Genomic DNA, 114,355 nt, shown 5'->3' on the forward strand with positions numbered 1-114,355 from the left:
GTCGTCGAGGTCGAACTCGTCGTCCTCGTCGTCGATCGGCGCCAGGCGTGCGGTCGCCGCGTTCGCGGCCACGCTCGAACCCGCGCGCGGAGTGTCCATCGCGGCCACCGCACCGCCCATCAGGCCGCCCATCGCGCCCGCGCCGAGACCGGTGACAGCCGCGTCACCGCTGTCGTCGTTCTTGCGCCGCTCGTCCCGCTTGCGCTGCTCCTCGGGCGGAACCTGGGGTCCCGCGCCCGGCACGGCAGGCGCCGTCATCGGCTCGCTCGTCGCCGCGGGTGCGGTCGTCGGCCCCGGCGCGCCCGGGGTGGACGCGGTACGGAGGACGGACGCGGCCGCCGTCGCCGGAAGCGCCGCCGCGGCGGCGGGCGCGACACGAGACGCGGTCGGCGCTGGTGCCTCGCCCGCGGTCACGGCACTGGTCGGTGCGGCAGCGGCCGCGGCGGATGTGGACGGAGCCTCCACGGTGGGTTCCGGATCGGCCTGCGGAACAGCGCCCCGCTGCTGCACCGGGTGGCTCGGCTCCGGCGAGGTTGTCCCGAACGATATGGGCTGCGCGGCAGGCGAGGGCTGGGCACCTCCGATGATCTTGCTCGACGGTGCGGCGCCGGGCGCCGCGGCGGTCGGCTGATCCGTCTCGTCGGGGAACGCGGGCACGTCGGTCCCGGTCTGCACGAACACACCGGCGTAGATGTCGTTCATCGCGCGCACGACGTCCTGGCGTGCGTGCTCACTCGCCTTCTGCCCCTCGACATTGCTGGTCGCCTGGGCCGGATCCAGCAGTGCTCCCGCCAGATCCGGTGCCTCGGCGGAAGGCTCGGTCACCGCGGCCCGCAACGCTTCCGCCGCGTCGCTCGCCCGCCCGAGGCGCTGCGAGACCACCGCGAACACGTCGGCCAGGTCCTGGCCGCCCTGTTCGAACACGCGCACCACCGCGTCCGCGCTCTTGGCCGCGGAGCCGCGCCAGCCGTCGGCGATGGCCGCGCGAATCTCGGTGTGCGCCTGGAAGACCGCGTCGGCGAGGTGCGCCGCAGCGGCGCTCCACGCCTGCTGGCCGCCCGCGAGCACGGCCGGATCCAGCAGCTGCACCTTGGCGTGGATCTCACTGTGGGTGAGGTTGTCGAACACTTCGACGTTCGGCGCGTAAGCGGGATCGGTGCGCCGGTGGGTGGCCCGCTCGCCGGCGCGCGGCATCTCACGCATGCGCGGCTCCCGTCACGTCGATCCGCTCCACTGCCAGCGCGAGGGCCTGGTCGGCCTGCTGGTAGGTGGCGGCCGCGGCGCGGAAGGTCTGGGCGAGTTCCCGTGCGGCGGCGGAATAGTCGCGCAATCGCGTGATCGCGCCGTCGGCCTTGCGCTCGAAACCGGCGCGCAGCGCGTCGCCGGAGGCGAATCCGCCGAAGCCGGGCAGGGCGGTGGCGGCGCTCAGTACGCGGATCTGCTCGTCGACCCGATCGGCGAGCAATTCGTACTGGCGCGCGCAGCGTTCGTGCGCGCCGTCGGCGACCAGCAGGCTGTCGATCCACAGCGAGCCGTCGTCGACCGCCCGGTTCAGCGCGGCGATATCGATACCGGGTGCGGTGACTTCCGCGCGTGGCTCTCCGCCGAACTCGTTCTCCTGCGATGGCATCTGCGCCGTCCCCCTTCCTCGTCCGAAGAGCGGTTCACGGATGTCGTGCCAACCCCACGACGACACCCTGCGTCCAATCCGCGATGTCGGCAGTGACCCGCGCGTGCACCGGCTCGTGCAACAGGTCGTGCCCTGCGTCGATGTACTCCCGTAAATCTACCGATTCGTGGCGGCTAGTCCAGACCCTGACGGCATCGATCGGCGCTCGCCGATCGTCCACGCCGTGCACCGCGAGGATCGGAAGTTCGCGTGGCAGTGGCGTTCCCGGCGCGCCGGGCGCGCCGCCGCCGAGCGCGCGTTTCGGGACGCCCGACAGCACCAGGCCCGCGAGCGCGTGGTCGGGCAGGGCCGGTCGCAGCGGGATGTCTCGTTCCGCGGTCGCCGGATGCGGTGTCCGGCCGGTCGTTTCCGGCACCGCCGCGCCGAGCATGCCCAGCGCGGTCACCGCGCCCAGCGAGTGACCGAGCAGGATCAGCGGCCGGTCGCCGTGCGCCAGTTCGACGAGCCGCACGGCGTCTGCCACCAGCTCGGCCAGCGTGCCGGGCCGTTCCGGATCGCCCTCGCTCAAGCCGTGCCCGAAGGTGTCCAACGCCCACACCTGCGCCCCGGCGGGTCCCAAGGCGCGCGCGAATCGGTGGTAGTGCCCGCTGTGCTGCCCGATTCCGGGCAGCAGAACGAGGGTGTAGCGCGGATTCTCGATCGGCCACCGCCGATAATGCATCCGGCCGCGCGCGCCGTCGAAAAAAGGCATTCACCGATAGTGCCAAAGATCCCGTCATGGATGGGACCGCACGATTGCGCGCCGAAAACGGCTAAGATCCGCGGCGACTCACCCCTACCCGAGCCCGAGGTGCCCGCGTTGAGAATCCTCCGCCGTCCAGGCGCCTTCCTGGTGTCCGCAGCGGCGCTCACCTGCACCGCAGTACTCGCGCCGGTCGCCAAGGCCGCGCCGCCGGTCGCCGCCTGTGACCCCGCGGCGGCGGTCACGGCCGTCGCGGCGCCGGTACCGGTGCTCGACTGGGCGGAGAATCTGGGCTACGACGCTCAGGGCAATCTGTGGGTCTCGCGGCTCTACCGCAACGAGGTCCAGCGCTACGACGCCGCGGGCACGCTGACCGCGACTGTCCCGGTGGAGTTCCCTGGCGCGGTCCGGCTCGGTCCCGACGGGTTGCTGTACGTCGTCTACGGCGACGCGCCGGTCAGCGTCGTCCGGCCCGGTGGCGTGATCCGGTTCGATCCGGCGGCGGCCGTGCCGACACCGGAGGTCTACGTCTCCGGGTTCACGATGCCCAACGGCGCGGCGTTCGACCGGGACGGAAACCTGTACGTCGCGACCTTGTCCGGCGTGGTCAAGGTCCGCCCCGACGCCTCCGTCGACGCCGCCTGGGGCGCACCGCTGGCCGGACTGGCCGCCAACGGCGCGGTCGTGCACGACGGCGCGCTGTACATCACCGCTAACGGAGGCCCGCTCGGCCGGATCGTCCGTATCCCACTCGACGACCCCGCGGCCCGCGCCACCGTCGCTGATGTGGCCGGGCGACTGCCCGGCCTGCCGGATTTCGCCGACGATCTGCTCGTCGACCCGAGCGGCATCCTGTACGTCACCACCCTCACCGGCCAGCTGGTCCGGGTCGATCCCACCACCGGCGCAGGCTGCGCCGTTCTCGCGGGCCAGCCGCTCACCGCGGTGGCCGCCGCACCCGGCCGCCCGGACGAATTGATCGCGAGCACGGAGTCCGGCGCTCTCCTCCGGATCCGCCTGGCCCGCTGAGTCGGAGGGACGGGTGCGCACGTGCGGCCCGGCGCCGACTCGAAGTCGGGGATCGCGTGGCGTCGGCTACGACTTCGCACTAAGCATCACCGTCGCCGACCGGGCCGACGGCTCCGTCGCTCGCACCGCTGTGCCGATGAGCGGTGGCGGCCGCGCGCACACCCTCGCCTTCGCTGCGGCAGAAGGCCGGGTCCGCGGCGGCAGTTCGTCTGGCGGTGTGTGCGGATGCCAGGACTCCCCGGTCGGCTCCGGCCTCGCACAGCTGTAGCTCTCCCCGCGGGCGACAGTGACGACTCGGATCGCTCGAGTCATGTGCGCTGCGGGACGATCGCGCGCTCGGCGCGGTCGGCGATGGCGCGCAGGTGCACGATGAGTTCCGGTGGCTCATGAACCTCGAAGTCGGCTCCCAGCCCGAGCAGCCGGTGGGCCAGCCACTCCGGTGCGTCGTCGCGAACGGTATCGATCCGGCAGGTGTGCGCGTCGATCGGGACGATCTCGCCCGGGCCGTCACCCAGCCGTCCCGCGACTCGGTCGGCAGAAGCGTGGATGGTCAGGCGGAGCCGGAACGCCGGTGTCCCCCAGTCGGTGCGGCGGCCCGTGACATACGCGGCGGGATCGGCGGCGGGTAGCGGGCGCGGTGTGAAGCGAGCGGCGGTGGGCTGCGGACGGTCGATCCGGTCGACGCGGTAGACCCGCCAGCCTGCCCGGTCGAGGTCGTAGCCGACCAGGTACCAGCGCCGCCGGGCGGGCACGAGTCCCACCGGCTCGGCATTGCGCCTCGTCTCGGCGCCTGCCCCGTCGCGGTAGGCGAATCGCACCCGTTCCCGGTTGGCCACGGTGGCCGCGAGCGTGGCGAGCACCTCGGGGTCGGCAGCGGGCCCGGCGCCGGTGGGCGGAGTCAGCGCGGCGGCGAAGACCCGAACTCTGCGCCGCAATTTCGCGGGCAGCACCTGCTCCACTTTGGCCAGCGCCCGGACCGACGCCTCCTCGATCCCGGCCACCGCGGACCCGGCGGCGGCGCGCAACCCGACCGCGATGGCGACGGCCTCGTCGTCCTCCACCAGCAACGGCGGCATCGCCGCGCCCGCCGCCAGTCGGTAACCGCCCGCCGCGCCGAGCGTCGCGGCCACCGGATAGCCGAGCTCGCGCAGCCGATCGATATCGCGGCGCACCGTGCGGTCGGTGACGCCGAGGCGTTCGGCCAATTCGCTGCCCGGCCATTCGCGCGGCGTCTGCAGCAGCGACAGCAGACGAAGGAGCCGGGCGGGAGTGTCGTTCATGTCTCGAGGATGCCGGAAATCTAGGACCTGTTCGGTCCTAGATGCCGCTTAGCGTCGTCGGCGTACCGCAGGACCGACCGGCGAGGAGCCGACCACATGACCGACATCCGACCCTTCCGCATCGAGATTCCGCAAACCGAGGTGACCGACCTGCGCGACCGGCTCGCCCGCACCCGCTGGGCCGCCCAGCTGCCCGGTGTGGGCTGGGATCGGGGCGTGCCGGTCGACTACCTGCGCGAGCTGGCCGAGTACTGGCGCACCGGGTTCGACTGGCGCGCACAGGAAGCGGCGCTGAACGAGTTCCCGCAGTTCAAGACGCGCGTCGACGGGCTCGATGTGCATTTTGTGCACGTGCGCTCGCCGGAGCCGGACGCGACGCCGCTGATCCTCACCCACGGCTGGCCGAACTCGTTCGCCGAGTTCGCCCAGACCATCGGATTGCTGGCCGATCCGCGTGCGCACGGTCTCGACCCGGCGCAAGCCTTCCACGTCGTGGTCCCCTCGGTCCCGGGTTTCGCCTTCTCCGAGGGACCGCGCGAGCCCGGCATGACACCAGCGAAAGTGGCCCGGATGTGGCTGAGCCTGATGGATCGCCTCGGCTACCGGCGTTTCGGGGCGCAGGGCGGCGATCTCGGCGCGTATGTCGCGCCCGAACTGGCCATCGCTGCGCCGGACCGAGTGATCGGCGTGCACCTCGACGGCGGGATCGGCATGCCGACCGAGGCGGACGTGCCCACCATGACACCCGAGGAACGCGCCGAGTGGGACGGCATGCAGCAATGGATGACCGGAGGTGTGAACCACCACGTCCTGCTGCACGCCGCACCGCAGACCTTCGCCCATGCCTGGACCGATTCACCGGTGGGCCTGCTCGCCTGGCTGATGCAGAAGTTCACCGAATTCGCCCCGCTCGCCGACCGCGTCGAAGATGTGATCAGCCGCGATCAACTGCTGACCAACGTCAGCCTGTACTGGTTCACCGGCACCTCGGCCTCCTCGTCCTGGCCGATGTACAACGGCCTCGGCGATAACGGATTCGCCTGGCCGAAAGGACAGAAACTGGTGCCGACCGGCACCTACGGCGGCGGATCCGCGTTGATGCGCAAGCTCGCCGAACGCGACAACACCATCGTGCACTGGCCGGAGGGCAACACCGGCAACCACTTCATCGCGATGGAACGCCCGCAGGCGCATGTCGCCGACATCCGCGCCTTCTTCGCCGCCCTGCGGTAGGAGGCGCCGAGGAGGATGCGCCGTCGAACGGGGAGATGTCGCCAGGTGGCTGCGCGGCCGTGCGGGTCGATCAGTGCGGCCCGATGCGACCGCATCCAGGTGGCAGGGCGGGTGCGCCGCTTCCGCGCAGGGCCGGGGAAAACGCCGGTCCAGCGGTGAACCGGCTCCCTACGGGATGGATTCGCCGCCGGAGCCGCTCGGCGCGGGCTGCGCCGGAGACGCTGGGGCAGGCGCGGGCGCCGGGGGCGGAGCCGGGGCATCGGGGACGGTGAACAACCCGACTGTGGGTGTCATCACACAGTGGGCGAAGGGGTAGTCGATGATGCCCCACATCGAGGCGAGCACCGTGCCCGGTCCGCTCCTGACCGTCTTCGACAGCGTCGGGAGGCGGTACTCGGTCACGTCGTCGAGGGGATCGATGCCGCTGGCGCCGGTGTTCACGTTCACCCAGGCGACGACGAGCCCGGATGCCAGGGGAGCGCCGGAGTGCGACGGGGTCGCGCTGAACCGCAGCTCGCCGGGGCCGACGTTCAGATCCCGGCCTGCGCCCGTCCCGTCGGTCGTGGCGGCCGCGATGATCGTGGTGATCGGCCCATTGCTGCCGCAGCCGAACGTGGGCGCGGCATAGGAGAACGGGGTGAACACGCTGGACACCTCGCGCAGGCGGGCGGCGCCGATCAAGTCGGCGTAGCGCCTGAGCGCGCCGACGCCCTCCTGTGCGGACGGATCGGATCCGGCGATGTCGGAGAGATGGTCCAGGCCGGAGTCCACCGGCGCCTGGGGCCCGGCGGTGGCGGGCGCGGAGAAGGTGAGAACCGCGCCGATGGCGAGAGATGCCGCGGCCGCCGCGGCGCGTGCGATGGTCCTGCCGTTCACTCGTTCTCCTCGATGCCGAACCCTGTGGGCCCCCGACCCACCTGCAGCAACGTACCAGCTCCCGGCCGCTGCCGTCCCGGGGAGCGGCGCCTGGGGCGGGGTCGTGACCGGCGTGGGTGTCCCTCCGTTGTGATCCAGTCGACAATGGGGGATTACCGGGAGGTAGGTTTGACTCGGACGTACGAGACACGCAGGGAGATGCGTATGAAACTATCCTTGTCACCCGACGACGTCGCCTTCCGCGACGAGCTGCGCAAGTTCTATCGGACCGAGATCCCGGCCGATATACGCGAGCGCGTACGGGACGGCCGTGAGCTGTCACGCGACGACATCGTCACCACGCACAAAATCCTCAACGACCACGGCCTCGCGGTGCCCAACTGGCCCGTGGAGTGGGGCGGCAAGGATTGGACGCCGATGCAGCGCCACCTCTGGCAGGACGAGATGCAGCTGGCCTCGGTGCCCGAGCCGCTGACGTTCAACGCCCAGATGGTCGGCCCGGTGATCGCCCACTTCGGCTCGCAGGAGCTGAAGGAGCGGTTCCTGCCGCCCACCGCGGCGCTGGACATCTGGTGGTGCCAGGGCTTCTCCGAGCCGGACGCCGGCTCCGACCTGGCCTCGCTGCGCACCACCGCGGTCCGCGACGGCGATTCCTACATTGTCAACGGCCAGAAGATCTGGACCACGCTGGCCCAGTACGCGGACTGGATCTTCTGCCTGGTGCGCACCGACCCCAGCGCGCCGAAGAAGCAGGCGGGCATCTCCTTCCTGCTGTTCGACGTGAAATCGCCTGGTGTCACCATTCGCCCGATCAAGCTGATCGACGGCGGGCACGAGGTGAACGAGGTCTTCTTCGAAAATGTCCGGGTGCCCGCCGACCAGCTGGTCGGCGAGGAGAACATGGGCTGGACCTACGCGAAGTTCCTGCTCGGCAACGAGCGCACCGGCATCACCGGCGTCGGTCGCACCAAGGTCAAGATCGGCGTGGCCAAGCAGTACGCGGCGAAGACCAAGTCGGGCAACGGCACGCTGCTGGAGGACCCGGTGTTCGCGGCGCGGGTCGCCGAACTGGAGAACGAGCTGCTCGCGCTGGAACTCACCCAGCTGCGGGTGGTGTCCAACTCCTCGGACGGCAAGCCGAATCCGGCGTCGTCGGTGCTGAAGCTGCGCGGTTCGGAACTCCAGCAGGCGGCCACCGAGCTGCTGCTGGACATCGCGGGACCGGACGCCATCCCGGTGGGTGCGGACGACATCGCCTCGCCCGGCTGGGCGCAGCGCAGCGGCCCTTCCTACCTGAACTACCGCAAGACAACCATCTACGGAGGCTCCAGCGAGGTGCAGCGCACCATCATCGCCTCCACGATCCTCGGATTGTGAGGCGACATTATGGATTTCGATCTCACCGATGAACAGGTCATGCTCCGCGACACGGTCCGTGACCTGCTCGCCCGCACCTACGACGCGGAATCGCGGCTCAAGGTCATCGACTCCGAACTCGGCTGGAGCCGCGACGTGTGGCGCCAGCTCGCCGAATTGGGCGTGCTGGGCCTGAGTTTCACCGAGGAGGACGGTGGCGTCGGCGCCGGTCCCGTGGAGACGATGGTCGTGCTCGAGGAGGTGGGCCGCAGGCTCGCTCCGGAACCGATCCTGGACGCGGTGCTGGTGCCCGGCGGGCTGATCGCCGCGGCGGGCAGTGCCGAACAGCGGCAGCGGATCCTGCCCGAGGTCGCCTCGGGCGCCAAGCTGCTCGCGTTCGCCCATGCCGAGCCTGGGGTGCGCTGGCCGTCGAACGACCTGGCGACCACCGCCGCGGCCCAGGGTGATTCGTACACGCTCACCGGCGTGAAGAACCCCGTTCCGCACGGGGACAGCGCCGACGAGCTCGTGGTGAGCGCCACGCTGCCGGATGGCGGTGTGGGGCTGTTCCTGGTCGCGTCCGACGCGACTGGCGTGGTTCGCAAGTCCTACCGCACGGTGGACGGTCAGCGCGGCGCGCAGCTGGAACTGACCGACGCGCCCGCCGAGCGGCTCGGCGCGGCGGACGCGGCCGAGGCGATCGCGTCCGTGCTCACGCACGCGCAGGCGAGCCTGTGCGCGGAGTCGGTCGGCGCGATGGAAGAGGCGTTGCGGCTGACCGCCGATTACCTCAAGCAGCGCAAGCAGTTCGGCGTCACGCTGTCGAAGTTCCAGACGCTCACGCAGCGGGCGGCCGAGATGTACGTCTCGCTGGAGCTGGCGCGCAGCATGAGCCTGTACGCCACGGCGTCGCTGGCGGACGGGGCCGACGATCCGGTGATCGCCTCGCGCGCCCGGTTGCAGGTCGGTCGCGCGGCCCGGCACATCGGGCAGGAGGCGATCCAGATGCACGGCGGCATCGGCGTCACCGCGGAGTACCCGGTGAGCCACTACGTGGCCAGGCTGACCGCGATCGAGCACACCCTCGGCAGCGGACTCGAGCATCTGCGGGTGCTCAGCGACCGGGTCGGCGACTACGAGCTGCCCGAGCTGTAAGGAGTGCCGCGGTGGTGCGCGCTTGCGCACCACCGCGTCTCACTCGTCCGCGCCCTCCGGGGAGGTCCGCAGTTGCGTGGGCGCCTCGTCCGCCGATTCGCCGGTGGGCGTCCGCGCGGTGGGCGGCCTGGGGTCCTCGGGTGGCGCGGCCTGCGAGGTGTTCTCGTGCGGGTTGCCCGGGGACGGCTCGGCGGTGGTGCTGCTCATGAAGCCCGCGAACGGGGTCGGGTGCCGCTGGTCGGCCGGTGCGATCCGCCAGCTGGGGGACGGTGGAATGGCGACCCTGGGGGCGGACGATCCGGTAGTGCTTTCGTGGACCACGGGTTCGGCGTACTCGCCTGCCTTCAGCGGCGGCGGCGGCACGTAGGTGTCCTGCTTGCCGACGCCGCAGGCGCCGATCAGGACGAGTCCGATGGAAACCGCTCCCGCGGCGATCGCCGGACCGGCGATCTTGGCCCTGCTGCTTTCCAACGGTGACGCTCCTCGTGTGTATCGAGTGGACTCACCTTACTCGAGGCCGGTCGGTCCGGCGAGGCGAGTGGTCGCTGGGGATACGCCGGGCGGCGCATATAAAACAGTTCTGATTCAGATATCGAATTGGTCTCTTCGGCGTGTCGTGGGCACGTGTCGCTATCTTCCGGCGTCCCGGGGTCGTAGCGTGTGTGAGCAAAGTTACGCGTGAGACGCCGGTTCAAGGATGAGAGACACGTTGTGTGAGAACGTGATAGTGGTTCTCTGACCGGCGTCATCGAGGAGTAGATGATGGGAGCTTACTCGACAGCGTCGCGGCGTGGTTCATCCCGCGCCGCGGAAGATGCGGTGTCGGCAACGGCACAGCATCCCGCGTCGAACCAGCAGGGCGTGTTCACGATCGTGTCGCGGACGTTCGCCTGGCTGTTCTTCATCGGCGGACTCGTCGGGGCGGTGCTCGGCATCGCCGGCCTGCACGTCGAGATCACGGTCGCCGGACTCATTCTCGCCTGCACCGCGGGGCTGGTCCTGCTCAAACTCCGCGCGGGTGGCGGCGAACCCGACTGATCCGAAACCGGCCGGTCGCCCGGTGACCGGACCGGCATCGGCCGCGAGAAACGAAGGCGCGCAATACTTCAGGCGCCTACCGTGATTTCCATGAGGATCGAGATCACCACCGACGCCGCCGAGTTCCGCTCGGTCGCGGGGTCGTTCCTGCTCCGCGATCCGCTGCGGCACACCGTGCTCACCACGAGCGTCGCCAACCACCTCACGGGCATGGATGCCCCGGCCGAGGCCTCGCGATTCCTGTCGGTCCACGGCGAGGACGCCGCGGTGGTCGGCGCCGCCATGCGGGTGGCCGGTCGCGACGTGTATCTCGGCGCGCTACCGCCCGACGACATCCCCGCGGTGGCTCGCGCGCTGGCCGACGTCGTCCCCGCCAGCGCGGGCGTCGAGGGCGTCGTCGAGGACGCGACCGCTTTCGCCCGGCACTGGTGCGCACTGCTGGGGAAGAGTTTTCACCAGTCGTACATCACCAGGTTGCACCGGCTGGGCGCGCTGCGGATCCCAGAGGTGGCCGGAGCGCCGCGCCCGGCCCGGGACTCCGACGTCGCGCTGTGCCTGGACTGGCTGGCGGCCATGCGGGAAGAGTCCGGCATGGTGTCCGGACTGGACGAAGCCGCGATCCGCCGCCGGGTGCAGGCGGGCCGCTGGTGGCTGTGGGAACGCGACGGGGAACCGGTCAGCCTTGCCGCGCATCAGATCCCGATCCAGGGCTGGTCCCGGATCGGACCGGTCTACACCCCGCCGGAGGCGCGCGGGCACGGTTACGCCTCCGCGGTGACCGCGCACGTCGCGAAGCTGCTGCGCGACCAGAGCCTCGAGGTCTGCCTGTTCGCCGACACCGCCAACACCACGGCCAACCGGATCTATCGGACGATCGGCTTCCACCCGACGCACGAGTTCGCGCACTACGTCTTCGAATAACCGGCCAGGAGTGCGCGAGGCGGCGGTGAACCCGGCGAACACCGGCGCCGGACTCGGCGGCGCGGGCCACCGTTGATGATCGCGAGCAACTGCCGGTACCGCTCCACGCGTGGGTCGTCGGCCACCGTCGGTCGTGACGGCATCCACTCGCGCGGCGCGCGATCGTCGGGCCGCCGAACGTGGCCGCGTAACGCGCGACGGCTGGGCTTCCCCTCGCGTCCCCCCGAAACTCAATTCAGCGGCGCGGATTTCCACCAAGCCATGAATTCGGCGTCGGTGGCGATGAATCCGGCGCTGTACATCAACATGGTCGCGCGGCCCGGATCCGAGGAGAAGGCGGTGACCATGCGCGGGCGCAGGTTGCGACTGTCGTGCAGTGTGTAGTTGGTGTAACTGCGCCCGCTGTCGTTGGTGGCGGTGGCGCGGTCGTTGGCCGGTAGCGCGGCGAGCGCCGCCTGCGCGTCGGCGGGCGAATCGTAGAGGTAGAAGTCGAAAGACGCCTTGTTCGGGCCGCCGAAGCAGCTCCACATCACCAGCCAGGGGCCGAAATCCGGATCGTCGTGGTCGCGCGTCGTCGCGGAGTCCGGTGCGTGCGCGAAACAGCCCGCCTTGTTGTACCCGGTTCCGGAGTGCACCAAGCGCTGCGCCGAGGTCTCCGGCAGCATGTCCGGGAACGCGGCGCTCAGTGCCGCCGCGCGGGCGCCGATCGTGGCACGGTCCGTGGTGGCGGAGGCGGTCGTGGTGGGCCGCCCGGTGACCGAGGGCCCGGCGGAGGTGGCGTTCTGCGGGCGTGCGGACGTCGTCGGGGCGGCGGAACCGGGAGAACCGTTGTCGCTGAGGGCCACCGCGACGACGAGACCGAGCAGGGCGACGACCAACAGCAAGCCGATCCAGCCGCCCACCGAGGCATGCCATCGGGAACGTCGTCTCGGGCCGAGGTAGGCGCGCGCCGGACGCTGGGGGATCGCCGCGTCGGTTGGGGGCGGCGTATTCGGCGCGGGCGGTGGCGACCACGCCGCGGGGACGGTGAGCGCCTGCCATGCGGCGGCGGCGAACTCACCGCACGAGTCGAAACGATCGGCCGCGTGCTTGGCCATCGCCTTGGCCAGGACGCCGTCCAACGCCACCGGTAGCCCGGGCCGCAGCCTGCTGACCGGGGGCGGTGGAGCGCTGAGATGGCCCTGGATCACCGCGACCGGATTGGTGGCGTCGAACGGCACCGTGCCGGTCAGCAAGCGGAACAGCGTGCAGGCGAGCGCGTACTGGTCGGCGCGGTGATCCAGCGGCGCACCGGACAGCTGCTCCGGCGCGGCGTAGGCCAGGGTGGCGGTGAAGGTCCCGGTCTGGGTGAGACCGCCGGTGTCGTCCCGGAATCGGGCGATGCCGAAGTCGGAGAGGTAGACGCGCTCCTGCTCGCCGTCGACGCGCTCCAGCAGGATGTTCGCCGGTTTCACGTCACGGTGCAGCACGCCGCGGCTGTGCGCGAAGTCCAGCGCCTTGGCCGTCTCGGCGACGATCTGCACCGCCCGCTGCGGCGGCAACGTCCACGCGTCCAGCGCGGCGGCGTCGGTGCCGTCGATGTAGCGCATGCAGATCCACAGCCGGTCGCCCTCGACGCCCCGGTCGAACACCGTGACGATGTTCGGGTGGTCCAGCCGCGCGACGAGGTCCGCCTCCCGCTCGAAGCGGGCACGGATCTCCTTGTCGTCGAACAGCTCCGGGTTCAACAGCTTCATCGCCGTCAACCGGGGCAGCCGTGGATGCCTGGCCAGGTACACCGATCCCATCCCGCCGCGACCGAGCAGGCGTTCGATGGTGTATCCCGCGAAGACCTCGCCGGTGTGCAGCATCGGTCAGTTCAGCGGTGCCGAGCGCCACCAGCGCAGCGCCTCGTCGATGGTGGTGTGGGCGAAGCCGTCGGTGTACATCAGGTACTGGGTCCGATCCGGGTCGCCGGTGAACGCGGTCACCATCTTGGCGCCCTCGTCGACGTACTTGTAGTTGGTGTAGGTCTTCCCGCCGTTGGTGTCGGTGGACTTGGTGGCCGACGAGGGCAGGGTCTTCAGCACCGCCTGGACGTCGGCCGGGGTCTTGTAGACGTAGATGCGGTAGTACGGGTCCTCGTTGTTGCCGCCCTTGAAGCAGCGCCACTGCGCTGCCCAGTCGCCGAAGTCCGGGTCGCCCTTGGACGGCGAGGGGGGCGAGCTGGGCGAGGCCAGCCAGCACTCGGCGCCGTTGTAGCCGATCTCCTCGGTCTGGGAGGCGGGCACCATCCGCGGGAACTCCGCGCTGATCGACTCCGGCGTCGCGTCGACGAGGTTCGGCTTCACCGCCGACGTGGTCGTGGTGCCTGCGTTGTTCGAGCCCGAATCGGAGACCGCGCCGATGATGCCGAGCACCACCAGGATCAGCACGACCACGCCGACCGCCAGGCCGACGATCAGCCCGGTGTTCTTCTTGGGCGGCGGCGCGGCCGAAGGATGGGCGTGCGCGCCGTGCGGCGGCGCGGGCGGGGCAGCGAAGCCGGAGAACTGCTGGTGGGGGTAAGAATTGGCGACCGTCGGCTGCGGCGCGGGGCCGGTCTGCGGCCGTGCGTTCGCCACCGGAGCGGGCGGCGGAGTCGCGGGCGACGCCGAGGCGGCGAGCGGGTTCGGGCCGCTGGTCTGCGGCGTGTGCGCCTGGTGGCCGGGTCCGCTGACATAGTGACCCTGCGCCACCGGATACGGAGAGCCGGTGGCCGGGACCTGCGGCCCGGTCGTCGGGCGTGGCCCGGCGGTCGCGTGCGGTGGACCGGTGACCGGGCGGGGGCCGCCCACCACCGGCATCGACGGCACGCTCGAACCGGTCAGCGCCTGCTTGGCGGCCGCGGCGAATTCCGCGCAGCTGCCGTATCGGTCGTCGGGGCGCTTGGCCATCGCCTTGGCCAGAACGCCGTCCAGCGCGAAGGGCAGCCCCGGCCGGACACTGCTCAGCGCGGGCGGCGCGCCCTGCAGATGCCCCTGGATGACCGCGGCGGGATTGGTCGCCGAGAACGGTCCGGTGCCGGTGAACAACCAGAACAGCGAACAGGCCAGCGAGTACTGGTCGGAACGGTGGTCGAGCGAGGCGCCGGTGAGCTGTTCGGGCGAGGCGTAGGCGAGCGTCGCCGTGAACGTGCCGGTCTGGGTGAGATGACCGGTGTCGTCGCGCAGCCGCGCGATGCCGAAGTCCGTGAGGTACACCCGCTCGCCGCGACCGGCGGTGGAGCGGGCCAGCAGGATGTTGGCGGGTTTCACGTCCCGGTGCAGCACCCCGTTGCCGTGCGCGTAGTCCAGCGCGTCGGCGGTCTCCTTGATGATCTGCACCGCGCGTTCGGGCGGCAGCGACTTCGGTTCCACCGACGCGGCGTCGATGCCGTCGACGTACTGCATCGAGATCCACAGCTGCTCGTCCTCGAGCCCGCGGTCGTAGACCGTGACGATGTTCGGGTGATCGAGCTGGGCGACCAGATCCGCCTCCCGTTCGAACCGCGCCCGCACCTCCTTGTCGAAGAACATCTCCCGATTCAGCAGCTTCAGCGCGGTCATCCGCGGCAGCCGCGGATGTTTCGCCAGATAGACCGAGCCCATGCCACCGCGGCCGAGTTGCCGCTCGATGACATAGCCGGCGAAAACGTCACCGCTGGCCAGCATGACTGCTCCACTTCCCGCCGCTCGCCGGGACCCTCCGGCGAACAGGCGTACAGCAAAAGAATGCGTGGCCGGAGCAGGGTCCGACCACGGAAAACATCGAAACCATAGCAGTAGTCGCGCCTCGCCTTATCGCTCGTCGAGCGCGGTGGCGCGCGGGCGATCGACGGGACCAGGACCGCCCGGCGGTGGCCGGGGGTCCGGAGGTTGCCGGTGCGGCCGCACCCCTGATCCCGGACGCCTGGGCAAGTTCGGCAACTCGATCAGGCCGGGGTGCACGGGGCGGCGCGTGGCCAGGTACACGGTGTCCATCCCGCCTCGGCCGAGGACGCGTTCGATGAGGTGGCCCGCGAACACATCGCCGGTCTGCAACACCGTTTACACCCCCTTGTCGAGTCGAGCGCGCGGACACTATCCATGTATCTCGGCGAACCATCGAGATGCAACAGTCGCGGCGCGACCTCGATTGTCGTCGGTAGCTGCCAGTACTGTGGCCCGCATGCGCATTGGAGCACACGTCCGGCTCGACAGCGACCCGATCGGCTTCGGGGAGAAACTCGGCGCCGACGTCATCCAGATGTTCGTGGTCGATCCGCAGAGCTGGGACAAACCCACCCCGCACCCGCGGACCGAGGAGATCCTCGCCAGCCCGATCGATGTCGTGGTGCACTCCTCTTATCAGATCAACGTCGCGAGCCTGAACAACCGGCTGCGCATGCCCTCGCGCAACGCGGTGGCCCAGCAAGCGCGGGCGGCCGCCGACCTCGGTGCGTTCGGCCTGGTGGTGCACGGTGGGCACGTGCGATCCGACGCCGAGCTGGAGACCGGAATCGACAACTGGCGCAAATTGTTCGAGCGGCAGCAGGACAAGGGCGGATTCGCGGTGCCGATTCTGATCGAGAACACCGCGGGCGGCAATCACGCCATGGCCAGGCACTTCGACGCCATCGCCCGGCTGTGGGACGCGGTCGGCGACTACGGCGCTGGTTTCTGCCTGGACACCTGCCACGCCTGGGCGGGCGGTGAAGAACTCGTCGGCGTCGTGGACCGGATCAAGGCGATCACCGGGCGCATCGACCTGGTGCACCTGAACTCCTCCCGCGACGAGTTCAACTCCGGCGCCGACCGTCACGCCAACTTCGCCGACGGCACCATCGACCCGCAACTGCTCGCCGAAGTGTGCCGGACGGCGGGCGCGCCGGTGGTCCTGGAAACCCCGGGAGACGGCCTCGCGGAGGATCTTGCGTACTTGCGCGAGCACTGTGCTTGATATACGGCGCTGGGTTCGATCCCCGCGCCTGGTCGTGACCCCGGGGAGTCTCGTGACGGTCCGCGAACGGCGCTCGTAGGACTCGCGCCAGAGGAGTCTCGGGCAGTCTCGGTCGTCGGGTGATTGCGGCATGCCGGGAACCACTGCCATCTGGTCGAGACGGCGTCCGAGGGACTGGTTCTGATCGAAACGGGCGGTTTCGGAGATCGGACCAGCGCGTCGGAAGCCGGCCGGTGACCACGGGTGCTTCCCGGCGTCGCGCGCCGCTTCGGGCGCGCGACGGGCCGATTCGGCTCGTCGGTTCCGTCGCGACAGCGGAGCTGACCCTCATCTCCGACTGAAGACACCGCATGGCCCCTCAACAGCCGGGAGACCGGCAACCATGCGGGGTCCTCGGCTCAGGATGCGAGCAGCTGAGTGTCCTCGATGATCGAGTAATGCTCGGCATTGCCCGCGATGGTCGTGCTCGTCGCGCCGTCGACACCGACCGGGACGTCGCCGGCCAGCGTGATGCGGGTCAGCTTGCGGGGCTGGTCGTCGTAGTCGTCGATGGCGTAGTGCTGGGTGGCGCGGTTGTCCCAGATGGCGACATCTCCGGGCGTCCAATTCCAGCGGGTGGTGTTCTCCAGACGGGTCACCCGGTCCTGGAACAGCCGGAACAGCGCGTGGGACTCGGCGCTGGACAGCCCGACGAAGTGCTTGACGAAGTGGCCGAGCAGCAACGCCCGCTCGCCCGTCTCCGGGTGCACGCGCACCACCGGGTGCTCGGTCTCGTAGTAGGTGGACTCGAATTCGGCGCGGTAAGCGGCCGTATTGGGGCGCGGCGTCTCCTCGACGCGGGCGTAGTCGTAGACGTTGGTGTGCACGGCCCGCAGGGATTCGGCCAGCCGCTTGAGCGGCTCCGGCAGCGACTCGTAGGCCGCGACGGTGGAAGCCCAGGTCGTGGCGCCGCCGTAGGACGGCAGGTGTACCGCTCGCAGGATGGACGCCTTCGGGATGCGGTCGACGAAGGTGACGTCGGTGTGCCAGCTGTTGGCGCGGCCGTGCTCGGAATCGATCGCCAGGCTCTTCACGCCGTGCGAGGTGACCGTCGGGTGCGGGGTGGTCGGCGCGCCGAGCAGCTGGGCGAATTCGTATTGCCCGTCCTCGGTGAGGTGATCCTGCCCACGGAAGAAGACGACCTTGTGCTCGAGCAGCGCGCGATGGATCACCTCGACGGTCGCCGGATCCAGATCGCCGCCGAGCCGGACGTTGTCGATTCGCGCGCCGATACGGGCGCCGAGCTTGGTCACCGAGGCGGTGGTCGGTGTTGCGGGTGCGACCGTCATGGGATCACCTTTGCTGTCGAGATCGGTTGGTGCTTGCTCGAGCACATCACCGAAAGCACGCCGCTGACCAGGGTTTTCGTCGGGCTGATCGCAAACAGGGCGGAAAGCTGACACCCTCCGGCGCACCGCGAACCAGCTCGCCCCGCCCTGATCCACACGCGGCGACCGAAAGCGTTCCCGCCCTCGGCGGCTGCACCGTGAACCGGCTCCCACGGCCCTGGACCCGCGCGGCGACCGAAGCGGACCGGCCGCAAACGGGTGCGCGTCGCACCGAACTCTCCGAGGCCGTGAACACGCGCCGCCGGACGCGCTGCGGAAACCGGCACGGCATGGTCCAGACTGGTTGCCATGAGTATTCGGCCGCTGGACGGGGTGCGCGTCCTGGAACTCGGCAATTACATCGCCGCGCCGACCGCCGGGCGCATCCTCGGGGATTTCGGCGCCGAGGTGATCAAAGTGGAACGCCCGAAGGCAGGCGACGAACTGCGCAACTGGCGGCTCTACGGCGGCGACACCTCGATGCTCTACCGGACGATCAACCGCAACAAGAAGTCGATCACCTTGGACCTGCGCACCGAGGCGGGGCGCGGGATAGTGCTCGATCTGGTGCGACGCTGTGACGTCCTATTGGAGAATTTCCGCCCCGGCATGCTGGAGAAGTGGGGCCTGGGCCCGGAGGCGCTGAACGAGGCTAATCCGGATCTGGTGATCACCAGGATCTCCGCCTACGGGCAGACGGGGCCGATGTCGGAGCGTCCCGGGTTCGCGGCGGTAGCCGAGGCGGTGGGTGGCCTTCGCGAACTGGTGGGCGATCCGGACCGTCCCCCCGTACGCACGGGCGTCTCGATCGGCGACTCCATCGCGGGCATCTACGCCGCGTTCGGCACCGTCATGGCGCTGTTCCAGCGCGAGCGCCGCACCGAGCGGGACGCGCCCGTCCCGCTGCGGGAGAGGGTGATCGACGTGGCGCTCAACGAGGCCATCCTCTCGGTGATGGAGTCGCTGGTGCCGGACTATCTCGCCTACGGCATCCAGCGCGAACGCGTCGGCGGCCGGATGGAGGGCATCGCGCCGAGCAACGCCTACCCGTGCGCGGACGGGACCAGCATCATCATCGGCGGCAACGGTGACGCCATCTTCCAGCGCTACATGGCGGTCATCGAGCGGCCGGACCTGGCCGCGGACCCGGAACTCCAGGACAACGCGGGCCGCTGGCGCCACCGGGAGCGGCTGGACGCGGCGATCGGCGAGTGGACGGTCCGGCACACCCGCGCCGAGGCGTTGAAGCTGCTGGATGCCGCCGCGATTCCGTGCGGCCCGATCTACACCGCGGCCGACATCGTGGCCGACGAGCAGTACCGGGCACGCAACATGATCCAGCCGTTCGCCGTCGACGTCGGCGCGCCGGAGCCGAAGGTGGTCGGTTTTCCCGGCATCGTCCCGGTGATCGGCGAACAGTCCCTTCCCATCCGCACGGTCGGCCCGGACCTGGGGGAGCACACCAGGGAAGTGCTGTCGGATCTGCTCGGCATGAGCGAGGCCGAGATCGATGCGTTGGAGGCGCGATGAGCACGCGACCGCACGACCGCAGGCGTCCGAAGGGACGCGGGAGCCGAGAACTGCGTTCGCCGGGCACCAGCAGGCCCGCCGTCCAGCCGAATCCGACCGGAGCGGGCGAGAAGCCCTGGGGCGGCGTGATGTGCGGGCACCATCGGGCGCGGGAGCAGCGATGACCGCGCCGGTCCTGCGCGATGTCACCTTGCGCGACGGACTGCAGCTGACCGGCAAGCTGCTGCCAGTGCAGCGCAAGGTGGACATCGTGCGCCGCCTGCTCGCGCTCGGGGTGCCCGCGCTGGAGATCGGCTCGATGGCGCGCCCGGACCTGGTCGCGCCGATGGCGAACACCATGGAACTGGTCGCCGCGTTGACGCCGGAGGAACTGAGCCGCTGCTGGGTCTGGGTGGCGACGCCGCGCCATGTGGAGAAGGCGGCCGCGGCGGGAGTGCGCAATTTCCAGTACTGCTTCTCGGTCTCCGACGCGCACAATCGGGCGAATATCGGACGTGACACCGAGGCCAGCGTCGCCGCCATGCCGGATGCGGTGCGCCTGGCCCGCGAGGTGGACGGGTCCATCCAGCTCTGCTTGGCGACGGCATTCACCTGCCCATTCGACGGCCCGGTCGACCCGGACCGGGTCCTGGCCATCGCCCGGGACCCGCGCACCGAGGGCGCGGACGACATAGTCCTGGCCGACACTCTCGGCCAAGCCCATCCCGGCGAGGTCGCCGCGCTGGTCGCCGCGGTGCGCGACCGGACGCCCGCCCGGCGCGTGGTCTTCCACGGTCACGACACCTGGGGCATGGGCGTGGCCAACACCCTCGCCGCCGTCGCGGCGGGCGCGGACATGGTCGACGGCGCACTCGGCGGCCTCGGCGGCTGCCCCTTCGCGCCGGGTGCCAGCGGAAACACCGCTTCCGAGGACATCCTCTTCGCCACGAGGCCGGCCTGGTTCACCCCCGCCACCCTGGCCGCGCTGGTCGACCTGTCCGAGGAACTACTGGCCGAACTCGGCGAACCCAACCGCTCCCGCACCCTCGAAGGAGCCAGATCCAAGGCATCGGCTTTCGCGTGGGTGGTAAGTCAGCCGCAGGCATAGTCGCTCCCGAACCGGTCGGGTACCGGACTTGTGCCCGAACGGCGCGCACTGCCGTCTGCCCGGCTCACATCGGAGTGGCGCTGGTGCGTCCGAACTGCGAGCCAGTTCCGGAAGGCTCCAACCCGACGCGCCCAGCTCACCTCGACCGCTGGGTTCGAGCGAAGCGAGACCGAGCATGCAAATTCAACACAGGGTGTTCCCTGATGGCGTGCGGGGGCGATGCCGGTAAGACTGGACGGCATGACTTCGCAAGCCTTGGGCGCCGACACCGCCGACCTGGCGGCATCGACCGATGTCGCGGCCCACGCTATCGAACTGACCAAGGTCTACGGATCCGGTGACACCCAGGTCAGGGCATTGGACGGGGTGTCGGCCGAGTTCGCGAAGGGCGAGTTCACCGCGATCATGGGCCCGTCCGGCTCGGGCAAATCGACCCTCATGCACTGCCTGGCCGGACTGGACAGCGCCAGCTCGGGCACCGTACGCATCGGCGACACCGACCTCACCACGCTGTCCGACAAACAGATGACGCGCCTGCGCCGGGACCGGATCGGCTTCGTCTTCCAGGCGTTCAACCTGGTGCCGACGCTCACGGCGCTGGAGAACATCACGTTGCCGCTGGACATCGCGGGACGCAAGCCCGACCAGGAGTGGCTGGACACGGTGCTGAAGCGGCTCGGGCTGACCGATCGGCTCACCCACCGTCCCAGCGAGCTGTCCGGCGGTCAGCAGCAGCGGGTGGCCTGCGCCCGGGCGCTGGCGGGCAAGCCGGAGATCATCTTCGGCGACGAGCCGACCGGCAACCTGGACTCCCGCGCCTCGGAGGAGGTGCTCTCGATCCTGCGCGCCGCGGTGGACGAATTCGGGCAGACGGTCGTCATCGTGACCCACGAACCGCACGCGGCCGGGTTCGCCGACCGGGTGGTGTTCCTCGCCGACGGACGCATCGTCGACGAGATGCGCGATCCGACCGCCGACACGGTGCTCGACCGGATGAAAGCGTTGGAGCAGGCGTGACCGGGCGCTCGCGGAAGAATCGGGGGCGGGCGTGATGGCCGCAAGTCCGATGCGCAAAGTCGCGCTGCGCAATCTCGCCGCCCACAAGGTGCGGCTCGCGTTGACCCTCTTGTCGGTGGTGCTCGGCACCGCGTTCATCGCGGGTTCGTTCGTCTTCACCGACACGCTGCAGAGCACGTTCGACGGGATCTTCGCCAATGAGGCGAAGGGCGTCGACGTCCGGGTGAGCCCGAAGGAGCGCCAGGCGCAGGGCGTTCCGAACAATGTGGTGGACGAGCTGGTGAAGTATCCGGGCGTCCGCACGGTCGCGCCGAGCGTGAACGGACCGGTGGTCCTGCTCGATCCGGCGGGGAAGAAGGCCGTCCAGACCGGCGGGGCGCCGACGTTCGGCAAGTCCTACCTGCCGCCGGAGAAGGCCGTCGCGGAGCCGGAGAAGTTCCTGCAGGGCGTTCCGCCTGCCCGGCCGGGTGAGATCGCGCTCAACACGGGCGGGGCCGAGCGCGCCGGACTGAAGGTCGGGGACCGGACGAAGATCCTCATCCCGTCGCAGCCCGATCCCATCGATGTGACCCTCACGGGCATCTACGAAATACCCTCCGACACGGGCGGTTTGATCGGGGTGCTGTTCGACGACACGCAGGCGCGCAAGCTGTTCACCGACGGCCTGCACGTCGCGTATGTGGACCTGGCGGCCGACGGCATCCCCGGCGACGAACTGCGCGACAACCTGGCCCGGGAACTGCCGGGCTACAAGGTGCAGAACGGCGATCAGGTGCGCGCGGACCTGAAGAAGGAAGTCTCCGACGCGCTGAACTTCATCAACTATTTCCTGCTCGCCTTCGGCGCGATCGCGCTGATCGTCGGCACATTCATCATCTACAACACCTTCTCGATGATCGTCGCGCAACGCCTGCGGGAGTTGGCGCTGCTGCGCGCGGTCGGCGCGAGCAGGCGGCAGGTCGGCACGTCGGTGGTGGCGGAGGCGTTCGTCATCGGGTTGATCGGCAGCGCGATCGGTCTCGCGGGCGGCGTCGGTCTGGCGTTCGGATTGTCGGCGGTGCTCAACGCGTTCGACCTCGGGTTGCCGACCGGAACGATGGCGGTGCGCCCGCGGACGATCGTGGTCGGGCTGCTCGTCGGTCTCGCGGTGACGATGGTCAGCGCCTACGCGCCCGCGCGCCGCGCCTCGCGCATTCCGCCCGTGCAGGCCATGCGCGAGGAGTTCGCGTCCATCGGGGAATCGCTGCGGCTGCGTACGGTCTTCGGCGTGGTGCTCGCGCTGCTCGGTACGGGGGTCGTCGTGCTGGGTGCGCAGCGCACCGGCGGCACGGCGGCCGCCACGGTCGGCGTCGGCGCCCTCGGGTTGATCTTCGCGGTGCTGCTCGCCGCGCCCGCGCTGTCGCGGCCGCTGGTCGGCGGTCTCGGAGTGCTGGTGCGCCCGTTCGGGCCGATCGGCCGCATGGCGCGCAACAACGCGGCGCGCAATCCGCGCCGCACCGCCGCGACGGCCTTCGCCCTCACCCTCGGACTGATGCTCGTCTCGGCCATCGGCATGCTGGGCGCTTCGGCGAAGGAGAGCGTCGGTGTGCTGGTCGACAAGGGCGTGCGCGCCGACTACGTGCTGGCCGGCCCGCAGTTGCTCGGGGTGCCGTTCGGCGCTGCCGACGCCGCGCGCACCGAGGTTGCGGGTGTGTCGCAAGTGGTGGGGATGCGAGGCGCCCCGTTCAAGCTCGGCGACGAGCAGGTGTTCGCCACGTCGCCGGACGGTCCGCTGGCGGGTGTGCTGAACTACGAGATCGTTCGCGGCAGCGACACTCTCGGTGCCAGGGACGTGCTCGTCTCGGAGGACGAAGCGAACGACCGTGGCTGGAAGGTCGGTGACCTGGTGACCCCGGCCGGTGTCGACGGCAAGAAGGTCCCGCTCACCGTCACCGGTGTGTACAAGAAGAATCCGCTGCTCGGCCCGATGGTGGTGTCGCAGACGGTCTACGACGAGGTGGTCCCGCTCAACTTCCGGACCAACTTCCTGGTGCTGATCAAAGCGCAACCGGACGCGAACGTCAGCGCGATGCGTGCCGACCTGGAGAAGGCCACCGAGCAATTCGTCGTGGTCCAGGTGCAGGACCGCGAGGAGTTCAAAGGCGCACAGGGCAAACAGATCAACACCCTGCTGGCCATCCTGTACGGCCTGCTCGCCTTGGCGGTGGTGATCGCGATCCTCGGCATCGTCAACACCCTCGCGCTGTCGGTGGTGGAGCGCAGGCGGGAGATCGGCATGTTGCGCGCGGTCGGCATGCAGCGCCCTCAGGTGCGCCGGACCATCTATCTGGAGTCGATGTTGATCGCGGTGTTCGGCGCGGTCGTCGGCATGGCGCTCGGGCTGGGGCTCGGCGTCGGCTTCCTGCGGACGCTGCGCGATTTCGGGCTCGACCAGATCGCCATCCCGTGGAGCCAGCTGGTCCTGGTCCTGGTCAGCTCGGCGGTCGTCGGGGTGCTCGCCGCGCTCTGGCCCGCCGTGCGGGCGGCACGCACGCCACCGCTGGCGGCCATCGCGGATCTCTGAGCGCCCGTGCGGCGCACCTGCACGGTGCGCCGCACCGGTGGCGGGTCAGTGCGGTCGGCCCCCTCGGTTCCGGCGCGTGGAACAGCACGTCGGCTTCGAAGCCTCGCCGGTCGGCTCCGCATCGCTGCCGGTGCCTGCCGCCTCGCGTGGCGCGGACCGCATTCATCGCGAATTCGCCTACGGCACAAGCGAATTCAATCTTCGTCGGGCGGTGTCTATCCCGTCACATCCTGCTGAAGTTGTCCCGTTCGTAGTGTTGACTCAAACGGAGGCTACCACTCCACTTAATTTCCGGTAAACGGCCTGATTCGACGGGGAAGGAGGCCGCGCGATGGTCGCTGTGGACTTCGGCGAACTGGAGTTCGCGCCGGGCGGAGTCGTCGAACGAGTGCGGGCGGCGGTGCGCGGTCGCGGCGGCGAAGCGGTGACCCAGCTTCTGCTCATCACGGTGCTCTACCTCGGCTATCGCGCCGGGCGGCTGATCACCGCCGACGACACCGGGCGAGCCATGGGCAACGCGCACGGCCTGCTCGGCTTCGAGGAACGACTCGGCCTGCCGGACGAGCGGACGGTCCAGGCGTTGTTCCTGCACCGCGAATTTCTCGCCGTCCCGGCCAACTTCTATTACGCCAGTGCGCATTTCACCGTGGCCGTGGGCGTGCTGCTGTGGCTGTGGATGTTCCGGCCGCAGCACTATCGCTGGACCAGAAATCTCATGGTGGCTTTGACCGCAGCCGCCCTCGCGGTGCACATCCTCCTCCCGCTGGCGCCTCCGCGCATGCTGACCGATCGCGGCTTCGTCGACCTGGCCGCGCGATACGGTCAATCCGTCTACGGCGCGGCCGATTCCGGCGGGCTGTCCAATCAGCTCGCGGCCATGCCGTCGCTGCACGTCGGCTGGGCGCTGCTACTGGGTGTGGCGGTGGTCGCCGCGACCGGCACGCCGTGGCGCTGGCTCGCTCTGGCCCATCCGGCGCTGACCACGCTCGTGGTGGTGGGCACCGCCAACCACTACTGGCTGGACGTCATCGTCGCGGTCGTATTGCTGGCGGTGTCCGCGGCTTTGCATCCGTTCGTGGTACCCGCGGCGGCCACCGCCTGGGGCGTGATGGGTCCCGTTCCGGCCCCGGCTTCCGCACCGCTCTTGATGGCGGCGAGGGTCTCCCGCATGAGCGCGGGCATGGTCCGGCCGACGAATGCCGATACCAGGGGCCGCAACGGGGCCGCGGCGGGCCGGAACGAGTAAGTCCAGATCACCACGGTCCGGCCGTCCCGCTCCCGGAACGCGAAAGCCGCGATACGGCGGTCGTCGTGATTCCTGGAACCGAGCGCCCCGTCGACTGCCCGGAAAGGCGCAGCATTTCGTACGCCGACCGGCAGGGCGGTGCTGGATCTAGTGGCGGGCGGCGTTCGCGTGCGCCCAGGACTGCACATCACCTCGATCGAGGGCGATGGCCAGCAGTTCCGGGAACTTGTCCGGTGTGCAGGCGAAAGCCGGGATGCCCAATGCGGCAAGGGCAGCCGCGTTGTCGTGATCGAAGGCGGGCGCGCCGTCGTCGGAAAGGGCGAGCAGTACGACGACCTGCACGCCGGACTCCTGCATCGAGCGGACGCGGCGCAGCATCTCGTCGCGGATGCCGCCCTCGTACAGGTCGGAGATCAGGACGAACAGTGTGTCGGCCGGGCGGGTGACCAACGACTGGCAGTAGGCGAGGGCCCGGTTGATGTCGGTGCCGCCGCCGAGTTGCGTGCCGAACAGCACCTCCACCGGGTCGTCGAGTTTGTCGGTGAGGTCGACGATCTCGGTGTCGAAGACCACCAACGAGGTACGCAGCGACCGCATCGAGGCGAGCACCGCGCCGAAAACCGACGCGTACACGACGCTGGCGGCCATCGAACCGGACTGGTCGATGGCCAGCACCACGTCTCGCCGCACCGCCTGCGCCTTGCGACCGTAGCCGACCAGGCGTTCGGGGACCACGGTGCGATGCTCGGGCAGGTAGGTGGCGAGGTTCTTGCGAATGGTGCGGTCCCAGTCGATATCCCGCAATTTCGGCCGGGTGACGCGGGCAGCGCGGTTCAGCGCGCCGGAGACGGCGGCGACGGTTTGTGCCGCGATGCGCTGCTCGATCTCTCGCACCACCTTCTCCACCACCATGCGCGCGGTGGCCTTGGTGGTCTCGGGCATCACCCGGTTCAGGCTCAGCAGGGTGCCGACCAGGTGCACGTCCGGCTCCACCGCCTCGAGCAGTTCCGGCTCCAGCAGCAGTTGGGTGAGATCGAGTCGCTCCACGGCGTCACGCTGCATGACCTCGACGACGGAGGCGGGGAAGTAGCTGCGAATATCGCCGAGCCAGCGGGCCACGCGCGGCGCCGAGCCCTGCAAACCGCCGGTGCGCTTGCCTGGGGAAGTCTCGTCATCGGTGTTGTACAGCGCCGACAGCGCCCGGTCCATGGCCGCGTCCGCAGCGGAGCCCAGCCCGCCCAACCCTTCCTCCGCGGCCGCGCCGAGCACAAGACGCCAACGCCGGGACTGACCTTCGTCGGTCATGCCGCGTCCTTCCAAGTATGAGCGGCGATCTCGCTGCGGTCTCGCCGGACTGCCTGTTCCCTCATGCTGTGTCCGATTTCGGCATGAGCGGGGCCCTGCGTGGTTACGCTGCGCTGCCGCCTGCGGGCCTGACCGCTCATGCTGTGTCCGATTCCGGCATGAGCGGGGCCCTGCGTGGTTACGCTGCGCTGCCGCCTCCGGGCCTGACCGCTCATACCGTGACCCCCAGAATCTCCGCTGCCGCGCGCACCGCGACTGTGGCTCGGTCGGTGTCGATCCCGGCGACAGCCGACGCGGCGGCCGCGGACCCGCCGTCGCGGACCGCTTGCCCGATCGCGCGGCGCTCACCCGATTCGAACGCGCCGGAGGTGCGGCGCAGCAGCGGCAACGTTTCGACGAACGTGTCGTCGCCGAGTCCGCGCAGCCAGTCGTCGATGAGCCGCAACAACTCCCGGTCGTGCACCAGCAGCAGGCCGCGACCGCCGAGGAACCCGTCGATCCAGGCCGCCTTGGCCGCGGCGGTGGCGCCCACCGACAGGGCGGCGGACAGTCGGCGCGCGGATTCGGTGTCATCGATACGGCCCGCGTCGGCGAGCAAGCGGACCGCACGCCCCACCAGAGCGCCGTGCACGTCGTCGCGGTCGGCGACGCGGCGCAGCGCGGCGAGCCACTCGCCGGTGGCCCAGCCGTCGTCCCTGGTGTGGATGGCGGTGTGCGCGGCGTCCAGCAGGCCGCGCAGATCGGTGGCGGCATCGGTGTCCAACCCGGTGACCGCCGCGGGCAGGCCGGCGCAGATGCGTACCAGCAACCCGTCGGCGACATGGGCCAGCGCTTTGGTGTCGGTGCCGCGCACGTCGCCGTAGCGCAACGTACGGATCAGGCCGGGCAGCGCGGCCAGCAGGTGGGTGACGTCGTGGTCGAGCGCCGCGGTGGATTCCAGCCGGGCGATCAATCCGTCGGTGGCGCCGCCCAGGTCGGCCAGCAGCGCGACTTCCAGCGCGGCGGTCAGTTCGCCCACCGAGCGGTCGGCGCGGCTCGCGGTGTCGAGGATCTTCGCCTCCGCCGCGGTGCGGATGGTGGTGCCCCAGCGCGAAGCCTCGATGATCGAGATCGCGTACTCGGGGTGCCACTGCAGCGTCCAGGTTTCCCGGAAGGTGCCGGTGCTGCGCACATCGCTGGTGGTGAGCGTGCCCCACTCGATGTCGAGTACCCGCAGCCGGTGCAGCAGACGCGACCGCCGCACCTCGCGTTCCTTGCGCAGATCCAGGTCGATGGTGCGGATCGAGGGCTCTTGCTTCATCCGCAGCGACCGGATGGTGGCGCGCAGGTCCGCGTCCAGCGGCACGGTCGGCGTCTCCTCCGGCACCGCGCCGAGCGCCTCACCCACCACGAGTTCGCCGATCACCAACCGCAGCATCGTCTCGTCACCGCCGCACAGCACCGACCGGGTGGCCTCGGTCACCTCCGACAAACCGGCGAGCGGGCGACCGCGCAGCGCGGCGAGGGTGTCGGCGAGCCGGACGGCCTCGATGACGTGCGCGCTGGACACCGGCAGATCGTGGGCGCGCAGTACACCGGCGACCTTGGTCAGCCAGCGGGCGATCGGCCGCTCGGTGGCGGTGAACAGGTGGTGGTACCAGCCCGGCGAGGTGACGCCCGCGCCGTAGCCGGAGGTCGTGGACAGCCGCGAATGCGTCCACGGCACCCAGGTGAGTTTGGCTTTGGTCTTCGGTAGGCCCTTGAGCAACCGGGCGTCCGGCGCGGCGGGACCGAGCGCGCCGGTGAGCGCGGGCGCGTGCCATGCTCCGCACACCACCGCCAGCCGCATCGCGCCGTCTTTGAGCGCCTTGCGCATCGTCTGGCGCATATAGGCCTCCCGCCGCAGGGTGTGGGCGTCGACCACGAGTGGCTCGGGCGGCGGTTCGGGCACGAGGGTCGTTTCGGCGATCGCCTCCGCGACCGAATCGAACTCCGGCGCGGAGTCGTTCACGGAATGCTCCTGCGCCTGGTGGTCGCGCTCGGGCCGACCGCGTTCGGATTCGGCGGTCGCCGCTTGCTGCCCAGCCGGTTCGGTTCCGGTGGGCGCGCCGTCGCGCAAGGCTTCGTCCGGCGGCGTCGCGCGGGCCGCGGATTCCCGCAGCGCGCCCATCGCCTCGGTGATCGCCTCGAACGCGTCCGCGTCCGGAACGGATTCGACGACGGCGTCCCACCAGCGTTCCGCGTCGTCGTAGCCACCCGCCTCGGCGAGCGCGGCGAGTGGATCGAACCGGTCGCCCGGCTCGTCCTCCGTCGCGAGCGTGACGGTCGCGGGCAGGTCGCAGAACCGCACCGGCACGTCGTTGTCCACCGCGTACCGCAGCGCCTGCCACTCGGGGGAGAACACCGCGTACGGCCAGAACGCGGCCTTGGCGGGGGTGTCGGGAACGTACCCCAGCAGCGCGACCGGCGGGGTCATCCCCTCGGCGGCGACGTAACCCACCAACGGATCGGCGTCCGCGGGACCCTCGATGAGAATCATGTCGGGCCGGAAGTCCGCCAGGGCCAGCCGTAGCGAGCGCGCCGACCCGGGACCATGGTGGCGGATGCCGAACACCCTGGTCACGGCGGTGGATCCGGTGCCGGAGGTCACCCGGTGACCTCCCGGCAAGCACGGTAGAAGTCCGCCCAGTCGGGTCGCTCACGGACCACGGCCTCCAGATACTCGGTCCACACGACCGCATCGGCCACCGGGTCCTTGATCACCGAGCCGAGCACCGCGCCCGCGATGTCGGCGGCGCGCAGCACACCGTCGCCGAAGTGCGCCGAGAGCGCGATGCCGTTGGTGATCACCGAGATCGCCTCGGCGGTGGACAGCGTTCCGGACGGCGACTTGAGCTTGGTCCGGCCGTCTGCGGTGCTGCCGGAGCGCAGTTCGCGGAAGACCCGCACCACCCGCCGCACCTCCTCGGCCGCCGCGGGCACCGTGGGCAGTTCCAGCGCCGAACCGAGCTGCTCGACTCGCCTGCTGACGATGGCGACCTCTTCGTCCTCGCTCGCCGGCAGCGGCAGCACCACCGTGTTGAACCGGCGGCGCAGCGCGGAGGACAACTCGTTCACCCCGCGGTCGCGGTCGTTCGCGGTCGCGATGACGTTGAAGCCCTTGGCGGCCTGCACTTCCGTACCGAGCTCGGGCACCGGCAGTGTCTTCTCGGACAGGATGGTGATCAGCGCGTCCTGCACGTCCGAGGGGATGCGGGTGAGCTCCTCGAGCCGGGCGATGGAGCCCGTCCGCATGGCCGTGAGCACCGGCGACGGCACCAGCGCCGCTTCGCTCGGGCCCTCCGCGAGCAACCGCGCGTAGTTCCAGCCGTAGCGGATCGCCTCTTCGGCCGTGCCGGAGGTGCCCTGTACAAGCAGCGTCGAGGAACCGCTGATGGCGGCGGAAAGATGTTCCGACACCCAGGTCTTCGCGGTCCCCGGCACGCCGAGCAGCAGCAGCGCCCGGTCGGTGGCCAGCGTCGCGACCGCCACTTCCATCAACCTGCGCGGGCCCACGTACTTCGGGGTGATCACGGTGCCATCCGGAAGGTTGCCGCCGAGCAGGTAGGTGACCACTGCCCACGGTGACAATCGCCAGGACGGCGGACGGGGGCGGTCGTCGGCGGCGGCGAGAGCGCGCAACTCGTCGGCGTACGCCTGTTCGGCGTGGGGGCGCAGCAGGTCCGGCGCCGGGTCGGTGGTGGTCACTGCAACTCCTCGAGCATCATCGAGCGGTGGGTGAGGTCGTGGGCGAGCTGGTCGAAAGCGCGCGCCCAGGCGGGATCGTCGCACCGGCGGGCCACCGCGGACAGCGTGTCCGCCGCGGTGACCGGAAGATGGACCGCGGCCGCGGCGAGCAGCGAGCGATGCGCGTTCGGCGCCGCGCCGTGCGTCTCGGGACGTCGCGCCGCCGCCCGCGCCCGCTCGAACAGCAGCAGCACCACGTGCTGGGCCAGGGCGTCCGGCCACGGGTGGCCCATCGCGGGCAGCAACGCTTCTATCTCGGACAGCCACGAGCCGTCCAGCCGCACCAGGTGCGCGGTCCGATCCGCCTGCGGCAGCAGTGCGAACAGCTCCCGCCTGCGCAGCATCGCGAGGTCGGTGGGCACGCCCGCCTCGAACAGCGCCCGCGCCCAGGCCGAATCGCGCTGCGCCAGCGCGGCGTCCACCCAGCCGTCGAAGACCGGCTGCCGGAACCGGTCTTCGATCGTGGCGCGCACCGCCTGCTGCGGCGTGCCGAGCACACCGGCCCAGTGCGTCAGCGGGGTCGCGGCGACCACCTGCCGGAGCCGAGCCGCGGACACGTCGGGCGCGCCGTTCCAGCGATAGGCGAATTCGACGGTGCGGTCGGTGATCCCGTCGCGCTGCGCGGCGGCGTCGAGCGTATCGGGCAGCGCGAGCACCACATTCGTGTGCAGCATCCGGTGCTCGGCGCGGATCCACGCGCTCGCTCGCTCGCGCATCCGACGCGTGAACGCCGATTCCGGCAGCAGCGCGAGGAGTCCGGCGGCGGTGCGGCGCACGTCGGCGCGGCGGTCGTCCAACGCCGTCTCGAGCAGGGGCTCGTCCTCCGGGCCGAGTCCGTCGGCGAGCACGGCCAGCAGTTCGGCCTTCAGCGGGCCCGACTCCTTCGGCCACGCGGTAGTCAACTGCGCCCTCGCCGCGCCGGCGTCGGCGCGCCGGAGGTCGGCGAGCCAGTCGCGCCGCTCGGCTGGTTGGCCGAACAGCCAGGTGTCGCTGGATCGTTCGGAGGTGGTCGACGACCTCCGCACGAGTTCCCGCCAGTCCGGATGCCGGGCCGCCAGCCAGCTGCCGCGGGCACCCGCGAGGCGCAGCAGCGGCTCACGCAAGGAGGCATTGATCTTCGCGTGCTCGAGCAGTTGCCCGCAGAGGGCGTCCGGCGCGCGGTAGTCGTACGGCCGCGCGGCCTCGAACCATTCGGGCAGGAATGCCGAGCGCTCCCGCAGCATGCGCGCCAGCCGCGCCGCCGCTGGATGCGGCAGCGACGGCCGCGGGTCGTCCGCCGCGGGCTCCGGTGCCGCCGCGGTGCTTGGTGCGACTCCGCCGCGGGTGAAAAGGTCGTGCAGCGCCGCGGTTTCGAGCAGACGCGTCGCGGGATCGCTCGGCAACCGGCCGGCCGCGCGGGCGATCGGGGGCGGCAGCGCGGCGGAATCCGGGGCGCGGCGCGCGGTGCCGAGCAACGCGACGGAGGCGAGGTCCGCGTTCCCGGGAGCCGGGCGGTCCGGCTCGGGTCCGAAGGTCTCGGCGGCGGCCAGGTCGACGACCTCACCCCCGGCGAACACCGAAATGGGCTCGAACCCGTCGGCGCTCCATTCACCCGCCACCGTGACCGGATGACCGCCGGAGACGGCCAGCAGCGTCCACGGTTGCTCTCCCGGCCGGATCGGCAGCGCCGTGCCGTCGGATTCGGTGACGAACCAGCCTTGCTCGGTGCGGGTGGGGATCACGTCGGCCAGCAGCATCGGCCACGAGCGCACCCACGGATCGGCGCCGAGCGCCGAGGCGTGCGCGGCCAGCGCGGCGGCGATGGTGGCGGGCCGGTCGGCGTCGGCGGGCAGCGTGGTGAAAGGTTCGGCGGCACCGTGCCGTTCCCCCCACAATGCACGCAGCGGCGCGGCGCTCGGGTAGTAATGCAGCTGCGCGTCGGCCAGCTGCCCGAGGGGGGGAACATCGGCGGGGAAGCCGGGGGAACCGAAAGAATGGTCCACCACCAGCGCCCAGCTCCGGCTCTTCCGCCCGTACAGCCAGGTGCGTCGGGTATAGAGGCGCTCGTCCTCGGTGATCCGCGAACCGAACACCATCCACCGATCACGGACCGGAGGTTCGGCGCGCACCGCCTCGGCCGGGTTGGGATAGCCGATGTGGGTCCGGATGCTGGCACGCAGCGGCGGCGGCAACGCGTCGAGCTGCCGGTGCGCGGCGATCAGCAGGTGCATCCTTGCGTACTCGCGCAACACCACCTCGGGCCAGTCGGTCCTGGTTGCCACGGCCGCCGGGAGTCTGCGCAGGGTGGAGGCGAGGCCGGGAGCCTGCGCGTCGACCATCCGGGCGGCCACGGCCTCGAAGGCGCGGTACGAGCGGTCGGCCTGCGCGAGCCCGGTGCGTACCTGGTCGGCGAGCCAGACGTCGAGTTCCTCCAGCCCGGCCGTCACCCGTACCCGGCGCTGTTCGGCGGTGGCGGGGTTCGGAGTGCGGGGGCGGTCGGCTGTCGTGGCGGCCCGAGCCGCACGGCCGCCGATCCACGATGCCGCGTAGTCCGCGGTCTCCGGCGCGACGTCGACCTCGCCCGCGGCCCAGCGCAGCAACAGCGACAACGCGTGCTTGCAGGGAAATTTGCGGCTCGGGCAGGAGCACCGGTACGCCGGGCCGGACAGATCGATGATCGTCTGATACGGCGTGGCGCCGCTGCCCTGGCACCGCCCCCACAGCGCCTTGCCGTGCTGTCCGCATTCGCGCCAGCGATGCACCAGCTTGTGGGCCGCCGACAGCGAATTCGCGTCGGGCGCCAGCGCCGCGACCTGGTCTTCGGTCCACGGCGTCGTCATCGCGCGGCTCCAGCTCGGTGGTGGCTCATCGCCTTCCTTCGTTGCTCGGTTGACCGGATTTCTACCGCAGCGCACCGACATGTGCCGCCACCGGTGCCACGCCGCGCCCGGAAGCGCTTGTCTCGGTGCCCTATTCGTCATTCGGACAAATCTTGCGCTGATGGTGACGCTCTGGCATTCTGTCCTGTTCGGCTCGACCGAGCCACCCGGAACGGGTGTAGACACCATCGAGCTGCCCGCCGGGGTTGGCGAGGGGTGGACATCGAGACAGGGCGCAGGCGTTTCGATGACCATATCCATCCCCGCGGGCAGATTCGCCTGGGTGCGCTGGGCGATCCCGGCGCGATCGGGTAGCGTTTCGCACAGCTTCGACAAGGCGCCGCGCACGGGGTCGGAGGACGTGTGGCGGCTCGATGGTGGAGGGGATTTTTCGCATGCGCCTGGATCCCGACGCTGTCCAGGCCGTCGGTTCCGCGGACGTGCCGCCCCGGCTCTCGGAGGTGGTGACCCGGCGCCTCGCCGAGGATCCGGCGGTCACGCCCTCGGTCACGCGGACCGTGCTGCGCGCCCTGGGCGCCGCCGAATCCGGGGACGCCGCAACGGCATTCGATCACTCCGGGATCTTCCTGAGCGCCATCCGGGTGTGCGGATTCCGCGGCATCGGTCCCGAGACGACGCTGCAGCTGCCGCCCGGACCGGGTCTCACGCTCGTGGTCGGCCGCAACGGCAGCGGTAAATCCAGTTTCGCCGAAGCCGCCGAGATGGCTCTGACCGGCGGAAACCGCCGGTGGGACGGTCGCTCGGCAGCCTGGAGGGAAGGCTGGCGCAACCTGCACGACGGCGCGGCTGCCCGCATCGAGCTGGAGTTGCTCACCGCTGGTGACGCGCCCCGGCTCACCATCGCCAAGGAATGGGCGGCCGACGCCGACCTGCCGGACGCGCACTGGACCCAGCGTTATCCGCCGGCGCCGCCGTCGGCGTTCGACATGGACCGCTGGGCGGCCCAGCTCGAGCTCTACCGCCCGTTCCTGTCCTACAGCGAACTCGGCGCACTGGTGGACGGGAAGCCGAGCGACCTGTTCGACGCGCTGCACCAACTGCTGGGTCTCGACGAACTCACCTTGGCGCAGGAACGCATCCGGATGCGCCGCCTGGAACTCGAACGCGCGGTGCGGGATTCGCGGCAAGAGCGGCTGGAGCTGCTGGAGTTGCTCGCGTCGGTGGCCGACGACCGGGCGGTCCGGGTCGCCGGACTGCTGCGGCCCGCCCAACCGGACCTCGCCGCGGTGGGTCGTGAAGTGCTGGGCGTGGTGGACGACCCGGGCGGTCCGGACGGCCTGCGCGCGATCGTGCGGCTCGCGCTGCCCGGCGACGCCGAAGTCGAAGCGGTGGCCACCCGGCTCGAGACATGGGGCGCGGCCATCGCCGAGGGCTCCACCGACGACGCCGAAGCCGATCTGCGCTTGCTCGAACTATTGCGCACGGCGCGCGCGCACCAGGCGGCGAGCGGGCCGTGCCCGTGCCCGGTGTGCGGCCGCGGCGCACTGGACGAGGACTGGGCACGGGACACCGACGCGGCCATCGAGCGGATCGCCGCCCGGGTGGACGCGCTCACCACCGCCCGCGTCGAACTCGGCGACGCCGTGCGGGCCGCGCGGGCGCTTCCCGAACTCGTGCCCGCCGAATTGGATTTCGACCCGCGCAATCCACCGTCGGTCGACACCACGGCGGTGCGCGAGGCATGGGCCGAGTGGGCCGCGCTGACCACCGCCGAATACACCCCGGACCTGCCCGAGCTGCTGCGCAGCGCGCACGCGCGGTTGGTGGACGAGCTCGACCTGCTGCAGCAAGGCACCCGCAAGGAACTCGACCGATTGGACGAGGTGTGGACGCCGCTGGTGCCCCGGATCGTGACCTGGCTCGAGGGCGCGCGTGAGGTGGCCGCGCACGCGGCGGAACTGCGCACGGTGAAGAAGGCGGAGGACTGGCTGAAGTCGGCCACCGCGGGCCTGCGCGGCGAGCGCATGACGCCGCTGGAGACGACGGCCCGCTGGGTGTGGCGCACGCTGCGGCAGCAGAGCAACGTCGAGCTCGGCGCGATCCGCTTGCAGGGCAACGCGGGCACCGCGCGCCGCGTGCTGCTCGACGTGACCGTCGACGAGGTGGACGGGGCCGCGCTGGGCGTGATGAGCCAGGGCGAGTTGCACGCGCTGGGTTTGTCGTTGTTTCTGCCGCGCGCCACGGTGGAGGAGAGCCCGTTCCGTTTCGTCATGATCGACGACCCGGTGCAGGCGATGGACCCGGCGAAGGTGGACGGCCTGGCCCACGTGCTGGCCACGGTGGCCTGGACCCGTCAGGTGGTGGTCTTCACCCATGACGAGCGCCTCGCCGAGGCGGTGCGGCGGATGCAGCTCGACGCGACCGTCTTGGAAGTGCAGCGTCGCGACCGCTCGGTGGTCGAGGTGCGGGTGTCCAGCGACCCGATCCGCCGCTATCTCGACGATGCCCGCGCCTTGGTCCGCACGCCCCAGTTGCCGGCGGCGATCGCCGACGAACTGGTGGCCACCTGCTGCCGTTCCGCGGTCGAGGCGGCCAGTTTGGCCAGGGCGCGGCGCACCCTGCTCGCCGCGGGCATGAATCACCGCGAGGTGGAACGCCACATCGATGCCGCCCACTCCACCAGGGCGAAGGTGGCGTTGGCGGTCTTCGGCGTCGGTAGCAAGGTCGACGACCTGAACAAGAATCTGATCGCGCGGGAAGGACGGTGGGTGGTGGACGCACTGCGCGACGCCACGGCGGGCGCGCACGTGCCGATCGGGCGGGACATGCGCGAGCTGATCGGTGAAACGGAGAAATTCGTCGCGTGGCTGGCCAGGTGATGCGCCGATGAGCGGGCGGCGCAGGCCGGTCGGCGCGCGCCGCGGGCCTGCGGGCGGCGGGCGCGCGCCCCGGCACGGACAGCGTGGGCGAACCAACGGCGCGCGCAGGCCGCCCGCCGATCGGCCGTCGGTCGCCGAGCGGCTGGAGACCGTCGATCTGCTGCTCGCCGGATCGGTGACCGACGCAGGCGGGCTGTGGTCGCGGGCGACGGCCTGGATTCTTCGGATCGCGTTGGAGCAGGCCGTGGACGAGCTGTGGCTGCGGCTGGCGCCCGCGCTGGTCCGCTGCCCGATGCGGGCGCAACTGATCGCGCTGCGCGCCTTCGCGGGACCGGACGTGGCGGCGCGCGTCGCGGTGCTCTGGGCGGCGCTGTCGCGCGCGGCCCACCACCACGACTACGAACTCGCGCCCAGCGTCACCGATCTGCGGCGCTGGCGGGAGCAGACCGTCGCCTTGGCCGCGGACTTGGCGGCCGTGGAGGCGCGCCGAGATTGACCCCGGCGATGGTGCGGTTCGCGCGCAGGCATGACCGACGGTGTGAGCGGATCGGGGGTCGGAGGTGGTCGCGAGCCTGCCCGGATGGCACCGTGCACGCCGGAAGAGGACGGCGGAGCCGATCGCAGCCGCAGGTAGTTGGCGAGCATGTGTATGCGAGGCCCCGCGCAAGCCGAAGAGGCACGGCGTGCGCAATCATGACCGGAGATGGTCGCGACGATGCCGACGGCGGGCGCCGCTGCGGCCGGGCGGTGTGCGCGATCCGGATCGGAGAGCTGCCAGTGAGCGTGCGTACGGATTATGCCGCCCGGCCGGACAGCGGCACGATGTGAGCGGATCGGGACAGGCGTTGGCGAGCGGTGCCCCACTCGGGTCGGAAAGGACGTGGCATGACCGGATCACGACGGTGCCCGTGCGGGCGTGGCGAGGCTTTCGACGACTGCTGCGGTCCGGTGCTGAGCGGCGAGCGTCCCGCTGCCACGGCCGAAGGCCTGATGCGCTCGCGCTACACCGCGTTCACGGTGGGTGACGTCGACTATTTGCTGCGTTCCTGGCATCCGCGCACCCGCCCGCGTGAACTCAGTGTGGACCCGGCCCAGCGCTGGCTGTTCCTGGAGATCACCCGCACCGACCGCGGCGGGCTGTTCGACGACACCGGAACGGTGGAGTTCGTCGCGCACTACCGAGATGCGGACGGTCGCGGCGCACTGCACGAGACCAGTCGATTCGCTCGCTCCGACGGCGCCTGGGTCTACCTGGACGGCACGCACGCCGAGTGACCGGTAGCGTCGGCGGGCATGGCACGCGTCGCGATCGAGTACTGCACCCAATGCCGCTGGCTGCTACGGGCGAGCTGGATGGCGCAGGAACTGCTCAGCACGTTCGCCACCGACCTGGACGAGGTCGCGCTGCTCCCTGGTTCGGGCGGGATCTTCCGGATCACCGTCGACGGCGAACAGATCTGGGAACGCAAGACCGACGGCGGCTTCCCCGAGATCGCCGTGCTCAAGCAGCGGGTGCGCGACCGGGTGGCGCCCGACCGCGACCTCGGTCACGCCGACCGGCGCGACTGACGCAGAGGAATCAGCCGCAGCAGCCGCCACCGCAGCAGCCGCCACCCGCCGGAGGCGCCGCGGGGCTCGGCGCGGGCGCACTCGCGCCGCTCCGGGAGACGGTGGCGAAGGTGGTCAGTAGTTTGACCGTGTCGTCGTGGCCGACCGGGCAGGTCGCCGGCGCCGACGACTCCGCCATCGGGCGGGTCACCTCGAACGTGTCGCCGCAGCTGCGGCACCGATAGCTGTAACTCGGCATCCGCTCAGTTTAGAGGCAGCGTCCGCGCATCCTCCCCGGCACTCCGAAGTGGCGGCGGTCGTCGTGACCGATTCGACACAGCAGCCGAGGCCAGGGCCTGAACAGCGGATGAATGTGAGTTGACCGGCAATGGCCCCGCATCGCGACGCCGGCGTGCTGATCTTCGACGTACCCTCGAAAAGAAGGATGAGGAGGTCCGCGATGCGCGCTCAGTTCTCCGAGGCGGTGCCCGGTCCCGACGGTTTCGCCGAGCCCATCGCGCGCACGGCACACGGCGAGGTCCGCGGCGTGCGCGAGGGCTCGGTATCCGTCTGGCGCAGCATCCCCTACGCCGCGGCCCCCACCGGACCGGCCCGGTTCGCGCCGCCGCAGCCACCGCAGGCATGGGAGGGAGTGCGCGACTGCACCTCGTTCGGGCAGATCGCCCCGCAGACGATGGGCACCATGGTTCCCATCGACTCGGGCCTGACCATGGGCGAGGACTGTCTGTGGCTCAACGTCTGGTCACCGCGGCCCGAGACCGGCGATCCCGCTCGCGTCGCGGATACCGAGCCACGCCCGGTGCTGGTCTGGCTGCACGGCGGCGCGTACTGCCTCGGCACCGCCGCGCAGCAGATCTACGACGGGCGCAAGCTGGCCGCGACCGGTGACGTCGTGGTCGTCGGGGTCAACTATCGCCTCGGTGCGCTTGGTTTCCTCGACCTGTCCTCGCTCGGCGACGACTTCGCGCCGAACCTCGGCCTGCACGACCAGATCGCCGCACTGGAGTGGGTGCGCGACAACATCGCCGCGTTCGGCGGCGATCCGGATAACGTCACGCTCTTCGGCGAGTCCTCCGGCGCGGGGTGCGTCACCGCGCTGCTCACCGCACCGCGCGCCGCGGGCCTGTTCCACAAGGCGATCGCGCAGAGCCCGCCCGCGACCACGGTGTTCGGGCCGGAGCGGGCCGCGACGGTCGCGCAGCGTTTCCTCGAGCTGATCGAGCTGCCCGCGAGTCGGGCACAGGAGCTGCTGGAATGCCCGATCGAGCGGATCGTGACGGCGGCGGGTGTCCTGCTCGACGAGATACCGCTCAAGGAGCCGGGCAGGCTGGCGGCCGCGCCCGTGGTGGACGGCGATCTGCTGCCGACCTACCCGATCGACCGGTTCCAGCGCGGCGGGTCGCACCGGGTGCCGTTGATGATCGGGACGAACAAGGACGAGGCGTCGTTGTTCCGGCTGCTGCGCTCGCCGATCATGCCGGTGACCCCGGACGCGGTGAACGCGATGCTGCGGGACGTGGCGGCGGGTCACCCGGAGATGTCCGCGGAGCGGATCGCCGAGATCACCTCGGCCTACCCGCACCTCGGCAAGGCGCGCGGAGCCCTGGCGATGTCCACCGACGCCGCGTTCCGGATGCCCGCGCACTGGGTGGCCGACGGTCACGCCGAGCACTCGCCCACCTGGATGTACCGGTTCGACTACGCCACCCCGATGCTGCGCGCGGCCCGGGTCGGCGCCGGTCACGCCACCGAATTGCCTTATGTCTTCGGTAATTTCGGCACGCTCAACCTCGACCCGACATTCTGGCTCGGCGGGCGCAGAGCGGCGACGGAGGTCTCCGGGCGGATGATGCGCCGCTGGCTGGCCTTCGCCGCCCACGGCGTTCCCGCCGCCCTCGACGGCTCCAAACACTGGCCGCCCTACCGCCTGCCTGCCCGCAGCACCTTGCTTCTCGACAGCGTCGACCGCGTGGTCGACGATCCGGACCGTGACCTGCACACCGCCTGGGGGCAGCAAGCCGTCGGGTTCTCCTAGCGGGCGTCGTCCGGCTCGGCGGCCGCAGGCGCACGCAGTGCGGGACGCGCCTCAGACGTCGGTGGAGAAACGGATGCCGCCGTCCGGGATCTCCACGCCGGGCCACACCCGGGCTCCGCGCAGCAGTTCGCAGCGGGCGCCGATATTCGCGCCGTCCCCGATGACGCCGTCGCGCACGAGCGCGCGCGGACCGATGCGCGCCCCGAACCCGATGATCGTGCGTTCCACCGTCGCGCCCGCCTCGATCACCGCGCCGTCGAAGACGACCGCGCCGTCCAGGCGTGCGCCCGCGCCGATCTCGGCGCCGCGGCCGACGACCGTGCCGCCGATGAGCAAAGCCCCCGGAGCGACGCCCGCGCCGGGATGGACCAGCGACTCGCCACGCTGACCGGGCAGGGCGGGGGAGGGAGCGATGCCGCGGACCAGATCGGCGGAACCGCGGACGAAGTCCTCGGGGGTGCCCATGTCGCGCCAGTACGACGCGTCGACGTACCCCTGGAGGCGTGCGCCCTCGGTCAGCAGCGCCGGGAACACCTCGCGCTCCACCGACACCGGGCGCCCGGCCGGGATCTTCTCGATGTACTCGCGACGGAAGACGTAGCACCCGGCGTTGATCTGGTCGGTCGGCGGGTCCTGAGTCTTCTCCAGGAACGCGGTGACCCGGCCGTCCTCGTCGGTGGGCACACAGCCGAACGCGCGCGGGTCGCTGACCCGGACCAGATGCAGCGTCACGTCGGCCCGGGTCGACTCGTGGGTATCGAGGACCGCGCCGAGGTCGGTGCCGCCGAGCACGTCGCCGTTGAACACCATGACGTTGTCCGCGCGCAGCTTGGGCAGCACGTTGCGGATCGCGCCGCCGGTGCCCAGCGGCTCGGTCTCGGTGACGTACTCGATCTCCAAGCCGAGGTCGGAGCCGTCGCCGAAGTGCTCCTCGAACACCTCGGCCTTGAACGACGTGCCGAGCACCACGTGCGTGATCCCGGCCTCCGCGATACGGGCGAGCAGGTGGGTCAGGAACGGCAGCCCGGCCGTCGGCAGCATCGGCTTGGGCGCCGAAAGGGTCAGCGGACGCAGCCGCGTGCCCTGCCCGCCGACCAGGATCACCGCGTCGGTGCCTGTATTTCCTGCCATCAAGCTCCCCTGTTCACAAGGTCGTTTCTCGCCTGCGCCGCCGGCTACCCGGCGTCGCGCGCCTGCTGGCGCAGGGCAGATCGAACCGCAATCCGGGAGCGGACCGCAAGTCCGGCCCGCAACGCCAGCCGCAGCGGAGCCTGCCACCAGTGCGGATGCCGGTCGGCCTGGAACCGGTAGGCGCTGGCGTGATGGGCGGGCAGCATGACCTCGGGATGGCGGCCCGCCGCGTGACCCTTGGCGTGGGTCACCTCGGCGTCCGGCACGAACACGTTGTGCCAGCCCGCCTTGCCCATCCGGTCGCCGAAGTCGACGTCCTCCATGTACATGAAGTAGCGCGAATCGAAGCCGTCGATCGAGTCGAACGCCGCGCGCCGCACCAGCAGGCACGAACCCGACAGCCAGCCGACGGCGCGCTCGGAGATCTCCTCGTTCTCCTGCCGGTAGCGGCGGGTCCACGGGTTGGACTTCCACACCGTGCCCAGGATCGCGTGGCCCGCGCCGTCGAGCAGACCGGGCACCCGGCGGGCCGACGGGTAGACGCTGCCGTCCGGCTCGAGCACCAGCGGGCCGAGCGCGCCCGCACGCGGCCAGCGCTTGGCGGCGGCGAGCAGTTTGTCGATGGAATCGGTGCCCCAGCGGATGTCCGGGTTGGCGATCACGATGAACTCGATGCCCGGATCGATCTCCGCGACCGCCCGGTTGATCGCGCCGCCGTAGCCGATGTTGCCGCCGGTGCGCAGCAGCCGCACGTGCGAATTGGCCTCGGCGACCAGCTCCGGCACACCGTCCACCGACCCGTTGTCGGCGAGGATCACCTGCGGTTTCTCCGCGGTGGCCGCGGCCAGGGTGCTGATGAAGTGCTCGAGGTGCTCACCCGGCGAGTAGGTCACCGTGACGACGGCCAGGCCCGCGGGCGCGGCGGAATCGGAATCACTCACGACAGCCAACTCTAATGGGCGCGGCCGGACGCCGTTCGTCGATGGCCCGCGCATGGTGGGAGCACCCCGTGCGGGCATCGCCTAGCCGGACCGCCGCGCCAGCGCATCGCCCAGCGCCGTGCGCCAATCCCGCAGCGGCGTCAACCCGGCCTCGTTCCAGGCCCGCGGCGACAACACCGAATACGACGGTCGCCGTGCGGGTCTGGGAAACCGGGAGGAGTCGCACGGGCGGACCCGCTCGGGATCGGCGCCGACGCCCGCGAATACGGCGCGGGCGAGCTCGAATCGACTGGCCCGCCCCGCATTGGTGGCGTGCAGCACCCGGGGGGCGTCCGGCCGGCCCGCCAGTTCCAGCAGCGCGGCGGCCAGATCGGCGGCGTAGGTGGGCGAGCCGACCTCGTCGTCGACGACGTCGACCGTGTCGCGTTCCCGCTCCAGCCGCAGCATCGTCGCGACGAAATCGCCACCGCGCCCGCTGTATACCCATGCCGTGCGCACCACGTGCGCGTCCGGGCAGCTGCTGAGCACCGCTTCTTCGCCCGCGAGCTTGGACGCCCCGTACACGGACGTCGGTCCCGTCACATCGGCGGTGTCGTACGGCCGATCCTGGGTACCTGGGAAGACGTAATCGGTGGACAGATGGATCAGCCGGGCGCCGAGGTCGGCGCAGACCTCGGCGAGCACGGCTGGTCCGGTGGCGTTGCCCGCGTAGGCGGCTTCGGCTTCGGTTTCGGCCCGGTCCACGGCGGTATATGCGGCGCAGTTGAGCACCACGTCGCCGGGCGCGAGCACCGCGCGCACGGCGACGGGATCGGTGATGTCGAGGTCGGCGCGCCCATAGCCGTCGGCGGCCGGAGCGAGACGCCGCAGTTCCCGGCCCACCTGTCCGTGCGCCCCGGTGACGACGAGGCGGGCGGATCCGGTGGATGCGGGGGCGGTGGGGTCGGTCACGGGCGCAAGTCTGGCACGCCGCCGGTCCCTCGGTTGCGGCCGTTCGCGATAACCGTTCGATAGCCTTGAGCTATCGGGGATCCCGAAATCGGGCGGGCGAGCGGTAACCATGGTGGCGGATCGGTTGCGCGCGCGTCGCCAGTAGACCGAGTTTCGGCGAGAGGATGAGACTTGTCGCAGCGGAGGGGCACATCGGCGGCGGCGCGGCGGACCGGAACCCGCGACCCTTCCTTCGGTCCGCTGCGCTCGTTCGCCGTGGCCGCCGCCGTGATCGTGCTGGCGCTCACCGGTTTCGCCTGGCACAGCGTCGACGCGCTGGTCGCCGACATCGAGCGCCTCGGCGATCTGGGCCTCGGCGGCAGCCGCGACGGCGCGGTGGACATCCTGCTGGTCGGAGTGGACAGCCGCACCGACGCGCACGGCAACCCGCTGTCGGACGCCGAGCGCGCGATGCTGCACGCGGGCGACGAGATCGGCACCAACACCGACACCATCGTGCTGCTGCGCGTACCGAACGATGGGCGCTCGGCGACCGCGATCTCCATTCCGCGCGACTCCTACGTCAATATCGCGGGCTCGGGCATGGGCAAGATCAACTCCGCCTACGGCGCGACCAAGGCGACGCAGTTGCAGAAGCTCACCGAGCAGGGCGTCGCGCAGGACGACGCGGAGCGGCAATCCACCCAGGCGGGCAGGCAGGCGCTGATCAAAACGGTGGCCGGCCTCACCGGCATCACCGTCGACCACTACGCGGAGGTGAGCCTGCTCGGCTTCGCGCTGCTCACCGATGCCGTCGGCGGGGTGGAGGTGTGTCTGAAGAACCCGGTCGACGAATGGATGTCCGGCGCGCGGTTCCCGGCCGGACGTCAGCGCCTGGATGGGCCACGGGCACTGAGTTTCGTGCGCCAGCGCCACGACCTGCCGCGCGGCGACATCGACCGCATCGTGCGCCAGCAGGTGTTCATGGCACAGTTGGTGCAGCAGGTGCTCAGCGCGAAGACACTGGCCAATCCGGTCAAGCTGCAGCAACTCAGCGACGCGGTGGGGCGCACGATCGTGCTGGACGAGGACTGGGACGTGCTGGCGTTCCTGCAGCGGCTCAAGGATCTGTCCGGCGGCCAGGTGAAATTCGAGACCATCCCGGTCGCCGACCTCAACGGGGAGACCGGCAACGGCGAATCCGTCGTCAAGGTCGAGCCGAAGGCGGTCAAGTCCTACGTCGCTTCGCTGGTCGGCGACGGCCCGGCCCCGCGCAACGCCGAGCCGGGCTTCGATCCCGCGAAGGTGACCGTGAGCGTCTACAACGCGAGCGGCGTCGGCGGGCTCGCGTCCGAGGTGGCGCAGACATTGAGCGCGAAAGGTTTCCGGCAAGGCACGGTGTCCAACTACAGCGGCGGCCGCGTCGCGAGCAGTCGGGTGCTCGCCGCGGACACGGCGAGCCCGAAGGCGCAGGCGGTGGCCAAGACGCTGGGCGGGCTGCCGGTGCTCGCGGATCCGGCGCTGTCCCCGGATTCGGTGAGCGTCGTTCTGGCGAGCGACTGTTCTGGTCCGGGCTCGTCGGCGAGCCGGATGTTCGACCTGTCCGGATCGTCGGCGGCGGCCACACCAGTCCCGCCCGCTCCACCGATCGACGCAGGCCAGAACGGACCGAAATGCGTGAACTGAACCATGCGTGACATCGACCAGGCACACACCCTCACCGAAGCGGTACTCGATCCGATCCTCGCCCGTGATCCGGCGGGGCCGCGCGTCACCTACTACGACGACGCCGCCGGCGCCCGCATCGAACTGTCCGGCGCGACCCTGGCGAACTGGGCGGCCAAAACCGCGAACCTGATTCGCGACGAGTTCGGCCTGAGTCCGGGCGCCCGGGTGGCCGTCCTGCTTCCCGCGCACTGGCAGACCGCCGCCGTGCTGCTCGGCTGCTGGTGGGCGGGCACCGAGGTGGTGCTGCGCCCGGACGAGGACGCCGATCTGGCCCTGGTCACCCCGGATCGCCTGGACGACGCCGACGGCGTTGGCGAGGTCGCGGCGCTGTCGCTGGACGCCATGGGGTCCCCGGTGCGCGATGTGCCGGTGGGCGTCACCGACTTCGCCACCTCCGTGCGCGTGCACGGCGACCAGTTCCTGCCTCGCGGCGCCGGGGTCGCGCTGGACGGCATGCCCGTCGCCGAGGTGCTCGCCGAGGCGCGGAAGTCCGCCATGCGGCAGGGCTTCGCCGAAGGGGACCGGGTGCTGTCCAGCACGCCGTGGGACACGCCGGCCGAACTGATCGACGGGTATCTCGCGGTGCTGTCCGCGGGCGCGTCGCTGGTGCAGGTGATCAACCCCGATCCGGCGCAGCGCGAGCGGCGCATCGCGTCGGAGCGGGTGACCGCGCAGCGCGGATGAGCGCGACCGTCGGTAGCGGCTCCTACCACGGTATAAGCGCCGATCCGACCTGAGCACGTTCCACAACTCGGCAGCGTTCCGTACGGTGGAGACACCGCACGACGAGGGGGTTGGAGTATGCAGCCGCATTACTGGTTCCGCTGGGTGTCCGTACAGGGCGCGCCTCGCCTCGTCCTGCGCCTGCAGGCGCGCCGTGGTGACCCGTTCGCCGAATTGATGGGCGGGCCCGCGGGCTTCGATGATCCGTATCCGCTCATCGAGCAGTTGCGTGGGCAGGGAAGGCTGCTGCGCACCTCCATCGCGTGGGCGACTTTCGACCACGAGCTGTGCCGTGCCATCCTGCGCGACAGCCGTTTCGGCGTGCGCACCACGGAGAGCTTCAACATCCCGAAGCCGCTGCAGAAGCTGGCCGAGCGCTTCCCGTTGCCGCCGAATCCGGTCGAGCCGCCCTCGATGCTGGTGATCGATCCGCCGCAGCACACGGCCATGCGCAAGCCGGTCGCCTCGGCGTTCACCCCGCGCGCGATCCGCAGGCTCAGCGACCGCGTCGAGACGGTCACCGGGGAGCTGCTGGACGCGCTGCCCGCGCACGGTTCGGCGGACCTGATCCGGTCGTTCGCCGCCCAGGTGCCGATCGCGATCATCTCGGAGATGCTCGGGTTCCCCGACGAGGACAAAGCGCGGTTCCTGCACTGGGGCGATCAGATGACGCCATTGCTCGACGTCGGCATTCCGTGGCGCGCGTACCGCGATGCGCTGCGCGCTATGGAAGTGATGGACGACTACCTCGACCGGCACATCGAACGGTTGCGCCGCGAGCCGGGCGAGGACATCCTCTCCGCGCTGGTCACCGCGGGGGAGCTGGACTCCTACGCGCTGAAGGCCACCGCGAGCCTGCTCATGGGAGCGGGCTTCGAGACGACGGTCAACCTGATCGGCAACGGTGTCGCGCAGCTGCTGGCGCACCCTGCTCAGCTGGAGCGGCTGCGCGCGGAGCCCGAGCTGTGGCCCAACGCCGTCGAGGAGATCCTGCGCTTCGACTCACCGGTGCAGACCACCGCGCGGACCGCGCTGACCGACGTGGAGATCGATGGGATCACGGTGCGCGAGGGCAACACGGTGGTGCTGTCGCTGGCCGGAGCCAACCGCGACCCGGAGGTCTTCGCCGATCCCGGGCGATTCGACGTCGGGCGCGACAACGCCAAGGAGCATCTCTCGTTCAGCAGCGGCGTGCACGTCTGCCTGGGGGCCAGCCTGGCCAGGATGGAAGGCGTCTACGCGTTGCGAGCCCTCTTCGAGCGGTTCCCCGGACTGCATCCGGACGGTTCGCCGAAGCGGCGCGCACTGTTCACCCTGCACGGCTACGAGCGGCTGCCGGTGCGTCTCGGTCAACCCGCGCAGGCGCCGGAGCCGGTCTGATCAACCGGAGGTCTTCCAGACATAGCGGGTCTTCGGACGCCCGGCCCTGCCGTAGTCGGAGCGTCGGACAACCAGCCCGTCGTCGGCCAGTTTCTCCAGGTAACGCCAAGCGGTGATGCGCGAGACGCCAACCGAGGTCGCGGTGTCCGCGGCGGTCACCCCCTCGCTCTCGGCCGCGCGCACGGTGCGGGAGATCTCGTCGAGGGTCTGCGGCGCGACCCCCTTGGGCGTCGCCGCGCGCTGGTCGGGGGTGCGCAGCGCGCTCAGCGCCCGGTCGATGTCGTGCTGGGAGATCGCGCTCTCACCGGCCGGAAGCGCGGTGCGGAACTCGCGGTAACGGTCGAGCTTGTCGCGGAATGCGGCGAAGGTGAACGGCTTCAGCAGATACAGCACGACGCCGTGCGACACCGCGGTGCGCACCATGGCCAGGTCACGTGCGGAGGTGATGGCGATGACGTCCGGGCGCGGCGCCAGACCGGTCAGCGCGGCGGCGACGTCGAGGCCGCTGGCGTCGGGCAGGCCGATGTCCATCAGCACCAGATCGATCGGCGTGCCCTCGGCCGCGGCATCGGCCGCCGCGCGCATCGCCTCGCGTCCGGTGTGGGCGACGCCGACGGGTGTGAATCCGGCGATGCGCTCCACGTAGGCGCGGTGCGCCTCGGCGATCAGCGGCTCGTCTTCGACGATCAGCACACGGATCATCGCGCTTCCTTTCGTGGAATCGTCACGGTCACCGCGCTTTCGGGATCCCGTTGGGTGCGGATGCTGCCCCCGTGGCGAGCCACCAGCCGGTGGACGAGCGCGAGTCCGAGGCCGTGATGGGCGGCCTTGGTCGAATACCCGCGCTGAGACGCGCGCGCGAACATCTCCGCGGACATGCCGGGGCCGCTGTCGGCGACGCGGATGTAGAGCATCGACTCGTCCGCGGCGTCGCGCCGGTGCGCCAGAGTGACCTCCACCCAGCCGGACGCGCTGTCCGCCGCGGCATCGATCGCGTTGTCGACGAGATTGCCGACGAGCGTGACCGTTTCGTGGGGGGACAGCGGCTCGACCGAGTCCAGGGCGGTGTCGTCGGTGATCGTCAGCTCGATGCCGCGTTCGGCGGCCTGGTTCACCTTGCCGAGCAGCAACGCGGCCAGGGCGGGCGCGCCCACCGCGGCGAACAGCCGATCGATCAGCGCCTGGGACAGCTCGAGTTCCGCGGTGGCGAACTCGACGGCCTCCCGATGGCGGCCCAGCTCCACCATGGTGACCACGGTGTGCAATCGGTTGGCCGACTCGTGTGCCTGCGCCTGCAACGACTCCGCGAAGCTGCGCACGGAATCCAATTCGCCCATCACCGCCTGCAGTTCGGTGTGGTCGCGGATGGTCATCACGGTGCCGATCGCCCGGCCTTCCCATTCCACGGTGTCCTGGTTGACCAGCAGGATCCGGTCGGTGGTCACGTGCATCTCGTCGCGCACGGTGCCCCAGCTCATCCGCTGCAGCGACAGCGGAAGGTCGCTGCGCCGCACCTGGCCCGGCGGCAGGTCGAGCAGGCGGCGCGCCTCGTCGTTGACGACCTCGGCGTCCTCGCCGGACGGCCCGAACACCACCAACCCCTCGTGCACCGAGTGCAGCACGGCGTCGTGATGTTCGTACATCGCGCGCAGCTCGTCGGGCGCCAGCCCGTGGGTCTGCCGCCGCAGCCTGCGACTGAGCAGGAACGATCCGCCTGCGGCCAGCACCAGGCCCGCGCCGGCGACGCCAAGGATCACCGGGAGCTGGGTGGCGACCTGGTCACCGATCTTGGCACGGGTCACGCCCGCGGAGACCAAGGCGACGATCCGCCCGTTGTCGTGCACCGGCGTGACCGCCCGGATCGAGGGGCCCAGCGTGCCGGTGAAGGTCTCGGTGAAGGTCTCGCCCGCCAGCGCGCGATCGATGGTGCCGCTGAACGGCAGCCCGATCATCGCGGGGTTGGTGTGCGTGTAGCGGGTCCGGTCCGGCGCCATGACCACGATGAAGTCCATGCCGGTCTCGCGCCGGATCTCCTCGGTCACCGGCTGCAACAGCGCCGTCGGATCCGCGCTGCGCAACGCGTCGACGGTGGAGGGCGCGTCGGCCACGCTCACCGCGACGTCGGTGACTTCCCTGGTGGTGGTGACGTCGCTGTCGTGCCTGGCGTCCAGGACCGCGAGCACCACACCGATCCCGATCATCACCGCGAGTACGACCAACTGGAAGACGAACGCCTGCCCGGCGAGGGAGAGCCGACCGCGTCTCACAAGCTCTGCCTCCGCTGAACGTAATGCACCAAACAGTGACCGGGATCACCCGGCCGACCATCATTCTGCCTGGAAGGCGTGAGCCACCTCGCGTCGGTACCGTTCGAAGGGAAATCCTCGCTATGAGCGACTCGACTCGCACGCGGCGCGACCGCACTCATTGGCTGTATCTGGCCGTCATCGTGGCGGTGGTGGCGGGCGTGCTCGTCGGCTGGCTGGCGCCCGGCGCCGCGCAGTCGTTCGCCCCGCTGGGGACCATCTTCGTCAACCTCATCAAGATGATGATCGCTCCCGTCATCTTCTGCACCATCGTGCTCGGGATCGGCTCGGTGCGCGCGGCGGCCACCGTCGGCAAGGTCGGCGGGCTGGCCATCGGCTACTTCCTCGTCATGTCGACCATCGCGCTCGGGATCGGCCTGGTCGTCGGCAATCTATTGCAACCCGGCGCGGGACTGAATATCGGCAAGTCGGCCAAAGCCGGTCACGACCTGGCCAACACCGCGCACGGCGCGGGCGGTACCTGGGAATTCATCCAGAACATCGTCCCTTCCACGTTGCTGTCCTCGCTCACCACGGGCAATGTCCTGCAGGCGCTGTTCGTCGCGCTGCTGGTCGGCTTCGCGGTGCAAGCCATGGGCACGGCGGGCGAGCCGATCCTGCGCGGTGTGGCGCTGCTGCAGAAGCTCGTGTTCCGGATCCTGGTCATGATCCTGTGGCTGGCGCCGATCGGCGCGTTCGGGGCGATCGCGAACGTGGTGGGCAAGACCGGCCTGGACGCCGTGGTGAAGCTGGGCACGCTGATGCTGGCGTTCTACCTCACCTGCGTGGTGTTCGTCTTCGGCGTGCTCGGCCTGCTGCTGTGGAGCGTCTCGCGAGTATCGATCTTCAAGCTCGTCCGCTACCTCGCGCGGGAGTACCTGCTGATCGTCGCCACCTCGTCGTCGGAATCGGCGCTGCCCCGGCTGATCGCGAAGATGGACCACATGGGCGTGGAACGCACCACCGTGGGCGTCGTCGTGCCGACCGGCTATTCGTTCAACCTGGACGGCACCGCCATCTACCTGACCATGGCGTCGCTGTTCATCGCCGAGGCGATGGGCAAGCCGCTGTCCATCGGCGAGCAACTCGGGCTGCTGCTGTTCATGATCGTCGCGTCCAAAGGCGCGGCCGGTGTCACGGGTGCGGGTCTGGCCACGCTGGCGGGCGGATTGCAGAGTCATCGTCCCGAACTGCTCGATGGCGTCGGCTTGATCGTCGGCATCGACCGTTTCATGTCGGAGGCGCGGGCGCTGACCAACTTCTCCGGCAACGCGGTCGCCACGGTGCTGATCGGCACCTGGACCAAGACCGTCGACGTGGATCGGGTACGCGAAGTGCTCGATCGCAAGGTGCCTTTCGACGAGCGGACCATGGTCGACGACGACCACGGCACGCCCGCGCAGCCGCAGGAGGCCGAGACCAAGGATCTGGTCCAGGCATAGCGCGCGCAGGACGAAGGGCCCGCAGGATCTGCGGGCCCTTCGTGGCGTCCGGGGTCAGACCGCCCACTTCTCTGGGTGCAGGTGGTGCTGGGTGAGGGCGGTGGCGTGGCCATGCCCCATGCCGTGCTCGATCTTCAGCCATTCGACGAGTTCTTTGTGCGAGGTGAGTCCGGTCTCGCGCATGGCGGTCTTCCACTCCTCGATGGCGCGACCGTACTTGGCCTCGATCGAGGGGAAGTAGGACGCGGGGCCGTGCGGCTTGGTCGCCATGGTGGATCTCCTTGCTGGTCGTGCGTTCGATGGTGCAGACGGCGAGGGCTTCGGAAAGTCGCCGCTGGTCCCGCCGAAGTGTTCGGGATCACCTGAGACCGGATTCGCTATGGCGTGGGTCGGAGTCCGAAGTCGGCGCGCGCACCGAGGTGGCCTGGCGCACCCTGCACGGTCTGGCCACCCTCGAACGCGGCGGCCGTCTTCGACCGGAGCAGCGCGGTCTGCGATTGGACGTCCCGGTGTTGGAGTGGCTCGCCGCGATCGGCGACGTCTGGAGGTAGGGCCATGTTCCGGCCTCGGGAACGAGCCCGGGTCGTCCGGAGCAGGCCGGGCGTCCGGCCCTGCTCGAAGCGGAGGGGTGTCCGCACCGGCGACGCGCGTCTGGTGCCCGTACTGCTGGTGCGGCGGTGCCGGGGTGGTGTCGGCGACCGCGTCGAAAGCCGCTCGGCCGGTAGCGTGGGGATATGGCTGATGTGGTGGTGGTCGGTTCCGGTCCGAACGGGCTCGCCGCCGCGGTGATCCTGGCCAGGGCGGGGCTCGCCGTGGAGGTGTACGAGGCAGAGGCGACGGCTGGGGGTGGGTGCCGGACCGCGGAATTGACGCTGCCCGGCTACCGGCACGACGTGTGCGCGGGCGCGCACCCGATGGCGGCGGCCGCGCCGTTCTTCCGCGCGTTCGACCTGACCGCGCACGGCGTCGACCTGCTCGCGCCGGAGGTCTCCTACGCGCATCCGCTCGACGGCGGCGTGGCCGGACTCGCCTGGCGGGACCTGGAACGGACGGTCGACGATCTCGGCGCCGACGGCCCGGCCTGGCGCAAACTGTTCGCTCCGCTGGTACGGCACTGGCCGGAGGTGGTCGACCTCGCGATGTCGGATCTGCGCCGCGTCCCGTCCGGGCTCGCGACCGCGATGCGTTTCGGCCTGCGCACCTTGGAGCAGGGCTCGCCGCTGTGGGACATCAGGTTTCGCGAACAGGTCGCGCCCGCCCTGTTGACCGGCATCGCGACGCACGCGATCATTCCGCCGCGTGCCATCACGGCCGCGGGCGCGGCGCTGATGCTCGGCGCACTGGCCCATGTCGGGGGCTGGGTGATTCCGCGCGGTGGCAGTCAGGCCATTCCCGACGCGCTCATCGCCGAACTCGAACGTCTCGGCGGCCGGGTGCACACCGGGCACCGGGTCGACTCGCTCGACGAGTTCGCCGATGCTCGCGCGGTCCTACTCGACCTGGCTCCCGCCGAACTGCTGCGCATCGCCGAGCATCGGTTGCCCGCGCGGTACGCGAAGCGGCTGCGGCGATTCCGGTACGGCGGTGCGGCGTGCAAGATCGACTTCGCGCTCTCCGGGCCGGTGCCGTGGCAGGCCGAGGGCTGCGCGCTGGCCGGAACGGTGCACGTGATCGGCACCCGCGCCGAGGCCATGGCCGCCGAGCACGCCGTGGCCATCGGGCGACATGCCGAACGGCCCTATGTGCTGTCCATCCAGCCGGACGTGGTCGATCCGACTCGCGCGCCCGCGGGTGGGCACACGTTCTACACCTACGCCCACGTGCCCAACGGCTCCACCCGCGATGTCAGCGCGGACGTGATCGCTCAGGTCGAGCGGTTCGCGCCGGGTTTCCGCGATCTGATCGTCGCGAAGAACGTGATCACCGCCGCGCAGCTGCCCTCGCACAACGCGAACTACATCGGCGGCGATATCTCCGCCGGGGCGATGACCCTGCGGCAGTTCGCCTTCCGTCCCACTCCGCGCTGGAATCCCTACGCCACACCGATCCCCGGTGTCTACCTGTGTTCGTCGGCGACCCCGCCCGGGCCAGGGGTGCACGGCATGAGCGGGCTGCACGCCGCGCGTCACGCCCTGCGCGACCGTTTCGGGGTTCGCAGCGATCCCATCGACCTCTTACGCGCTCCCGCTCTCCAGCATCGCTGACAGCGCAGATGCGTGCCCCCGCGCGTGGAACGTCCTACCCTTTGGCGGGTTCGGTGCGGTAGAGGTCGGGTTCGAGGTAGATCACGCGCGCCGCGGGCACCGCCGCGCGGACGCGGGACTCGGCGTCGTCGATGGCGTCGGCGATCGCCGCGACGTCGAGGCCGGGCACCACGCCGACTTTCGCGGCCACGAGCAGCTCCTCCGGGCCGAGGTACTGGGTCTTGAGGTGGATCACCCGGTCGATGCGCGTCTCGTCGACCAGGTTCGCGCGGATCTGCCGGTTCTCCTCCGGCGTGGCGCCCTCACCGATCAGCAGGCTCTGCATCTCCACGATCAGCACGATCGCGATGACGCCGAGCAGGCCGCCGATGGCCAGCGTGCCGACGCCGTCCCAGATCGGGTCGTGGGTGAGCATGGTCAGGCCGACGCCCGCGAACGCGAAGACCAGACCGATCAGCGCGCCGGTGTCCTCCAGCAGCACCACCGGCAGCTCCGGGCTGCGCGAAGTGCGGATGAACCGCCACCAGCTCGCGCCGCCCTTGATCGGCGCGGACTCGCGCACCGCCGTGGTGAAGCTGTAGGTCTCCAGCGCGATCGCGATCAGCAGGATGACGACCGCCACGATCGGCGAAGTCAGCTCCTCCGGGTGCTGGATCTTGTGGATGCCCTCGTAGATGGCGTAACCGGAGCCGAGGGTGAACAACACCAGCGCCACGATGAACGAGTAGAAGTAGCGATTGCGCGCGTAGCCGAACGGGTGCAGCTCGTCGGCTTCCTTCGCGGCGCGCTGCTGTCCCAGCAGCAGCAATCCCTGGTTACCCGTGTCGGCCACGGAGTGCACGGCCTCGGCGAGCATCGACCCCGATCCCGTGATCGCCGCACCGACGAATTTCGCCGCGGCGATCCCCGCGTTCGCGGTCAACGCCGCGATGATCGCCTTCTTGCCACCGCCAGCCGACATGGAAGCATGTCCTCTCTGTTTTCCAGCTACCCGCGAACAGACTAGGGCACCGGGCACCGGGCGTTCCGGATCGGTCAGCCGGCCGCACCGACGCAGGCGCAGAACAGCTGGACCGCACCGTCCACCGCCTGCGCGCGAATGTCGGTGTCGGTGGCGGAGATCCAGGCCGCGCCGCCCCGGGTGAGCTCCAGCGAGGAGCCGTCCTGGAACAGCCGTACCTTCCCCGCCGTGCACAGCACGATGCCCGGCCCCGCCGCGGTCAGCGGTACCCGCGCGGCACCGGCGACCAGGTCGAAGCGGCGCAGCGCGAACTCCGGGGCGGGCGTGCGGTAGCGCACCGAGCCGTCGCCTGCGGGTTCGGGCAGCACCACCGGCAGGCCGATCGGCTCGAAATCCAGCACGCGCAACAGTTCCGGCACGTCGACGTGCTTGGGCGTGAGGCCGCCGCGCAGAACGTTGTCGGAGTTGGCCATGATCTCCACACCCACTCCGCGCAGGTAGGCATGCAGGTTCCCGGCCGCGAGGAACAAGCCCTGCCCGGGCTCCAACGTCACGCGGTTCAGCAGCAGCGCCGCCAGCACACCCGCGTCACCGGGGTATGCCTCGGCCAGCTCGAGCGTCGTGCGCGCCTCGGCCGTGAATTCACGGGCGCCCTTGCCGGACAGGTACCGCACACAGCCGTCGAGCACGTCGGGCAGCAACGTGGCCAGCACATGTTGCGGCAGCGTGATCCAGGTTGTGAACAGTGTGCGCAGACCCGCGGAATCCGGCTGGGCGGCAAGAAGTTCGCAATAGGAGCGCAACCCGTCTACCGACAGCGCGCGCAGCAACGCGACGGTGCGGTCCGGATCGCGGAAACCGGCTAGCGCCTCGAACCGCTCCAGCGCGACGACCAGCTCCGGCTTGTGGTTGTCGTCGCGGTAGTTGCGCAGCGGGGAATCCAGTGGCACCTTCGTCCGATTCTCCCGATCGAAGCCTGCTCGTGCCTGCTCCGTGCTCGGATGCGCCTGCAGCGACAGCGGCTCCTCCGCGGCAAGGACCTTGAGCAGGAACGGCAGCTTCCCGCCGAATCGGTCTGCGGCGAAGCCCAGCTCCCGGTCCGGGGCGCCGGCGATCAGATCCAGCAGCGAGGTGGTGCCGTCGCCGACCCGCACGTGCGCCGGGTCGGCGGGGTGGGCGCCGAACCACAGTTCGGCCTCCGGATGGGCGGACGGCACCGCCCTGCCGCACAGCTGAGCGAGCGCGGTGCGCGAGCCCCAGGCATACGAGCGCAGCGCACCAACGAGTTCGTGCACTAGTAGCTTCCCCCGAACTGCCCCTGGCTGTCGGCGGCTGCGGTGCGCGAGCCGATCAGGCGCAGATAGGCGGCGGCCATCTCCAGTCGCAGCGCGAGCACCGCGAGCTGTTCGAGTTCGGTGCCGTTCGCAGGCGCGGACTCCTCGGTGCGGGCCTGCGCGGGGGCGGCGGGGTCGGTCATCTCGGTGTGCAGCAGGTCGACGTCGGCGTTCACCAGATCGGCGTCCACCAGGTTCGGTCCCTCCCCGCCGAACACCGCGATGCGGCGGCGCGCGGCCGCGCGATCGCGATCGGCGCTGAGCACGAACACCCGGATGCGTTCCACCGGGGCGGGGCCGTCGAGCTCCTCGTCGTGGAACAGCGGATCGAAGCCGGGCGCGGATTCGCCTGCCGCCTCGGCCATCCGGGTCCGCGCCGCAACGGCCTCGGCCAGATCCACCGCGGTAGCGACCTTGCCCGCGGACTGCAGCAGCACCTCGGCGCCGTGCTCGGCCAGTTCGGCCGCCGCCGGGGAGTCTCCCGCGAGCACGATGCCGTGCTGCTGCATGCGGGCGGCCAGCGTCTTGGCCGGGTTGTGGAACACCTCGTTGTGCGGCCCGTCGCGCAGCGCCTCGGCGTCCAGTAGGTCGGCCAGTTCGGCGAGTTCCGGGACGGCGGGGCCGGTGCGCTGCGGGTCGACCGCGCGCAGCACCGCGATTCCGGCGGCCAGGAAGCGCAACAGGCGGTTGTGCCCGAGTACCTGCACCCGTGGTTCCAGCACGGCGGCGCGTCCGGCCGCGGCGGCGCGCAGCGGCCCCTCGTGCGGCGCGGCGACGACCACTTCGGCGCCGCGGCGCAGCGCCCGGTCGACGGCATCGATCAGGCGAGGATCGCCCGCGTCGTCGCCGGAGACCAGGACGACGTCCAGCGGCCCCACCCAGGGCGGAAGCGCGGCGGCGGGTACCACGGGTAGGCCCGCACGGTCGCCGAGCGCGGCTACGAGCAGTCCGGCGGCACGCGCGGCACGTCCGGAACCGGAGACCAGCACCACGCTCCGGGGCCGCAGATCGGCCAGCCGGGCCAGCGCGTCCTCACCCACGGCCGCCGCGGTAGCGCGTACCTGGGCGCCGCCGGAGGCGGCCGAGCGAAGGGCGCCGCCTGCGTCGGCGGCCTCGAGTGAAGCGGCATCGTCGAGGTCGAGCACCGGTGTTCCAGCGATCATCGGGCGTCCCACCTCCCCTCATCGCGCTGTGTCTTTTCCGCCCCCGCGCCCTCCCGGTCCGGCTGCGACAGCGAGACCGAGTCGGGCGAATCCAAGGCCTGTGATTCCACTATTCCAGTCAGGAGCGCACGATGCTCAGGATCTCGGTCACGAGTGCGTCTACTTCCTCCGCCGATCGGGCCTCGACGTTCAGCCGGAGCAAGGGCTCGGTGTTCGACGCGCGCAGGTTGAACCACGCGTTGTCGGCCAGTTGCACGGTCACCCCGTCCAGCCGATCCACCGAGTGCGCGCGGTCGGCGAAGGCGTCCACCACGGCCATCGTCCGCTCCTCGGCGTCGGCCACGGTGGAGTTGATCTCACCCGAGGCCGCGTAGGTCGCGTAGGAGGCCATCAGCTCCGACACCGGTCGATCCTTCTCGCCGAGCGCGGCGAGCACGTGCAGCGCCGCGAGCATCCCGGAGTCGGCGCCCCAGAAGTCGCGGAAGTAGTAGTGCGCGGAGTGCTCGCCGCCGAACACCGCTCCCGTGGCGGCCATCTCCTGCTTGATGAACGAGTGGCCGACCCGCGTGCGCACCGGCGTTCCGCCCAGCTCGTGCACCAGTTCCGGCACCGCGCGGGAAGTGATCAGGTTGTGGATGATCACCGCGCCGGGTTCCTTGGCCAGCTCGCGCTCGGCGACCAGGGCGGTGATCGCCGACGGCGACACCGGGTCGCCGTTCTCGTCGACCACGAAGCAGCGGTCGGCGTCGCCGTCGAAGGCCAGGCCGATGTCCGCGCCGGTTTCGCGGACCAGCTTCTGCAGGTCCACCAGGTTCGCCGGGTCCAGCGGGTTGGCCTCGTGGTTCGGGAAGCTACCGTCCAGTTCGAAGTACAAGGGCACGATCTGCACCTGGGGCAGCGCGCCGAGCACCGCGGGCACCGTGTGGCCGCCCATGCCGTTGCCCGCGTCCACCGCGATGGTGAGTGGGCGGATGCCGCCGAGTTCTACGAGGCCGCGCAGGAATTCCGCGTACTCGGCGAGCAGGTCCAGTTCGGTCGCGGTGCCGCGCTCGCCCGCGTACTCGGGTACGCCGTCGATCAGTTCGCTCTTGATCGTGGCCAGACCGGTGTCCTGTCCGACCGGGAGCGCTTTGGCACGGCACAGCTTGATGCCGTTGTACCGGGCCGGGTTGTGGCTGGCGGTGAACATGGCGCCCGGGCAGTCCAGCCGGCCGGAAGCGAAGTACAGCTGGTCGGTCGACGCCAACCCGATGTGCACGACGTCGAGGCCCTGGCCGAGCGCACCGTCGGCGAAGGCGGCCGACAGCCCGGGGGAGGAGTCGCGCATGTCGTGCCCGATGACGAGCCGGTGCGCGCCCTCGGCGCGCATCAGCCGTGCGAAGGACGCGCCGACGTCCCTGACGAAATCCGCGTCGATCTGATCACCGACCACGCCGCGAACGTCGTAGGCCTTGATCACCGCGTTCACGAATTCGGCAGAGCGGGCGACTGTCATGCCCAACACCCTAGTGGTTGCGCCGGACCGGTCCGACATCGTCCTCGTCCGATCAGGACGGCGGGTCCGGAAGGACGCGCAGATGGCCGCGGCGACCCGTGCGTGCGGTGCGCGGCGGCGGGGGAGCGTAGTCGCGATAGCCGCGCTGCTCGCGCTCCGGCGGGCGGCGGCGTAGCCCCGCCTCGCGCACCGCCTCGGCGAGCGCGGTCAGATCGTCGTCATCCGGTGTGCTCGAGGAGAATCCGCCTTCGTGGCGAACCAGTTCCCAGCCCTTCGGAGCGGTGATGCGTGAGCCGTGCGTTTCGCAGAGATCCCAGGAGTGCGGTTCGGCGACCGTCGCGAGTGGTCCGACCACTGCCGTCGAGTCCGAGTACACATAGGTGAGCGTCGCGACGGCCGGATTCTTGCAGCCTGGTCGGCAGCAACGACGCATGGGAATCACGCCGATGAGAGTAACCCCCCTGGCGCGTCGATGGGGACAGACACGCTTGAAGAATCTCGGTCCGCGCCTGACGAAACGAGGGCAGCACGGCGCTCCACAGGCCGCGACGCGGCTTGCGGTGATCCGCACGACGTCCCCCGGACGCGCGCACAACGATGTCCCGCTGCGCGCCGCGAGTGGGGTATCGCGGATGAGAGTGCCGGAGTACCCGGCGGTCGACCGGCCTACACGCGTGTGCGCCTGCGCCTGCCCCGCAATGGCATTCGAGGGCCGCCGCCACGTGGACGGGTAGGACTCACTCGGCTTCCGGATCGATCACGTCCGGGTCGACGCCGAGGTAGGTCGCGACCTGCTGGACCAGCACTTCTCGCAGCAGATCCACCAGGTCGTCGGGGTCGCTGGCGCGCAACTCGAGCGGTTTGCGGAACAGCACGACCCGTGCCCGGGTCGCCGCGCCGTGCCGGTCGACGCCTGCCGGGATGAGCCGCGAGAGGGGCACCGGGCCGTCGGCGACCACCTCGTCCGGCCAGGTGACCGAATCGGGATGCAGCGGACGGATTTTCGGAACGTCATCGACCGCGATGTCGAGCTTGGTGAGCCGGTCGTGCCAGCGGGAGTCCAACGGGGCGAACGCCTCCAGCACCAGCCGGTCGAACTTCTGACCGCGGGTCCGCCAGGCGGGAACCGTGGGTGGCAGCATCGGTCCGCGCACTCCGCGGCCGCGGCGGATCACCGACCGGGCGGTCGGCGGTCGGCGCTTACGGGAACGTGCCATGAGACAAAATCTAGGCCAGCGGGCTCGTGTCGTCCGCACCGAGGCGGTCGGCGAGCCGTGCGGTCGTGTCGCGCGAGCCCGGAGCGCCCCGTGGACGGGCGGCTCCGGGCTTCGCATACGTCTGTCAGCCGATGCCGCGCTTGAGGCGGCGGCGCTCCCGCTCGGAGAGGCCGCCCCAGATACCGAAGCGCTCATCGTGCGCGAGCGCGTACTCGAGGCACTCGTCGCGTACCTCGCAGCCCATGCAGATCCGTTTGGCCTCGCGGGTCGAGCCGCCCTTCTCGGGGAAGAACGCCTCTGGATCGGTCTGCGCGCACAGGGCGCGCTCCTGCCACTGCTCTTCGATGGATTCGAACATCTCGTCGAAACCGGTCACGACCAGGCTGAGCCGGGGCGCCGTGACTCCGTCACCCCCCTCTTGGTCGTTCCAGCCGCCGTTATCTGCGCAGACGCCACGTGCTGCGCCTGCTGTGGAATCGGTCGGCGAGACCATCTCGTTGGCCACGCTCCGCCTCCTCACTGTGTGTTAGCGCAGAATGATTCTTTCCGTCGGACCAACACTCGCACCGACGGCCATACCCCGCGACGTTGTCCCGCGGACGTCCCCGAGCTTGTCATACCGATGCGAACATCTGTTCGAAAAGCGGTTCGCGCGTTGACCTCTCGCGCGAACCCGGAATGACATGACTGTGATTAGACACGCCGGACGCGTCGATGGTCAAGCCGCCGTCGCTATTCCGTTACTATCCGCAGCCGCATTCCGAGACGATCTTGTGATGTGCATTAGCAAATAAACAGCAAATTTGCCCCGAATGGGAGCCGCCACGCCAGCGCATAGGCTGTGCGGATGTGACTGGACAACAAGCGGACGTCCCGCCCGCGAACGGACCCCGCATCGCCGTGCTGGTCGGCGGCGTCGGTGGCGCGCGTTTCCTTCAGGGCGTCCGGGAGCTGCTGCCCGAGGCGGACGTCTCCGCGATCGTGAACGTCGGCGACGACGTCTGGATGCACGGGCTCCGGATCTGCCCCGACCTCGATACCTGCATGTATACCCTGGGCGGAGGCATCGATACCGAGCGTGGGTGGGGCCGGGTCGGCGAGACCTGGCACGCCAAGGAGGAGCTCGCGAAATACCACGCGCAGCCGGACTGGTTCGGCTTGGGCGACCGCGATATCGCCACGCATCTGATCCGTACCGAAATGTTGCGCGCCGGCTACCGGCTCTCCGCCGTCACCGAGGCGCTGTGCAACCGGTGGCAGCCCGGCGTGAAACTCATCCCGGCAACCGACGATCGCTGCGAAACGCATGTCGTGGTGTCCGATCCGGACAACCCTGGCGAACGGCGCGCGATCCATTTTCAAGAGTGGTGGGTTCGCTACCGAGCGAACATCGACACCCATGGATTCGCCACAATTGGCGCCGATGAAGCCAAACCTGCCCCAAATGTGATCGATATCATAGAATTCGCCGACGTGGTCCTCCTCGCGCCGTCGAACCCCGTCGTGAGCATCGGCGCCATCCTCGCGGTGCCCGGAATCCGCGGCGCGCTGCGCACCACCGCGGCCCAGGTGATCGGCGTTTCCGGCGTGATCGACGGCAAGCCGTTGCGCGGCATGGCCGACGAGTGCCTGTCGGTGATCGGGGTGGAGACCACGGCCGAGGCGATCGGCCGGTACTACGGCGCACGCTCGGCCACCGGGATCCTGGACGGCTGGCTGATCCACAGCACCGACACCGCCGAGGTGCCCGGGGTCGAGGTGCGCAGCGTGCCTTTGTTGATGACCGACCCGCCCACCACCGCCGAAATGGTGCGTCAGGCCCTGGATCTCGCTGGAGTCGCCCTGTGAGCACGCCCACCGATCACGCGGCCGGGGAGCTGCGCATCCTGCCCGTCACCGGGCTGCCCGAATTCCGTCCCGGCGACGATCTCGCCGCGCACATCGCCCGCTGCGCGCCCTGGCTGGCCGACGGTGACGTGCTGGTGGTGACCAGCAAGATCGTCGCCAAGGTCGAGGGGCGCATCGTGCAGGCGCCGCTGGACGCCGAGGAGCGCGACGCCGTCCGGCGCAGCCTCGTCGATCAGGAGGCGGTGCGGGTGCTCGCCCGCAAGGGCCGCACGCTGATCACGGAGAACAAGCTGGGGATCGTGCAGGCGGCCTCCGGTGTGGACGGCTCGAACGTGGAACAGGGCGAACTCGTGCTGCTGCCCGTCGATCCGGACGCCAGCGCCAAGGCGTTGCGCGCGGCACTCGCCGAGCGGCTGGGTGTGACGGTCGCGGTGGTGGTCACCGACACGATGGGTCGTGCCTGGCGCAACGGGCAGACCGACGCCGCCATCGGTGCGGCGGGCCTGCGGGTGCTGCACGACTACGCCGGCGCGGTCGACGGTCAGGGCAACGAGCTGTTCGTCACCCAGGTGGCCGTGGCGGACGAACTGGCCGCGGCCGCCGACCTGGTCAAAGGCAAACTCGGCGGCGTCCCGGTCGCCGTGGTGCGCGGGTTGCCGATCGTCGACGACGGCTCGGGCGCCGCCGATCTGCTCCGGGGCGGCACCGACGACCTGTTCTGGCTCGGCACGGCGGAGGCGATCGAACGCGGCCGCAAAGAGGCGATCCTGCTGCGTCGCTCGATCCGCCAGTTCTCCGACACGCCCGTCGATCCCGAGCGCGTACGCGCGGCGGTGTCGGTCGCGCTGACCGCGCCCGCTCCACACCACACCCGCCCCGTGCGGTTCGTGTGGCTGCGTACGCCGGAACTGCGCACTCGGCTGCTCGAGGCGATGGCGCAGAAGTGGCGAGCGGATCTGGCCGCGGACGGCCTGCCGCCGGAACGGGTCGAGCGCAGGGTCGCGCGCGGGCGCATCCTGTTCGACGCGCCCGAGGTGATCATTCCGTTCTGCGTGCCGGACGGCGCGCACGACTATCCGGACGAGCGCAGGCGTGCCGACGAGCGCACCATGTTCACCGTCGCGGTGGGCGCCGCGGTGCAGGGCCTGCTGGTCGCGTTGGCGACCGAGGGGATCGGCAGTTGCTGGATCGGATCGACGATCTTCGCACCGGAGGTCACGCGTGCGGTGCTGGGTCTGGCCGAGGACTGGAGCCCCCTCGGCGCCATCGCTGTCGGTCATCCGCTCGAGGACCTGACTCCGCGGCAGCCGACGGGTGCGGGCGCCGGGCTGGTCGAGCTGTGAAGCGCCTCCTCTCCGCCGCGCGGGAGAAGCGCCGGTGAGCGCGGAGTCGCTGCATGCTTCGGCCACCGAACTGCTCGAAACCTGGTGTCCGGCAACCGGTCCGGAGCGATCGCTGCGTGAGGCGATGCTGGCCTTCCTCGGTTCGGCCCCGCGGGGTTGCCTGCGCGAGCACGCGCCGGGCCATATCACCGCCTCCGCGGTCGTCTTCTCCCACGACGGGCGGGAGGTGCTGCTCACGCTGCACCCGCGGGTGGGACGCTGGATCCAGCTCGGCGGGCACTGCGAGGAGCGGGACGAGACCGTCGCGGGCGCCGCGCTGCGTGAAGCCACCGAGGAGTCCGGCATCGCGGACCTGCGGCTGGAGCCGGGGTTGTACGGCGCGCAGGCGCACCCCATCACCTGCTCGCTGGGCGTGCCCACCAGACATCTGGACCTCCTGTTCCGCATCACCGCCCCCGCCGGTGCGATCCCGGTGCGCAGCCACGAATCGACCGACCTGCGCTGGTGGCCGGTGAACGCGCTGCCCACCGACGCCGACGTCCTGCTGCGGTGAGCTAGCCGAATTCCAACGCGTGAGCCCCGGTCGGATGCCCATCCGGCCGGGGCTCACGTTGTCCGTGCCCGACGATGTTTACAAATTGCCTCATTTGTCTAGACATACGACAAATGCCCCTATATCGTCCATAGGTGAGGTAATGCACGTCACATGTGGCGTGCCCTTCGGGAATGGAGACAACGATGTCGACGCACGCCGACACGTCCGCCCAGCCGGTCGAGGTACCGGCCTGGCGGGATCGCAAGCGCTACATGTGGCTGTGGGGTTTGTTCGCCCCGGCCGGCCTGTTCCTCATCGGCCTGCCGCTGATCTGGGGCTTGAACGAGCTGGGCTGGCATCGCCTCGCGCAGGTGCCGTTCTGGCTCGGGCCGATCCTGGTCTACGTGCTGATCCCGATCGCGGACATCTTCTTCGGACCGGATGGCGACAACCCGCCCGACGAGGTGATGGAGTACTTGGAGAACGACAAGTACTACCGCTACCTCACCTACCTGTATCTGCCGTTCCAGTACGCCACGCTGCTCATGGCGGCCTACCTGATCACCGCCGACGAGGTGAGCTGGCTCGGCATCGACGGCGGCCTGCACGTGGTGGACAAGATCGGGCTGGCGATCACCGTCGGCATGATCGGCGGCATCGGCATCAACACCGCGCACGAACTCGGCCACAAGAAGGTCGACCTGGAGCGCTGGCTGTCCCGGATCGCCTTGGCCCAGTCCTGCTACGGGCACTTCTACATCGAGCACAACCGCGGCCACCACGTACGCGTCGCCACGCCCGAGGATCCGGCGAGCTCTCGGGTCGGCGAGACATTCTGGGCGTTCTGGCCGCGCACCGTGTGGGGCAGCCTGAAGTCGTCCTGGCGCCTGGAGAAGGTCCGGCTGGAACGGCTCGGCAAGAAGCCGTGGAGCCTGCGCAACGAAGTGCTCAGCGCGTGGCTGATGTCGGTGGTGCTGTTCGCGGCCCTGGTCGCGGTGTTCGGCATCGAGCTGCTGCCGTACCTGATCCTGCAGGCGGTGGTGGGCTTCAGTCTGCTGGAGGCGGTCAACTACCTCGAGCACTACGGTCTGGTGCGCCAGCGCACGGCCAGCGGCCGCTACGAGCGCCCCGCCCCGGTGCACAGCTGGAACAGCGACCACATCGTCACCAACATCTTCCTGTACCACCTGCAGCGGCACAGCGACCACCACGCCTACCCCACCCGGCGTTACCAGACGCTGCGCAGCTGGGACGGCGCGCCGAACCTGCCGAGCGGCTACGCGAGCATGATCCTGCTCGCCTACTTCCCGCCGCTGTGGCGCCGCGTCATGGACAAGCGGGTGCTCGCGCACTACGACGGCGACATCACCCGCGCCAATATCGATCCGGGCAAGCGGGAGAAGGTGCTGGCGCGCTACGGCTCCGCTCATGCCGCAGGGGAGACAGCGTGAGCGCGTATCGCTGCCCCGTCTGCGACTACGTTTTCGACGAGGTGAAAGGTGCTCCGCACGAGGGTTTTCCGGCAGGCACCCGGTGGGAGGCGGTGCCGGACGACTGGTGCTGCCCGGACTGCGGGGTGCGGGAGAAGATCGATTTCGAGCCGATAGGGACATAGGACCACGAAATGACCGAGTACAAGCTCTACCAGTGCATCCAGTGCGGTTTCGAATACGACGAAGCCGAGGGCTGGCCGGAGGACGGCATCGCGCCGGGGACCCGCTGGGACGACATCCCCGACGACTGGACCTGTCCGGACTGCGGCGCCGCGAAGGCGGATTTCTACATGGTCGAAATCGAACGGTCGTGAGATTTTGACTGCGGCAGGCGCCCGTGACAGGGTCGCGGGTATGCCGCGCAACGGAACCAGGATTCCCTACCAGGAGGCCGCGCGGGACCTGCTGCGGACGTCGGTCCTGGACGCGATGCGCGAACTGCTCACCGAGCGGGATTGGTCCAAGATCACGCTCGGTGACGTCGCGGCCAGGGCGGGCGTGAGCAGGCAGACGCTGTACAACGAATTCGGCTCGCGCAGCGGCCTCACGCAGGCCTACGCACTGCGCCTGGCCGACTTCCTGGTCGATCACGTCGACGCCGCGATCAACGGCAACGTCGGCGACGTCCGCGCCGCGTTCCGCGACGGGATGGCCAACTTCTTCTTCGACGCGGCGTCCGACCCGCTGGTGCAGTCGCTGGTCGCGGGCGAGGTGAAGCTGGATCTGCTGCGCCTGATCACGCTCGACGCGGGACCTTTGCTCGAGCACGCGACCGAACGGCTGTCGCGCGCCTTCCAGCACAGCTGGGTGGCGTCCACGGCGGCCGAATCGGACGTGATCGCGCACGCGCTGGTGCGCATCGCCCTCAGCTACATCCCCACTCCGCCCGGTCCGGGCCGCGACGCGCCCGCGGAATTGAGTGCGCTGCTGAGTCCTTACGTCGAAGCGATCCTCGCCGCGCGGGTGAAGAGCTGAGCCGCGCGGGTCAAGAGCTGAGCCGCGCGGGCAACCGGCTTGCGACCTGGCGCATATGCAGCACATTAAAAACCGACTGCACGGCTTGTAATAGCGATCACGTTTCAACCGACGGCATCGTTGTAACGGACCACAAGTCAAGAAGTATTCTCAGGCGACGGGTGTTCGGGTCTTCTCTGAGTGGAGCAAAAGTGCAAACGGTTGGCAAACGGGTGGGATCGCCCGATCCCAAACGCCATCTGTGGGTTCTCGGCTTGCTCGCGCCGTCGTCGGCCTTGCTGCCCTCACAACTGGTGCTGCACACCGGTCTCGAGGTGTTCTGGTGGATCGGCCCGATCATCGTGCTGATCGTCATCCCGGTGCTGGACTGGTCGATCGGCGTGGACGGCAGCAATCCGAAGGACGAGGACTACGAGCTGCTCTCCAACGACCGGTACTACCGGTGGTGCACCTACTTGATGCTGCCGGTGCAGCTGATCGGCCTGGTGATCGCGAGCTACATGTGGGCCGGTGACGACCTGAGCGTGGTCGACAAGCTCGGTCTGGCGGCGACTCTCGGATTCGTCAGCGGCATCGGCATCAACGCCGCCCACGAACTCGGGCACCGGGTGGAGCACCTCGAGCGCTGGTTGGCCAAAATCGCGCTCGCGCAGTCCGGATACGGGCACTTCTTCGTCGAGCACAACCGCGGGCATCACGTGCGGGTGGCGACACCGGAGGATCCGGCCAGCGCCCGGCTGGGGGAGTCGCTGTGGGAGTTCCTGCCGCGCAGCGTGTCCGGCAGTTTCCGGTCCGCGCTAGCGCTCGAGCGGGAGCGGCTCGCGCGCAAGGGCAAGGGCTGGTGGAGCGTGCACAACCACATCCTGCAGGCCTGGTCGATGACGCTGGTGCTGTTCTGCGCGCTGATCGCGGCGTTCGGCTACCAGGTGCTGCCGTGGCTGCTGTTGCAGGCCGTGATCGGCATCGGCCTGCTGGAGACGGTCAACTACGTCGAGCACTACGGATTGCTGCGGGCGCGCCGTGCGAACGGCATGTACGCCCGCTGCTCGCCGCGCGACAGCTGGAACAGCGACCACCTGGTCACCAACATCTTCCTTTTCCACCTGCAGCGGCACAGCGACCACCACGCCAATCCGGGCCGCCGCTACCAGACCCTGCGCACCTCCGAGCAGGCCCCGCAACTGCCCGCGGGCTACGCCGCCATGATCGTGCTGGCCGCCATCCCGCCGCTGTGGCGGTGGATGATGGACGACCGCGTCCTCGCCCACTACGGCGGCGACATCACCTTGGCGAACATTCAGCCGCGCAAGCGGCGCCGCATCCTGGCGGCGCGCGGGGCGACGGCGTAACGGTCGCTGCGGTCGCCGGGTCCAGGCCCGGCCGGTGCGAAGAGGGCGGCCGCGTCGTCCGCACCCGGTCGTGAGCGACTAGCCTTGCCTCGGTACTTGCCGAACCAGGAGAGGCTGATGACCACCTCAGAACTTCCCGCACGCACGTCGTTGACCGCCGATGTCCGCAACGGCATCGACTACAAGGTGGCGGATCTGTCGCTGGCCGATTTCGGCCGCAAGGAGATCCGCCTCGCCGAACACGAGATGCCCGGTCTGATGGCGCTGCGCCGTGAGTACGCCGAGGTGCGGCCGCTGCAGGGCGCGCGCATCTCCGGCTCGCTGCACATGACCGTGCAGACCGCGGTGCTGATCGAGACCCTGACCAGCCTCGGCGCCGAGGTCCGCTGGGCCTCCTGCAACATCTTCTCCACCCAGGATCACGCGGCCGCCGCCGTGGTCGTCGGCCCGAACGGCACCGTCGACGAGCCGAAGGGCACCCCGGTGTTCGCCTGGAAGGGCGAGACGCTGGAGGAGTACTGGTGGGCGGCCGAGCAGATGCTCACCTGGCCGGGCGAGCCGGCCAACATGATCCTGGACGACGGCGGTGACGCCACCATGCTCGTGCTGCGCGGCGCGCAGTTCGAGAAGGCGGGCGTCGTGCCGCCGGAGGACGAGGACCACTCGGCCGAGTACAAGGTGTTCCTCAACCTGCTGCGCGAGCGGTTCGAGACCGACCGCGGCAAGTGGGCGAAGATCGCCGAGTCGGTGCGCGGCGTCACCGAGGAGACCACCACCGGCGTGCTGCGGCTCTACCAGTTCGCGGCGGCGGGCGAGCTGGTGTTCCCCGCGATCAACGTCAACGACTCGGTCACCAAGAGCAAGTTCGACAACAAGTACGGCACCCGCCACTCGCTGATCGACGGCATCAATCGCGGCACCGACGTACTCATCGGCGGCAAGAAGGTATTGATCTGCGGCTACGGCGATGTCGGCAAGGGCTGCGCGGAATCGCTTGCCGGACAGGGCGCCCGGGTGCAGGTCACCGAGATCGACCCGATCAACGCGCTGCAGGCGCTGATGGACGGCTACGACGTCGTGACCGTGGAGAAGGCGATCGGCGACGCCGACATCGTCATCACCGCCACCGGCAACAAGGACATCATCACCCTCGAGCACATGAAGGCGATGAAGGACCAGGCCATCCTCGGCAACATCGGTCACTTCGACAACGAGATCGACATGGCGGCGCTGGAGCGTTCCGGCGCAACGAAATTGAACATCAAGCCGCAGGTCGACCTGTGGACGTTCAAGGAGACCGGCCGCTCGATCCTGGTGCTGTCGGAAGGGCGTCTGCTCAACCTCGGCAACGCGACCGGCCACCCGTCCTTCGTGATGTCGAACAGCTTCTCCAACCAGGTGATCGCCCAGATCGAGCTGTGGACCAAGCCGGAGGAGTACGACAACGAGGTCTACCGGCTGCCGAAGCACCTCGACGAGAAGGTCGCCCGCATCCACGTCGAAGCGCTCGGCGGCGAGCTGACCAAGCTCACCAAGGACCAGGCCGAATACATCGGCGTCGACGTCGAGGGCCCGTACAAGCCGGACCACTACCGCTACTGACCGCGCTGCCGGGTGTCCCGGACACCCGGCCCGGCGACCCGGTCACAGCATGAGAAGCCCCCACTGGTCAGCCGGTGGGGGCATCGGGTAGTCGGCGGGGTATTGTGCCTGGTCATGGGAGTCCTGATAGCGGTCGAGGGGCTCGACGGCGCGGGTAAGCGGACGCTGATCGAGCGAGTGGTCGCCGATCTGCGGGGTCGTGGGCTGCGCGTCGCGACGATGGCCTTCCCGCGCTACCGGGTCTCGGTGCACGCCGACCTGGCCGCGGAGGCGCTGCGCGGCGCGCACGGCGACCTCGCGGGCTCGGTCAGCGGCATGGCCCTGCTGTTCGCGCTGGATCGCGCGGACGCCGCGGACGAGCTGTCGAAGATGTTGGCCGACAACGACGTTGTGCTCCTGGACCGTTATGTCGCTTCCAATGCCGCCTATTCGGCCGCCCGCCTAGGGCAGTCGGCGGACGGCGAAATCGTGGATTGGGTGGGCGAATTGGAGTTCGGCAGATTCGCGCTGCCGGAGCCGGCGCTCCAGCTGTTGCTGGACGTGCCCACCGAGCTCGCCGCCGAGCGTGCCCGCAAGCGTGGCGAACTCGACACCGAGCGCGCGCTCGACGCTTACGAGCGCGACGGCGGTCTGCAGCACCGGACCGGCGCGGTGTACCGTGAGCTGGCCGAACGCGACTGGCGCGGACCGTGGTGGACCTATCGGGCCGAGGACGGCCCGGCTTCGCTGGCCGCGCGCATCGCCGAAATCGTTGGTCGATAAGGTTGGTTGTGCCGCGGGTTCGCACCAGTGTTGGCGTGGCGGCCCGATCCTGGCCTGGGAGATGACAACATAGTAGTTATGAAGCCGAAGATTCTGGTCGTCGACGACGATATGGCACTCGCTGAGATGCTGACGATCGTCTTGCGCGGGGAAGGGTTCGACCCGCACGTGGTCGGCGACGGCACACAGGCCCTGGCGGCGGTTCGCGAGATCCGCCCCGATTTGGTGCTGCTGGACCTGATGCTGCCCGGCATGAACGGCATCGACGTGTGCCGTGTGCTGCGGGCCGATTCCGGGGTTCCGATCGTGATGCTCACGGCGAAGACCGACACGGTCGACGTCGTGCTGGGTCTGGAATCGGGCGCCGACGATTACATCGTCAAGCCCTTCAAGCCGAAGGAGCTCGTCGCCCGGGTGCGGGCCCGCCTGCGCCGTACCGAGGAGGAGCCCGCCGAGCTGCTGTCGATCGCCGATATCGTGATCGACGTGCCCGCGCACAAGGTCAGCCGCGGCGGCGCGCAGATCTCGCTGACGCCGCTGGAGTTCGACCTGCTCGTCGCCCTGGCCCGCAAGCCGCGTCAGGTGTTCACCCGTGAGGTCCTGCTCGAGCAGGTCTGGGGCTACCGGCATGCCGCCGACACCCGCTTGGTGAACGTGCACGTGCAGCGGCTGCGGGCGAAGGTCGAGAAGGATCCCGAGAACCCGGAGATCGTGCTGACCGTCCGCGGTGTCGGTTACAAGGCCGGACCACCGTGATCCATGGCGTGATCTCGCGTCTCCAACGATCGCTGGCTCCGGTGGTGGCCTGGTTCCAAGCGGTCGGCATTGCCTTAGGCCACCTGTGGCGGCGTTCGCTGCAGTTGCGTGTCATCGTGTCCACGCTGACGCTGTCGCTGATCGTCATCACGATTCTGGGCGTCGTGCTGACCAGTCAGATCACCGACCGGCTGCTGGACGCCAAGATCAACGCCGCGGTCGAGGAGATGGACCGTGCGCGCAACACGGTGGAGAGCCAGCTCGCCGGTGTGCACGACATCGGCGCTCAGCCGCAGCGGCTGGAGGAGGCGCGTAACGCGCTGTCCAACCGTGCCGGTACCGGCCGATCCACCGGCGCGGCAGGGAGTTTCGATTCGGCGCTGAGCGTCATCGGCGGGATGCCGCCGCAGCAGATCCCGTCCGGCCCGATCCAGGAGGTGCCCGACGAACTGCGCCGGTTCGTGCAGCGCAACCAGGTCAGTTACCAGTTCGCCACCGTCGACGACGCGGAGGGCTACCGGGGTCGCGCGCTGATCATCGGCAGCCCGAGCGCCGAGATCCCGACCCTGGAGATCTATCTGATCTTCCCGCTCGCCAATGAGGAGCGCAGCCTGTCGCTGATGCGCGGCACCATGCTGGTCGGCGGCATCGTGCTGCTGGTGTTGCTCGCCGCGATCACCGCCCTGGTGACCAGGCAGGTGGTCCTGCCGATCCGCTCCGCGGCCCGGATCGCGGGCCGGTTCGCCGACGGCAGGCTCAAGGAGCGCATGCTGGTGCGCGGCGAGGACGACATGGCGCGGCTGGCCCAGGCGTTCAACGAAATGGCCGAGAGCCTGTCCAACCAGATCACCCAGCTGGAGGAATTCGGCAATCTGCAGCGCCGGTTCACCTCGGATGTCAGCCACGAGCTGCGCACTCCGCTCACCACCGTGCGGATGGCCGCCGACCTCATTCACGGCAGCAGCGACGACCTCGATCCCGCCCTGGCCCGCAGCGCCGAGTTGCTGGTCAACGAGCTGGACCGGTTCGAGGGGCTGCTCAACGACCTGCTGGAGATCAGCAGGCACGACGCGGGCGTCGCCGAACTCCAGGTCGAATCGCTGGACGTGCGGATGTGCGCGCGAGCCGCGATCTCGACCGTGCGGCACCTGGCCAAGGACGCGGGTGTCGAGATCATCAATGACATGCCGGAGGAGCCGCTGGTCGCCGAGGTCGATCCGCGCCGGGTGGAGCGGGTGCTGCGCAATCTGCTCGCGAACGCGATCGACCACAGCGAGGGCAAGCCGGTGCTGATCCGGATGCGGGGCGACGCCGAAGCCAATTCCGTCGCCGTGGTCGTCCGCGATCAAGGCATCGGCCTGCGTCCGGGCGAGGAGAAGCTGGTCTTCAACCGGTTCTGGCGCTCCGATCCCTCCCGCATGCGCCGCTCCGGCGGCACCGGTCTCGGACTGTCGATCAGCGTGGAGGACGCGAACCTGCACGAAGGCAAACTCGAAGCCTGGGGCGAGGCCGGGCTCGGCGCCAGCTTCCGCCTGACGCTGCCGCTGGTGCGCGGCAAGAAACTCGGCCCGAGCCCGCTGCCCTTGGAACCGGCGCGCAAGTCTATGCGCGTCGTGGAGCCGGAACCGTCGGTCGATCGCGGCGGGGCCGGCGCGGATACGGCGCAACCGGCCGCCGCCGAGCCGAGCGGTGCGAGCGCGCCATGGCACGACTCGGGCGATCCGGGTGCCGCGCGGGTCACGAATGCCGTGCGTCATGACGCGGAGGCGGGTGCCTCCGATCCGGTCGGCGCGCATCCCGACGGCTCAGAGACCGCGGAGCCGGTAGACGTGCGCTCGGAGTTCTCGGATGATGCGGCCGGGCCGCACAGCTCGGAGCCGGGCGGCGACGACGTCGACGCCACGGGCTCGGGGGGCGGCGAGCCGAGCACGGGTGGGTCGCACGGAGCGGCCAACGGCACGGTGACGCCCGCGGACAGTGTTTCGACCGAAGCGGCGCCAGTGTCCGGGGCGAACGGGTCGCCCGCGTCGGAGTCGGCGCAGACCGGTGGATCGCGCGAATCGGGGGACGGACAGCCATGACAATGCGTGTCGGATCATCGCTGATACGGCGCCTGACCGTGTTCGTGGCGGCGGTTCTGGCGGTCGTGGTGCCGCTCACGGGCTGCGCCAGCCTGCCGGAGTCCTCCGCGCCGGAGGCGCTGGGCACCATCAACCGGGAGCCGACCTCCGAGGGACCGCCGCCGCCCGTCGCCGACCGCGATCCCGATCTGCTGCTGCGCGACTTCCTCCAGGCGACCGCCGATCCCACCAACCGGCATCTGGCCGCCCGTCAGTACATGACGCCCGCGGCCTCCACCCAGTGGGACGACGCGGCGGGCACGGTCATCGTCGAGAAACCGGACACGCTGCGGGAGTCCCGCTCCGGAGACAAGGCGAACTACCTGATCCGCGCGCGCAAGGTCGGGGAACTGTCCGCCGACGGCGGATACCGCCCCAACGACGACATTCCCTTCGTCGAGAACAAGATCGAGTTGACCAAGATCAACGGCCAGTGGCGCATCGACGAATTGCCCGACGGCGTCGTGATGGACTCCGCCGCGTTCTTCAAGTCCTACCGCCGCTACGTGCTGTACTTCATCGATCCGACCGGCAACTCGGCCGTCCCGGATCTGCGCTGGATGTCGGTGCCGAAAGCGCAGCTGGCGCAGCGATTGCTCAGCTCGCTGCTCGAGGGGCCGCAGCCCGCGCTGGCGTCGGTGCTGCGCAACGAGCTGACGCCGCCGATCGCACTGCGCGGGACGATCACCAAGGCCAACGGTGACCCCGACGGCGTCGGTATCGGGCTCGGTGGTGTCAAGATCGACTTCGCCGGCGCGTCGGCGCTGAATCCACGCGAGCGCGAACTCTTGGCCGCACAGGTGGTGCTCACGCTGTCCAGCGCCGACATCCTCGGCCCGTACATGTTGCTCGCCGACGGCAAGCCGCTGGACGAGCGATTCGCCGCGAACGGCTGGAGCGTGGCGGACGTGCAGCAGTTCAATCCGGTCGCCTCCGCCCGCAACCAGGCCGGGCTGCACGCGCTGCGTGGCGGCGGGCTGGTACAGATCGCCGACAACGGCGGTATCACTCCCGCGCCCGGCTACTTCGGCGCGGTGAACAACTTGCAGTCGGCAACGCTCTCGCCGGACGGCCAGCTGGTGGCCGCGGTGGCGGAAGCCGCACGACCGCCGGGCGTGCCGTCGCGCACCCTGATGGTGGGCACCTACGGGGGCAACGCCTTTCCGGTGGCCGAGGGCTTCACCATCTCCCGGCCGTCGTGGACCGCGGACGGCAGCGCGGCATGGGCGGTGGTCGACGGTGACCGGGTGATCCGCGCGGTCACCGACCGGGGGACCGGGAACGTGTCGGTGCAGAACGTCGACATCTCGGGGCTGACGGCGGCGTCATCGGCCACGTCGCCCCGCCTGCCGATCACGGAACTGCGGGTCTCGCGTTCCGGGGTGCGCGCGGCGATGATCGCGGACGGCAGGGTGTACGTCGCCGTCGTGGTGCCCCAACCCGACGGGAAACTGGCGCTGACTTCGGCGCTTCCCGTGGGCGTCGGGCTCAGCACGGCCGCGGTGTCGGTGGATTGGCTCGACGCGGACACGATCGTCATCGCGCGCGAGGGCAATGTCGACCCGGTCAGCACGGTCTCGGTCGACGGCTCGGAGCCGACGCCGCTGACGTCGCAGAATCTGACGGCGCCGGTGCGCTCGGTGAGCGCGAGCCCGGATCACCAGTACGTCGCCGACTCGCGCGCGGTGCTGGAGCTGACCTCGGCTCCCGACCAGGGGCAGCCCTATTGGCGCGAGGTGCCGGGGCTGGGCGCGAACGCCATCCCTGTGCTGCCCGGCTAGCCCCGCGGAGGCTGCCCCTGCCGTACCGCCGGAGGCTCACTCGTGGCCCCGTGAGGGCGGATCGGGATCAGCAGATTCACGGGGCCGAGGGCCGGGCAAACGGTGGGCGGTCGGGAGCTGAACGCCGCTGCCGCAACGGCGTAACGTTCGTGCTTCCAGAGGCGTCGCGGTCGACGCGATCGAGCGAACATGTCGGGGGGCGGGCGCACACTCGGTCGATGCGAACCCTGCTCGATCTGGTGCTGCCCGCCGCCTGCGCGGGCTGTGGACGTTCCGGAGCCGATTGGTGCGCCGCCTGCGCCGCTACGCTGTCCGGTCCGCCGGTGCGCGTGTGGCCGCGCACCGATCCGGGCATTCCGTGCTGGGCGCTCGGATCGTACGCCGGGCCCGCGCGCCGGGCGGTGATCGCCGCCAAGGAGCGGGGGCGGCGGGATCTGGCGACGCCGCTCGGCGCGGCGCTGGCGGGCGCGCTCGCCGAGTTGCGTTCTCCGCGCCTGCCGCTGGTGCTGGTGCCCGCACCCAGCCGAGGCATGGCGGCGCGCCGCAGGGGAGGTGATCCGGTGGCGCGGGCGGCCGCGGTAGCTGCGCGATGGCTGCCGGACAGCCAACTGATGCCGCTGTTGCGGATGGGGCGAGGGGTGCGCGATTCGGTGGGCTTGACACCCGCCGAGCGGGCTCGCAACCTGAAGGGGCGGGTGACCACGGCCCCCGGTTCGGCCGCCGACTGGGGAGTCCCGGCGAATGCCGAGGTGGTGCTGATCGACGACGTGCTGACCACCGGTGCGACGGCCCGCGAGTCGGTGCGCGCGCTGGAGCGCGCCGGATTGCCGACACGTGGCGTTCTGGTTACGTGTGCTGCTTGACTCCGGGAAATTTGCGTGAACACTGGCGATCAGCGCGGCGGCGGACTAGCGTCGCGGACACACACCCGAACCGCAAGTTTGGAGGTGGCGCCTCGGACCACTAGTGCCGAGCAATTGTCGATCGGCACGGCTCAATCCCGCCGCACTGGAATCGGTCGGTGCGGCCAGATCCGGGAGGTACGCGTGACGACTTCTTCACGACCTTCAGTGAAAGATCCCGCCCCTTCGGTGCTGGAAACCGGCACCCAGGAAACATTCGAGCAACCCGCAACGGAACGACCACGGGCGCCGCGCGGCGACATCGTGGTGAAGGGCCGCAACGTCGAGGTGCCCGATCACTTTCGTATTTACGTCGCGGAAAAACTCTCCCGATTAGAACGCTTCGATCCATCGATCTTCCTCTTCGACGTGGAACTGTTCCACGAGCGCAACCGTCGTCAGCGCAAGAACTGCCAGCGCGTCGAAATCACCGCGCGCGGAAAGGGTCCCGTCGTGCGGGCCGAGGCCTGCGCGGACAGCTTCTACGCTGCCTTCGAGTCGGTGACCGCGAAGCTGGAGAGCCGGCTGCGCCGCACCAAGGATCGGCGCCGGGTGCACTACGGTGACAAGACGCCGCTGTCGGTCGCCCAGGCCACTGCCGATCTGGTGGACGACTCCCTGTTCGAGCGGCTCGGCGAGTCCGGTGCCGCGCACGCGCACGAGGAGGAAGGGCGGGAGCCGGACTACGAAGCGGGTCCCGGTCACATCGTGCGCACGAAGGTGCACTCGGCGACGCCGATGTCCGTGGACGACGCTCTGTACCAGATGGAACTCGTCGGCCACGACTTCTTCCTGTTCCAGGACAAGGAGACCGACCGGCCTTCGGTGGTCTACCGTCGTCACGCCTTCGACTACGGCCTGATCCGCCTGGCCTGACGAAACAGACACCACCCGTCCCCACTTCTCCGGGCATTCGGCTCACCGGCCGGATGCCCGGAGATCGTCGTCGGGACGCCGCTCGCAGGCCACCGGCGTGCCAGTTCGAGCAGCAGTCGCAGATCCGAATCGATATCACCGATGGGCAGCCCGGCCGGATCGCGCGACCGCCGCGGCCGCACGGCGGCCCCGCTCGCTTTGGCGGCAATGGCCCGCCGGATCTGTTCCGCCTGGCCGGCATCGCCCGCTTCACCCGGCAGATAGCGCCGTAGGTGCATCAGGGCATCACGGATCTCGACTGTCATGCGGAGCAGCCGCGCGTCGGATTCGGTCACAGGATGGTCCGGGGCGAGCACGACCTCGGGCACCGCGGCGGTGAGATCGCGCCACAGCGGCCGCAGGCGACGGCAGTACCGTCCGGCCCGATCCCAGCCCGCGCGGGCCCGCAGCCAACCGATCAGCGGCACGGCGAGCAGCGCCGCGCCGAGTGCCGAAGCGGCGTAAGTCGGTGCGGCCCAACGCACCAAGGCCGGATCCGCGGTCGCGCCCGGACCGGCGAGCCGCACCGCGGAGACGACCAAGCCGCCGGAACCGACGACCAGCGTCGTGAGCAGGGTGCCGTAGACGACGCGTTCGGCGGTGGTGGACGCGTCCGAGCGCAGATCGCGCACTGCCGCGCGCCAGGCCGGCCGCCCGGCGGCGATCAGCGGTATCCACAGGATCGACCAGACCACCACCGTCGGCCAGTCCGGTGCTTGCCCGAGCAGCCTGCCCTCTTGCGCCTCGGTCCCGACGGCCAGGATGATCGCGCCGCCCGCCAGCCCGGCCACGTCGTAGACCCGTTGCCGAGCCGCCGCGAACGCGGGGTCGGCGCCGGACCACAGCCGGGCCGCACCGTACAGACCGGCCACTTCCATCAGCAGCGTGGCCATCGAAAGCTGGTGCAACAGACTACCGATCCCCGGCGCGATGCCGCGCTCGAGCAGCAGCAGCGTGGCGATGCCCCACAGCATCGCCCGATTGAGCAGACGGTCGACCGTGTCGTCGTGCAGGACGAGCCGCCGCCCGAGTGCCACCACCGCGACGAAGACGATCAGCGGTATCCCGATGGGCGCGGGGATCGGCGAGGTCACCTCCGCCGGTCGCGGAAGAAGGTGCGGTGCAGCAGCGAATCGCGCCGCGGCGGACGCATGGCGTGCAGCATCACCATGTCGGCGAAGGTCTCGGCGTCGCGCTCCCGGAGGGTGCCGTAGTCGGTGCGGCCGAGCACATGGGCGATCGATTCGGGCGAGATCGAGGGCAGCAGGTCGGCGACCGCGGCCAGGGTCGGTGTGCTCGCTGGTGGCTCACCGGCTTCGGTTTGCTCCGGACCGTGTCCGAGCAGCATGTGGCCGAGCTCGTGCATGATGATGTGCTCGGCATGCCATTCGGTGGTGTCGGCGCCGTAGACGATGACGTCGCTGTCCTGCTTCGCGATCCACAAGCCGCTGCCCGTGCCGCATCCGGTACCCGCGAGCAGCGCGGTGTCGATCGGTAACAGGCTGATGCTGCGGCCCCGGTAGGCCGCGACGTCATCCACGTAGGTCCGCAGATTCCATGGGTGGGGTATCGGGAGGTCCCGGGTCAAGCTCCGGAACCGGGCCTGGATGGCCATGTGATCGGTCTCCTACAAAAAGCTCAGTGGCCCATGTAGGGAAGCATGCTACCGATTCGGCGGCGCCGACCCCTCGGTGCTCTGGATGATCTTGGCGAGCATGGCCCGATCGACGTTCGAACCACGCAGCGCGATGCTGGCGACGTTCGCGTCCCGCATGGTGGCGAGCAATTCGAGTTCCCGGTCGATCGCGTCCGCGGTGGAACCACGGGTGAGCAGGTAGTCGGCGGCCACGCCGAAGCCGCGCGCCACTGCGGCGAGGACCGCGGCATCGACTGTGGCACCCGTGTTCCGGTCGTCGAATTCGCCGTCGCGCAGGCGCCTCAGGTAGCCGGGATCCACCGGTCGGCCGAGGAATTCGCTCACCTGGACGGCGACCGATTCCGTGCTGCGTTCCGGCGCGTTGCGCGGATGGACGACGGCGAACAGTCGATTGATCTTGTGGCTCAGCGCGAGTGCCGCGCCGTCGGGTCCTGGGTCGGTCATGGTCGCCTCGTCACTCGCCGTTTCGCTCCGTTGTCGTCGCCACGTTGGCCGCCAGCCAGCGTGCGCGGAATCGAGCTTCGGTCGCTGCATCGATGTCCTCCGATCGACCGGCCAGCCAGCGGCGGTACCGGCGTTCCTGTAACTCACCGGGGTCGCTGGCCTCCGCCGGGACCGCGAGCAGATGCGCGAAGGCCATCTCCACCAGCGGATGCAATTGCCTGCCCGGACCGCCGTTGCGTTCGAGCATGGCGGTCGCGTACCGCGCGGAGAGCTTGGAGATCACCCGGTTGAGTTCCGCGACCGCCGCCACCACCTGGGGGTCGGTGGTGCGACCGTTCTCGACGGCGTCGTTGAGCCTGCCCGAAGCCGCGAGAAGCCCCGTGAGATCGGAGATTTCGAAGCGGATCGCGTCCGGCCCGGCTACGACCGAGTCACCCGCGCCGCGCACGGCGTTCGCGGGTTCGTCGGCTGCGGGGACGCCGCCGGCGTAGGTGCGTGCGGCACTGCCCGGCAGCCAGCGCAGCGGGGCGTCGAGCTTGTTCAGCGTTTGCATGCTGATGGCCGCCTCGCCGTCTTCGATCTTCCGGATGGTCGGCGCCGAAGGTCCCCCGAGGTCGCCGATCTGTAGCTGGGTGAGACCGAGCTCGTCCCGGCGTTCTCTGATGATTCGCCCGAATCTCTTCTGCCGCGACAGCTCCGAAGGGCTATGCATAGTGTGTCCATGGTAAGTCGCTGGGAGGTCTTAAGCAAACCAATAGAAACTGTTTGGAAAATAAGTCGAAAGTTTGGTACCGTGCTTTGCGTCGGAAGGTCCGAGGGGAGGGCTGGACGGCGGTTCCGGAACGGGCAGGGGCGTTCGCCGGGACGGACGTCTCCGGTCTGCCGCTCAACGGTGCGCGGCGGGCCGGTTCAGCGGCGGTGGAGGGGAGTGTCGCTACGTCGGGTTCACCGTCGGCGAAGGGGGTCGACGGTGAACTTACTTTGAAGTAAGTTTGGTGGTCCGGGGCTTTCGAAAGGAAATCGCATGGCCACCAAAGCTGCTCGCCGTGCCGTGATCGTGTCCGGTGCGCGCACGCCGTTCCTGCGCGCGTTCACCGGATACACCACGATGGACTCGATAGCACTGGCCGACGCCGCGGTGCGGGGACTGCTGGAGCGGACGGGGCTGCCCGGCGCACAGGTGGAGGCGATCGTCTGGGGCGGCGTCATCCTGCCGAGCGCGGCGCCGAACATCGCCCGCGAGGTCGCGCTGGACCTGCGGTTGGATCCTGGCTGCGAGGGCTACACCGTGACCAGGGCCTGCGCCTCCGGCTTGCAGGCGGTCACCTCGGCTGCGGCAGCGATCGAGCGCGGCGAATACGACATCATGATCGCGGGCGGCAGCGATTCCACCTCCAACGCCGAGGTCAAGCTGCCGCAGAAGGTGGTGCACGCGGCGGCGCCGCTGGCGCTGGGCAAGCCGAAGCCGAAGGACTACCTGTCCGCGGTCGCGCGCCTCGCGCCGTTCACCGATCTGCTGCCGAGCCGGCCGAAGATCGCCGAGCGCACCACCGGCGAGGTGATGGGCGAGTCGGCCGAGAAGATGGCGCGCATCCACGGCGTGAGCCGCGCGGACCAGGACGAGTTCGCCGCCCGCTCGCACCACCGCGCCGCGGCCGCCATCGAGTCGGGCCGGTTCGATGACGAAGTGCTGCGGGTCCGCACCCCCGAAGGCGTGGACATCCAGCGCGACGGATTGGTGCGTGGCGACACCAGCATCGCGAAACTGGCTGCTCTGAAGCCGGTTTTCGCCGCGAACGGCAGCGTGACCGCGGGCAACGCCAGCCCGCTCACCGACGGGGCCGCCGCGGTGCTGCTGATGAGCGAGGAGAAGGCGCATGCACTGGGGTACCGGCCGCTGGCGGCGTTCCGGTCGTGGAGCTATGTGAGCGTCGACCCGACCGACCAAGTGCTGATCGGCCCCGCCATCTCCATGCCCCGCGCACTGGAGAAAGCCGGAATGTCGCTGGCTGATGTGGATCTCGTGGATATCCACGAGGCTTTCGCGGCCCAGACCCTGGCGGTGCTCACCGCGCTGGCCAGCGACGAGTGGGCCAAGACCCGGTTGGATCGGGACACCGCCGTCGGCGAGGTGGATGTCGACAGACTGAACGTGCACGGCGGCTCGATCTCGCTCGGTCACCCGTTCGGCGCGACCGGGGCGCGGATGGTGACCACCATGGCCAACGAACTCGCCCGCACCGGGAAGGAGACCGCATTGCTCGGCATCTGCGCCGCGGGCGGAATCGGCGCGTCGGCGGTGCTCGAACGGGTCTGACGCGACTGCCTGCCGTGTCGCCGACCGACCGGGTGTCCCGCGTCGGTCGGCGACAGTTCGCTGCCGGCGCCGGGCGCCGTCAGGGCTTGCCCGGAATGCCCCGCCGCTTGCGTCCCTCGTCCGCGAGGATTCGCAGACAGGTCTGGTGCTTGGTCTCGCCGGGGACGCCTTCCCGACGCAGGCGCAACGTAGCCTGTGCCAGATCGATGCCCAGCTCGCTCGACAGCCGAACAGCATCGACATTGGCCATTGACAAACCTCCTGGAAACGACGAAACCACGATGAACAGCACTGCGTAAGACGCAGTTTCGCCCATGTCGTACCCAGTGGGTATTCGATTGAACCCTCAACGATGTGCACAGTTGCGTAACGATGCGCGCGACCGGGGGTCAACCGCGATAGGTCTCGCGGTGCACCGCCTCCGTGAGCGGTCTTCCGGCGCGCCAGCCGAAGCGCTCGAGATCGGGAACGCGCTGGAACTCGCGCGCCGGCCCCACGCAGAGCCAGGCGACCGTACGGACGCCCTCCGGGAGCCCGATCAGGCCGGACAGGAAGACGGGATCGTAGAACGACACCCACCCGACGCCGACGCCCTCCGCGGTGGCGGCCAGCCAGAGATTCTGGATGGCCAGAACCGCCGAGTAGATGCCGGTTTCGGGCACCGTCGCCCGCCCGAGCACCTGCGGTCCGCCGCGATCGTGGTCGTAGCAGACCACCACCCCCGTGCCGCTCTCCACGATGCCCTCGATCTTGATCGGCTCGAAGGTGGCGGCGCGCTCGGGCGGCAGCGCGTCGCGGAACTCGACGCGCTTGTGTGCCACGTGATCGGCGAACTCGCGCAGCGTCGCCGGTTCGCGGACCACCACGAAATCCCAGGGCTGCGAATTCCCCACGCTCGGCGCCCGGTGCGCGGCGTCCAGCAGCCGCCACAATGTCGCATCGTCCACGAGTTCGCCGGTGAACTCCGCACGCACGTCGCGGCGCCGCCGGATGGCCTCGTAGACGCTCAGAACCTCAGGATGCACCGCCCGAGTCAATCAAATCCGGCGAGCCCGCCGCTCAGGGCGTGGGATCGTGCGCCGGATTCCGCGTGTCGGCCGGCCGCGCCGGACGTCAGCGTGCGGAGGACATGCCGCGCCTGGCGAACCGCCGACGCCCCTGGGCGAGCGCGGTGCGCAGCCCACGGCGCCGTCCGGTCACCGGATCGATGCCTACCGTGGTGCCGCCCGCGAACTTGCGTTCCGAGGCGGTCTCCGGGGCGTCGTCGGCGGTGGCTCGCAGGTACTTGTTCGGCAGCGAGAGCTTGAGGATCGTGCGCCAGGCCTTGAAGTACTGCACCGGCAGCGAGCCGGTGGTGTAGGGCAGGTCGTACTTGTCGGCCAGTTCGCGCACCCGCACGGCGATGTCGGCGTACCGATTGCTCGGCAGGTCGGGGAACAGGTGGTGCTCGATCTGGTGGCTCAGGTTGCCGGTCATGAAGTGCATGACCGGGCCGCCGGAGATATTGGCGCTGCCGAGCATCTGGCGCAGGTACCACTCGCCGTGGGTCTCCCCGTCGATGTCGGCCTTGGTGAACTTCTCCGCGCCGTCGGGGAAGTGCCCGCAGAAGATCACGGCGTTGGACCAGACGTTGCGGATCGCGTTGGCGGCCAGGTTGGCCGTCAGCGTGGAGAAGAACGCGCGACCGGTGAGGGCGGGGAAGATCACGTAATCCTTGAGGATCTGCTTGCCCATCTTGGTGAGCGCCTCGTCGCGCCTGCGCTCGAAGTCGGCCCGTTCGGGGGTGCCCGGCTTGTACCGGCCCGCCACCAGCTTGCCCAGCTCCAGGTGCTGGATGGCCACGCCGTACTCGAAGAACAACTGCAGCACCAGGTTGTAGATCGGGTTGCCCAGGTTGAACGGCTTCCAGCGCTGGTCGCGCGTCACCCGCAGCAGGCCGTAGCCGATGTCGTCGTCCATGCCCAGCACGTTGGTGTACTTGTGGTGCAGGTAGTTGTGGGTGTGCTTCCAGTGCTTGGCCGCGCCGGTGTTGTCCCACTCCCACGAGCTGGAGTGGATCTCCGGATCGTTCATCCAGTCCCACTGCCCGTGCATGACGTTGTGCCCGATCTCCATGTTCTCGATGATCTTGGCAGTGCCGAGCAGTGCGACGCCGGACAGCCACGCGGCGCGCTTCGGGCTGGCGAACAGCACCGCACGGCCGCTGATCTCGAGCACGCGCTGCAACCGGATGACGTTGCGGATGTATCTCGCGTCGCGCGCGCCGCGCGAGGCTTCGATTTCTCGCCGGATCGCGTCGAATTCCGCGCCGAGTGCTTCCACGTCGGCCTCGGTGAGGTGCGCGTATTCCTTGACATCCGAGATCGCCATACGGGTTACCTTACCGTAAGTTACGACAGCGTAGGTTCCGAGATGTGGCCCGGGGGTGTGTCAAATACCCTATTGCGATACCGGTGGCCGGATGGTAGGTTAGCGTGCCCTTCGCTGGAAGCGGAAACGCCTGTCCCGCATGGCTTTTTCGCGCAGCGCGGCTTGTTCATGACGGGCCCGTTCCTGCAGCGCGACCTTGGCCCCGCGCAGCACTCGGCGCTCGTGCTCGGCCTTCTCCTTCAGGGCCGCCTTGGCCTCGCGGAGCATCTCCTTCTCCTGCCGCGCCTTCTCCCGCAGCACGATCTTCGCCTCGTGCAGCGCCGAACGCAGTCCGCGCCGCTTGCCGGTCTCCGGGTCGACGCGCAACCAGTGCGTGGACTCCGTGCCGAGCGACGGCAGCGTGATACCGGCGAACTTGCGTTCCGAGGAGGTCTCCGGCGCGTTGTCGGCGGTCGCCTTGAGGAACCGGTCCGGTAACGCCAACTTGTGGATCGTGCGGAAGGCGAGCAGATACTGCTTGCCCAGCGAACCGGTGGTGTAGGGCAGGTCGTACTTGTCGCACAGCTCGCGCACCCGCACCGCGATCTCCGGGTAGCGGTTGCTCGGCAGATCGGGGAACAGGTGGTGCTCGATCTGGTAGCAGAGGTTGCCGCTCATGAACGCCATGGCGGGCCCGGCCTCGAAGTTCGCGCTGCCGAGCATCTGGCGCAGATACCACTCGCCGCTGGTCTCGTCCTCCAGCTGCTCGATGGTGAACTTCTCCGCGCCGTCGGGGAAGTGGCCGCAGAAGATCACCGCGTACGCCCACAGGTTGCGCACCAGGTTCGCCGTCGCGTTGGCCTTCAGCGTGTGCTTGAACGCCGGGCCCGTGAGCGCGGGATGGATGAGGTAGTCCTTGGCCACCTGGCGGCAGATCTTGCGGGCGAACGCCACGTTCGGCTCCGAGGCGACCTCCCAGCGCGGCGTGCCCGCCAGCTGCTTCTCGATGGCCCAGTCGTGCAGCGCGATGCCCCACTCGAAGGTCGCGGCGAGCAGCAGATTCGCCAGCGGCTGCACCAGGTGGATCGGCCGCCACTGCTCGTCGCGGGTCATCCGGAGGATGCCGAACCCGAGGTCCTCGTCCTTGCCCAGGACGTTGGTGTAGGTGTGATGGGAGTAGTTGTGCGCCCGGCGCCACTGCGCGGAGGGGCCTGTCATGTCCCATTCCCACGAGCTGGAGTGGATCTCCGGATCGTTCATCCAGTCCCATTGCCCGTGGCTGACGTTGTGCCCGAGCTCCATGTTCTCGATGATCTTGGCCACCGACAGCAACGCGGTGCCCGCCAGCCAGGCCCAGCGATTGCGGCTGCCGAACAGCACCGCGCGGGCCGCTACCTCGAGACCGCGCTGCGCCGCGATCGCGCGCCGGATGTACTTCGCGTCCCGCTCGCCACGGGACAGCTCCACCGAGCGCCGGACGGAATCGAGTTCCTGACCCAGTGTCTCGATATCGGCCGTCGTGAGGTGCGCGAACGCCTTGATGTCGGTGATAGCCACCGGGGTCCTTTCCCTACTCGATCCTCATCGAGGGTACCTGCCGGACTACACGTCCAGGGTGCAGTCACCCGCCGCGGCCGAGATGCAGGTCTGCACCTTGTCGCCTTCGCGGCGCTCCTCACCGTTGCGCAGGTCGCGCGCGTGGCCGGAACTCAACGTGACCACACAGGTCTGGCAGATGCCCATCCGGCAGCCGAACGGCATCTGCACGCCGGCGGACTCGCCGGCCTCGAGCAGGCTGGTCGCGCCGTCCGCCGCGACGGTGCGACCGGTCCTGCCGAAGGTGACCGTGCCGCCCTCGCCGATCGCGGAGCGCTCGATCTCGAAGCGCTCGACGTGCAGCCGGTCCGACAGGCCCGCCGCGCGCCAGTGGTTCTCGATCTCGTCGAGCATTCCGGCCGGGCCGCATGCCCACGTGTCGCGTTCGCGCCAATCCGGGAACTGGGTGTCGAGATCGGCGAGCGCGAACTTGCCCCGCTCGGCGGTCAGATGCAGGCGGGTGTGGAAGCTCGGGTTGCGCTCGGTCAGCGCCTGCAGTTCCGCACCGAACATCACGTCGTCGGCGGTGCGGGCGGAGTGCAGGTGCGCCACATCGGTGAACAGCTCGCGGCGGTCCATCGCACGCAGCATGGACATCACCGGAGTGATACCGCTGCCCGCGGTGAGGAACAGCACCTTCTCCGGCGGCGGGTACGGCAGGACGAATCCGCCCTGCGGCGCGGCGAGCCGCACGATGGTGCCGACCGGCACACCGCCGACCAGATGACTGGACAGGAAGCCTTCCGGCATCGCCTTCACGGCGATGGAGATCAGCCGCTTACCGCCGTGCCCGGGCACCGACCAGTCGGGCGGACAGGTCAGCGAATACGAGCGCCAATGCCAGCGCCCGTCCACCAGGAGGCCGATGCCGATGTACTGGCCGGGCTGGTATTTGAAGTCGAAACCCCACCCCGGCTGGATCACCAGCGTCGCCGAGTCGGCCGTCTCCTTGCGCACCTCGACGATCCGCCCGCGCAGTTCGCGCGCCGACCACAGCGGGTTGGCCAGGTGCAGGTAATCGTCGGGCAGCAACGGTGTGGTCACCCGCGCGACGGCGCCGCGCAGCACGTTCAGCTTCCCGCCGCGCTCGGCCACGCTCGCGGCCGGCGCCTCCAGCCACGCGCGAACGCTTTGCACGGAGAAGCTCCCAAGTTTCGAACCCATCGCTGCCGTTGGTCTCCCTGTCGTCGGATACGCAGGCCGCCGTCTCGCCGATCGGATGCCTCGCAGCAAGGTTACGGCATCGTAGGTTACGGCGGGGGGCGAGCCCGCGGCCGCCGCCGCGATTCAGAGCAGTTCGAGCAGGAACGGCAGCTCCTGGGCGGCGTACCAGGCCAATTGATGGTCTTCGGCGTCCCCGAGGACGAACTCCGCGTCGGTGTCGCCGAGATCGGCCGCGTCCACCACATCGACGGCCTTGGCCACCTGCGGTTCGGCGTCGGCCAGATCGACGTGCACCGAGGCGATCTGCTGGTAGCGGATCGGACCCGTCAGCCGGACCACCGCGTCGTCGAGATCGGGGCGCAGCTCGGCGCCGGTCACGTCGGCGGCGATCACTGCGCGGCGGTAGACCGGGCTGCCGCCCGCGACCGGTGCGGCCTCGTCGTCGGAGTCCTCCACCGATCCGATCGCATCGCGTTCGGCCGCGAGCAGCCGCAGCGACGCGCGGGCGGCTTCGTTCATGGCGACCTCACCGAGCTCCTCGTCGTCGCCGGAGGCGTAGGCCTCGCGCAGCGTGGGTGTCACCGCGAACGCGGTCCCGCTGACGGGGGTCAGCTCCCGGCTGTCGACCAGTTCGCGCAGCATCGGCACCGTAGCCGGGATGTAGACCCGCAGCTTCTTCTCATCAGACGCAGGCACCGAGCATCTCCTCCATGGAATCGCGCACCGCCGTGGCGAGCACGCCGATGTCGGCCATCGCGTCGCGGTCGGCGTTGAGACCGTAGAAGACGCGTCCGTCGTAGGACGTGATCCCGATACTCGACGCCTGATTGCGCAGCAGTGGCGACACCGGGTACATCTCCAGCATCCGCGCGCCGCCGATGTACATCGGCGCTTGCGGACCCGGCGCGTTGGTGATCACCAGATTGAACGTGTGTTCTGCGAACGTACTCGCCGCGCGCACACTCATCGCATGCAGGCTGGCCGGAGCGAAACCGGCCAGGTGCACCAGGGTGCGCGCGCGGACGCCGCGGCGCTGACGCCCGGTGAGTTCGGTGGCGTGCGCGATGTGCGACAGCCGCATCACCGGACTCGGTTCGCCCACCGGCAGATCGATGAGGAACGAGGACACCTCGCTCGCCGAGCGCGCTCGGTCGCCGTCGGTCCCCTCGACGTACACCGACATCGGCACCACCGCCCGCAGCGTGCTGGACTCGGTGAGCGCTTCCCCGCGCGAGAGCAGCCAGTTGCGCAGGGCGCCGGTGACCACCGCGAGGATGGCGTCGTTGATCGAGCAGCCGAACCGTCCGCGGATGGTGCGGTAGTCCGCCAGATCGGTGCGCACCACGTCGAAGCGGCGGTTGCGCGACGTGGGGGTGTTCAGGGGGCTGGCGGGCGCGCCGGTCGCGGCGGTGCGCACCGCGGCGACCACCGATTCGACTGCTCTACCCGCCGTCCCGAGCACCGCGAACGCGCCCGCGCTCGCCTCCCTGGCCACTTCGAGGGTCCTGCGCGGTTGCGCGGCGAGCTGGGCCAGCGCGCCGACCAGCAGCTCCATCTCGCCGGGTTCGCGCGGCGCGATCCAGTCGTCGCAGGCCAGGTCGCGGGGCGCGGGGCCCGCGTCGAGGATCACATGGCCGATCTCCAGCGCGGTGTCGCCGTCCACCAGGGCGGAATGGGTCTTGGTGAAGATGGCGCAGCGACCGTCCGACAGCCGTTCGATCAGGTACATCTCCCACAGCGGCCGGGCCGGGTCCAAGGGGTGCGAGGTGAGGCGCGCGACCAGTTCGTGCAGTTGCTCGTCGGTGCCAGGGCCGGGGAGCGCCGAGCGCCGGATGTGGTAGGTGATGTCGAACCGGCTGTCCTCGACCCAGACCGGTCGTCCGAGCGACAGCGGGATCTCCCGCACTTTGCGCCGGTATCTCGGCACCAGCGGAAGCCTGCTCTCGACCAGGTCGACCAGCCGGTCGTAGTCGAGGATCGCCCGGCCCGAGCTGTCGCCCGGGTCGGTGTTCCGCACGATCGCGAGAGAGCCGATATGGATCGGGTTGCTACTGGACTCGAGCCGGTAGAAGGCCGTGTCCTGCGGCGTCAGTCTCGTGATCACGCTGACCGGTACTCCTTTGCCCGATGCCCGTCCCCGCTTCATTGTGCTGCCGCGGCAACCGTCGCCTCGGCCGTTGTGGCATTTCCGATGAATTCCGTACACGTTTTTTCACGCCGGGGTTCCGTGACACGCTGGTCGATCCGAGTTCGGCGCATAGATTCGATCACAGGGCGGTGCAGTTCGCGGCCCTGCCACGCAGCGCCGCAGGCGCTGCACATCGCGCAGAGCATTACCATGAAGCTTGCAGCGGATTCCGCGCAGCCGCGTGGGCCGCACCGGCCCGGGGGCCGACGACACGTTTTGACACACCGACCAGAGGACTGACGAGACCCGTGCCTGCGCTGACACTGACGAGGTTGCTACGGATTGGTGAGGGTCGCGTGGTCAAGCGGCTCTCGCATTTCGCCGACCAGGTCCTCGCCCTCGAACCGGAGTACGAGGATCTCAGCGACGCGGAGCTACGGGCCAAAACGGACGAGTTCCGCGAGCGCTACGCCGAGATGGTCGAGGACGGCGAGACCGATCCGCTGGGCCAGCTGATGGCCGAGGCGTTCGCCGTCGCACGGGAGGCGTCCTGGCGGGTGCTCAGCCAGAAGCACTACAAGGTGCAGATCATGGGCGGCGCCGCGCTGCACACGGGCAACATCGCCGAGATGAAGACCGGTGAGGGCAAGACCCTGACCTGTGTGCTGCCCGCCTACCTGAACGCGCTCAGCGGCGACGGTGTGCACGTCGTCACGGTGAACGACTACCTGGCCAAGCGCGACGCGGAGTGGATGGGCCGCGTGCACCGCTTCCTCGGCCTCGAGGTGGGCGTGATCCTGGGCGGTATGAGCCCCGCGCAGCGGCGGGTGGCCTACGGCGCCGACATCACCTACGGCACGAACAACGAGTTCGGCTTCGACTACCTGCGCGACAACATGACCCACTCGCTGGACGACCTGGTGCAGCGCGGGCACAACTTCGCCATCGTCGACGAGGTCGACTCCATCCTCATCGACGAGGCGCGCACCCCGCTGATCATCTCCGGGCCCGCCGACGCCTCGTCGAAGTGGTATGCCGAGTTCGCGCGGATCGCCCCGCTGCTGAAGAAGGACCTGCACTACGAGGTCGACATCAAGAAGCGCACGATCGGCGTGCACGAGGCGGGCGTCGAGTTCGTCGAGGACCAGCTCGGCATCGACAACCTGTACGAGGCCGCCAACTCGCCGCTGGTGAGCTACCTGAACAACGCCATCAAGGCCAAGGAGCTCTACACCCGCGACAAGGACTACATCGTCCGCGACGGCGAGGTGATCATCGTCGACGAGTTCACCGGCCGCATCCTGGTCGGCCGGCGCTACAACGAGGGCATGCACCAGGCGATCGAGGCCAAGGAAGGGGTGGAGATCCAGCCGGAGAACCAGACCCTGGCCACGATCACCCTGCAGAACTACTTCCGCCTCTACGACAAGCTCTCCGGCATGACCGGCACCGCCGAGACCGAGGCCGCCGAGCTGCACCAGATCTACAACCTCGGCGTGGTCCCCATCCCGACCAACAAGCCGATGATCCGCGCCGACCAGTCCGACCTGATCTACAAGACGGAGGAGGCCAAGTTCTCCGCGGTGGTCGACGACGTCACCGAGCGGCACGAGAAGGGCCAGCCGGTGCTGATCGGCACCACCAGCGTCGAACGCTCGGAGTACCTGTCCAAGCAGTTCACCAAGCGCGGCATCCCGCACAACGTGCTGAACGCGAAGTTTCACGAGAAGGAAGCCGAGATCATCGCCGAGGCGGGCCGCCCCGGCGCGGTGACCGTCGCGACGAACATGGCGGGTCGCGGTACCGACATCGTGCTCGGCGGTAACCCGGACATCATCGCCGACATCCTGCTGCGCAAGCAGGGCTTCGACCCGGTGGAGACGCCGGAGGAGTACGAGCGCGCCTGGCTGCCCACCCTGGACCAGGTGAAGGCCCAGACGGCCGAGGACGCCGATGCGGTGCGCGACGCGGGCGGCCTCTACGTGCTGGGCACGGAGCGGCACGAGTCGCGCCGCATCGACAACCAGTTGCGCGGCCGCTCCGGTCGTCAGGGCGACCCGGGCGAGTCCCGGTTCTACCTCTCGCTGGGTGACGAGCTGATGCGCCGGTTCAACGGCGCCGCGCTGGAAGCGATCATGACGCGGCTGAACCTGCCCGACGACGTGCCGATCGAGGCGAAGATGGTCTCCAAGGCCATCAAGAGCGCGCAGACGCAGGTCGAGCAGCAGAACTTCGAGATCCGCAAGAACGTCCTCAAGTACGACGAGGTGATGAACCAGCAGCGCACCGTAATCTACGGCGAGCGCGACCGGATCCTGCGCGGTGAGGACATGGAGGGCCAGGTCCAGAGCATGATCACCGACGTGATCACCGCCTATGTGGACGGCGCCACCGCGGAGGGCTATGTCGAGGACTGGGATCTGGACAAGCTGTGGACGGCGCTGAAGACGCTGTACCCGGTGGGTCTGGACTATCGGGATCTGGCCGGCGAGACCGAGGTCGGCGAGGCGGGCGAGCTGACGCGTGAGGAGTTGCTCGACGCGTTGCTGGACGACGCGCACGCGGCTTACGAGCGCCGCGAGGCCGAGATCGACGGCTTGGCGGGCGAGGGCAGCATGCGCAACCTGGAACGGCAGGTGCTGCTTTCGGTGCTCGACCGCAAGTGGCGTGAGCATCTCTACGAGATGGACTACCTCAAGGAGGGCATCGGCCTGCGCGCGATGGCGCAGCGCGACCCGCTGGTCGAGTACCAGCGCGAGGGTTTCGACATGTTCACCGCGATGCTCGACGGTCTCAAGGAGGAGTCGGTCGGCTTCCTGTTCAACTTGCAGGTCGAGGTGCAGCAGCCGCAGCCGGAAGGCGTCGCCGTCGGCCCCGGGCTGCGTTCGCCGGTCGGAGCCGCCCCGGCGCCGCAGCCCACCGAGGAGGCTCGGGTCGCGAACGGGCATGCCGCGCCCGCGGCGTTGCGCGCCAGGGGTATCGATGACACCGCCCCGCGCGGTTTCAGCTACTCCGGCCCGGACGAGGGTGGCCGAGCCGCGGTGCACAGCGACACCGAGGAATACGGCGTGGACGGTGGCCCGCAGCCCACCCGCCGCGAGCGCCGCGAGGCGGCCCGCGCGGAGGCGAAGGGCCGGCGCGGCCCGAAGTCCCGCCGCCGCCACTGATCGAAAACCGAAGGCGCTCAGGGTTTCCCTGGGCGCCTTCGTCGTCAAGACGAATTCGATCGAAGCGATGCGCCAGTCCTGCGCAGGCATGCTCCCGACGAGGCTCGACACGCAGCGGTTCGCCGCCGCAGCCGAGCGGATCGGCGTATCTTCCTGACGTGGACCGAGCAGCCGTCGAAACATGGGTCGCCGGATACGAGCGCGCCTGGCGGTCGGCGGGCACGGAACGACTCGCCGACCTGTTCGCCGCGGACGCGGGATACCTGGTCTCGCCGTGGGCGCAGCCGCTGACCGGTCTGCACGCGCTCGCCGAATTCTGGGAAAGCGGCCGCGACGGGCCCGGCGAGCCCTTCACCATGCGGTCGAGCGTCGTCGCGGTGGACGGGGACACGGCGGTGGTCCGGGTGGAGGTGGACTACGCGCGGGATACTCCGGCACGGTGGCGGGACCTGTGGATCCTGCGTTTCGACGAGGGTGGCCGCTGTGTGTGGTTCGAAGAGTGGCCGTTCGCGCCCGGACAGCCGGACGGGCACTGACCGTCCTACCAGGGGTCGTTGGAGGTCAGGGCGACGAGCAGGAGGCGGATGGCGGCCACCCGGCGTTCCTTGCCGGACAACTCGTCCAGCGCGCATTCGGGGTCGGCGGGCGGGCCGAGATGCGTGCAGCCCCGCGGGCAGTCCTCGATGGCATCGGCGAGATCGGTGAAAGCGGCGATGACGTCGTCCGGGGTGATGTGTGCCAAGCCGAACGACCGCACGCCCGGTGTATCGATGACCCAGCCGCCGCCGGGCAGCGGGAGCGCGACCGACTGGGTGGAGGTGTGCTTGCCCTTGCCCACCCCGGACACCTCGCCGACGGCCCGCTCCGCCTCCGGCACAAGACGATTCACCAGCGTGGATTTGCCCACACCGGAGTGACCGATCAGCGCGGTGAGATGGTCGGTGAGCAGATCGAGGACCGGCTCGAGCGGATCATCGATGCCGCCGTAGACGATGGTGAGATCGAGATCGTCGAATGACTCGGCGAATTGGGAATCGGCGGCCAGATCGTGTTTGGTCAAGCACAGCACGGGTTGCAGCCCACCGGCATACGCGGCGACCATCGCGCGTTCCACGAAGCCGGTGCGCGGCGGTGGGTCGGCGAGCGCGACCACGATGAACAGCCGCTCCGCGTTGCCGACCACTATTCGCTCGTACGGATCGGTGTCGTCGGCGGTGCGGCGCAACACCGTCCGGCGGTCGGCGACCCGGACGATGCGGGCGAGAGTATCCGGCCGCCCGGACAGGTCGCCGACCACGTCCACCTGGTCGCCGACCACGATCGGGGTGCGGCCCAGCTCCCGGGCCCGCATCGCGACGATGCGGCGCTCCGGATCGTCGTCGAGCACGCATCCCCAGCGGCCCCGGTCGACGGAGACCACCATGGCCGGTTCGGCGTCGCTGTGCTGCGGCCGGGTCTTGGTGCGGGGGCGGGAGCTACGTCCCGGACGAACCCGCACGTCGGATTCGTCGTAGCTGGCCGCGGTTCGTCGTCCCCGGCTCAGTGCGCCGCTCCTTCGTCGGACGGCGTGGGCTCGAGCATGCGCTCCCAGAGGGCGACGAAGTTCGGCAGGGTCTTCGCCGTGGTACCGATGTCCTCGATCTCGACGCCGGGCACCCGCAGGCCGAGAATGGCTCCCGCCGTGGCCATCCGGTGGTCGGCGTAGGAATGCCACTTGCCGCCGTGCAGGTCGGCGGGCACGATCTCCAGTCCGTCCTCGGTCTCGGTCACCTTGCCGCCGAGACGGTTGATCTCGGTGGAAAGCGCCGCCAGCCGGTCGGTCTCGTGACCGCGCAGATGGGAGATGCCGCGCAGCACGGACGGGGAGTCGGCCAGCGCGGCCAGCGCGGCGACGGTGGGCGTCAGCTCGCCGACGTCGTGCAGGTCGATGTCGATGCCCGCGAGCCGGTCGGGCCCGTGCACGGTGAGCACGCCGTCGAAGATGCGCGCTTCCGCGCCCATGCGCACGAGGATCTCGCGGATCACGTCACCCGGCTGGGTGGTCAAGCGCGGCCAGTGCGGAATGCTGACCGTGCCGCCGGTGACCGCGGCCGCGGCCAGGAACGGGGTGGCGTTGGACAGGTCCGGCTCCACCTCCCAGTCCACCGCGCGGATCGGCCCGTGCTCCACGGTCCAGGTCTGCGCCTTGAAGCTGTCGGCGGGTGCGTGCACCCGTACGTCGGCGCGGCGCAACATCTCCACCGTCATCTCGATGTGCGGCATCGAGGGCAGCGCCTTGCCGTCGTGGTGCACCACCAGCCCTTCGTCGAAACGCGCGGCCGACAGCAGCAGACCCGAGACGAACTGCGACGACCCGGACGCGTCGATCGTCACGGTGCCGCCGCGCAGCGCGCCCTTGCCGCGCACCGTGAACGGCAGCGTGTCGCCGTCGATGTCGGCGCCGAGCGCGCGCAGCGCCTCCAGGATGGTGCGCAGCGGGCGGATCCTGGCCTGTTCGTCACCGTCGAACGCGACCTCGCCCGCCGCCAGCGCGGCGACCGGCGGCAGGAAGCGCATCACCGTGCCTGCGAGCCCGCAGTCGACCGTGCCGCCGCCCAGCGGCGCCGGGGTGACAGTCAACGTGTCGCCCGCACCCTCGATGCCCGTGCCGAGCGTGCGCAGCGCGTCGATCATCAAATTCGTGTCCCGGCTGCGCAGCGCACCCGTGATCGTGGAAGGGCCGTCGGCCAGGGCGGCCAGGATGAGCGCCCGGTTGGTGATCGATTTCGATCCGGGCAGGGTCACGATCGCGTGTACAGGGACCTCGACATGGGGCGCTGGCCAGAAGTTCACTCGTCCATCATCACACGGTGTTGGTTTGCCAGCGCCTGCGGCGCTGGGTGTTCGCGGCCCCTTGGTGGCTCGCGTTTGCGCGATCGCCGCTTGCTCCTTCGTCGCGTACGCGGCGGCCGCGCAAACGCGAGCCGGGCCGCGAACGGGTGATGCTCGGTCTCGCTTCGCTCGGAAGCCGTGGTTGCGGTGCGGTGGGCGCGTCGGGGACGCATGCTGCGGCTCGCGGCACGCCGTTTCGGGAGGCTCCGCTGCTGTGGCCGTCGTTGCTTGCGTCGCGGACGTGGCGGCCACTCGGACGCGAGCCGGGCCGCGAACGGGTGATGCTTGGTCTCGCTTCGCTCGGAAGCCGTGGTTGCGGTGCGGTGGGCGCGTCGGGGACGCATGCTGCGGCTCGCGGCACGCCGTTTCGGGAGGCTCCTCTGCTGTGGCCGTCGCTTGCTTGCGTCGCGGACGCTGCGGGCAATCGGTTGCGAGCGAGGCCGCGAACCGCGCATGCTCGGTCTCGCTCGCTCGGGCCGGGGTTCGGCCGAAGTAGTTGCGTGGGGGGAAGCTTCGCCCCATCGGGGATGCGGCACGTGGCTGTGCCGATCGAATGCCCGGTTGCGGAGGTATCCGCCGCGTGGACGATGCCCGGCCGACTTCGTCCGGTGTCACAGCGCGTCGCCGTCGCCATTCGCGGCGCGTTCACGGGGCGGATTGCCGCTGATGCCACCTATGGCACGGTGCCGGGTACTCGACGACGTCGAGCACCCGGCCGTGGATTCCTACTTGTGCCGCCCGTGCAGGAACGGAACGAGCTTGCGCAGCAGCTTCATCGTGGAGTCGGTGCGGCTGTAGCTCAGCAGCGCCATGCCCGGAACGGTGAACCGCTGCACCGCGATCGAGTGCGGGCGGGCGAACTCGCGCAGACCCGGTTCGCCGTGGATGCGGCCGATGCCGGAATCGCCGACGCCGCCGAAGGGCAGGCCGGGGATGGCGGCGAAGGCGAGCACGGAGTTCACCGAGGTGGCGCCGACGCGTAGCCTGCGCGCGATGTCCAGGCCGTTCTTCTTCGAGTAGACCGCCGAGGACAGGCCGTACTTGGAGTTGTTGGCCAGCTGCACCGCCTCGTCTACGCCGTCGACGGTACGGATGGTGATGGTCGGGCCGAAGGTCTCCTCGGCCACCGCCTCGGAGTTCTCGTCCACGTCCACCAGCACGACGGGCTCGATGAACGGCGCCTTGACCGACTCGGGACCGCCGAGCACCGCGGTGCCGCCGCTCTTCAGCGCGTCGTCGATGTGGCGGCGCACGATGTCGATCTGACTCGGCATGGTCATCGGGCCGTAGGACGCCTTGTCGCCGGAACCGGGCTTGACGTCGGTGAGGATGCGCTTGACCTCGGCGACGAACTCCTCGCGCACCGAGCGGTCCACGTAGACCCGCTCGACACCGGCGCAGGTCTGGCCGCTGTTGGCGGTGGCGCCCCAGGCGACCGCGTCCGCCGCGGCCTTGATGTCGGCGTCGGCGGCGACGATCACCGCGTCCTTGCCGCCGCACTCCAGCAGCACGGGGGTGAGCCGCTCCGCGGCCGCCGCCATGATCCGCTTGCCGGTGGCGGTGGAGCCGGTGAACGCGATCTTGTCGACCTCGGAGCGGACCAGCGCCGCGCCCGTCGCGCCGTAGCCGTTGATCGTGATGAAGACGCCCTCGGGCAGTTCGGGATTGGCCGCCGCGAACGCCTCGGCGAGGAAGTTGCCGATGCCGGTGGAGTATTCGCTCGGCTTGAACACGACGGTGTTGCCCGCGGCCAGCGCGTAGGCGATGGAACCGTTCGGCGTGTAGACCGGGTAGTTCCACGGGCCGATCACGCCGACGACGCCGAGCGGGCGCTGCTCGAGCCGCGCGCTGAAGTTCGACATGAGCGCGCCCGGGGACACCCGCTTGGGGCCGAGCACCTTCTTGGCGTTCTTGGCCGCCCAGGAGATGTGCTCGAGCGCCAGCATCAGCTCCAGGAAGGCGTCGTCGAGCGGCTTGCCGTTCTCGGCGTGGATCAACGCGCAGAACTCCTCCGAGTCCTGCACCAGCTTGCTCGACCAGCGCAGCAGGTGGGTGCGCCGCTGGTCGAAACTCAGCGCGCCCCAGGTGGCGGCCGCTGCGCGGGCCTTGGCGACGGCGGCGGCAACCGCGTCGTCGTCGGCGATGACGTGCGTGCCGATCACCTCTCCTGTCGCCGGATCGACCGACGTCAGTGCCGTGTCGTGATCGGCCGGTTTGGTGTCGGTGGATGTCACAGTGGGTCTCCTCTTGCCGTCTGCGGTGGACGGTCGATGCGCATGTCCGAGTGGACGGGCAGCCCGTCCTTCCGATGAGAGAATGCTATGCCACAACTCTCAACAGGTCATCAGCTATGCGCTAATTGTCTCCGACGCTGTCGGTGGCAAGTGGGACTATCGGGATATGTGCGGACGATATGCGACCACAACCAACCCGGGCAGGCTCGCGGTCGAGTTGGATGCGATCGACGAGACCGGCGCCGCCGACCAGGGCTCTTTCACCAACTACAACGTCGCTCCGACCACCCAGGTGCTCACCGTGGTCGAGCGGCACGACCAAGGCCACGAGGACGACGACCCGAAGCGGCGCATCCGGCGCATGCGCTGGGGGCTGATCCCAGTGTGGACCAAGGCCGCCGAACCCGGTGTGCCGGTCAAGGGCAAGCCGCTGTTCAACGCCCGAGCCGACAAGGCGGCCACCACGCCTTCCTTCCGCGACGCGGTGAAGTACCGGCGCTGCCTGGTGCCGATGGACGGCTGGTACGAGTGGCTCGTGGAGCCGAATGGGGAGAAGGGCCCGAAAGGAAAGGTCGCCAAGCACCCGTACTACATGGCCAACGCGGACGGTTCCCGTCTCTACATGGCCGGTCTGTGGTCCGTCTGGCGCGATCGGTCGCAGCCGGAAAGCGAGCCGCTGCTGTCGTGCACCATCCTGACCACCGACGCGGTCGGCGATCTGACCCGCATCCACGACCGGATGCCGCTGCCGATGCCGCGGGAGCACTGGGACGCGTGGCTGGACCCGGATCACCCGGCCCCGGCGAGTCTGCTGGAGACGCCCTCCGAGGACGTGGTCGCCGGAATCGTGCCCCGCGCGGTGCCCACCTTGGTCAACAGCGTGCGCAACAACGGCCCGGAACTGCTTGCGCCAGTGGAGGATCAGCAGCAGGCCGAGCAGATCAGCTTGCTCTGATCGCTAGCCGCACGCCGTCACATCCGGCGCCCTTTCGAGCGCCCGTGCGGGTCACAGCGCGGTCGAGCGTGCGCCGTTCGCGGCCCGGCTCGCGTCCGAGTGGTCGCCGCGTCCGCGACGAAGTCGCCGGCGGTGGCCACTCGGACGCGAGCCATAGAAGGGCCGCGAACACGCCGCGACGAAGTCGCGGCCAGAGGTTACAGCGAGCACTTCACACTGGGTGAAGCGATATTGAGCCCGCACTTGATGATTCCGGCCACCAGGTCGATCAGCTTGGTGGTGACATTCCCGCTGAGTTTCTCGGCTTTGCCGGCCTTGTCGTCGCTCTTCGAGCCCTGACCGTCGAAGTCGAAGACCGAATCGCTGACCTGGACGACCGGTGCGTTGCCCGGCGCTGCGGCGGCCTCCGGCGCAAGCAGCGTTACCGAACCGAGGGCCAGGACGAGAGCTCCGGACAACGCGACGATCACGGTGCGCACCCGCTGGTGCGTAGACATTCGCATCACATCCTCTCGAATCGGGTCGATCTGGCCAGTTCAGTAACGCACAGATCGCGCCGATCGTGGCCGAATTACGCGGATGTCACGGGCGCGGTCACCGCGGCGGTCAGCCGGACCAGGTCGGCGGGTGCCAGTTCGATCTCCAGTCCGCGCCGTCCCGCGCTGCACAGCATCCGGTCCCAGGCCAACGCCGAGTCGTCGATCACGGTGGGCAGCAGCTTGCGCTGACCGAGCGGGGAGATGCCGCCGAGCACGTATCCGGTGGTCTTCTCCGCCCGCGTCTTGTCCGCCATGCTCGCCTTCGACGCACCCAGCGCGGCCGCCGCGGCTTTGAACGACAACGTGTTCGGCACCGGGAGCACGGCCACCGCCAGCGTGCCGGTGGCCAGTTCGATGATCAACGTCTTGAAGATCTGCTCGGCCGCGACCCCGAGTTCGACGCCCAGCGCGTCGACCGCCTCGGTGCCGTAGGAGTCGGCGCGCGGATCGTGCTTGTAGGCGTGTACGCGATGGGGCACCTTCGCCTGGGTCAACGCGCGGATCGCCGGGGTCGAGCCTGCTGCCATGGCCAAACCCTAACGGCGGCCGCAACGTGTTTTCCTGCGGATCCGTCGCGAGCCCGTGATCGGCGGGAACACCGGACGGGTCGCGCATGTTGTAGCCGGTACACCGCGTTCGGAAGCAATTCCACCGCGTGAGCAGGCCCTATGGAGATGTGAAGGAGATGCCTGTGCCCGTGCTGCTCCACGACCGTCCGGTGGGGACCGAGGTGTCCCCGATGGACGGCGGATTCTCCTTCGATGTGCCGATGCCGGTAGATTTGGCAGGTACGGCGATCGAAGGGACAGGTGTGACGAGCGACGATGACGTGGCGGCCGACGATGTCGCCGCCGTCGACGATGCCGAGCTGGCGCAGCGGTTCGAACGGGACGCGCTCCCGCTGCTCGACCAGCTCTACGGCGCCGCGCTGCGCATGACCAGGAACCCGGCGGATGCCGAGGACCTGGTCCAGGAGACCTACGTCAAGGCCTATCAGGGCTTCAAGTCGTTCCGGGAGGGCACCAACCTGCGTGCCTGGCTGTACCGGATCCTGACGAATACCTACATCAACTCCTACCGCAAGAAGCAGCGCCAGCCCGCGCAGTATCCGACGGACGAGATCACCGACTGGCAGCTGGCCGCGACCGCCGAGCACACGTCGCAGGGACTGCGCTCGGCCGAGGTGGAGGCGCTGGACGCGTTGCCGGACGACGACATCAAAGCCGCGCTGCAGGAACTGCCCGAGGAGTTCCGCATGGCGGTGTACTACGCCGATGTCGAGGGTTTCCCGTACAAGGAGATCGCCGACATCATGGGCACTCCCATCGGTACGGTGATGTCCCGGTTGCACCGCGGCCGGAAACAACTGAAGGGTTTGCTCGCCGATGTCGCGCGCGAGCGTGGATTCAACCGTTCGGGGGAACGCCAGGAGGTCAAGCAGTGAGTACCGAGCGGGACCCCGATATGGAGCTCGATTGCACGGCGGTGCTCGCCGACGTGTGGTTGATGCTGGACGGGGAATGCGACGACGCCACCCGGGCACGGTTGCAGCACCACATGGAGCACTGCAGTCCCTGTATCGAGGCCTACGGCATCGAGGAGAAGATCAAGAGCTTGCTCAGCCGCAAATGCGGCGGCGATCGCGCGCCCGCCTCGCTGCGTGAGCGGCTCACCATCGAGCTCCGCCGGACGGTCACCACGACAGAGACATCGGTCGAGACCTCCGAGTAGCCGTGCGAAACGCGAGCGGCACGCCTTCCTCACGGAAGTGCGTGCCGCTTCGTGCTTGCGGGCCGAGCGTCAGCTCAGGCGTTGGGCCGCTTGCCGTGGTTGGCTGCGTTCCCCTTGCGGCTACGCTTCTTACGTCCGCGCTTACCCATGAGTAGTCTCCCTTCTGATTGAAGGCCATTCTTTCACGTGTGGTTGGCTGTACCGTCAGCGGATACAGGGCAACGAGCGAATGGGGTGTCATGGCTGAGGAAGTGCTCGCCGAACTGGTGTCGGTCGTGTACCAGGTGGTCGTCAAGGAAGGCGACGAAGTTCGAGAAGGCGACACTTTGGTGATCCTCGAGTCGATGAAGATGGAGATTCCGGTGGTCGCGGAGTCCAGCGGCACCGTGACGTCGGTCGGTGTCCAGGAAGGCGACGCAATCAAGGCGGGCCACCTGATCGCGGTCATCTCCTGATCGATTGCGGCGGTAGATCTGCATGGCGACCCTGAGCGAGCTGCTGGCCGAGCACACCGACCTACCCGGCGTCGCCGTGGATCATCTGCAGCGGGTGGTGGGCGATTGGCAGCTGCTGGCCGATCTGTCCTTCGCCGATCTGCTGCTGTGGGTCGGTGCGGGGCCGGTGAAGGAAGGCGCGGACATCGTGTGTGTCGCGCAGTGCCGTCCCACGACCGCGCCCACCGTGCACCAGGAAGACCTGGTCGGCACGAGCGCGAGGCAGTCCGACCATCCGCAAGTGTTCGAGGCGCTGACCAGCGGCGAGACTGTGCGAGCCGACAGGGAGGTCGAGGCGTCCGGCGTCTACCACCCGCATCCGGTGCACGCGATCCGCGAGGCCATCCCGGTGCGCTGCGGCGACGACGTCATCGCGGTGCTGAGCCGGGACACCGATCTGCAACGCTCCCGGGTGCGCAGTCAGCTGGAGAGCGCGTACGTGGCGTGCGCGGACGATCTGTGCCAGATGATCGCCGACGGCACCTTCCCCACCACCGAGGATCGCGCGGCCACCCATTCCAGCCCGCGCGCGGGCGATGGATTCATCCGGCTCGACACCGACGGCACCGTCGTCTACGCCAGCCCGAACGCGCTGTCGGCCTACCACCGGATGGGCTTGCAGTCCGATCTGGCCGGGCAGGATCTCGCTGTCACCACCCGCTCGCTGATCACCGATCCGTTCGACGCCCAGGAAGTGGTCGGCGACATCCAGGCCGCGCTGGCCGGCCGGACCGGGCGGCGGATGGAGGTGGAGGCGCGCGGAGCCACCGTGCTGCTGCGCACCCTCGTGCTGCGCCCGCACGGGGAATTGGCCGGCGCCGCCGTGCTCGTCCGTGACGTCACCGAGGTCAAGCGACGTGACCGCGCGCTGCTGAGCAAAGACGCCACCATCCGTGAGATCCATCACCGGGTGAAGAACAACCTGCAAACCGTCGCCGCGCTCTTGCGCCTGCAAGCCCGCCGCACCGAGAACGAGGAAGCGCAGGTCGCGCTCACCGAATCGGTGCGCCGGGTCACCTCCATCGCGTCGGTGCACGAGATGCTGTCCATGTCGGTGGACGAAGAGGTCGATCTCGACGAGGTCGTCGACCGGCTGCTGCCGATCATGGCCGACGTGGCCACGGTGCACACCGCGCGCATCAAGGTGCGCCGCGCCGGTTCGCTCGGTGTCTTCTCCGCCGAACGCGCCACCCCCTTGGTGATGGTGCTCACCGAACTGGTGCAGAACGCCATCGAGCACGCCTTCGATTCGGGCGAAAACGGCACGGTGACAATCCGTTCCGAGCGTTCGGCCCGCTGGCTGGACGTCATCATCAGCGACGACGGGCGCGGTCTGCCGCCCGGGTTCAGCCTGGAATCCTCCGACCGGCTCGGCCTGCAGATCGTCCGCACGCTGGTCACCGCCGAACTCGGCGGTTCCATCGGCCTGCATCCCGGTGCCGACATCGGCACCGATGCCGTGCTGCGCGTGCCGCTGGGCCGTCGTTCCGGCCGCTGAGTTCGAGCGACGGAATCCTCCGACCGGCTCGGCGAGTCGGCGCGGCCGGTCTCGGCAGGCGTCGTCCTTCACGGAGAAGATGCAGGTCGGTTCCGTGGCCGGCCTCGGTGGCACCGATGTGTTGCTCGGAGGTCGCGGTGGCCGCTGCGGGCGTGCGGTTTACGGCTTGCGGAGCAGCGACTGCTCGAATGTCCGTATCGAGCGGAATGCGAGGGTGCCGAACGGATCGCGAGTGTCCCAACCCGGTTGAGAACCAACTACTTTCCCACAGGTCGCGATCTTCCGCGAGCCGAACCGGGCCGCTGTCGCGCCGTAATCCGCGGAGTGGATATTGGTGTCCGGCGCAACCGCATTGGTCGGCTTCGGGGTTTCACCGCGAAGCGAGACCGATCATTTCCAGTTCGCCGTCGGGTGTGTAAAAACAACACAGCCCGGCACCTATGGGTGCCGGGCTGAAATGCGTTACCGGGCCGGGCTGAATGGCCCGGTAAGCCGGTCGTCTGATCAGACGACGGTGCGGGTGCGGGTGCGCGCGTTGCGACGCTTGAGCGCCCGGCGCTCGTCCTCGCTCATACCACCCCACACGCCGGCGTCTTGTCCGGACTTCAGGGCCCAGGACAGGCAGTCAGCGGTTACGGGGCAGCGAGCGCAGACCAGCTTGGCATCGGCAATCTGCGCGAGCGCCGGACCACTGTTACCCACCGGGAAAAACAGCTCGGGGTCCTCATCGCGACAGATGGCCTTGTGGCGCCAGTCCATTCCTCTGCTCCTTTGCTGGGCGCCGCGCAGGGCGCCTACGGTTTGTGGTTCGTTCACTTGTGCGACTCGAATGTTTCCGCACGGTTGCTTGTGAATGCTTTCACGAACACCGTAGATGTCAATAGGCACGCGGTGCACCGTGGGGAAGCTCACGCTCTGAAGGCTCCCGTGATGGGAAGCCTGCCCGGTCCTTTGTACTCGCTCCACCGGGATTTCGCAGCACTACCCGCCATGTTTTTCCCGGTGTTTCGCCCTCAGTGCGGCCGCGGAGCGACCACCGCGAGGACGTCGGGCACGGCAGTGAAATCCACCACGTTGCGCTTCCCGATGAAGTCGCCATCGATTTGCAGGCCGATGGGTTCTTTGGACTCGATTCGTACGGCGGGAACGTCGTCTTCGCGAAATAAATTGCGGGACTTGGGATTTCCGTTGTCGGCCAGGAGCTGTCGCGCGAGCAGCAGGGTCGGCGCCACGCTCATCGAGCGCACCGCGAACACGCCGAGGCCCGTTTCGAACCGGGTGCCGGGGTTGGTGTGCACCGGCGTGGCATTCAGATAGGTCCACGGTGTGGTGTTGGTAACGAAGGCGTAATGCACGCCGTCTACCGGCTCCCGCCCGGGAATTTCGACCTGAACGCTCGGTTCCTTCCGTTTTGCCCGGAAGAATTGTCGCACAGTTGTTCGAACATATCGGGCCGGCGTGGCGGTGCGGCCGCGGGCACGGCTGGCGTCGATCGCCTCGCAGACGTCGGCGTCCAGCCCGACGCCCGCGCTGAAGCAGAACCAGCGGTCGTCGGCCAGCCCGAGGCCGATCCGGCGGTCGGCGTCCAGGGTGAGCAGGTCGATGAGCTGATTGGTAGCGGTCACCGGGTCGGGGGAGATGCCGAGCGCCCTGGCGAAGACGTTCGCCGAGCCGCCCGGAATCACACCGAGGCGCGGCAACCAGGCTTGACCGTCGTCGAGGACGGGCAGCGGGAGGAAGCCGTTGATCGTCTCGTTGACCGTCCCATCGCCGCCGTGCACCACGATCAGGTCCATTTCGTTGGTGGCAGCCCATTGGGCCAGTTCCGCCGCGTGGCCGCGGTGCTGGGTGTGCGCAACGGTCAGCTGGGTGCGGCTCTCCAGCGCGTGCGCCAGTAGGTCCCGAGTCGCCGGCGTCGTCGAGGTGGCATTCGGGTTCACGATCAGCAGCGTCCGCACGAGGGCAGCCTAGTTGGCGGCCTGCCCGCCCCGGAAAAGCGGCGATCGATGTACCGCGTGCCGTTGTCCGCGCACCCGCCAGGACGATCGCGCGGACCGGCGCGCCGTAGGCTTGCCGCGTGAACGAGCGTCAGCAGGGCAAGCGAGGACACCGTGCGCCGCCGCGCACGACGGCGCCGAGTGCGGGTGGGGCGCGATCGTGAGCGACGGGAGTGCGGCGGTGCCCACGACAGTGCGGGCGGCAGGCGCCCTGGTGACGCTGGAAGGCGTCGTCGCTGTGGGCGTCGCGATCGTGCTGGTGGTGCGGGGGCTGCTCGGTCACGACCAGTCCGCGACGAGCGGATACGGCACCGCTGCCTGGTTCGGCATTCTCGGCGGCGCGGTGCTGGCCGCGGGCGTCGGCCTGCTGCTGGGGAAACGTTGGGGTCGCGCCATCGCCGTCATCGCGCAGCTGCTGCTGCTCCCGGTCACCTGGTCGCTGCTCACCGACTCGCATCAGCCGGTCTACGGCACGGCGCTCGGGGTGGTCGCGGTCGCCGCGCTGGTGCTGCTGTTCGCGCCGCCGTCCACCCGCTGGATGGCCCAGGACTACGGGGTCGAGCCGGAATAGTCCGCGGTGCGCAGCGCTGCCCGGCAGAGCCGGTCGGCGTGCCGGGTGGTTTCCGGCAGCCGGTAGCGCGGGGTCAGCGCGAGCACCTGTGCGCAGGCGGTGTCGAGGTCGATGTGATGTCCCACGGACACGAACACCGGCTTGACGCCGGTTCTGGTGCGCAGAGCCCGCCCGACCACCGCTCCCTCCAGAGTGATGTCGGCGGCCGCGCCGCGTTCCGGGCCCGGTTCGGCGTAGTCGCCCCACACGGTCTTCGCCACGCCGATCGTCGGCACGCCGGTGAGCAGCCCAAGGTGGCAGGCCAGGCCGAAGCGGCGGGGGTGGGCGAGTCCTTGCCCGTCGCACACCAGCAGATCCGGTGCGGCATCCAGCTTTTCGAGCGCGGCGAGGGTGGCGGGGATCTCCCGGAAAGCGAGCAGACCGGGAACGTAGGGGAAGGCGGCGACCCCGTGCGCGACAGTGGACGAGACCGGGCGCAGGGTGCCCGCGGCCAAGACCACTACCGCAGCGGCCACCGCGCCGGTGTCGTCATAGGCGGAATCGAGCCCGGCCACTGTGCGGAACTGCGCGCCCGGCGGGGTGCGCTCGGAGATCAGTGGCCGCAATTCGTCCTGCATCGCCGTCGCCGCTTCGGCAGTGGTGGGCCAGGACGCCGGATCGAGCGGCGGGAACCACGACATACGCGCTACCGCGCGTCGGCGGCCAGCTTGCCGAGCGCGTCGCCCGCCAGCCGGTAGCCCGCCCATTCGGTCTGGGCCACGGCGCCGATCGACTCGTAGAAGTCGATCGAGGGCTTGTTCCAGGTCAGCACCGACCAGGAGACGCGGCTGTAGCCGTGGTCCACCGCCTCCTTCGCCAGGGCCGTGAGCAGTGCCTTGCCGTAGCCGTTGCCCCTGGTCTCCGGCTTGACGTAGAGGTCTTCCAGATAGATGCCGTGCACGCCGTCCCAGGTGGAGAAGTTGAGGAACCAGATGGCGCAGCCGAGCAGTTCGGACTCGTCCGCGACCACGTGCGCGAACACCTTCGGCTCCGGTCCGAACAGCGCTGCGCGCAGCTGCTCGGCGGTGACCGTGCATTCGTGCCGCGCCTTCTCGTAGTCGGCCAGGTCATGGACGAGGCCGACCAGTCCGGGCACGTCGGCGGGGACGGCGCGGCGCAGCACGGCGCCGCCGAGGTCGACGGCGGTGGTGGCGGTGGGGCCGGGTCGGGTCACAGTGACGCTCCGTTGGGTACCAGGTTGTGCGCGCGGATCGCGCGCGCGTCGTGTTCGTAGCCGAGCACGGTCAGCGCGCCGGTCGCCATGGCGAATCGGCGGCCCTCCCGGATGTCGAATTCGACCCAGCGGGCGATCAGCGCGCGGGAGAAGTGACCGTGCCCCACCAGCACGATATCCCGCTCCGGCAGCGCGGGCGCCACGGCGGCCAGCACCCGGTCGGCACGCTCCCGCACCTGCTCCCCGGTCTCGCCCTCCGGGACGGGGCCGGTCCAGATGGTCCAGCCGGGCACGGACTCGCGGATCTGCGGGGTGGTCAGGCCCTCGTATGCGCCGTAGTCCCACTCGGCGAGGTCGTCGTCGACCACGGCGCCGGTGAGCCCGGCGAGTTCCGCGGTGCGCAGCGCGCGCAGCCGTGGGCTGGTGCGCACCAACGGGTTTCGCAGTTCCAGCGTGGCGAGCAAGCGGCCTGCCGCCGCGGCCTGTTCTTCGCCGCGCTCGGTGAGCGGCAGGTCGGTGCGGCCGGTGTGCCGCCGCTGCGTGGACCAGTCGGTCTCGCCGTGCCGGAGCAGCACGACACGGGCGTCGTCGAGTGCGGACATGCCTCCATGATGGTCCACCGATGATCATGAGGCCGTGCCGGTCCGACGCCCTCGTTCCGAGGCGACCGTATGAATACCTCGTGCCGACCGCCGTGGGCTAGGACTCGATCGGATCCCCGAGTTCGAGCACCACCAGTGGCAGCGGTCGCGAGACCTTGGACTGGTAGTCCGCGAGCAACGGATTGTTCGTCGTCACCCAAGCCGCGAACTCGTCGTACTCGGGTCCCTCCAGCGCCCGCGCCGTGCCGCGATAGGTGGTGGCCCCCAGCTCGATGGTGACGGCGGAATCGGCTTTCACGTTGTGGTACCAGGCCGGGTACCGGTCCTCGATGAACGAACTCACGTAGAGGGTTTCGCCGCGGCGCAACAAGCCGAGCGGGACCATGTGCCGCTTGCCGCTCCTGGCGCCGGTGGTGGTGAGCAGGATCAGCTCACCGCCTTCGTACGCGCCGCCGACCTTGCCCGCGTTGTCGCGGAACTCCTGGATCACGCCGTCGTTCCAGTGCGCGATGTCGTCGTCGGAGAACTTCTGGTTCCAGGGCGCGTCCGGGTCGTCGTAAGACGTGATGGCGGCGCTGTCTTCGGTTGTGGCGGGAGGGATTTCGCTCATCCCAGCAGTGTGCTGCATGCCACCGACAAGTTCGCCGTGCCTCAGGCGAACGCGTGGAGTTCGCCGTCGCGCAGCTCGAGGACGGTCGTCCCGAGCACTGTGAGCGAGATGGGGCTTCCGGTATAGCCGGGCCGCTCCACCGGGATGCGCCCTGCTTCGGCTCCCGTCGCGGGGTCCAGGACGGTGAGCGCGCCCGCGGTGGGCAGCAGCAGCTTGCCCGCCATGAGCGCGGGGGATCCGAGGGCGCCGCCCGCGGTCCACAGTGGGTCGAAAGTGCTGCCGTTCAACGCGATCACGCTGTTACCGGTGAATACCAAGTAGGCCGATCCGATGCGGGTGGTGGTCGTCGCCTGGCTCAACGGCGCCGAGAGCTGGTGCACCACAATCGGATTGCCGTTGCTGTCGTAGACGGCCAAGCGCGGCGGCAGCGGCTCGGCCCCCGTCGTGGCGCCGGGGAAGTAGAGCACGATGCGGCTGTCGGACACCGCGATCACCTCGGCTTCCGGGGAATCCGCTCCGGGACCGGTCAATACGTGCGAGCCGTACTCTTCCGGCACCGTGTTGTCCTTGGGGGCCGGGTTGAGCACGGTGAGCCGCTCGGCCGGGTCGACGGGGCAGCGTTCCAGCACGGCGAGCCGGGACGGACTGGAACCGGACGACAGCAATGTGCAGCCTCGGCGCGGCTGGGTCTTGACGTTCACCGGGGCGTCGACGAAGCCGTACTCCACGGTGCGCACCAGGTCCGAGCGCCACATCTCCAACCGCTGCGGTCCCTGCGCGAGCAGATAGGTGCCGTCCACCGACAGCCGCACGTCGCGATCCATGTAGCTGCTGCGCGCGGTGCGACGGGCGCCGCTGTCGCCGGCCAGCATCGTGGCCTGGCTGCAGCCGCGCTCGTCGCGGTAGACGGCGATCACCATGCCGTACTGGCCCTCGACCCCGCACAACGGTATGTCGCGCCGGTACTTCCACAGCTGGTCACCGGTGCGCGGATCACGGCCGGTGACCGTGTCGCCGTCGCCTGTCACCACGACGCCGCCGGACACGAGCGCCCGCGCGCTCGCGCCGTCCGGCGCGTGCCACAGCTCACGCAGCGTGGCCGGCAACCGATCGGCCGCGGCCGGGGTCGGCACCGTGGAGGACGCGGTCACCGACTCGGTGCCGTGCGCGTCCCCGCGCACCCACACCACGGCCCCGGCGATCACCACGAGAACCGCGATCGCAACTGCGGAAAGGATATCGGCGCGCGTCCGCCGCTCGGGTGCGAGCACGAATGCGAGACTAGCCGATCCGGTGGGTCAGGCCGATGCGGCGGCCGCGGGCTCGGCCGCGCTCCCGGCGTCCTCGGTCACCCCGTCGCCCTCGCCCGACCGACGGCGCCTGCGCCTGCGGCGAGCAGGCCGGTCGCTCGCGTCGGATTCCGCCGCGGCGCCGTCATCCGAGGACTCGACGGTCGGCTCCGCTGCGGCGGGGGTGTCGGTGGCCTCGCCGGTCGCCTTGCGCCGCCTGCGCCTGCGGCGGGCGGGCTTGTCGGCGTCGGCCACCGGTTCGGCGTCCGCGACCTCGTCGCCCGTCGGGGCATCGGTGTCATCGGCGGTGACGTTCGGGGCGCCTTCGATCGGCTGACCGCCGCGGGTGCGCTTGCGGTTGCGCTTGCGCGGGGCACGAGCGGGGCGCTCGACCACCACCGCGTCCGGATCGCGTTCCTGCTTCACCTTGCGCACCACGCCGGTCACGCCCTCGGGAATGCCGAGATCGGAGTACAGGTGCGGCGAGCGCGAGTACGTCTCGACCGGTTCGGGGATGCCGAGCCCGAGCGCGTTGTCGATCGCCGACCAGCGATTGAGCTCGTCCCAGTCGATCAGGGTCACCGCGACGCCGGTGCGCCCGGCCCGGCCGGTGCGCCCGATGCGGTGCACGTAGGTCTTCTCGTCTTCCGGGCACTGGTAGTTGATGACGTGCGTGACGTCGTCGATGTCGATGCCGCGCGCCGCGACGTCGGTCGCGACCAGCACGTCGATGATGCCTTTACGGAACTTGGTCAGCGCCTTCTCGCGGGCGATCTGCCCCAGGTCACCGTGCACCGCGCCGACCGCGAACCCGCGCTCGGCCAGGTCGTCGGCTACCTTCTGCGCCGTGCGCTTGGTGCGCGTGAAGATCATCGTGGCCCCGCGGCTCTCGGCTTGCAGGATGCGCGCGATCAGCTCGCTCTTGTCCAGGGCGTGCGCGCGGTAGACGAACTGCGCGGTGCGATCATGCACCGCCGAGTCGTGCGGCTCCTCGGCCCGGATGTGCGTCGGGCGGGTCAGGAATGTGCGCGCCAGGGTGATGATCGGTCCGGGCATGGTCGCCGAGAACAGCATGGTCTGGCGCTTGTCCGGGACCATGCCGAGGATGCGCTCGATGTCCGGCAGGAAGCCGAGGTCGAGCATCTCGTCGGCCTCGTCCAGCACCAGCACGCCGATCTTGCCGAGGATCAGGTGCTGCTGATCGGCCAGGTCCAGTAGTCGGCCGGGCGTGCCGACCACCACGTCGACACCGTCGCGCAGCGCCGCGATCTGCGCCTCGTAAGGGCGGCCGCCGTAGATGGACGCGACGCGCAGCGGTCCCTGGTGGTTGGTCAGGTACTTGCTCGCGTTCTCCAGATCCTTCGTGACCTGGATGCACAGCTCGCGCGTCGGCACGATGACCAGCGCTCGCGGCGTGCCGTCCAGCGGTGTGGTGCCCGATTCCGCGGTCGCGATCCGGTGCAGCAGCGGCACGCCGAATCCGAAGGTTTTACCCATACCGGTGCGGGCCTGACCGATGAGATCTTCACCGGCGAGCGCCAGCGGGAGGGTCAGTTCTTGAATGGCGAAAGTACGTTCGATTCCGATCTCGCCGAGTGCGCGGACGATTTCCGCGCGCACGCCCAATTCGGCGAATGTCGGGGCGGTATGCGTCGCGTCCAGTTCGGCCGTCAACAGGGTCTCCGCCAGACCTGGTTCCTGATCGACTGTGATCTTGCTCAGGGTTCGTGCCTTCCTCGTAATCACGTCCCGCGCGCACGAGGTGGGGCGGACCGGGCGGTCCGCGACGACCACGACTCCGCAGGCGATACTTCACCCGGCCACGCTCCGGATGCCGGGCGCCTGCCGCGAAAAGCGGCGACTACCTCGCAAGACATCGGCGCGGCGCACTGGTGACGCGGATTGGTGCGCGCACATTTTCCTGTCCAACGAAAACTTCGCACTCGAAAGCGGCCGACCGTCGCAGCGGCGTCTCCGCGGTGTGCGTGAGCGCGACGTCCGGCGACTCTGTCGAGCGAAACTTTCCGTTGTCCGACGCGATTGTAGCGTGATATTGTGCGTCGCTCGAATTGCCACCGCGGCGCGCTATCGAAAATCCTTCGGACCCCTCGTGTGCTTTCGCCGCGCCGGGCGCCCACGTACGCTGCGCCACATGGGAATTCATCCGGCGCGGCAAATCTGGGCGACGCTCGAACCGCTACACGATGTCGTCTATTTCGGAACCGGCGTCAAGGAGGCGGGCATCGGGGTCGGGTTGCGCGGCTACTGGCAGACCTACTTCGCTTTCCGCGCCGCCCCGCTGGGCGCGGTGACGCCCGCCGCTGTGCATGCGATCTTCGCCGGATTCCATTCCGACATGGTCCGCCGCGCGCTTCCGGAGGCGTGGGAGCGGGCGACGCCGCAACGCTGCCTGGACGCGCGGCTCGACCTGGCCACCCGCCTGCTGCGCCGCGTGGGCGCGGGCGACGCCGTCTGCGCCCGCGCGGTCGAATTGCTGGCGCCTGTGCAGCGCGCGGCCGATCCCACGGGGCGGGCGCTGTTCGCCGCGAACGCCGCCCTCCCACTGCCCACCGACCCGGTGGCCGCGCTGTGGCAGCTGACCACCTCGCTGCGCGAGCACCGCGGCGACGGCCACGTCGCGGCCTTGGTGACCCACGGTCTCGATGGACGTCAAGCCCTGGTCGTGCAGGTGGCCGCGGGTAAGGCGCCCGAATCGGTGATGCGACCCGCGCGCGGGGTGTCGGAGACTGAGTGGGCGGACGCTTTCGACGAGTTGCGCGCCCGTGGCTTGGTCGCCGGAGAACCGGTCACGCCTACCCTCACCGGCAGCGGCGCGGCGTTGCTGGCCGAGGTCGAAGCCCAGACCGACGAAGCGGCGTGGACCGGAGCGCTCGCGGTGCTGTCGGCCGATGCGATCACGGAGCTGACCACCTCGCTCGCGCCCCTGGTACGCGACGTGCAGGAGGCGGTGGTCCCGCCGCTCAACCCGGTCGGCATGGGACCGCGGTGACGCTGTCGGGTAGTTGCTGTTACCCGCGGTACCGACATATGAGACTCTCTTCACTGTGAGCCTTGCCGACACCGTCACCCTCGCCGCGCGTAACGCGTGGGCCTTGACCTTCGGCTCCGGCATCGAGGCGCCGGACCCGACTCCCGCGACGATCCTGTGGGACCAGCCGCACCGGCAGCTGCGGCGGTTCGAGCGAGCCGACGGGACCGCGCCGGAGGGGGATTGCGCCGTTCTGCTGGTCCCGCCGCTCGCCGCGCCCGCCACCTGTTTCGATCTGCGGCCCGAGCAGAGCCTGGCACGCTTCCTGCTGGAGATCGGCCGCAGCCCGTACGTCGTCGACTACGGCGCGATCACCTTCGCCGACCGGCGCATGGGGTTCGAGGACTGGATCGACGACATCCTGCCCGAGGCGGTGCTGCGCACCAGCGCCGACCGCGACGGACACGCGGTCGATCTGGTGGGCTGGTCCCTCGGCGGCACGCTGGCCTTGCTGACCGCCGCGGCGCATCCCGAGCTGCCCATCCGTTCGATCACGGCCGTCGGCTCGCCGCTGGACTACGACCGGATGACCGGCGTGCCGCAGCTGCGCGCCGTCGCGCGCCTCACGGGTGGCCGGGCCACCTCGACCGTCATCCGCGCGGCCGGTGGCGTTCCTGCGACACTGACTCGAATCGGCTACAAGGTCACCGCCTGGGATCGCGAGCTGACCCGCCCGTGGTTCGTCGCCGGCAATATCGCGCGCACCGAGGCGCTGGCGAAAATGGAGACGATCGACCGGTTCATGGCCGAGATGCCCGGCTATCCCGGGCGCTTCTACGGACAGCTGTGGGGCAGGTTCATCCTGAACAACGACATCGGGCGCGGTGTCGTTGTCCTCGGCGGACGCCGGATCGAGCTGGATCGGGTGACCGCGCCGGTGCTGCTGGTCGGCGGGCCCTCCGACGTGATCACCCCGGCCTCGGCCGTCGAGGCGGGCGCCCGCGTGCTCACCGGGGCGGCGATGGTCCGCTACGAGACCGCCCCCGGCAGCCACCTCGGCATCCTGGCCGCACCGACCGCGCGTGACACGACATGGAGTTACCTGGAGAAGTTCCTGGCCGAGACCGCGTGACCGGCGGCGAGTATTACGCTGGGACGCATGGGAGCACAGTCACCTGCCGCGTTAGGTGTTTCGTCGACCGACCCAGCAAACCTCTTCATCCCCGCGAGCCATCCCGGCGTGACCGACCTGTTCGCGGTGCTCGCCTACGGCGAGATCTCCGCGTTCTACCGGCTGGCCGAGGAAGCCAAGTTGTCGCCGACCCTGCGGGGCAAGGTGGCGGTGGCGACGATGGCCGCGGCCGAGATGGAGCATTTCAAGACGCTGGAGTCCGCGCTGGCCGCGCGGGGCGCCGATGTCTTCGACGCCATGGCGCCGTTCGTGCGCGCGCTGGACGACTATCACGCCTCGACCGACCCCTCGACGTGGCTCGAGTCGATGGTGAAGTTCTATGTCGGTGATGGCATCGCCGCGGACTTCTACACCGAGATCGCGGGCGCGCTGACCCCGGACATCGCCGCGGTGGTTCGCGACGTGCTCGCCGAGACCAGTCACTCGGAGTTCGTCGTCGAGGAGGTGCGGCGGGCGGTCACCGAGAGTCGCTCCGAACGCGACCGGCTCACCCTCTGGGGCAGGCGGCTGCTCGGTGAGGCGATCACGCAGGCGCAATTCGTCATGGCGCAGCGCGACGAGCTCACCGATCTGGTGCTGACCGCCACCGGCGACCTCAACGGCATCGCCGCGCTGATCGAGCGGATGCAGGACAGTCACGCCGAGCGCATGGCGGTACTCGGCATCTGAGCGCGGCTACGCGTTGGCCGCGCGGTTGGGCACCAGCCGCAAACCGGGCGCGTGGGCGCTCGCCCGGTCGATCAGCCAGACGACGACGCTCTGGTCCCGGCGGTCGGATTCCAAGTTCTCGAACGGCACCTCGACCATGCCGTGCACCGGATGGTCGAGGTGCAACGTGCCGGAGCCGGGCGCGCCGACCCGATGCGGCTTCCAGCGGTCGGCGAAATCCGGCAGCCCGCGCAGCGCTTCGATCGTCTCGAGCAGCGCGTCGTCGCCGGGCCAGTGGAGTTTGGCGCGGCAGAGCGCGGAGGTGAAAGTGTCGGCGGCTTCCTCCCAATTGCGCAGGACCCGCCGTGCCGCGGGGTGCACGAAGGTATACCAGGCCAGGTTGGGCTGATCCGGCCCGTCCAGCAGGCCCAGCGGGGCGGCGAAATCGGCCCACGCCTGGTTCCAGCCCAGCACGTTCAGCCTGCGGCCGACCACGAAGGCCGGGGTCGGCTCCAGGGCGCGCAGGATCGTCTCGATCGTCGGGGCCACCTGCTCCCGGGCGGATTCGCTGCCCGGACAGCGGGTTTCGTTGCCGGAGGCCATGGCGAGCATGCCGAAGTACTGACGGTCGTCGCCGCGCAGCAGCAATGCGTCGGCCAAGGCGTCGATCACGGCCACCGACGGGTTGGTGTCGCGCCCCTGCTCCAGCCGGGCCAGGTAGTCGGCGCTCACCCCCGCGCGCACGGCGACCTCTTCCCGCCGCAGACCGGGCGTGCGGCGGCGTCCCCCCTCGGGCATGCCGACGTCCGACGGCCGCAGTTCGGCGCGCCGCGCGATGAGGTATTCCCCGAATCCGTTACGAGCCATGTGTCCCATCGTGCCCGGTCCAAGGACGGTTAGCCGCGCCCTGTCAGGTCCAGGATAACGGCGGTCTGGCTACCGGACCGCGGTCCGGTCATTGTCGGAGGCATGACATCTACCTCGGAATCCACCACGCTGAAGTCCGGTTCGTGGGCGCTGGACGCCGCGCACTCCTCGGTCGCCTTCACCATCCGCCATCTCGGCATCGCCAAGGTCCGTGGCGGATTCACCCGGTTCGAGACCGAATTCGTGGTCGACGAGTCGGGCGCGGCCACCGTGGGCGCGACGATCTACCTCGACTCCTTCGACACCGGCAACGCCGACCGGGACGCGCACATCCGTACCGCCGACTTCCTCGACGTCGCCAATCGCCCCACGCTGACCTTCCGCGCCAACCATCCGGTGCTCGTCGCGGAGACCTTCGAGGTCGAGGGCGAGGCCACGCTCGGCTCGATCACCAAGCCGGTCACCCTGGAGGTCGAGTGGGGCGGTGTGCAGGACTTCGGCCCGACCGGCGACCGGCACGCGGGCTTCTCCGCCACCGGCACCATCAAGCGGACCGATTTCGGCGTCGGCGGACCGTTGCCCGGCATGCTCAGCGACACCGTGAAGATCGAGCTCGAGATTCAGCTCATCGAGCCGAAGTGAGCTTCTCCGACGGTCACCACTAGCCTGGACTCGACAGCACAAGACTCTCAGGTTCGGAGGTTGGCCGTGGAGGTCAAGATCGGTATTTCGGATAGCCCGCGCGAGCTGGTGATCAGCAGCGCGCAGACCCAGGAAGAGGTCGAGGCGCTGGTGTCCGGTGCGCTCGGCGGCGACGGCGGCGTCTTGGCTCTCACCGACGAGAAGGGCCGCAAGTTCCTGATCCAGGCTTCGAAGGTCGCCTACGTCGAGATCGGCTCGACCACCGGCGGCCGCGTCGGTTTCGCCGCGGTCTGACTCCCGGTTTCCGGCCGACAAGCAACGAGCCCCTGTCCCCGATGTATCGGGACAGGGGCTCGTTCGTCGTCGTAAGCGCTCAGTCGATGGGGTGCAGCGGCACGTGCTTCAGGCCGCCCCACGCCAGGGAGACGGTGGTGTCGACCGCCTCCTCCTTCGGGATCGGCCGATCGGCCTCCAGCCAGTACCGCGCGGTGAACTGGCTTGCGCCGACCAGGCCGACGGCCAGGATGCGGGCCCGGTAGGGGTCCAGGCCCGAGTCGTGCGCGACCAGGTCGAAGACCGCGTCCACGCAGGCCTCGGTGGCCTGCTCGACCCGGCGCTGCACCTGCGGCTCGCTGGTCAGGTCGGACTCGAAGACCAAGCGGAAACCCTGCATCTCGTTGTCCACGAAATCGAAGTACGCCTGCACCGCCGCGCGGACGCGCTGCTTGTTGGACGTGGTGGAGCGCAGCGCTTGGCGCACGCTGGACACCAGCATGTCCACGTAGTTCTGCAGCACGGCGAGGTAGAGCTCCAGCTTGCTGCTGAAGTGCTGGTACAGCACCGGCTTGCTCACTCCGGCGCACTGCGAGATCTCGTCCATGCCCGCGGCGTGGTAGCCGCGCTGTACGAAGACTTCGCTTGCCGCCGCGAGTAGCTGTTGACGTCGCTCGTCGCGCGGAAGCCGGGTACCGCGTTTGGCGGGTGCCATGGCCTCGGACGACGATCGACGGGACGTCATCCGGTCCACGAGGTCAGTCATTTCGGCTCTCCCAGTCGATTCCCCGGCAAAGGGGTGTGCACCGGGTTATCTCATGAACGATACCCGGTTGTTGCCCGCCCGCGGATCGGGGCCGGACAACTGGTGCCACCCGGAGAGACATTGTCGCACCGAAGGGGCCGCCGATGTGCCCGTGAGTGGGGATGCGCCGCTGTGAGACTCTGGTGACCGTGACCGACCGACCGGAGAGACCACCCGGCGGGCGGCGTGGTGCGCGCCGCCCGGCTGGCTCCGGAGCGCCCGGTTCCGTAGGGTCGGACAGCATGGCGAGAACCTGGCCAGAGGCGCGAACGGATGGGGCGGCTCGGACCGGCGCAGCCAAGCGTTCCGGAGCCGGCGGCGGGTCGCCCGGCCGCAAGACGAGCAAGCGCAAGCGCGGCACGGTCCCCGAAAGGCCTGCGCCGCAGCCTGATTCGGACCGGCAGCAGTCCGATCAGGAGGGTGTCGAGGTCTACGATCCGCTCGGCCTCTACTCCCACAAGGCCGAGCGGTCCCATCAGCCGCTGCGCGCCCGCTGGGATCCCACGTCCCCCGACGAGGGCAGGGACCGTGGTCGCCCCGAACGGGACGCCAAGAAGCAGAGCGCGCTCGGCAGATTCGTCTCCACCTACGGCTGGCGGGCGTACGCGTTGCCCGTTCTGGTCGTGATCACCGTTCTGGTCGCCGTCGACGCGGTGCGCGCGGCCGACACCGACAGCACCGCCGGATCGGATCCGGGGCTCGGGCGACTCAGCCCGGCCACCGCCACCGCGGGCATCATCGGCGCCCCGCCGGGCGACGGTCACTTTCCCACCGATCTCCCCACCGGGGCACTGCCC

The 114,355-nt window shown here is 69.7% G+C and carries 108 protein-coding genes (2 of these 108 only partly in view); 53 read left to right on the forward strand and 55 right to left on the reverse strand.

The window, feature by feature from the left end; translation table 11 throughout:
- The 3 genes in view from GVY64_RS26935 to GVY64_RS26945 are tightly spaced (at most 34 nt apart) and all read right to left on the reverse strand, a layout consistent with a single transcriptional unit that may run on beyond the window.
- On the reverse strand, positions 1-1,203 hold the 5' portion of the coding sequence (locus tag GVY64_RS26935; RefSeq protein WP_159847170.1) for a PPE domain-containing protein. 102 nt of this gene lie to the left of the window's left edge; only the first 1,203 of its 1,305 coding nucleotides appear in the window; the start codon lies at positions 1,201-1,203; its stop codon lies beyond the left edge, outside the window.
- Positions 1,196-1,630, reverse strand: a complete 435-nt coding sequence (locus GVY64_RS26940) for a hypothetical protein (protein ID WP_159847173.1) — start codon at positions 1,628-1,630, stop codon at positions 1,196-1,198. The genes GVY64_RS26935 and GVY64_RS26940 overlap by 8 nt, the downstream gene beginning before the upstream one ends.
- 34 nt (positions 1,631-1,664) lie before the next feature.
- Positions 1,665-2,381, reverse strand: a complete 717-nt coding sequence (locus tag GVY64_RS26945) for an alpha/beta hydrolase (RefSeq protein WP_159847176.1) — start codon at positions 2,379-2,381, stop codon at positions 1,665-1,667.
- Positions 2,382-2,489: 108 nt separating this feature from the next.
- On the opposite strand from GVY64_RS26945, the gene GVY64_RS26950 reads away from it, so the two are divergent.
- On the forward strand, positions 2,490-3,401 hold the full coding sequence (locus tag GVY64_RS26950) for an SMP-30/gluconolactonase/LRE family protein (protein ID WP_159847179.1): 912 nt from the start codon (positions 2,490-2,492) through the stop codon (positions 3,399-3,401).
- A gap of 308 nt (positions 3,402-3,709) precedes the next feature.
- Here GVY64_RS26950 and GVY64_RS26955 read toward each other — a convergent pair whose 3' ends face one another.
- The gene (locus GVY64_RS26955; protein ID WP_159847182.1) at positions 3,710-4,681 is read right to left on the reverse strand and encodes a helix-turn-helix transcriptional regulator; all 972 of its coding nucleotides are present in this window, start codon (positions 4,679-4,681) and stop codon (positions 3,710-3,712) included.
- A 96-nt stretch (positions 4,682-4,777) separates the two neighbouring features.
- Here GVY64_RS26955 and GVY64_RS26960 point away from each other — a divergent pair, with 96 nt between their 5' ends.
- A complete protein-coding gene (locus tag GVY64_RS26960; RefSeq protein WP_159847185.1) occupies positions 4,778-5,914 on the forward strand; it encodes an epoxide hydrolase family protein in 1,137 nt (378 codons plus the stop codon).
- A gap of 168 nt (positions 5,915-6,082) precedes the next feature.
- Here GVY64_RS26960 and GVY64_RS26965 read toward each other — a convergent pair whose 3' ends face one another.
- Positions 6,083-6,790, reverse strand: coding sequence for a hypothetical protein (locus GVY64_RS26965; protein ID WP_159847188.1), 708 nt, complete (start codon positions 6,788-6,790; stop codon positions 6,083-6,085).
- Positions 6,791-6,994: 204 nt separating this feature from the next.
- On the opposite strand from GVY64_RS26965, the gene GVY64_RS26970 reads away from it, so the two are divergent.
- Positions 6,995-8,167: an acyl-CoA dehydrogenase family protein gene (locus tag GVY64_RS26970; protein ID WP_159847191.1), complete on the forward strand. Its 1,173-nt coding sequence runs from the start codon at positions 6,995-6,997 to the stop codon at positions 8,165-8,167.
- A gap of 9 nt (positions 8,168-8,176) precedes the next feature.
- A complete protein-coding gene (locus tag GVY64_RS26975; RefSeq protein ID WP_159847194.1) occupies positions 8,177-9,301 on the forward strand; it encodes an acyl-CoA dehydrogenase family protein in 1,125 nt (374 codons plus the stop codon).
- 39 nt (positions 9,302-9,340) lie between these two features.
- On the opposite strand, the gene GVY64_RS26980 is transcribed toward GVY64_RS26975, so the two are convergent.
- Positions 9,341-9,772: a hypothetical protein gene (locus GVY64_RS26980; protein ID WP_159847197.1), complete on the reverse strand. Its 432-nt coding sequence runs from the start codon at positions 9,770-9,772 to the stop codon at positions 9,341-9,343.
- 348 nt (positions 9,773-10,120) lie between these two features.
- Here GVY64_RS26980 and GVY64_RS26985 point away from each other — a divergent pair, with 348 nt between their 5' ends.
- Positions 10,121-10,339, forward strand: a complete 219-nt coding sequence (locus GVY64_RS26985) for a hypothetical protein (protein WP_159847200.1) — start codon at positions 10,121-10,123, stop codon at positions 10,337-10,339.
- 90 nt (positions 10,340-10,429) lie between these two features.
- On the forward strand, positions 10,430-11,260 hold the full coding sequence (locus GVY64_RS26990) for a GNAT family N-acetyltransferase (protein WP_159847203.1): 831 nt from the start codon (positions 10,430-10,432) through the stop codon (positions 11,258-11,260).
- A gap of 230 nt (positions 11,261-11,490) precedes the next feature.
- On the opposite strand, the gene GVY64_RS26995 is transcribed toward GVY64_RS26990, so the two are convergent.
- The 3 genes from GVY64_RS26995 to GVY64_RS27005 form a co-directional block, all read right to left on the reverse strand.
- A complete protein-coding gene (locus tag GVY64_RS26995) occupies positions 11,491-13,110 on the reverse strand; it encodes a serine/threonine-protein kinase (RefSeq protein ID WP_159847206.1) in 1,620 nt (539 codons plus the stop codon).
- 3 nt (positions 13,111-13,113) lie between these two features.
- Complete coding sequence (locus GVY64_RS27000) at positions 13,114-14,931, reverse strand: serine/threonine-protein kinase (protein WP_159847209.1); 1,818 nt, start codon at positions 14,929-14,931, stop codon at positions 13,114-13,116.
- A gap of 126 nt (positions 14,932-15,057) precedes the next feature.
- Positions 15,058-15,303: a hypothetical protein gene (locus GVY64_RS27005; protein ID WP_159847212.1), complete on the reverse strand. Its 246-nt coding sequence runs from the start codon at positions 15,301-15,303 to the stop codon at positions 15,058-15,060.
- Between the two features lie 124 nt (positions 15,304-15,427).
- On the opposite strand from GVY64_RS27005, the gene GVY64_RS27010 reads away from it, so the two are divergent.
- Entirely contained in the window at positions 15,428-16,198 is a 771-nt protein-coding gene (locus tag GVY64_RS27010) for a deoxyribonuclease IV (RefSeq protein ID WP_159847215.1), read from the forward strand.
- Between the two features lie 398 nt (positions 16,199-16,596).
- Here the strand turns inward: GVY64_RS27010 and GVY64_RS27015 are convergent, their stop codons facing one another.
- Positions 16,597-17,526 (reverse strand): TauD/TfdA dioxygenase family protein, encoded by a 930-nt coding sequence (locus GVY64_RS27015; RefSeq protein ID WP_159847218.1) that lies wholly within the window; start codon positions 17,524-17,526, stop codon positions 16,597-16,599.
- Between the two features lie 348 nt (positions 17,527-17,874).
- Between GVY64_RS27015 and GVY64_RS27020 the strand changes: the two genes are divergently transcribed.
- The 6 genes from GVY64_RS27020 (at position 17,875) to GVY64_RS27045 (ending at position 25,008) form a co-directional block, all read left to right on the forward strand.
- Entirely contained in the window at positions 17,875-19,095 is a 1,221-nt protein-coding gene (locus tag GVY64_RS27020; RefSeq protein WP_159847221.1) for a CaiB/BaiF CoA transferase family protein, read from the forward strand.
- Positions 19,092-19,259 (forward strand): hypothetical protein, encoded by a 168-nt coding sequence (locus GVY64_RS27025; protein ID WP_159847224.1) that lies wholly within the window; start codon positions 19,092-19,094, stop codon positions 19,257-19,259. Before GVY64_RS27020 ends, GVY64_RS27025 begins: the two co-directional genes overlap by 4 nt.
- Positions 19,256-20,182, forward strand: a complete 927-nt coding sequence (locus tag GVY64_RS27030; protein ID WP_159847227.1) for a hydroxymethylglutaryl-CoA lyase — start codon at positions 19,256-19,258, stop codon at positions 20,180-20,182. The genes GVY64_RS27025 and GVY64_RS27030 overlap by 4 nt, the downstream gene beginning before the upstream one ends.
- Positions 20,183-20,422: 240 nt before the next feature.
- Positions 20,423-21,199 carry an ABC transporter ATP-binding protein gene (locus GVY64_RS27035; protein WP_159847230.1) on the forward strand — a complete coding sequence of 259 codons (777 nt, stop codon included), beginning with the start codon at positions 20,423-20,425 and terminating at the stop codon, positions 21,197-21,199.
- Positions 21,200-21,233: 34 nt separating this feature from the next.
- Positions 21,234-23,762, forward strand: coding sequence for an ABC transporter permease (locus GVY64_RS27040; protein WP_159847233.1), 2,529 nt, complete (start codon positions 21,234-21,236; stop codon positions 23,760-23,762).
- A 331-nt stretch (positions 23,763-24,093) separates the two neighbouring features.
- The gene (locus tag GVY64_RS27045) at positions 24,094-25,008 is read left to right on the forward strand and encodes a phosphatase PAP2 family protein (protein WP_159847236.1); all 915 of its coding nucleotides are present in this window, start codon (positions 24,094-24,096) and stop codon (positions 25,006-25,008) included.
- A 147-nt stretch (positions 25,009-25,155) separates the two neighbouring features.
- Here the strand turns inward: GVY64_RS27045 and GVY64_RS27050 are convergent, their stop codons facing one another.
- From GVY64_RS27050 to GVY64_RS27065, 4 genes are all read right to left on the reverse strand, one after another.
- On the reverse strand, positions 25,156-26,313 hold the full coding sequence (locus GVY64_RS27050) for a VWA domain-containing protein (protein ID WP_159847239.1): 1,158 nt from the start codon (positions 26,311-26,313) through the stop codon (positions 25,156-25,158).
- Between the two features lie 211 nt (positions 26,314-26,524).
- Complete coding sequence (locus GVY64_RS27055) at positions 26,525-28,960, reverse strand: DUF5682 family protein (RefSeq protein ID WP_442939634.1); 2,436 nt, start codon at positions 28,958-28,960, stop codon at positions 26,525-26,527.
- Positions 28,939-30,039 (reverse strand): ATP-binding protein, encoded by a 1,101-nt coding sequence (locus GVY64_RS27060; protein ID WP_159847245.1) that lies wholly within the window; start codon positions 30,037-30,039, stop codon positions 28,939-28,941. Before GVY64_RS27060 ends, GVY64_RS27055 begins: the two co-directional genes overlap by 22 nt.
- Positions 30,036-32,897, reverse strand: a complete 2,862-nt coding sequence (locus GVY64_RS27065) for an SWIM zinc finger family protein (protein WP_159847247.1) — start codon at positions 32,895-32,897, stop codon at positions 30,036-30,038. Before GVY64_RS27065 ends, GVY64_RS27060 begins: the two co-directional genes overlap by 4 nt.
- A 434-nt stretch (positions 32,898-33,331) precedes the next feature.
- Between GVY64_RS27065 and GVY64_RS27070 the strand changes: the two genes are divergently transcribed.
- From GVY64_RS27070 to GVY64_RS27085, 4 genes are all read left to right on the forward strand, one after another.
- On the forward strand, positions 33,332-35,776 hold the full coding sequence (locus GVY64_RS27070) for an AAA family ATPase (protein ID WP_236567238.1): 2,445 nt from the start codon (positions 33,332-33,334) through the stop codon (positions 35,774-35,776).
- 7 nt (positions 35,777-35,783) lie between these two features.
- Positions 35,784-36,272, forward strand: coding sequence for a hypothetical protein (locus tag GVY64_RS27075; RefSeq protein WP_159847253.1), 489 nt, complete (start codon positions 35,784-35,786; stop codon positions 36,270-36,272).
- Between the two features lie 389 nt (positions 36,273-36,661).
- Positions 36,662-37,051: a YchJ family protein gene (locus GVY64_RS27080; RefSeq protein ID WP_159847256.1), complete on the forward strand. Its 390-nt coding sequence runs from the start codon at positions 36,662-36,664 to the stop codon at positions 37,049-37,051.
- Positions 37,052-37,069: 18 nt separating this feature from the next.
- The gene (locus GVY64_RS27085; RefSeq protein WP_159847259.1) at positions 37,070-37,345 is read left to right on the forward strand and encodes a SelT/SelW/SelH family protein; all 276 of its coding nucleotides are present in this window, start codon (positions 37,070-37,072) and stop codon (positions 37,343-37,345) included.
- 10 nt (positions 37,346-37,355) lie between these two features.
- Here GVY64_RS27085 and GVY64_RS27090 read toward each other — a convergent pair whose 3' ends face one another.
- Positions 37,356-37,583 (reverse strand): FmdB family zinc ribbon protein, encoded by a 228-nt coding sequence (locus GVY64_RS27090; RefSeq protein ID WP_159847262.1) that lies wholly within the window; start codon positions 37,581-37,583, stop codon positions 37,356-37,358.
- A 201-nt stretch (positions 37,584-37,784) separates the two neighbouring features.
- On the opposite strand from GVY64_RS27090, the gene GVY64_RS27095 reads away from it, so the two are divergent.
- Positions 37,785-39,380: a carboxylesterase/lipase family protein gene (locus GVY64_RS27095; RefSeq protein ID WP_159847265.1), complete on the forward strand. Its 1,596-nt coding sequence runs from the start codon at positions 37,785-37,787 to the stop codon at positions 39,378-39,380.
- A gap of 51 nt (positions 39,381-39,431) precedes the next feature.
- On the opposite strand, the gene GVY64_RS27100 is transcribed toward GVY64_RS27095, so the two are convergent.
- The 3 genes from GVY64_RS27100 to rfbD all read right to left on the reverse strand — a co-directional run bounded on the left by GVY64_RS27100 (position 39,432) and on the right by rfbD (position 42,403).
- Positions 39,432-40,511, reverse strand: a complete 1,080-nt coding sequence (locus GVY64_RS27100; RefSeq protein WP_159847268.1) for a sugar phosphate nucleotidyltransferase — start codon at positions 40,509-40,511, stop codon at positions 39,432-39,434.
- A 44-nt stretch (positions 40,512-40,555) separates the two neighbouring features.
- Entirely contained in the window at positions 40,556-41,452 is an 897-nt protein-coding gene (locus GVY64_RS27105) for a glycosyltransferase family 2 protein (RefSeq protein WP_159847271.1), read from the reverse strand.
- An 81-nt stretch (positions 41,453-41,533) separates the two neighbouring features.
- A complete protein-coding gene (gene rfbD / locus GVY64_RS27110) occupies positions 41,534-42,403 on the reverse strand; it encodes a dTDP-4-dehydrorhamnose reductase (RefSeq protein WP_236567242.1) in 870 nt (289 codons plus the stop codon).
- A gap of 255 nt (positions 42,404-42,658) precedes the next feature.
- On the opposite strand from rfbD, the gene GVY64_RS27115 reads away from it, so the two are divergent.
- From GVY64_RS27115 to GVY64_RS27125, 3 genes are all read left to right on the forward strand, one after another.
- Positions 42,659-44,068, forward strand: a complete 1,410-nt coding sequence (locus GVY64_RS27115) for an LCP family protein (RefSeq protein ID WP_328821006.1) — start codon at positions 42,659-42,661, stop codon at positions 44,066-44,068.
- 3 nt (positions 44,069-44,071) lie between these two features.
- Entirely contained in the window at positions 44,072-44,794 is a 723-nt protein-coding gene (locus tag GVY64_RS27120) for a TIGR03089 family protein (RefSeq protein ID WP_159847277.1), read from the forward strand.
- 117 nt (positions 44,795-44,911) lie between these two features.
- Positions 44,912-46,213, forward strand: coding sequence for a cytochrome P450 (locus tag GVY64_RS27125; RefSeq protein ID WP_159847280.1), 1,302 nt, complete (start codon positions 44,912-44,914; stop codon positions 46,211-46,213).
- Here the strand turns inward: GVY64_RS27125 and GVY64_RS27130 are convergent, their stop codons facing one another.
- Entirely contained in the window at positions 46,214-46,915 is a 702-nt protein-coding gene (locus GVY64_RS27130) for a response regulator (RefSeq protein WP_159847283.1), read from the reverse strand.
- The gene (locus GVY64_RS27135) at positions 46,912-48,414 is read right to left on the reverse strand and encodes a sensor histidine kinase (RefSeq protein WP_159847447.1); all 1,503 of its coding nucleotides are present in this window, start codon (positions 48,412-48,414) and stop codon (positions 46,912-46,914) included. The genes GVY64_RS27130 and GVY64_RS27135 overlap by 4 nt, the downstream gene beginning before the upstream one ends.
- Positions 48,415-48,602: 188 nt before the next feature.
- On the opposite strand from GVY64_RS27135, the gene GVY64_RS27140 reads away from it, so the two are divergent.
- Positions 48,603-49,961: a cation:dicarboxylate symporter family transporter gene (locus GVY64_RS27140; RefSeq protein WP_159847286.1), complete on the forward strand. Its 1,359-nt coding sequence runs from the start codon at positions 48,603-48,605 to the stop codon at positions 49,959-49,961.
- A 54-nt stretch (positions 49,962-50,015) separates the two neighbouring features.
- Here the strand turns inward: GVY64_RS27140 and GVY64_RS27145 are convergent, their stop codons facing one another.
- Complete coding sequence (locus GVY64_RS27145) at positions 50,016-50,231, reverse strand: DUF4287 domain-containing protein (RefSeq protein ID WP_159847289.1); 216 nt, start codon at positions 50,229-50,231, stop codon at positions 50,016-50,018.
- Between the two features lie 464 nt (positions 50,232-50,695).
- On the opposite strand from GVY64_RS27145, the gene GVY64_RS27150 reads away from it, so the two are divergent.
- Complete coding sequence (locus GVY64_RS27150; RefSeq protein ID WP_159847292.1) at positions 50,696-52,165, forward strand: phytoene desaturase family protein; 1,470 nt, start codon at positions 50,696-50,698, stop codon at positions 52,163-52,165.
- Between the two features lie 34 nt (positions 52,166-52,199).
- Here the strand turns inward: GVY64_RS27150 and GVY64_RS27155 are convergent, their stop codons facing one another.
- From GVY64_RS27155 to GVY64_RS27185, 7 genes are all read right to left on the reverse strand, one after another.
- Positions 52,200-53,126 carry a cation diffusion facilitator family transporter gene (locus GVY64_RS27155; RefSeq protein ID WP_159847295.1) on the reverse strand — a complete coding sequence of 309 codons (927 nt, stop codon included), beginning with the start codon at positions 53,124-53,126 and terminating at the stop codon, positions 52,200-52,202.
- 74 nt (positions 53,127-53,200) lie between these two features.
- The gene (gene manA, locus GVY64_RS27160) at positions 53,201-54,421 is read right to left on the reverse strand and encodes a mannose-6-phosphate isomerase, class I (RefSeq protein WP_159847298.1); all 1,221 of its coding nucleotides are present in this window, start codon (positions 54,419-54,421) and stop codon (positions 53,201-53,203) included.
- On the reverse strand, positions 54,421-55,623 hold the full coding sequence (locus GVY64_RS27165; protein WP_159847301.1) for a tobH protein: 1,203 nt from the start codon (positions 55,621-55,623) through the stop codon (positions 54,421-54,423). The genes manA and GVY64_RS27165 overlap by 1 nt, the downstream gene beginning before the upstream one ends.
- Positions 55,624-55,741: 118 nt before the next feature.
- Complete coding sequence (locus GVY64_RS27170) at positions 55,742-57,118, reverse strand: phosphomannomutase/phosphoglucomutase (RefSeq protein ID WP_159847304.1); 1,377 nt, start codon at positions 57,116-57,118, stop codon at positions 55,742-55,744.
- A 52-nt stretch (positions 57,119-57,170) separates the two neighbouring features.
- Positions 57,171-57,551 carry a DUF3499 domain-containing protein gene (locus GVY64_RS27175; RefSeq protein WP_159847450.1) on the reverse strand — a complete coding sequence of 127 codons (381 nt, stop codon included), beginning with the start codon at positions 57,549-57,551 and terminating at the stop codon, positions 57,171-57,173.
- Between the two features lie 304 nt (positions 57,552-57,855).
- Entirely contained in the window at positions 57,856-58,335 is a 480-nt protein-coding gene (locus GVY64_RS27180; RefSeq protein WP_168434228.1) for a metallopeptidase family protein, read from the reverse strand.
- Positions 58,336-58,459: 124 nt separating this feature from the next.
- Positions 58,460-58,693 (reverse strand): WhiB family transcriptional regulator, encoded by a 234-nt coding sequence (locus tag GVY64_RS27185; protein WP_029901515.1) that lies wholly within the window; start codon positions 58,691-58,693, stop codon positions 58,460-58,462.
- A gap of 536 nt (positions 58,694-59,229) precedes the next feature.
- Between GVY64_RS27185 and cofD the strand changes: the two genes are divergently transcribed.
- The 15 genes from cofD (at position 59,230) to hpf (ending at position 74,677) form a co-directional block, all read left to right on the forward strand.
- Positions 59,230-60,183 carry a 2-phospho-L-lactate transferase gene (gene cofD / locus GVY64_RS27190; protein WP_201298171.1) on the forward strand — a complete coding sequence of 318 codons (954 nt, stop codon included), beginning with the start codon at positions 59,230-59,232 and terminating at the stop codon, positions 60,181-60,183.
- Complete coding sequence (locus tag GVY64_RS27195) at positions 60,180-61,526, forward strand: coenzyme F420-0:L-glutamate ligase (protein ID WP_159847310.1); 1,347 nt, start codon at positions 60,180-60,182, stop codon at positions 61,524-61,526. Before cofD ends, GVY64_RS27195 begins: the two co-directional genes overlap by 4 nt.
- A 34-nt stretch (positions 61,527-61,560) precedes the next feature.
- Entirely contained in the window at positions 61,561-62,079 is a 519-nt protein-coding gene (locus GVY64_RS27200; RefSeq protein ID WP_159847313.1) for an NUDIX hydrolase, read from the forward strand.
- Between the two features lie 185 nt (positions 62,080-62,264).
- Positions 62,265-63,512, forward strand: a complete 1,248-nt coding sequence (locus GVY64_RS27205) for an alkane 1-monooxygenase (protein ID WP_201298168.1) — start codon at positions 62,265-62,267, stop codon at positions 63,510-63,512.
- A complete protein-coding gene (locus GVY64_RS27210) occupies positions 63,509-63,676 on the forward strand; it encodes a rubredoxin (protein WP_159847319.1) in 168 nt (55 codons plus the stop codon). Before GVY64_RS27205 ends, GVY64_RS27210 begins: the two co-directional genes overlap by 4 nt.
- 9 nt (positions 63,677-63,685) lie before the next feature.
- Positions 63,686-63,868 carry a rubredoxin gene (locus GVY64_RS27215; protein ID WP_043730863.1) on the forward strand — a complete coding sequence of 61 codons (183 nt, stop codon included), beginning with the start codon at positions 63,686-63,688 and terminating at the stop codon, positions 63,866-63,868.
- A 40-nt stretch (positions 63,869-63,908) separates the two neighbouring features.
- Positions 63,909-64,529 (forward strand): TetR/AcrR family transcriptional regulator, encoded by a 621-nt coding sequence (locus GVY64_RS27220; RefSeq protein ID WP_159847322.1) that lies wholly within the window; start codon positions 63,909-63,911, stop codon positions 64,527-64,529.
- A 212-nt stretch (positions 64,530-64,741) separates the two neighbouring features.
- Positions 64,742-65,878, forward strand: coding sequence for an alkane 1-monooxygenase (locus tag GVY64_RS27225; RefSeq protein WP_236567243.1), 1,137 nt, complete (start codon positions 64,742-64,744; stop codon positions 65,876-65,878).
- A 117-nt stretch (positions 65,879-65,995) separates the two neighbouring features.
- Entirely contained in the window at positions 65,996-67,480 is a 1,485-nt protein-coding gene (gene ahcY, locus GVY64_RS27230) for an adenosylhomocysteinase (RefSeq protein ID WP_159847325.1), read from the forward strand.
- Between the two features lie 114 nt (positions 67,481-67,594).
- On the forward strand, positions 67,595-68,242 hold the full coding sequence (locus tag GVY64_RS27235) for a dTMP kinase (RefSeq protein WP_159847329.1): 648 nt from the start codon (positions 67,595-67,597) through the stop codon (positions 68,240-68,242).
- A 78-nt stretch (positions 68,243-68,320) separates the two neighbouring features.
- Positions 68,321-68,998 carry an MtrAB system response regulator MtrA gene (gene mtrA / locus GVY64_RS27240; RefSeq protein WP_039800350.1) on the forward strand — a complete coding sequence of 226 codons (678 nt, stop codon included), beginning with the start codon at positions 68,321-68,323 and terminating at the stop codon, positions 68,996-68,998.
- A gap of 8 nt (positions 68,999-69,006) precedes the next feature.
- Complete coding sequence (mtrB, locus tag GVY64_RS27245; protein WP_236567244.1) at positions 69,007-71,079, forward strand: MtrAB system histidine kinase MtrB; 2,073 nt, start codon at positions 69,007-69,009, stop codon at positions 71,077-71,079.
- Positions 71,076-72,899: an MtrAB system accessory lipoprotein LpqB gene (lpqB, locus tag GVY64_RS27250; RefSeq protein ID WP_159847332.1), complete on the forward strand. Its 1,824-nt coding sequence runs from the start codon at positions 71,076-71,078 to the stop codon at positions 72,897-72,899. The genes mtrB and lpqB overlap by 4 nt, the downstream gene beginning before the upstream one ends.
- Positions 72,900-73,117: 218 nt before the next feature.
- Entirely contained in the window at positions 73,118-73,762 is a 645-nt protein-coding gene (locus GVY64_RS27255; RefSeq protein WP_159847335.1) for a ComF family protein, read from the forward strand.
- 300 nt (positions 73,763-74,062) lie between these two features.
- Entirely contained in the window at positions 74,063-74,677 is a 615-nt protein-coding gene (gene hpf, locus GVY64_RS27260; RefSeq protein WP_442939635.1) for a ribosome hibernation-promoting factor, HPF/YfiA family, read from the forward strand.
- Here the strand turns inward: hpf and GVY64_RS27265 are convergent.
- Genes GVY64_RS27265 through GVY64_RS27280 form a run of 4 tightly spaced genes read right to left on the reverse strand, consistent with a single transcriptional unit; the run spans position 74,653 to position 77,529 of the window.
- Positions 74,653-75,810, reverse strand: coding sequence for an MAB_1171c family putative transporter (locus GVY64_RS27265; RefSeq protein ID WP_159847338.1), 1,158 nt, complete (start codon positions 75,808-75,810; stop codon positions 74,653-74,655). The two genes, hpf and GVY64_RS27265, sit on opposite strands and share 25 nt — an antisense overlap.
- Positions 75,807-76,331, reverse strand: a complete 525-nt coding sequence (locus tag GVY64_RS27270) for a hypothetical protein (RefSeq protein WP_159847341.1) — start codon at positions 76,329-76,331, stop codon at positions 75,807-75,809. Before GVY64_RS27270 ends, GVY64_RS27265 begins: the two co-directional genes overlap by 4 nt.
- 48 nt (positions 76,332-76,379) lie before the next feature.
- Positions 76,380-76,817, reverse strand: coding sequence for a hypothetical protein (locus GVY64_RS27275; protein WP_159847344.1), 438 nt, complete (start codon positions 76,815-76,817; stop codon positions 76,380-76,382).
- Positions 76,818-76,827: 10 nt separating this feature from the next.
- A complete protein-coding gene (locus tag GVY64_RS27280) occupies positions 76,828-77,529 on the reverse strand; it encodes a helix-turn-helix domain-containing protein (RefSeq protein WP_159847346.1) in 702 nt (233 codons plus the stop codon).
- Positions 77,530-77,841: 312 nt separating this feature from the next.
- Here GVY64_RS27280 and GVY64_RS27285 point away from each other — a divergent pair, with 312 nt between their 5' ends.
- Complete coding sequence (locus tag GVY64_RS27285; RefSeq protein ID WP_159847349.1) at positions 77,842-79,134, forward strand: acetyl-CoA C-acyltransferase; 1,293 nt, start codon at positions 77,842-77,844, stop codon at positions 79,132-79,134.
- Positions 79,135-79,213: 79 nt separating this feature from the next.
- Here GVY64_RS27285 and GVY64_RS27290 read toward each other — a convergent pair whose 3' ends face one another.
- From GVY64_RS27290 to GVY64_RS27320, 7 genes are all read right to left on the reverse strand, one after another.
- On the reverse strand, positions 79,214-79,384 hold the full coding sequence (locus GVY64_RS27290; protein WP_159847352.1) for a hypothetical protein: 171 nt from the start codon (positions 79,382-79,384) through the stop codon (positions 79,214-79,216).
- A 139-nt stretch (positions 79,385-79,523) separates the two neighbouring features.
- Positions 79,524-80,144, reverse strand: coding sequence for a 5,6-dimethylbenzimidazole synthase (gene bluB, locus GVY64_RS27295; protein WP_201298173.1), 621 nt, complete (start codon positions 80,142-80,144; stop codon positions 79,524-79,526).
- Between the two features lie 103 nt (positions 80,145-80,247).
- On the reverse strand, positions 80,248-81,504 hold the full coding sequence (locus tag GVY64_RS27300) for a fatty acid desaturase family protein (protein WP_159847358.1): 1,257 nt from the start codon (positions 81,502-81,504) through the stop codon (positions 80,248-80,250).
- A 99-nt stretch (positions 81,505-81,603) separates the two neighbouring features.
- A complete protein-coding gene (locus GVY64_RS27305) occupies positions 81,604-83,040 on the reverse strand; it encodes a fatty acid desaturase (RefSeq protein WP_159847361.1) in 1,437 nt (478 codons plus the stop codon).
- Positions 83,041-83,085: 45 nt separating this feature from the next.
- Positions 83,086-84,243, reverse strand: a complete 1,158-nt coding sequence (locus GVY64_RS27310; RefSeq protein ID WP_159847364.1) for a ferredoxin reductase — start codon at positions 84,241-84,243, stop codon at positions 83,086-83,088.
- 123 nt (positions 84,244-84,366) lie between these two features.
- The gene (locus GVY64_RS27315; protein WP_159847458.1) at positions 84,367-84,915 is read right to left on the reverse strand and encodes a DUF6912 family protein; all 549 of its coding nucleotides are present in this window, start codon (positions 84,913-84,915) and stop codon (positions 84,367-84,369) included.
- Positions 84,916-84,925: 10 nt separating this feature from the next.
- Positions 84,926-86,347, reverse strand: coding sequence for a WS/DGAT/MGAT family O-acyltransferase (locus GVY64_RS27320; RefSeq protein WP_159847367.1), 1,422 nt, complete (start codon positions 86,345-86,347; stop codon positions 84,926-84,928).
- A gap of 332 nt (positions 86,348-86,679) precedes the next feature.
- Here GVY64_RS27320 and secA point away from each other — a divergent pair, with 332 nt between their 5' ends.
- Together secA and GVY64_RS27330 are read left to right on the forward strand one after the other, a co-directional pair.
- Entirely contained in the window at positions 86,680-89,538 is a 2,859-nt protein-coding gene (gene secA, locus GVY64_RS27325) for a preprotein translocase subunit SecA (RefSeq protein ID WP_159847370.1), read from the forward strand.
- Positions 89,539-89,696: 158 nt separating this feature from the next.
- The gene (locus GVY64_RS27330; protein ID WP_159847373.1) at positions 89,697-90,074 is read left to right on the forward strand and encodes a YybH family protein; all 378 of its coding nucleotides are present in this window, start codon (positions 89,697-89,699) and stop codon (positions 90,072-90,074) included.
- A 5-nt stretch (positions 90,075-90,079) separates the two neighbouring features.
- Here the strand turns inward: GVY64_RS27330 and rsgA are convergent, their stop codons facing one another.
- The 3 genes from rsgA to GVY64_RS27345 all read right to left on the reverse strand — a co-directional run bounded on the left by rsgA (position 90,080) and on the right by GVY64_RS27345 (position 94,643).
- Positions 90,080-91,081, reverse strand: coding sequence for a ribosome small subunit-dependent GTPase A (gene rsgA, locus GVY64_RS27335; protein WP_236567255.1), 1,002 nt, complete (start codon positions 91,079-91,081; stop codon positions 90,080-90,082).
- Positions 91,078-92,370 carry a 3-phosphoshikimate 1-carboxyvinyltransferase gene (gene aroA, locus GVY64_RS27340; RefSeq protein ID WP_159847378.1) on the reverse strand — a complete coding sequence of 431 codons (1,293 nt, stop codon included), beginning with the start codon at positions 92,368-92,370 and terminating at the stop codon, positions 91,078-91,080. Before aroA ends, rsgA begins: the two co-directional genes overlap by 4 nt.
- A 764-nt stretch (positions 92,371-93,134) precedes the next feature.
- Positions 93,135-94,643, reverse strand: coding sequence for an aldehyde dehydrogenase family protein (locus GVY64_RS27345; RefSeq protein WP_159847380.1), 1,509 nt, complete (start codon positions 94,641-94,643; stop codon positions 93,135-93,137).
- A 166-nt stretch (positions 94,644-94,809) separates the two neighbouring features.
- Here GVY64_RS27345 and GVY64_RS27350 point away from each other — a divergent pair, with 166 nt between their 5' ends.
- Positions 94,810-95,598: an SOS response-associated peptidase gene (locus GVY64_RS27350; protein WP_159847382.1), complete on the forward strand. Its 789-nt coding sequence runs from the start codon at positions 94,810-94,812 to the stop codon at positions 95,596-95,598.
- Positions 95,599-95,795: 197 nt separating this feature from the next.
- Here GVY64_RS27350 and GVY64_RS27355 read toward each other — a convergent pair whose 3' ends face one another.
- Complete coding sequence (locus tag GVY64_RS27355; RefSeq protein ID WP_159847384.1) at positions 95,796-96,095, reverse strand: hypothetical protein; 300 nt, start codon at positions 96,093-96,095, stop codon at positions 95,796-95,798.
- Positions 96,096-96,169: 74 nt separating this feature from the next.
- Positions 96,170-96,664 carry a Cys-tRNA(Pro) deacylase gene (gene ybaK, locus GVY64_RS27360; protein ID WP_159847386.1) on the reverse strand — a complete coding sequence of 165 codons (495 nt, stop codon included), beginning with the start codon at positions 96,662-96,664 and terminating at the stop codon, positions 96,170-96,172.
- Between the two features lie 212 nt (positions 96,665-96,876).
- On the opposite strand from ybaK, the gene GVY64_RS27365 reads away from it, so the two are divergent.
- Together GVY64_RS27365 and rsrA are read left to right on the forward strand one after the other, a co-directional pair.
- Positions 96,877-97,581 carry a sigma-70 family RNA polymerase sigma factor gene (locus GVY64_RS27365; RefSeq protein WP_324198418.1) on the forward strand — a complete coding sequence of 235 codons (705 nt, stop codon included), beginning with the start codon at positions 96,877-96,879 and terminating at the stop codon, positions 97,579-97,581.
- Between the two features lie 20 nt (positions 97,582-97,601).
- The gene (gene rsrA / locus GVY64_RS27370; RefSeq protein ID WP_159847460.1) at positions 97,602-97,868 is read left to right on the forward strand and encodes a mycothiol system anti-sigma-R factor; all 267 of its coding nucleotides are present in this window, start codon (positions 97,602-97,604) and stop codon (positions 97,866-97,868) included.
- Between the two features lie 74 nt (positions 97,869-97,942).
- Here the strand turns inward: rsrA and GVY64_RS39215 are convergent, their stop codons facing one another.
- On the reverse strand, positions 97,943-98,017 hold the full coding sequence (locus GVY64_RS39215; protein WP_022597109.1) for a 50S ribosomal protein bL37: 75 nt from the start codon (positions 98,015-98,017) through the stop codon (positions 97,943-97,945).
- Positions 98,018-98,107: 90 nt separating this feature from the next.
- On the opposite strand from GVY64_RS39215, the gene GVY64_RS27380 reads away from it, so the two are divergent.
- Together GVY64_RS27380 and GVY64_RS27385 are read left to right on the forward strand one after the other, a co-directional pair.
- Entirely contained in the window at positions 98,108-98,323 is a 216-nt protein-coding gene (locus GVY64_RS27380) for a biotin/lipoyl-binding carrier protein (protein ID WP_159847388.1), read from the forward strand.
- Positions 98,324-98,345: 22 nt separating this feature from the next.
- Positions 98,346-99,860, forward strand: a complete 1,515-nt coding sequence (locus tag GVY64_RS27385; RefSeq protein ID WP_159847390.1) for a sensor histidine kinase — start codon at positions 98,346-98,348, stop codon at positions 99,858-99,860.
- A 504-nt stretch (positions 99,861-100,364) separates the two neighbouring features.
- On the opposite strand, the gene GVY64_RS27390 is transcribed toward GVY64_RS27385, so the two are convergent.
- Complete coding sequence (locus GVY64_RS27390) at positions 100,365-100,619, reverse strand: WhiB family transcriptional regulator (protein WP_011211115.1); 255 nt, start codon at positions 100,617-100,619, stop codon at positions 100,365-100,367.
- A gap of 254 nt (positions 100,620-100,873) precedes the next feature.
- Positions 100,874-101,818, reverse strand: a complete 945-nt coding sequence (locus GVY64_RS27395) for a diacylglycerol/lipid kinase family protein (protein ID WP_159847392.1) — start codon at positions 101,816-101,818, stop codon at positions 100,874-100,876.
- A gap of 199 nt (positions 101,819-102,017) precedes the next feature.
- Between GVY64_RS27395 and GVY64_RS27400 the strand changes: the two genes are divergently transcribed.
- Positions 102,018-102,428, forward strand: coding sequence for a hypothetical protein (locus GVY64_RS27400; protein WP_236567245.1), 411 nt, complete (start codon positions 102,018-102,020; stop codon positions 102,426-102,428).
- Here the strand turns inward: GVY64_RS27400 and GVY64_RS27405 are convergent.
- From GVY64_RS27405 to GVY64_RS27430, 6 genes are all read right to left on the reverse strand, one after another.
- Positions 102,407-103,108: an endonuclease V gene (locus GVY64_RS27405; protein ID WP_159847394.1), complete on the reverse strand. Its 702-nt coding sequence runs from the start codon at positions 103,106-103,108 to the stop codon at positions 102,407-102,409. The two genes, GVY64_RS27400 and GVY64_RS27405, sit on opposite strands and share 22 nt — an antisense overlap.
- Positions 103,109-103,113: 5 nt before the next feature.
- On the reverse strand, positions 103,114-103,590 hold the full coding sequence (locus GVY64_RS27410) for a GNAT family N-acetyltransferase (RefSeq protein WP_159847464.1): 477 nt from the start codon (positions 103,588-103,590) through the stop codon (positions 103,114-103,116).
- A gap of 47 nt (positions 103,591-103,637) precedes the next feature.
- Positions 103,638-104,243 (reverse strand): acid phosphatase, encoded by a 606-nt coding sequence (locus GVY64_RS27415; RefSeq protein WP_159847396.1) that lies wholly within the window; start codon positions 104,241-104,243, stop codon positions 103,638-103,640.
- 97 nt (positions 104,244-104,340) lie between these two features.
- Entirely contained in the window at positions 104,341-104,853 is a 513-nt protein-coding gene (locus GVY64_RS27420) for a nitroreductase/quinone reductase family protein (protein WP_159847399.1), read from the reverse strand.
- A 41-nt stretch (positions 104,854-104,894) separates the two neighbouring features.
- Positions 104,895-106,124 carry an Rv3212 family protein gene (locus GVY64_RS27425; protein ID WP_159847402.1) on the reverse strand — a complete coding sequence of 410 codons (1,230 nt, stop codon included), beginning with the start codon at positions 106,122-106,124 and terminating at the stop codon, positions 104,895-104,897.
- Between the two features lie 27 nt (positions 106,125-106,151).
- Positions 106,152-107,885: a DEAD/DEAH box helicase gene (locus tag GVY64_RS27430; RefSeq protein ID WP_159847466.1), complete on the reverse strand. Its 1,734-nt coding sequence runs from the start codon at positions 107,883-107,885 to the stop codon at positions 106,152-106,154.
- A gap of 409 nt (positions 107,886-108,294) precedes the next feature.
- Here GVY64_RS27430 and GVY64_RS27435 point away from each other — a divergent pair, with 409 nt between their 5' ends.
- From GVY64_RS27435 to GVY64_RS27445, 3 genes are read left to right on the forward strand one after another with little or no spacing between them, the layout of a single operon-like run.
- Positions 108,295-109,152, forward strand: a complete 858-nt coding sequence (locus GVY64_RS27435) for an SCO6745 family protein (protein WP_159847405.1) — start codon at positions 108,295-108,297, stop codon at positions 109,150-109,152.
- 55 nt (positions 109,153-109,207) lie between these two features.
- The gene (locus GVY64_RS27440) at positions 109,208-110,263 is read left to right on the forward strand and encodes an alpha/beta hydrolase (RefSeq protein WP_159847408.1); all 1,056 of its coding nucleotides are present in this window, start codon (positions 109,208-109,210) and stop codon (positions 110,261-110,263) included.
- A 27-nt stretch (positions 110,264-110,290) separates the two neighbouring features.
- Positions 110,291-110,992: a ferritin-like fold-containing protein gene (locus tag GVY64_RS27445; protein ID WP_159847411.1), complete on the forward strand. Its 702-nt coding sequence runs from the start codon at positions 110,291-110,293 to the stop codon at positions 110,990-110,992.
- 6 nt (positions 110,993-110,998) lie between these two features.
- Here the strand turns inward: GVY64_RS27445 and GVY64_RS27450 are convergent, their stop codons facing one another.
- On the reverse strand, positions 110,999-111,838 hold the full coding sequence (locus tag GVY64_RS27450) for a helix-turn-helix domain-containing protein (protein WP_159847414.1): 840 nt from the start codon (positions 111,836-111,838) through the stop codon (positions 110,999-111,001).
- 102 nt (positions 111,839-111,940) lie between these two features.
- On the opposite strand from GVY64_RS27450, the gene GVY64_RS27455 reads away from it, so the two are divergent.
- On the forward strand, positions 111,941-112,480 hold the full coding sequence (locus GVY64_RS27455; protein WP_159847417.1) for a YceI family protein: 540 nt from the start codon (positions 111,941-111,943) through the stop codon (positions 112,478-112,480).
- 66 nt (positions 112,481-112,546) lie between these two features.
- Positions 112,547-112,774 (forward strand): DUF3107 domain-containing protein, encoded by a 228-nt coding sequence (locus tag GVY64_RS27460; RefSeq protein ID WP_159847420.1) that lies wholly within the window; start codon positions 112,547-112,549, stop codon positions 112,772-112,774.
- 79 nt (positions 112,775-112,853) lie between these two features.
- Here the strand turns inward: GVY64_RS27460 and GVY64_RS27465 are convergent, their stop codons facing one another.
- Entirely contained in the window at positions 112,854-113,519 is a 666-nt protein-coding gene (locus GVY64_RS27465; RefSeq protein WP_040869167.1) for a TetR/AcrR family transcriptional regulator, read from the reverse strand.
- Between the two features lie 281 nt (positions 113,520-113,800).
- Here GVY64_RS27465 and GVY64_RS27470 point away from each other — a divergent pair, with 281 nt between their 5' ends.
- A protein-coding gene (locus GVY64_RS27470; protein WP_236567247.1) for a DUF3152 domain-containing protein crosses the window boundary here: on the forward strand, positions 113,801-114,355 show its start. The gene runs 621 nt beyond the window's last position; only the first 555 of its 1,176 coding nucleotides appear in the window; its start codon is at positions 113,801-113,803; its stop codon lies off the right edge, out of view.

Source organism: Nocardia sp. CY41 (assembly GCF_009829325.1).
Classification (GTDB): domain Bacteria; phylum Actinomycetota; class Actinomycetes; order Mycobacteriales; family Mycobacteriaceae; genus Nocardia.

Coding starts and splice junctions, on each gene's coding strand:
- GVY64_RS27145 (WP_159847289.1), bottom strand. CDS start 50,231: ATGGCGACCAAGCCGCACGGCCCCGCGTCCTACTTCCCCTCGATCGAG.
- GVY64_RS27465 (WP_040869167.1), bottom strand. CDS start 113,519: ATGACTGACCTCGTGGACCGGATGACGTCCCGTCGATCGTCGTCCGAG.
- GVY64_RS27140 (WP_159847286.1), top strand. CDS start 48,603: ATGAGCGACTCGACTCGCACGCGGCGCGACCGCACTCATTGGCTGTAT.
- GVY64_RS27215 (WP_043730863.1), top strand. CDS start 63,686: ATGACCGAGTACAAGCTCTACCAGTGCATCCAGTGCGGTTTCGAATAC.
- GVY64_RS27450 (WP_159847414.1), bottom strand. CDS start 111,838: ATGGCTCGTAACGGATTCGGGGAATACCTCATCGCGCGGCGCGCCGAA.
- GVY64_RS27030 (WP_159847227.1), top strand. CDS start 19,256: ATGACCGCGCCGGTCCTGCGCGATGTCACCTTGCGCGACGGACTGCAG.
- GVY64_RS27125 (WP_159847280.1), top strand. CDS start 44,912: ATGCAGCCGCATTACTGGTTCCGCTGGGTGTCCGTACAGGGCGCGCCT.
- GVY64_RS27080 (WP_159847256.1), top strand. CDS start 36,662: ATGACCGGATCACGACGGTGCCCGTGCGGGCGTGGCGAGGCTTTCGAC.
- GVY64_RS27355 (WP_159847384.1), bottom strand. CDS start 96,095: ATGTCTACGCACCAGCGGGTGCGCACCGTGATCGTCGCGTTGTCCGGA.
- GVY64_RS27090 (WP_159847262.1), bottom strand. CDS start 37,583: ATGCCGAGTTACAGCTATCGGTGCCGCAGCTGCGGCGACACGTTCGAG.
- GVY64_RS26955 (WP_159847182.1), bottom strand. CDS start 4,681: ATGAACGACACTCCCGCCCGGCTCCTTCGTCTGCTGTCGCTGCTGCAG.
- GVY64_RS27050 (WP_159847239.1), bottom strand. CDS start 26,313: ATGACCGACGAAGGTCAGTCCCGGCGTTGGCGTCTTGTGCTCGGCGCG.
- GVY64_RS26970 (WP_159847191.1), top strand. CDS start 6,995: ATGAAACTATCCTTGTCACCCGACGACGTCGCCTTCCGCGACGAGCTG.
- GVY64_RS27235 (WP_159847329.1), top strand. CDS start 67,595: ATGGGAGTCCTGATAGCGGTCGAGGGGCTCGACGGCGCGGGTAAGCGG.
- mtrA (WP_039800350.1), top strand. CDS start 68,321: ATGAAGCCGAAGATTCTGGTCGTCGACGACGATATGGCACTCGCTGAG.
- GVY64_RS27130 (WP_159847283.1), bottom strand. CDS start 46,915: ATGATCCGTGTGCTGATCGTCGAAGACGAGCCGCTGATCGCCGAGGCG.
- GVY64_RS26940 (WP_159847173.1), bottom strand. CDS start 1,630: ATGCCATCGCAGGAGAACGAGTTCGGCGGAGAGCCACGCGCGGAAGTC.
- GVY64_RS27150 (WP_159847292.1), top strand. CDS start 50,696: ATGGCTGATGTGGTGGTGGTCGGTTCCGGTCCGAACGGGCTCGCCGCC.
- lpqB (WP_159847332.1), top strand. CDS start 71,076: ATGACAATGCGTGTCGGATCATCGCTGATACGGCGCCTGACCGTGTTC.
- GVY64_RS27020 (WP_159847221.1), top strand. CDS start 17,875: ATGAGTATTCGGCCGCTGGACGGGGTGCGCGTCCTGGAACTCGGCAAT.
- GVY64_RS27085 (WP_159847259.1), top strand. CDS start 37,070: ATGGCACGCGTCGCGATCGAGTACTGCACCCAATGCCGCTGGCTGCTA.
- GVY64_RS27300 (WP_159847358.1), bottom strand. CDS start 81,504: ATGGCGATCTCGGATGTCAAGGAATACGCGCACCTCACCGAGGCCGAC.
- GVY64_RS27025 (WP_159847224.1), top strand. CDS start 19,092: ATGAGCACGCGACCGCACGACCGCAGGCGTCCGAAGGGACGCGGGAGC.
- GVY64_RS27405 (WP_159847394.1), bottom strand. CDS start 103,108: ATGTCGTGGTTCCCGCCGCTCGATCCGGCGTCCTGGCCCACCACTGCC.
- GVY64_RS27180 (WP_168434228.1), bottom strand. CDS start 58,335: ATGGCACGTTCCCGTAAGCGCCGACCGCCGACCGCCCGGTCGGTGATC.
- GVY64_RS27280 (WP_159847346.1), bottom strand. CDS start 77,529: ATGCATAGCCCTTCGGAGCTGTCGCGGCAGAAGAGATTCGGGCGAATC.
- GVY64_RS26975 (WP_159847194.1), top strand. CDS start 8,177: ATGGATTTCGATCTCACCGATGAACAGGTCATGCTCCGCGACACGGTC.
- GVY64_RS27420 (WP_159847399.1), bottom strand. CDS start 104,853: ATGAGCGAAATCCCTCCCGCCACAACCGAAGACAGCGCCGCCATCACG.
- GVY64_RS27385 (WP_159847390.1), top strand. CDS start 98,346: ATGGCGACCCTGAGCGAGCTGCTGGCCGAGCACACCGACCTACCCGGC.
- GVY64_RS27290 (WP_159847352.1), bottom strand. CDS start 79,384: ATGGCCAATGTCGATGCTGTTCGGCTGTCGAGCGAGCTGGGCATCGAT.
- GVY64_RS27135 (WP_159847447.1), bottom strand. CDS start 48,414: ATGATCGGGATCGGTGTGGTGCTCGCGGTCCTGGACGCCAGGCACGAC.
- GVY64_RS27455 (WP_159847417.1), top strand. CDS start 111,941: ATGACATCTACCTCGGAATCCACCACGCTGAAGTCCGGTTCGTGGGCG.
- GVY64_RS27270 (WP_159847341.1), bottom strand. CDS start 76,331: ATGGCCATCCAGGCCCGGTTCCGGAGCTTGACCCGGGACCTCCCGATA.
- GVY64_RS26960 (WP_159847185.1), top strand. CDS start 4,778: ATGACCGACATCCGACCCTTCCGCATCGAGATTCCGCAAACCGAGGTG.
- ybaK (WP_159847386.1), bottom strand. CDS start 96,664: ATGGCAGCAGGCTCGACCCCGGCGATCCGCGCGTTGACCCAGGCGAAG.
- GVY64_RS27165 (WP_159847301.1), bottom strand. CDS start 55,623: ATGATCGCTGGAACACCGGTGCTCGACCTCGACGATGCCGCTTCACTC.
- GVY64_RS27380 (WP_159847388.1), top strand. CDS start 98,108: ATGGCTGAGGAAGTGCTCGCCGAACTGGTGTCGGTCGTGTACCAGGTG.
- GVY64_RS27095 (WP_159847265.1), top strand. CDS start 37,785: ATGCGCGCTCAGTTCTCCGAGGCGGTGCCCGGTCCCGACGGTTTCGCC.
- GVY64_RS27175 (WP_159847450.1), bottom strand. CDS start 57,551: ATGCGTCGTTGCTGCCGACCAGGCTGCAAGAATCCGGCCGTCGCGACG.
- GVY64_RS27435 (WP_159847405.1), top strand. CDS start 108,295: ATGGGAATTCATCCGGCGCGGCAAATCTGGGCGACGCTCGAACCGCTA.
- GVY64_RS27000 (WP_159847209.1), bottom strand. CDS start 14,931: ATGCTGGCCAGCGGTGACGTTTTCGCCGGCTATGTCATCGAGCGGCAA.
- GVY64_RS27065 (WP_159847247.1), bottom strand. CDS start 32,897: ATGACGACGCCGTGGACCGAAGACCAGGTCGCGGCGCTGGCGCCCGAC.
- GVY64_RS26995 (WP_159847206.1), bottom strand. CDS start 13,110: ATGCTGCACACCGGCGAGGTCTTCGCGGGATACACCATCGAACGCCTG.
- GVY64_RS27220 (WP_159847322.1), top strand. CDS start 63,909: ATGCCGCGCAACGGAACCAGGATTCCCTACCAGGAGGCCGCGCGGGAC.
- GVY64_RS27045 (WP_159847236.1), top strand. CDS start 24,094: ATGGTCGCTGTGGACTTCGGCGAACTGGAGTTCGCGCCGGGCGGAGTC.
- GVY64_RS27040 (WP_159847233.1), top strand. CDS start 21,234: ATGGCCGCAAGTCCGATGCGCAAAGTCGCGCTGCGCAATCTCGCCGCC.
- GVY64_RS27120 (WP_159847277.1), top strand. CDS start 44,072: ATGCGTGACATCGACCAGGCACACACCCTCACCGAAGCGGTACTCGAT.
- GVY64_RS27255 (WP_159847335.1), top strand. CDS start 73,118: ATGCGAACCCTGCTCGATCTGGTGCTGCCCGCCGCCTGCGCGGGCTGT.
- GVY64_RS27285 (WP_159847349.1), top strand. CDS start 77,842: ATGGCCACCAAAGCTGCTCGCCGTGCCGTGATCGTGTCCGGTGCGCGC.
- GVY64_RS27035 (WP_159847230.1), top strand. CDS start 20,423: ATGACTTCGCAAGCCTTGGGCGCCGACACCGCCGACCTGGCGGCATCG.
- GVY64_RS27205 (WP_201298168.1), top strand. CDS start 62,265: ATGTCGACGCACGCCGACACGTCCGCCCAGCCGGTCGAGGTACCGGCC.
- GVY64_RS26945 (WP_159847176.1), bottom strand. CDS start 2,381: ATGCCTTTTTTCGACGGCGCGCGCGGCCGGATGCATTATCGGCGGTGG.
- GVY64_RS27390 (WP_011211115.1), bottom strand. CDS start 100,619: ATGGACTGGCGCCACAAGGCCATCTGTCGCGATGAGGACCCCGAGCTG.
- GVY64_RS27445 (WP_159847411.1), top strand. CDS start 110,291: ATGGGAGCACAGTCACCTGCCGCGTTAGGTGTTTCGTCGACCGACCCA.
- GVY64_RS27075 (WP_159847253.1), top strand. CDS start 35,784: ATGAGCGGGCGGCGCAGGCCGGTCGGCGCGCGCCGCGGGCCTGCGGGC.
- GVY64_RS27010 (WP_159847215.1), top strand. CDS start 15,428: ATGCGCATTGGAGCACACGTCCGGCTCGACAGCGACCCGATCGGCTTC.
- GVY64_RS27365 (WP_324198418.1), top strand. CDS start 96,877: ATGGACGGCGGATTCTCCTTCGATGTGCCGATGCCGGTAGATTTGGCA.
- GVY64_RS27415 (WP_159847396.1), bottom strand. CDS start 104,243: ATGTCCGCACTCGACGACGCCCGTGTCGTGCTGCTCCGGCACGGCGAG.
- GVY64_RS27170 (WP_159847304.1), bottom strand. CDS start 57,118: ATGACAGTCGCCCGCTCTGCCGAATTCGTGAACGCGGTGATCAAGGCC.
- GVY64_RS27015 (WP_159847218.1), bottom strand. CDS start 17,526: ATGACGGTCGCACCCGCAACACCGACCACCGCCTCGGTGACCAAGCTC.
- GVY64_RS27155 (WP_159847295.1), bottom strand. CDS start 53,126: ATGTCGGCTGGCGGTGGCAAGAAGGCGATCATCGCGGCGTTGACCGCG.
- rsrA (WP_159847460.1), top strand. CDS start 97,602: ATGGAGCTCGATTGCACGGCGGTGCTCGCCGACGTGTGGTTGATGCTG.
- GVY64_RS27185 (WP_029901515.1), bottom strand. CDS start 58,693: ATGTTCGAATCCATCGAAGAGCAGTGGCAGGAGCGCGCCCTGTGCGCG.
- ahcY (WP_159847325.1), top strand. CDS start 65,996: ATGACCACCTCAGAACTTCCCGCACGCACGTCGTTGACCGCCGATGTC.
- GVY64_RS27350 (WP_159847382.1), top strand. CDS start 94,810: ATGTGCGGACGATATGCGACCACAACCAACCCGGGCAGGCTCGCGGTC.
- GVY64_RS26990 (WP_159847203.1), top strand. CDS start 10,430: ATGAGGATCGAGATCACCACCGACGCCGCCGAGTTCCGCTCGGTCGCG.
- GVY64_RS27275 (WP_159847344.1), bottom strand. CDS start 76,817: ATGACCGACCCAGGACCCGACGGCGCGGCACTCGCGCTGAGCCACAAG.
- GVY64_RS27100 (WP_159847268.1), bottom strand. CDS start 40,511: ATGGCAGGAAATACAGGCACCGACGCGGTGATCCTGGTCGGCGGGCAG.
- GVY64_RS27310 (WP_159847364.1), bottom strand. CDS start 84,243: ATGGGTTCGAAACTTGGGAGCTTCTCCGTGCAAAGCGTTCGCGCGTGG.
- GVY64_RS27070 (WP_236567238.1), top strand. CDS start 33,332: ATGCGCCTGGATCCCGACGCTGTCCAGGCCGTCGGTTCCGCGGACGTG.